112 protein-coding genes, 1 tRNA gene and 2 riboswitches (1 of these 115 running past the window's edge) are annotated in these 114221 nt (G+C 73.0%); of the genes, 65 read left to right on the forward strand and 48 right to left on the reverse strand.

Annotated features, from left to right (window positions below; genetic code table 11):
* Positions 1-135: 135 nt before the first annotated feature.
* A complete protein-coding gene (locus tag ABZ738_RS14450; RefSeq protein ID WP_357213361.1) occupies positions 136-1251 on the reverse strand; it encodes a serpin family protein in 1116 nt (371 codons plus the stop codon).
* A 124-nt stretch (positions 1252-1375) separates the two neighbouring features.
* Here ABZ738_RS14450 and ABZ738_RS14455 point away from each other — a divergent pair, with 124 nt between their 5' ends.
* Both ABZ738_RS14455 and rnhA read left to right on the forward strand, forming a co-directional pair.
* Positions 1376-2620, forward strand: coding sequence for a lycopene cyclase family protein (locus ABZ738_RS14455; RefSeq protein WP_357213364.1), 1245 nt, complete (start codon positions 1376-1378; stop codon positions 2618-2620).
* Positions 2621-2683: 63 nt separating this feature from the next.
* The gene (gene rnhA / locus ABZ738_RS14460) at positions 2684-3163 is read left to right on the forward strand and encodes a ribonuclease HI (RefSeq protein WP_131054750.1); all 480 of its coding nucleotides are present in this window, start codon (positions 2684-2686) and stop codon (positions 3161-3163) included.
* Here the strand turns inward: rnhA and ABZ738_RS14465 are convergent.
* Positions 3160-4032 carry a pentapeptide repeat-containing protein gene (locus tag ABZ738_RS14465; RefSeq protein ID WP_357213840.1) on the reverse strand — a complete coding sequence of 291 codons (873 nt, stop codon included), beginning with the start codon at positions 4030-4032 and terminating at the stop codon, positions 3160-3162. The two genes, rnhA and ABZ738_RS14465, sit on opposite strands and share 4 nt — an antisense overlap.
* A gap of 164 nt (positions 4033-4196) precedes the next feature.
* Between ABZ738_RS14465 and ABZ738_RS14470 the strand changes: the two genes are divergently transcribed.
* A complete protein-coding gene (locus tag ABZ738_RS14470) occupies positions 4197-4796 on the forward strand; it encodes a GNAT family N-acetyltransferase (RefSeq protein ID WP_131054753.1) in 600 nt (199 codons plus the stop codon).
* A gap of 20 nt (positions 4797-4816) precedes the next feature.
* Here ABZ738_RS14470 and ABZ738_RS14475 read toward each other — a convergent pair whose 3' ends face one another.
* Positions 4817-6424, reverse strand: coding sequence for an LLM class flavin-dependent oxidoreductase (locus ABZ738_RS14475; protein ID WP_357213367.1), 1608 nt, complete (start codon positions 6422-6424; stop codon positions 4817-4819).
* A 107-nt stretch (positions 6425-6531) separates the two neighbouring features.
* Here ABZ738_RS14475 and ABZ738_RS14480 point away from each other — a divergent pair, with 107 nt between their 5' ends.
* Both ABZ738_RS14480 and ABZ738_RS14485 read left to right on the forward strand, forming a co-directional pair.
* Positions 6532-7089, forward strand: coding sequence for a MarR family winged helix-turn-helix transcriptional regulator (locus ABZ738_RS14480; RefSeq protein WP_131054748.1), 558 nt, complete (start codon positions 6532-6534; stop codon positions 7087-7089).
* A 9-nt stretch (positions 7090-7098) separates the two neighbouring features.
* Positions 7099-7701, forward strand: coding sequence for an MBL fold metallo-hydrolase (locus ABZ738_RS14485; protein ID WP_357213370.1), 603 nt, complete (start codon positions 7099-7101; stop codon positions 7699-7701).
* A 39-nt stretch (positions 7702-7740) separates the two neighbouring features.
* On the opposite strand, the gene ABZ738_RS14490 is transcribed toward ABZ738_RS14485, so the two are convergent.
* The 4 genes from ABZ738_RS14490 to ABZ738_RS14505 are packed head-to-tail and all read right to left on the reverse strand — an operon-like array spanning position 7741 to position 13764.
* Positions 7741-10116 carry a tetratricopeptide repeat protein gene (locus ABZ738_RS14490; RefSeq protein ID WP_357213373.1) on the reverse strand — a complete coding sequence of 792 codons (2376 nt, stop codon included), beginning with the start codon at positions 10114-10116 and terminating at the stop codon, positions 7741-7743.
* Positions 10113-11870, reverse strand: coding sequence for an ABC transporter permease subunit (locus ABZ738_RS14495; RefSeq protein WP_357213376.1), 1758 nt, complete (start codon positions 11868-11870; stop codon positions 10113-10115). Before ABZ738_RS14495 ends, ABZ738_RS14490 begins: the two co-directional genes overlap by 4 nt.
* Positions 11867-13144 carry an extracellular solute-binding protein gene (locus ABZ738_RS14500; RefSeq protein ID WP_357213379.1) on the reverse strand — a complete coding sequence of 426 codons (1278 nt, stop codon included), beginning with the start codon at positions 13142-13144 and terminating at the stop codon, positions 11867-11869. The genes ABZ738_RS14495 and ABZ738_RS14500 overlap by 4 nt, the downstream gene beginning before the upstream one ends.
* On the reverse strand, positions 13141-13764 hold the full coding sequence (locus ABZ738_RS14505) for an ATP-binding cassette domain-containing protein (protein ID WP_357213382.1): 624 nt from the start codon (positions 13762-13764) through the stop codon (positions 13141-13143). The genes ABZ738_RS14500 and ABZ738_RS14505 overlap by 4 nt, the downstream gene beginning before the upstream one ends.
* Before the next feature lie 108 nt (positions 13765-13872).
* On the opposite strand from ABZ738_RS14505, the gene ABZ738_RS14510 reads away from it, so the two are divergent.
* From ABZ738_RS14510 to ABZ738_RS14560, 11 genes are all read left to right on the forward strand, one after another.
* The gene (locus tag ABZ738_RS14510; RefSeq protein ID WP_176094181.1) at positions 13873-14532 is read left to right on the forward strand and encodes a phosphotransferase; all 660 of its coding nucleotides are present in this window, start codon (positions 13873-13875) and stop codon (positions 14530-14532) included.
* 97 nt (positions 14533-14629) lie between these two features.
* On the forward strand, positions 14630-16111 hold the full coding sequence (locus ABZ738_RS14515) for an NAD(P)/FAD-dependent oxidoreductase (protein WP_357213388.1): 1482 nt from the start codon (positions 14630-14632) through the stop codon (positions 16109-16111).
* A complete protein-coding gene (locus tag ABZ738_RS14520; RefSeq protein WP_357213391.1) occupies positions 16104-16949 on the forward strand; it encodes an SDR family oxidoreductase in 846 nt (281 codons plus the stop codon). The genes ABZ738_RS14515 and ABZ738_RS14520 overlap by 8 nt, the downstream gene beginning before the upstream one ends.
* A gap of 64 nt (positions 16950-17013) precedes the next feature.
* Positions 17014-17685 (forward strand): GntR family transcriptional regulator, encoded by a 672-nt coding sequence (locus tag ABZ738_RS14525; RefSeq protein ID WP_131056507.1) that lies wholly within the window; start codon positions 17014-17016, stop codon positions 17683-17685.
* A gap of 28 nt (positions 17686-17713) precedes the next feature.
* Positions 17714-19126 (forward strand): MFS transporter, encoded by a 1413-nt coding sequence (locus ABZ738_RS14530; RefSeq protein WP_357213394.1) that lies wholly within the window; start codon positions 17714-17716, stop codon positions 19124-19126.
* On the forward strand, positions 19123-20208 hold the full coding sequence (locus ABZ738_RS14535; RefSeq protein WP_131056503.1) for an S-(hydroxymethyl)mycothiol dehydrogenase: 1086 nt from the start codon (positions 19123-19125) through the stop codon (positions 20206-20208). The genes ABZ738_RS14530 and ABZ738_RS14535 overlap by 4 nt, the downstream gene beginning before the upstream one ends.
* On the forward strand, positions 20208-20837 hold the full coding sequence (locus ABZ738_RS14540) for an MBL fold metallo-hydrolase (RefSeq protein WP_357213397.1): 630 nt from the start codon (positions 20208-20210) through the stop codon (positions 20835-20837). Before ABZ738_RS14535 ends, ABZ738_RS14540 begins: the two co-directional genes overlap by 1 nt.
* 84 nt (positions 20838-20921) lie before the next feature.
* Positions 20922-22031, forward strand: a complete 1110-nt coding sequence (locus ABZ738_RS14545; protein WP_357213400.1) for a DUF3626 domain-containing protein — start codon at positions 20922-20924, stop codon at positions 22029-22031.
* 205 nt (positions 22032-22236) lie between these two features.
* Positions 22237-22935, forward strand: coding sequence for a hypothetical protein (locus tag ABZ738_RS14550; RefSeq protein WP_131056163.1), 699 nt, complete (start codon positions 22237-22239; stop codon positions 22933-22935).
* Positions 22936-23065: 130 nt separating this feature from the next.
* A complete protein-coding gene (locus ABZ738_RS14555) occupies positions 23066-23323 on the forward strand; it encodes a hypothetical protein (RefSeq protein ID WP_357213403.1) in 258 nt (85 codons plus the stop codon).
* Positions 23324-23684: 361 nt separating this feature from the next.
* The gene (locus ABZ738_RS14560; protein ID WP_357213405.1) at positions 23685-24269 is read left to right on the forward strand and encodes a hypothetical protein; all 585 of its coding nucleotides are present in this window, start codon (positions 23685-23687) and stop codon (positions 24267-24269) included.
* 188 nt (positions 24270-24457) lie between these two features.
* Here ABZ738_RS14560 and ABZ738_RS14565 read toward each other — a convergent pair whose 3' ends face one another.
* The gene (locus ABZ738_RS14565) at positions 24458-25888 is read right to left on the reverse strand and encodes an MFS transporter (protein ID WP_357213408.1); all 1431 of its coding nucleotides are present in this window, start codon (positions 25886-25888) and stop codon (positions 24458-24460) included.
* Positions 25889-25924: 36 nt separating this feature from the next.
* Complete coding sequence (locus ABZ738_RS14570) at positions 25925-26161, reverse strand: hypothetical protein (RefSeq protein ID WP_131056169.1); 237 nt, start codon at positions 26159-26161, stop codon at positions 25925-25927.
* A 139-nt stretch (positions 26162-26300) separates the two neighbouring features.
* Here ABZ738_RS14570 and ABZ738_RS14575 point away from each other — a divergent pair, with 139 nt between their 5' ends.
* Both ABZ738_RS14575 and ABZ738_RS14580 read left to right on the forward strand, forming a co-directional pair.
* Positions 26301-27443 carry a geranylgeranyl reductase family protein gene (locus ABZ738_RS14575; RefSeq protein WP_357213412.1) on the forward strand — a complete coding sequence of 381 codons (1143 nt, stop codon included), beginning with the start codon at positions 26301-26303 and terminating at the stop codon, positions 27441-27443.
* 180 nt (positions 27444-27623) lie between these two features.
* Positions 27624-28526, forward strand: coding sequence for an SDR family oxidoreductase (locus ABZ738_RS14580; RefSeq protein ID WP_131057014.1), 903 nt, complete (start codon positions 27624-27626; stop codon positions 28524-28526).
* Between the two features lie 154 nt (positions 28527-28680).
* Here ABZ738_RS14580 and ABZ738_RS14585 read toward each other — a convergent pair whose 3' ends face one another.
* Both ABZ738_RS14585 and ABZ738_RS14590 read right to left on the reverse strand, forming a co-directional pair.
* Positions 28681-29340 carry a nucleotidyl transferase AbiEii/AbiGii toxin family protein gene (locus ABZ738_RS14585; RefSeq protein ID WP_236146007.1) on the reverse strand — a complete coding sequence of 220 codons (660 nt, stop codon included), beginning with the start codon at positions 29338-29340 and terminating at the stop codon, positions 28681-28683.
* The gene (locus tag ABZ738_RS14590; protein ID WP_176094172.1) at positions 29337-29678 is read right to left on the reverse strand and encodes a hypothetical protein; all 342 of its coding nucleotides are present in this window, start codon (positions 29676-29678) and stop codon (positions 29337-29339) included. The genes ABZ738_RS14585 and ABZ738_RS14590 overlap by 4 nt, the downstream gene beginning before the upstream one ends.
* Before the next feature lie 595 nt (positions 29679-30273).
* Between ABZ738_RS14590 and ABZ738_RS14595 the strand changes: the two genes are divergently transcribed.
* From ABZ738_RS14595 to ABZ738_RS14635, 9 genes are all read left to right on the forward strand, one after another.
* On the forward strand, positions 30274-30858 hold the full coding sequence (locus ABZ738_RS14595; RefSeq protein WP_131052209.1) for a hypothetical protein: 585 nt from the start codon (positions 30274-30276) through the stop codon (positions 30856-30858).
* 456 nt (positions 30859-31314) lie between these two features.
* A complete protein-coding gene (gene fdh, locus ABZ738_RS14600) occupies positions 31315-34605 on the forward strand; it encodes a formate dehydrogenase (RefSeq protein ID WP_357213417.1) in 3291 nt (1096 codons plus the stop codon).
* Between the two features lie 95 nt (positions 34606-34700).
* A complete protein-coding gene (locus ABZ738_RS14605) occupies positions 34701-35678 on the forward strand; it encodes a 4Fe-4S dicluster domain-containing protein (RefSeq protein ID WP_357213844.1) in 978 nt (325 codons plus the stop codon).
* Positions 35675-36745, forward strand: a complete 1071-nt coding sequence (nrfD, locus tag ABZ738_RS14610; protein WP_176094168.1) for an NrfD/PsrC family molybdoenzyme membrane anchor subunit — start codon at positions 35675-35677, stop codon at positions 36743-36745. The genes ABZ738_RS14605 and nrfD overlap by 4 nt, the downstream gene beginning before the upstream one ends.
* 54 nt (positions 36746-36799) lie before the next feature.
* Positions 36800-36895: transfer RNA gene (locus ABZ738_RS14615), tRNA-Sec, on the forward strand.
* A gap of 20 nt (positions 36896-36915) precedes the next feature.
* A complete protein-coding gene (gene selA, locus ABZ738_RS14620) occupies positions 36916-38220 on the forward strand; it encodes an L-seryl-tRNA(Sec) selenium transferase (RefSeq protein ID WP_357213420.1) in 1305 nt (434 codons plus the stop codon).
* A gap of 2 nt (positions 38221-38222) precedes the next feature.
* Positions 38223-40025: a selenocysteine-specific translation elongation factor gene (selB, locus tag ABZ738_RS14625; protein WP_357213423.1), complete on the forward strand. Its 1803-nt coding sequence runs from the start codon at positions 38223-38225 to the stop codon at positions 40023-40025.
* Positions 40026-40029: 4 nt separating this feature from the next.
* The gene (locus ABZ738_RS14630) at positions 40030-40227 is read left to right on the forward strand and encodes a hypothetical protein (protein WP_013733930.1); all 198 of its coding nucleotides are present in this window, start codon (positions 40030-40032) and stop codon (positions 40225-40227) included.
* 68 nt (positions 40228-40295) lie between these two features.
* Complete coding sequence (locus ABZ738_RS14635) at positions 40296-40472, forward strand: hypothetical protein (RefSeq protein ID WP_162854401.1); 177 nt, start codon at positions 40296-40298, stop codon at positions 40470-40472.
* 9 nt (positions 40473-40481) lie between these two features.
* Here ABZ738_RS14635 and ABZ738_RS14640 read toward each other — a convergent pair whose 3' ends face one another.
* From ABZ738_RS14640 to ABZ738_RS14655, 4 genes are read right to left on the reverse strand one after another with little or no spacing between them, the layout of a single operon-like run.
* Positions 40482-41129, reverse strand: a complete 648-nt coding sequence (locus ABZ738_RS14640) for a hypothetical protein (protein ID WP_131057745.1) — start codon at positions 41127-41129, stop codon at positions 40482-40484.
* A gap of 28 nt (positions 41130-41157) precedes the next feature.
* Positions 41158-41622 carry a hypothetical protein gene (locus tag ABZ738_RS14645; RefSeq protein ID WP_357213428.1) on the reverse strand — a complete coding sequence of 155 codons (465 nt, stop codon included), beginning with the start codon at positions 41620-41622 and terminating at the stop codon, positions 41158-41160.
* The gene (locus tag ABZ738_RS14650; protein WP_357213431.1) at positions 41619-41834 is read right to left on the reverse strand and encodes a phosphatidylethanolamine-binding protein; all 216 of its coding nucleotides are present in this window, start codon (positions 41832-41834) and stop codon (positions 41619-41621) included. The genes ABZ738_RS14645 and ABZ738_RS14650 overlap by 4 nt, the downstream gene beginning before the upstream one ends.
* A gap of 40 nt (positions 41835-41874) precedes the next feature.
* Entirely contained in the window at positions 41875-42777 is a 903-nt protein-coding gene (locus tag ABZ738_RS14655) for a universal stress protein (RefSeq protein WP_357213434.1), read from the reverse strand.
* A 130-nt stretch (positions 42778-42907) separates the two neighbouring features.
* Here ABZ738_RS14655 and ABZ738_RS14660 point away from each other — a divergent pair, with 130 nt between their 5' ends.
* The 15 genes from ABZ738_RS14660 to ABZ738_RS14730 all read left to right on the forward strand — a co-directional run bounded on the left by ABZ738_RS14660 (position 42908) and on the right by ABZ738_RS14730 (position 54587).
* Positions 42908-43654 (forward strand): SAM-dependent methyltransferase, encoded by a 747-nt coding sequence (locus ABZ738_RS14660; protein WP_131053836.1) that lies wholly within the window; start codon positions 42908-42910, stop codon positions 43652-43654.
* 62 nt (positions 43655-43716) lie between these two features.
* Complete coding sequence (locus tag ABZ738_RS14665) at positions 43717-44895, forward strand: PP2C family protein-serine/threonine phosphatase (protein WP_131053835.1); 1179 nt, start codon at positions 43717-43719, stop codon at positions 44893-44895.
* A gap of 43 nt (positions 44896-44938) precedes the next feature.
* The gene (locus tag ABZ738_RS14670) at positions 44939-45394 is read left to right on the forward strand and encodes a MarR family transcriptional regulator (protein WP_131053834.1); all 456 of its coding nucleotides are present in this window, start codon (positions 44939-44941) and stop codon (positions 45392-45394) included.
* 292 nt (positions 45395-45686) lie between these two features.
* A complete protein-coding gene (locus ABZ738_RS14675) occupies positions 45687-46322 on the forward strand; it encodes a CDP-alcohol phosphatidyltransferase family protein (RefSeq protein ID WP_131053833.1) in 636 nt (211 codons plus the stop codon).
* 67 nt (positions 46323-46389) lie between these two features.
* A complete protein-coding gene (locus tag ABZ738_RS14680) occupies positions 46390-47289 on the forward strand; it encodes a DUF881 domain-containing protein (RefSeq protein WP_131053832.1) in 900 nt (299 codons plus the stop codon).
* On the forward strand, positions 47286-47618 hold the full coding sequence (locus ABZ738_RS14685; protein WP_013733919.1) for a small basic family protein: 333 nt from the start codon (positions 47286-47288) through the stop codon (positions 47616-47618). Before ABZ738_RS14680 ends, ABZ738_RS14685 begins: the two co-directional genes overlap by 4 nt.
* A gap of 9 nt (positions 47619-47627) precedes the next feature.
* Positions 47628-48596 (forward strand): DUF881 domain-containing protein, encoded by a 969-nt coding sequence (locus ABZ738_RS14690; protein WP_357213440.1) that lies wholly within the window; start codon positions 47628-47630, stop codon positions 48594-48596.
* 58 nt (positions 48597-48654) lie between these two features.
* Positions 48655-49035: a glycine cleavage system protein GcvH gene (gene gcvH, locus ABZ738_RS14695; protein ID WP_357213847.1), complete on the forward strand. Its 381-nt coding sequence runs from the start codon at positions 48655-48657 to the stop codon at positions 49033-49035.
* Positions 49036-49253: 218 nt separating this feature from the next.
* Positions 49254-49706 (forward strand): FHA domain-containing protein, encoded by a 453-nt coding sequence (locus tag ABZ738_RS14700; RefSeq protein WP_093402417.1) that lies wholly within the window; start codon positions 49254-49256, stop codon positions 49704-49706.
* A 50-nt stretch (positions 49707-49756) separates the two neighbouring features.
* Positions 49757-50458, forward strand: a complete 702-nt coding sequence (locus tag ABZ738_RS14705; protein ID WP_176095855.1) for a MerR family transcriptional regulator — start codon at positions 49757-49759, stop codon at positions 50456-50458.
* A gap of 171 nt (positions 50459-50629) precedes the next feature.
* A complete protein-coding gene (locus ABZ738_RS14710) occupies positions 50630-51094 on the forward strand; it encodes a bifunctional nuclease family protein (RefSeq protein ID WP_013733914.1) in 465 nt (154 codons plus the stop codon).
* A gap of 268 nt (positions 51095-51362) precedes the next feature.
* Positions 51363-51902 (forward strand): MerR family transcriptional regulator, encoded by a 540-nt coding sequence (locus ABZ738_RS14715; protein WP_131053828.1) that lies wholly within the window; start codon positions 51363-51365, stop codon positions 51900-51902.
* Between the two features lie 397 nt (positions 51903-52299).
* The gene (locus ABZ738_RS14720; protein ID WP_131053827.1) at positions 52300-52698 is read left to right on the forward strand and encodes a group 1 truncated hemoglobin; all 399 of its coding nucleotides are present in this window, start codon (positions 52300-52302) and stop codon (positions 52696-52698) included.
* Between the two features lie 3 nt (positions 52699-52701).
* A complete protein-coding gene (locus ABZ738_RS14725; protein ID WP_131053826.1) occupies positions 52702-53880 on the forward strand; it encodes a globin domain-containing protein in 1179 nt (392 codons plus the stop codon).
* Entirely contained in the window at positions 53877-54587 is a 711-nt protein-coding gene (locus ABZ738_RS14730) for a DivIVA domain-containing protein (protein ID WP_236145786.1), read from the forward strand. The genes ABZ738_RS14725 and ABZ738_RS14730 overlap by 4 nt, the downstream gene beginning before the upstream one ends.
* 67 nt (positions 54588-54654) lie before the next feature.
* On the opposite strand, the gene ABZ738_RS14735 is transcribed toward ABZ738_RS14730, so the two are convergent.
* A complete protein-coding gene (locus ABZ738_RS14735) occupies positions 54655-55314 on the reverse strand; it encodes an SDR family oxidoreductase (protein ID WP_357213448.1) in 660 nt (219 codons plus the stop codon).
* 72 nt (positions 55315-55386) lie between these two features.
* Here ABZ738_RS14735 and ABZ738_RS14740 point away from each other — a divergent pair, with 72 nt between their 5' ends.
* A complete protein-coding gene (locus ABZ738_RS14740) occupies positions 55387-56253 on the forward strand; it encodes an NAD-dependent protein deacetylase (RefSeq protein ID WP_131057137.1) in 867 nt (288 codons plus the stop codon).
* Between the two features lie 61 nt (positions 56254-56314).
* Positions 56315-56413: riboswitch (glycine riboswitch) on the forward strand.
* Between the two features lie 75 nt (positions 56414-56488).
* Positions 56489-59308 (forward strand): aminomethyl-transferring glycine dehydrogenase, encoded by a 2820-nt coding sequence (gene gcvP, locus ABZ738_RS14745; protein ID WP_357213451.1) that lies wholly within the window; start codon positions 56489-56491, stop codon positions 59306-59308.
* 121 nt (positions 59309-59429) lie between these two features.
* On the opposite strand, the gene ABZ738_RS14750 is transcribed toward gcvP, so the two are convergent.
* Positions 59430-59630: a DUF5999 family protein gene (locus ABZ738_RS14750; RefSeq protein ID WP_131057861.1), complete on the reverse strand. Its 201-nt coding sequence runs from the start codon at positions 59628-59630 to the stop codon at positions 59430-59432.
* Positions 59631-59726: 96 nt separating this feature from the next.
* On the opposite strand from ABZ738_RS14750, the gene ABZ738_RS14755 reads away from it, so the two are divergent.
* Both ABZ738_RS14755 and def read left to right on the forward strand, forming a co-directional pair.
* The gene (locus ABZ738_RS14755) at positions 59727-61004 is read left to right on the forward strand and encodes a chorismate-binding protein (protein ID WP_357213454.1); all 1278 of its coding nucleotides are present in this window, start codon (positions 59727-59729) and stop codon (positions 61002-61004) included.
* 10 nt (positions 61005-61014) lie between these two features.
* Positions 61015-61521, forward strand: coding sequence for a peptide deformylase (def, locus tag ABZ738_RS14760; protein ID WP_131054961.1), 507 nt, complete (start codon positions 61015-61017; stop codon positions 61519-61521).
* On the opposite strand, the gene ABZ738_RS14765 is transcribed toward def, so the two are convergent.
* From ABZ738_RS14765 to ABZ738_RS14775, 3 genes are read right to left on the reverse strand one after another with little or no spacing between them, the layout of a single operon-like run.
* Positions 61504-62088, reverse strand: coding sequence for a GNAT family N-acetyltransferase (locus ABZ738_RS14765; protein WP_357213852.1), 585 nt, complete (start codon positions 62086-62088; stop codon positions 61504-61506). The two genes, def and ABZ738_RS14765, sit on opposite strands and share 18 nt — an antisense overlap.
* A gap of 34 nt (positions 62089-62122) precedes the next feature.
* Complete coding sequence (locus ABZ738_RS14770; protein ID WP_131054959.1) at positions 62123-62899, reverse strand: GNAT family N-acetyltransferase; 777 nt, start codon at positions 62897-62899, stop codon at positions 62123-62125.
* 33 nt (positions 62900-62932) lie between these two features.
* A complete protein-coding gene (locus tag ABZ738_RS14775) occupies positions 62933-63712 on the reverse strand; it encodes a TSUP family transporter (protein ID WP_275540808.1) in 780 nt (259 codons plus the stop codon).
* A 175-nt stretch (positions 63713-63887) separates the two neighbouring features.
* Between ABZ738_RS14775 and ABZ738_RS14780 the strand changes: the two genes are divergently transcribed.
* Positions 63888-64667, forward strand: a complete 780-nt coding sequence (locus tag ABZ738_RS14780) for an endonuclease/exonuclease/phosphatase family protein (protein ID WP_131054958.1) — start codon at positions 63888-63890, stop codon at positions 64665-64667.
* On the opposite strand, the gene ABZ738_RS14785 is transcribed toward ABZ738_RS14780, so the two are convergent.
* The gene (locus ABZ738_RS14785; RefSeq protein ID WP_357213459.1) at positions 64590-65528 is read right to left on the reverse strand and encodes a tetrahydrofolate dehydrogenase/cyclohydrolase catalytic domain-containing protein; all 939 of its coding nucleotides are present in this window, start codon (positions 65526-65528) and stop codon (positions 64590-64592) included. The two genes, ABZ738_RS14780 and ABZ738_RS14785, sit on opposite strands and share 78 nt — an antisense overlap.
* 13 nt (positions 65529-65541) lie before the next feature.
* Positions 65542-65625: riboswitch (ZMP/ZTP riboswitch) on the reverse strand.
* 32 nt (positions 65626-65657) lie between these two features.
* Complete coding sequence (locus ABZ738_RS14790; RefSeq protein WP_357213462.1) at positions 65658-66719, reverse strand: FAD-dependent monooxygenase; 1062 nt, start codon at positions 66717-66719, stop codon at positions 65658-65660.
* Positions 66720-66774: 55 nt separating this feature from the next.
* On the opposite strand from ABZ738_RS14790, the gene ABZ738_RS14795 reads away from it, so the two are divergent.
* Positions 66775-67341 carry a TetR family transcriptional regulator gene (locus ABZ738_RS14795; RefSeq protein ID WP_357213465.1) on the forward strand — a complete coding sequence of 189 codons (567 nt, stop codon included), beginning with the start codon at positions 66775-66777 and terminating at the stop codon, positions 67339-67341.
* Here the strand turns inward: ABZ738_RS14795 and ABZ738_RS14800 are convergent.
* Complete coding sequence (locus tag ABZ738_RS14800; RefSeq protein WP_357213468.1) at positions 67329-68330, reverse strand: tyrosine-type recombinase/integrase; 1002 nt, start codon at positions 68328-68330, stop codon at positions 67329-67331. The genes ABZ738_RS14795 and ABZ738_RS14800 overlap by 13 nt on opposite strands.
* A gap of 484 nt (positions 68331-68814) precedes the next feature.
* On the opposite strand from ABZ738_RS14800, the gene ABZ738_RS14805 reads away from it, so the two are divergent.
* Together ABZ738_RS14805 and ABZ738_RS14810 are read left to right on the forward strand one after the other, a co-directional pair.
* Positions 68815-69459: a formylglycine-generating enzyme family protein gene (locus tag ABZ738_RS14805; protein WP_357213855.1), complete on the forward strand. Its 645-nt coding sequence runs from the start codon at positions 68815-68817 to the stop codon at positions 69457-69459.
* A 39-nt stretch (positions 69460-69498) separates the two neighbouring features.
* Positions 69499-70437: an ADP-ribosylglycohydrolase family protein gene (locus ABZ738_RS14810; protein WP_357213471.1), complete on the forward strand. Its 939-nt coding sequence runs from the start codon at positions 69499-69501 to the stop codon at positions 70435-70437.
* A gap of 125 nt (positions 70438-70562) precedes the next feature.
* On the opposite strand, the gene ABZ738_RS14815 is transcribed toward ABZ738_RS14810, so the two are convergent.
* From ABZ738_RS14815 to ABZ738_RS14865, 11 genes are all read right to left on the reverse strand, one after another.
* Positions 70563-71438, reverse strand: coding sequence for a CoA ester lyase (locus ABZ738_RS14815; RefSeq protein ID WP_357213474.1), 876 nt, complete (start codon positions 71436-71438; stop codon positions 70563-70565).
* On the reverse strand, positions 71435-72901 hold the full coding sequence (locus tag ABZ738_RS14820; RefSeq protein ID WP_357213477.1) for a dihydroorotase family protein: 1467 nt from the start codon (positions 72899-72901) through the stop codon (positions 71435-71437). Before ABZ738_RS14820 ends, ABZ738_RS14815 begins: the two co-directional genes overlap by 4 nt.
* Positions 72902-72943: 42 nt before the next feature.
* Positions 72944-74368, reverse strand: a complete 1425-nt coding sequence (locus ABZ738_RS14825) for an MmgE/PrpD family protein (protein WP_357213480.1) — start codon at positions 74366-74368, stop codon at positions 72944-72946.
* Complete coding sequence (locus tag ABZ738_RS14830) at positions 74361-75212, reverse strand: cyclase family protein (protein WP_357213858.1); 852 nt, start codon at positions 75210-75212, stop codon at positions 74361-74363. The genes ABZ738_RS14825 and ABZ738_RS14830 overlap by 8 nt, the downstream gene beginning before the upstream one ends.
* Before the next feature lie 38 nt (positions 75213-75250).
* Positions 75251-76477 (reverse strand): CoA transferase, encoded by a 1227-nt coding sequence (locus tag ABZ738_RS14835; RefSeq protein ID WP_357213483.1) that lies wholly within the window; start codon positions 76475-76477, stop codon positions 75251-75253.
* 64 nt (positions 76478-76541) lie between these two features.
* Complete coding sequence (locus ABZ738_RS14840; RefSeq protein WP_357213486.1) at positions 76542-77786, reverse strand: MFS transporter; 1245 nt, start codon at positions 77784-77786, stop codon at positions 76542-76544.
* Positions 77773-79197, reverse strand: coding sequence for an aldehyde dehydrogenase family protein (locus tag ABZ738_RS14845; RefSeq protein ID WP_357213489.1), 1425 nt, complete (start codon positions 79195-79197; stop codon positions 77773-77775). The genes ABZ738_RS14840 and ABZ738_RS14845 overlap by 14 nt, the downstream gene beginning before the upstream one ends.
* Positions 79190-80920, reverse strand: coding sequence for a thiamine pyrophosphate-dependent enzyme (locus ABZ738_RS14850; protein WP_131052288.1), 1731 nt, complete (start codon positions 80918-80920; stop codon positions 79190-79192). Before ABZ738_RS14850 ends, ABZ738_RS14845 begins: the two co-directional genes overlap by 8 nt.
* On the reverse strand, positions 80917-81990 hold the full coding sequence (locus ABZ738_RS14855; RefSeq protein WP_131052287.1) for an ABC transporter substrate-binding protein: 1074 nt from the start codon (positions 81988-81990) through the stop codon (positions 80917-80919). Before ABZ738_RS14855 ends, ABZ738_RS14850 begins: the two co-directional genes overlap by 4 nt.
* 127 nt (positions 81991-82117) lie before the next feature.
* On the reverse strand, positions 82118-82990 hold the full coding sequence (locus ABZ738_RS14860; protein ID WP_176094143.1) for an ABC transporter permease: 873 nt from the start codon (positions 82988-82990) through the stop codon (positions 82118-82120).
* 22 nt (positions 82991-83012) lie between these two features.
* A complete protein-coding gene (locus ABZ738_RS14865) occupies positions 83013-83804 on the reverse strand; it encodes an ABC transporter ATP-binding protein (protein ID WP_176094142.1) in 792 nt (263 codons plus the stop codon).
* A 173-nt stretch (positions 83805-83977) separates the two neighbouring features.
* Between ABZ738_RS14865 and ABZ738_RS14870 the strand changes: the two genes are divergently transcribed.
* Positions 83978-84598: an isochorismatase family cysteine hydrolase gene (locus tag ABZ738_RS14870; RefSeq protein WP_357213494.1), complete on the forward strand. Its 621-nt coding sequence runs from the start codon at positions 83978-83980 to the stop codon at positions 84596-84598.
* On the opposite strand, the gene ABZ738_RS14875 is transcribed toward ABZ738_RS14870, so the two are convergent.
* From ABZ738_RS14875 to ABZ738_RS14890, 4 genes are all read right to left on the reverse strand, one after another.
* A complete protein-coding gene (locus tag ABZ738_RS14875; RefSeq protein WP_357213497.1) occupies positions 84529-85440 on the reverse strand; it encodes an IclR family transcriptional regulator in 912 nt (303 codons plus the stop codon). The genes ABZ738_RS14870 and ABZ738_RS14875 overlap by 70 nt on opposite strands.
* A 63-nt stretch (positions 85441-85503) precedes the next feature.
* Positions 85504-86703, reverse strand: a complete 1200-nt coding sequence (locus ABZ738_RS14880; RefSeq protein WP_176094141.1) for an NAD(P)/FAD-dependent oxidoreductase — start codon at positions 86701-86703, stop codon at positions 85504-85506.
* A 2-nt stretch (positions 86704-86705) separates the two neighbouring features.
* Complete coding sequence (locus ABZ738_RS14885) at positions 86706-87494, reverse strand: hypothetical protein (RefSeq protein WP_357213500.1); 789 nt, start codon at positions 87492-87494, stop codon at positions 86706-86708.
* Between the two features lie 137 nt (positions 87495-87631).
* Positions 87632-88360 carry an SDR family oxidoreductase gene (locus ABZ738_RS14890; RefSeq protein ID WP_176094139.1) on the reverse strand — a complete coding sequence of 243 codons (729 nt, stop codon included), beginning with the start codon at positions 88358-88360 and terminating at the stop codon, positions 87632-87634.
* Between the two features lie 145 nt (positions 88361-88505).
* On the opposite strand from ABZ738_RS14890, the gene ABZ738_RS14895 reads away from it, so the two are divergent.
* Both ABZ738_RS14895 and ABZ738_RS14900 read left to right on the forward strand, forming a co-directional pair.
* Positions 88506-88967 carry a peroxiredoxin gene (locus ABZ738_RS14895; RefSeq protein WP_131052279.1) on the forward strand — a complete coding sequence of 154 codons (462 nt, stop codon included), beginning with the start codon at positions 88506-88508 and terminating at the stop codon, positions 88965-88967.
* A 72-nt stretch (positions 88968-89039) separates the two neighbouring features.
* Entirely contained in the window at positions 89040-89741 is a 702-nt protein-coding gene (locus ABZ738_RS14900; RefSeq protein WP_357213504.1) for a hypothetical protein, read from the forward strand.
* A gap of 68 nt (positions 89742-89809) precedes the next feature.
* Here the strand turns inward: ABZ738_RS14900 and ABZ738_RS14905 are convergent, their stop codons facing one another.
* The 3 genes from ABZ738_RS14905 to ABZ738_RS14915 are packed head-to-tail and all read right to left on the reverse strand — an operon-like array spanning position 89810 to position 92763.
* Positions 89810-90283, reverse strand: a complete 474-nt coding sequence (locus ABZ738_RS14905) for an OsmC family protein (protein WP_357213507.1) — start codon at positions 90281-90283, stop codon at positions 89810-89812.
* Positions 90284-90334: 51 nt separating this feature from the next.
* Positions 90335-91333 carry a cytochrome d ubiquinol oxidase subunit II gene (cydB, locus tag ABZ738_RS14910; RefSeq protein ID WP_357213510.1) on the reverse strand — a complete coding sequence of 333 codons (999 nt, stop codon included), beginning with the start codon at positions 91331-91333 and terminating at the stop codon, positions 90335-90337.
* 14 nt (positions 91334-91347) lie between these two features.
* The gene (locus ABZ738_RS14915) at positions 91348-92763 is read right to left on the reverse strand and encodes a cytochrome ubiquinol oxidase subunit I (protein WP_131052275.1); all 1416 of its coding nucleotides are present in this window, start codon (positions 92761-92763) and stop codon (positions 91348-91350) included.
* Between the two features lie 176 nt (positions 92764-92939).
* Between ABZ738_RS14915 and ABZ738_RS14920 the strand changes: the two genes are divergently transcribed.
* Positions 92940-93719, forward strand: a complete 780-nt coding sequence (locus ABZ738_RS14920) for a lysophospholipid acyltransferase family protein (RefSeq protein ID WP_357213513.1) — start codon at positions 92940-92942, stop codon at positions 93717-93719.
* 48 nt (positions 93720-93767) lie between these two features.
* On the opposite strand, the gene ABZ738_RS14925 is transcribed toward ABZ738_RS14920, so the two are convergent.
* From ABZ738_RS14925 to ABZ738_RS14935, 3 genes are read right to left on the reverse strand one after another with little or no spacing between them, the layout of a single operon-like run.
* On the reverse strand, positions 93768-94127 hold the full coding sequence (locus tag ABZ738_RS14925; protein WP_131052273.1) for a hypothetical protein: 360 nt from the start codon (positions 94125-94127) through the stop codon (positions 93768-93770).
* Between the two features lie 18 nt (positions 94128-94145).
* A complete protein-coding gene (locus tag ABZ738_RS14930; RefSeq protein WP_357213516.1) occupies positions 94146-95810 on the reverse strand; it encodes a hypothetical protein in 1665 nt (554 codons plus the stop codon).
* Entirely contained in the window at positions 95807-96478 is a 672-nt protein-coding gene (locus tag ABZ738_RS14935; protein ID WP_357213519.1) for a hypothetical protein, read from the reverse strand. Before ABZ738_RS14935 ends, ABZ738_RS14930 begins: the two co-directional genes overlap by 4 nt.
* A 130-nt stretch (positions 96479-96608) precedes the next feature.
* On the opposite strand from ABZ738_RS14935, the gene ABZ738_RS14940 reads away from it, so the two are divergent.
* The 7 genes from ABZ738_RS14940 to ABZ738_RS14970 all read left to right on the forward strand — a co-directional run bounded on the left by ABZ738_RS14940 (position 96609) and on the right by ABZ738_RS14970 (position 107323).
* On the forward strand, positions 96609-97376 hold the full coding sequence (locus tag ABZ738_RS14940; RefSeq protein WP_176094131.1) for a glycerophosphodiester phosphodiesterase: 768 nt from the start codon (positions 96609-96611) through the stop codon (positions 97374-97376).
* A 23-nt stretch (positions 97377-97399) separates the two neighbouring features.
* The gene (locus ABZ738_RS14945; RefSeq protein ID WP_176094130.1) at positions 97400-98797 is read left to right on the forward strand and encodes an MFS transporter; all 1398 of its coding nucleotides are present in this window, start codon (positions 97400-97402) and stop codon (positions 98795-98797) included.
* Positions 98798-98906: 109 nt separating this feature from the next.
* The gene (locus ABZ738_RS14950) at positions 98907-99596 is read left to right on the forward strand and encodes a thymidine kinase (protein ID WP_176095847.1); all 690 of its coding nucleotides are present in this window, start codon (positions 98907-98909) and stop codon (positions 99594-99596) included.
* A 132-nt stretch (positions 99597-99728) separates the two neighbouring features.
* Positions 99729-102926 (forward strand): FtsX-like permease family protein, encoded by a 3198-nt coding sequence (locus ABZ738_RS14955; RefSeq protein ID WP_357213523.1) that lies wholly within the window; start codon positions 99729-99731, stop codon positions 102924-102926.
* Positions 102923-105601: an ABC transporter permease gene (locus ABZ738_RS14960; RefSeq protein ID WP_357213526.1), complete on the forward strand. Its 2679-nt coding sequence runs from the start codon at positions 102923-102925 to the stop codon at positions 105599-105601. The genes ABZ738_RS14955 and ABZ738_RS14960 overlap by 4 nt, the downstream gene beginning before the upstream one ends.
* Positions 105602-105668: 67 nt before the next feature.
* Positions 105669-106637 (forward strand): ABC transporter ATP-binding protein, encoded by a 969-nt coding sequence (locus ABZ738_RS14965; protein WP_357213529.1) that lies wholly within the window; start codon positions 105669-105671, stop codon positions 106635-106637.
* Positions 106634-107323: an ABC transporter ATP-binding protein gene (locus ABZ738_RS14970; protein WP_357213532.1), complete on the forward strand. Its 690-nt coding sequence runs from the start codon at positions 106634-106636 to the stop codon at positions 107321-107323. Before ABZ738_RS14965 ends, ABZ738_RS14970 begins: the two co-directional genes overlap by 4 nt.
* On the opposite strand, the gene ABZ738_RS14975 is transcribed toward ABZ738_RS14970, so the two are convergent.
* The 4 genes from ABZ738_RS14975 to ABZ738_RS14990 all read right to left on the reverse strand — a co-directional run bounded on the left by ABZ738_RS14975 (position 107324) and on the right by ABZ738_RS14990 (position 110144).
* On the reverse strand, positions 107324-107779 hold the full coding sequence (locus tag ABZ738_RS14975; RefSeq protein ID WP_176094126.1) for a hypothetical protein: 456 nt from the start codon (positions 107777-107779) through the stop codon (positions 107324-107326).
* A gap of 58 nt (positions 107780-107837) precedes the next feature.
* Positions 107838-108836 carry a tyrosine-type recombinase/integrase gene (locus ABZ738_RS14980; protein ID WP_131054181.1) on the reverse strand — a complete coding sequence of 333 codons (999 nt, stop codon included), beginning with the start codon at positions 108834-108836 and terminating at the stop codon, positions 107838-107840.
* Between the two features lie 132 nt (positions 108837-108968).
* On the reverse strand, positions 108969-109394 hold the full coding sequence (locus ABZ738_RS14985) for an Hsp20/alpha crystallin family protein (protein WP_131054182.1): 426 nt from the start codon (positions 109392-109394) through the stop codon (positions 108969-108971).
* 78 nt (positions 109395-109472) lie between these two features.
* A complete protein-coding gene (locus ABZ738_RS14990; RefSeq protein WP_357213537.1) occupies positions 109473-110144 on the reverse strand; it encodes a winged helix-turn-helix transcriptional regulator in 672 nt (223 codons plus the stop codon).
* 72 nt (positions 110145-110216) lie between these two features.
* Here ABZ738_RS14990 and ABZ738_RS14995 point away from each other — a divergent pair, with 72 nt between their 5' ends.
* The 4 genes from ABZ738_RS14995 to rox all read left to right on the forward strand — a co-directional run.
* Positions 110217-111020 (forward strand): alpha/beta fold hydrolase, encoded by an 804-nt coding sequence (locus tag ABZ738_RS14995; RefSeq protein WP_357213540.1) that lies wholly within the window; start codon positions 110217-110219, stop codon positions 111018-111020.
* An 89-nt stretch (positions 111021-111109) separates the two neighbouring features.
* Positions 111110-111892, forward strand: a complete 783-nt coding sequence (locus ABZ738_RS15000; RefSeq protein WP_357213543.1) for an FkbM family methyltransferase — start codon at positions 111110-111112, stop codon at positions 111890-111892.
* Between the two features lie 58 nt (positions 111893-111950).
* The gene (locus ABZ738_RS15005; protein ID WP_357213546.1) at positions 111951-112418 is read left to right on the forward strand and encodes an HNH endonuclease; all 468 of its coding nucleotides are present in this window, start codon (positions 111951-111953) and stop codon (positions 112416-112418) included.
* Between the two features lie 451 nt (positions 112419-112869).
* Positions 112870-114221, forward strand: partial view of a rifampin monooxygenase gene (gene rox / locus ABZ738_RS15010; RefSeq protein ID WP_357213549.1) — the 5' portion only. It continues 73 nt past the right edge of the window; the window shows 1352 of its 1425 coding nt (coding positions 1-1352); it begins with the start codon at positions 112870-112872; the stop codon falls past the right edge of the window.

Raw genomic sequence — 114221 nt, forward strand, 5'->3', positions numbered from 1 at the left:
CTTTCCTCGCACAAGGGGGAGCAAGAACGCTGCCGGCCGGTACCCACCACGGGTACCGGCCGGCAGCGTCTGTCCATGGAGAGATGTTAGGAAGGGACCCTTCCTATACACCAGGCGATAGCAGGGGGCCCTTCCTTACACGACGGCGGCAGGGTGCGTGATCCAGCCGGCTACGAGGACCAGGTTCGTCGGTCGGTGTACGGCGACGAAGCCGAACGGCCGGTCGACGGTCAACTCGACCAGCCGCTTGCGTGCGGTGGCCCGTGGGCGCATCGCACCGGCCCGCATCGCGAAGGCCGTCACCACGGCGGCGGAGAAGCCGGTGGCGTGGAAGGTGGCGGTGGCGTTCTGCACGGCCTGCGTGACGGACAGCCGCGCGGTGATGCCGGGGAAGTGATCCCCGGTGGCATCGGTCGCGGCCGTCAGCCCGAACAGACCGGGCTGCCGCAGCAGGTCGTGGGAGGCGTCGACGGTGAACGCGACGGTGGAGACCGTCAACTCGGGGGTGGCGTCCGAGGCGTCGACGATCTGCTCGGTCACGCCCGGCCCGTCGGTGAGCGGCAGGGCGGGGGCGTCCCCGTCGAGTACGCCGATCGCGGCGGGCAGCACCTCGGCGGGACCGTGTCCGGCGGGACCCAGGGCGAGGAGGACGTCGACGTCCTCGGTGCCCTCGACCGTCAGCAGGCTCACCGGCCCGCCGACGGCGTCGACCACCCGCAGGGCGTCCAGGTCGCGGCCGCGTCGGCGCAGGCCGGCGAGATCCTGTCCGGACCAGGGACCGTCGGTGGGCCGGCACCGCGTGTTGTCGAAGGGCTTCTTCCAGGTGGTGAGCACCGACAGCGCGCTGGCCAGGACCATCGCCGTCCCGCTGGTGGCGCGTACCGGCATGGCGGTGATCCGACCGTCGGTCCGCGCGGCCGCCCACGCGTCCAACGCTGCCTGGTCGACGGCCTCGTCCCCGGTGAGTTCGCCGCGCAGGGCGGCCGGTATCTCGGTGCGCCACCGCTCGGACAGCGGCAGGCCACGCCGTGCCCAGAAGCCGAGCGCCATCCGGGTGGTGGGGGAGTCGGTGAGGTCCACGCCCGTCGGGTCACCGACCACGGCCGACAGTTCGTCCCGGGCCGGACCGTCCGCGTACCGGGCGAGCAGCGCCAGCAGCGGATAGACGCCCGCGCCGGAGAGCACGGTGGCCTCGTCGTCGAGGGTCGCGGCCCAGCGGGCGGTGAGCGTGTTCGCGGCGCGGGTGGTCATGACGTCCTCCGGTGGCGGCACGCGGCACGGCGACGCGCCGGTGCGGTGACCCTATCGACCGTCGCGCCGACCCTGATCGGGGCCTGACACCACGACGGCGGGGCCGGTGTGGCAGCGTGACCGGATGAGTTCCGCGCCGGTCGACGTCGATCTCGCCCTGGTCGGCGGGGGTGGTGCCGCCTCGCTGGTGCTGGCCGCGTTGGCCCGGCACGGCGTACGCGACCTGCGGATCGCGGTCGTCGACCCGGTGCACCGGCGTGGCCAGGACCGCACGTGGGCGTTCTGGGACGAGCCCGGCAACGACCTGGACGAGCTGCTCGTCGCGAGCTGGACGCAGGTCGAGGTGGTGACGCCCGGCACGCACCGCACCCTGGACCTGAACCCCCTGCGGTACGCGATGCTGCGCTCCGGCCCGATCTACGACCGGGCCGCCGAGGCGGAACGGCGTCTCGGGGTACGGCGGATCGTCGCCGGTGCCGAGGACGTGCACGACGAGGGCGACCGGGTGGTGGTGCGTACCGGCGACGGCCCCCTGCGTGCCGCCTGGGTGCTGGACTCCCGGCCCCGGCCACCGCGTCGACCCGGCCGGACGAACTGGTTGCAGCACTTCCGTGGCTGGTGGCTGGCGGCGGACCGGCCGGTGTTCGACCCGGAACGGGCCGTGCTGATGGACTTCCGCACCCCGCAACCGGTCCGGGGCGTCTCGTTCGGCTACGTGTTACCGGTCGACAGCCGGTACGCCCTGGTCGAGTACACCGAGTTCGGACCGGACCTGCTCACCTCGGCGGCGTACGACGCGGCCCTGGCCGGCTACCGGGACCTGCTCGGGCTCGATCCGGCCCGGCTCACGGTGACCGAGGTGGAGAACGGCGTCATCCCGATGACCGACGGGCCGTTCGTGGCCCGACCGTCGCCCCGGGTGGTCCGTCTCGGCACGGCCGGCGGCGCCACCCGCCCGTCGACCGGCTTCACGTTCTCGGCGATGCACCGCCAGGCCGAGCAGGTGGCCCGGGAGGTGGCCGCCGGTCGGGACCCGGTGCCGGCGTCGGCGTACCCGCCTCGGCACCGCTGGATGGACGCGGTGGCGTTGCGGGCCCTGGACCGGGACCTGGTCGGCGGTCCGGAGTTCTTCGGTCGGCTGTTCGACCGCAACCCGCCGTCGCGGGTGCTGCGGTTCCTCGACGGCGGCACCACCCGCGCCGAGGACCTGGCGGTGATGCGCTCCACCCGGATGCTGCCGATGGTGACCGCCGGTGTGGCCGACGCGGCCGGTCGGCTCCGCGACCGGATCGCGCCGGGCCGCCGTCCGCCCTGGACCGTCCCGCCCGCCGTGGTCGCCCCGTCGGACGCGGACGCCCCGCCCCGCTGACCCGCCCGGTCGCACCGGGGTGCCGGGCCCGGCCGTCGGGGGAGCCTTCGGTAGGTTTGCCCCATGGTGGACGAGGCGGCCGGTCGGGTGGTGCGGATCTGGACCGACGGTGCGTGCAGCGGCAATCCCGGCCCGGGCGGCTGGGGTGTCCTGCTGCGGTACGGCTCCCACGAGCGGGAGCTGTGTGGTGGTGAGGCGACACCGACCACCAACAACCGGATGGAGCTGATGGCCGCCATCGAGGCCCTGGAGAGCCTGACCCGGCCGGTCACCGTCGAGCTGCACACCGACAGCACGTACGTCCGCAACGGCATCACCAGTTGGCTGGCCTCGTGGAAGCGCAACGGTTGGCGGACCGCGGCGAAGCAACCGGTGAAGAACGCCGACCTGTGGCAGCGGCTGGAGGCGGCCTGCGCCCGGCACCAGGTCACCTGGCTGTGGGTCAAGGGCCACAACGGGCACCCGGAGAACGAGCGGGCGGACGCGTTGGCCAACCAGGGGATGAGCGAGGCGCGGGCGGCCGTCGCCTCGACCCGCCGCTAGCGTCGCCTCGGCCGACGGCCCGCCGGACGGGGAGTCAGCGGCAGCGCCGACCAGTGCGCGGGTCGGGTTACCCGGTCCGGCAGTCGGGTCCGCCGGTCGCCGCGCGCGGCGTCGACCTGCGACTGGTGCAGGAACAACGCGGCGGTCAGATCGGCCCCGTCCAGCGCCGCCCCGCGCAGGTCCGCGCCGGTCAGGTCGGCCCGGGCCAGATCCACCCCGCGCAGGTCGGCGCCGATCAACACCGCGCCGCGCAGGTTCGCCCCCCGTAGGTCGGTCCGGCGCAGGTCCCGACCGACCAGCAGGGTGCCGCGCCGGTCCGCGCCCGGCGGGCCGCCACGGGCCCGGGCCAGGTCGCCGGTACGCGACAGCAGCCGGTTGACCTCCCCCCGGTACGCCTCGACGTCGAGGGCCAGCAGGTCCTGCGGGCTGCCCCCGGCCAGCCGTTCCGTCTCGGCGAGCGCGGCGCCCAGGTCCGCGCGCAGCGCGTCGGGCGGGTGGAGGGTGAGCGCCTCGGTCAGATACCAGAGCAGCTCGTGCAGGGGACGCATCACCGCGAAGACGTCGAACATCAGCGATGCGGTCTCCGGCGCGGCCCGCCAGTCCCGCCCGCCGAAGGTCTCCTGTGCGACGCGCTGACCGGCCCCGTGACAGTCGAAGACGGTGCAACCCGGGAAGCCGCGATCACGCAGGTCGACGTGGATGCCGCAGGCGAAGTCGGTGCGCAGGTGGCGGCAGGGCTGCCCGGCGGGCTTGTCGACCGCGAAGTCGGCCGACGCCGAGAACGCCGGGGCGACGCAGCAGAGCCCGAAGCACCGCCCACAGTCGGCCCGCAACCGGCTGTCCTGCGCGCCGGTGCGCGGCGTCCGCATGCTCGCTCCGGTCGACCCCTCGAACTGTGACACCCGACCTCCCCGTCTCGCCCCCATTGTCCCCGCTCCGGTCGGTCGGCCCGCGACCGCATGACGTGCACCGGAGCGGGGGCGACGTGCGAGGATGCCTGCCGGTGCCGACGGGGGCGGGAGGACGGATGGAGATCGAGGTACGGCGGCTGGCGGCCGACGAGGTGACCGGGGCGGCCCGGACACTGGCCGACGCGTTCGACGGGTACCCGTGGACCGCCTGGACGGTGGCGGCGGACCGGCACCGGGAACGGCTGACCGCGCTGTTCGCCCTGACCGTCGAGGCGGTGGGCCTGCCGTACGGCGACGTGTGGGCGGCGGTCGAGCCGGCCGGGGGGATCGTCGCGGTCGCGGTGTGGCTGTCACCGGACCGGTCGGTGCCGGACCAGGTCTGGGTCGATCTGGCCGCCCGGAACGCGGAGCTGGCCGGCGATCGGCACGAGGCCGCGGTGGCCGCCGAGGCCGCGTGCGCGCCGCTGCGTTCCGCGGACCCGGCGTACCTGCTGGCCACGGTGGGGGTGCGTCGCGACCGCTGGGGCGCCGGTCTCGGCTCCCGGGTGCTCGGGCCGGGGCTGGCCGACGCGGCCGGTGCGGGGCTCCCGGTGGTGCTGGAGACCTCCTCGGAGGGGAACGTCGGCTTCTACCGGCGGCTCGGTTTCGTGGTCACCGGTGAGGTGCGGGTGCCCGACGGCGGTCCCCGGGTGTGGGGGATGCGCCGGGCACCCGCAGCCTGACGGGGGCGGCCCGCCGGTGGTCAGTGCGCGCCCAGGCGGGCGATCGGTTCCACCAGCTCACGCTCCTCGTACGCCAGATGTGACAGCAGCGTGTCGCTGAGCAGGTCCACGGCGGCCCGCAGCTCGGCGGTGCCGTCCGGGGTGGCGACGAACGCGACCAGTGCCCGGTCGACGCCTTCCAGCACGTCGTGGATGGCGTGGTGCTCCGCCTCCAGCCGGTCGATCACCGGCGTGAGGCGCGGGTCGGTGCGGCGCAGGTGCGGGAAGAGCGAGCGGTCCTCGATGGTGTGGTGCGTGGTCACCACCCGGCAGTAGGACTCGCAGTAGGTGCCCAGCGTCCACTTGTTCTGCCGCATGGTCATCGTGTTGATGTGGGATCGGGCGGTGCCGACGTCGACCAGCCCGGCCGCGACCTGCTCGATCAGGTCCTGGATCTGGGCCAGCTCGCTGCGCAGGCCGTCGTGGACGTCGATCAGGTGTTGGGCGCCGGCCTGCTCGTGTGTGGTGTAGGTGCGCGTCGGGTCCGGTGCCGGGCCGCTGGGCCGGGCCGACTCGTCCCACACCCGGACGTCGCTGCGGCGTACGCCGTCGTCGGGCGTCGGCACCACGGCGAAGGCGCTCGACCCGAGCTCGGCCCGGGGGCGCGCCGGTCGGGCGGTCCGACCGGCGGCGGCCGAGGTCGGGCCAGGGGACGGTTCGGCCCGGTCGGTCGGCGTGGGCGTGCCACCGCCGCGACCGGAGGCGCGTTCGGCGGCGACCAGCTCCCGGGTGGCCGGAGCCACCTCGGCGGCGAAGCGCCGCAGGTCGTCCGGGTCGTCGGTGCCGAGGATGAAGGTGCTGACGCCGTCGGTCAGGGCGAGGTCGGCCAGTTCCTCGGCCCACTGCTCGGCCGGACCGTCCAGCGGCCCGCGACCGGTCGCCGTGAACCGCCCGTTGACGTTGAGCAGCCGTCGGACGTCCTCCGGCGACCGGCCGGCCTCGGTGGCCGCGTCGTCGATGATCGTGTTCCCCTTGGCCAGGTCGCCGGGTTGCAGGTAGGCCAGCGACGGCAGCCAGCCGTCGGCCCGCCGTCCGGTCAGCGCGAGCATCCGGGGCTTGTACGCGCCGAGCCAGATGCCGACGTCGTGGGCGGGCGCCGGACCGCGTTTGGCGCCGAGCGCCCGGTGGAACTCGCCGTCCACCCGGACGCCGCCCCGCGCCTCGGCGTCCCAGATCTCGCGGATGATCTCGATTGCCTCCTCCAGGGCCCGTACGCCCTGGCCGGGGGTGAGGCGTCGACCGCCCATCGCCTCGATGGCGTCCCAGAACGCCCCGGCGCCCAGTCCGAGTTCGATCCGACCGGAGCTGAGCAGGTCGAGGCTGGCGACACTGCGGGCGAGCACGGCGGGCGGTCGCAGCGGCAGGTTCGTCACGTTGGCGGCCAGCCGTACCCGCTCGGTGCGTGCGGCGACGAAGCTGAGCAGCGTCCAGGTGTCCAGGAAGGCCGGCTGGTAGGGGTGGTCCTGGAAGGTGACCAGGTCGAGCCCGACCTGCTCGGAGAGCATGGCCAGGCCGACCGGCCCGGCCGGGTCGGCGTTGCCGGGCGTCAGGAACGACCCGAAGGTCAGGGAGTGCCCGTAGTCGCTCATGTCTGCGTTCCTTCCCGTTCTCGGGGTGATCACCCCGCACCACAGATGTTATTGCGGACAGAACATCTTCGCCCAATAAAATCTGTGATCTGGGTTAATCTGTGAGGATGACCGGTCCGCAGGACAGTGATCCCCGCACCGACCCGATCACCGACGACCTCGGGTGGATGCTCGGCGTCGTCTTCCGGTCCTACATCCGCGCGGCCGACCACGTCGCCGGCGACCTGCCCGGCGGCCCGCGCGGCTACCAGGTGCTCGTCGCGGCCGACCGGGAGCCCGCCCGCAACCAGGGCGCGGTCGCCGAGGAGTTGGGGATCGACCGCACCGTCCTGACATACCTGATCGACGACCTGGAGCGCGACGGGCTGGTGGTACGCCGTCCCGATCCCGTCGACCGGCGCAGCCGCCTGGTCACGCTCACCGACGCCGGCCGCGACGCGGCCCGACGCCGCCGCGAGGCACTGGCGGGCGTCGAGACCCGACTGCTCCGGACGCTCACCCCCGCCCAGCGCGGCGAGCTGCGGGACCTGCTGAGACAGGTCGCCTGCGCGGCTCAGGCCGACGACCCACTCGTGGACCTGTGCCAGGCGGTGGCGGCGGCAGCCGACGAACCGCCCGTCCGCCGCCGCCGTCGCGGGACCACGCCCGGCGGCCGACTGACCTAGCGTCGCGCCATGCGGATCACCAAGTACACCCACTCCTGCGTACGGCTCGAACACGACGGCGGTGTCCTCGTCATCGACCCCGGCACCTGGAGCGAGCCGCGCGCACTGGTCGGCGCGGACGCCGTGCTGGTCAGCCACGAGCACACCGACCACATCGACGTCCTGCGGCTGGCCGGCCTCGGCGTGCCGGTCTTCGCGCCGGAGGGCGCCGTGTTGCCGGACCTGGCACCCCTGCCGGTGACCCGGGTGCGGGCCGGCGACCGGTTCACCGCCGCCGGTCTCGAGGTGACCGCGGTCGGTGGACGACATGCCACCATCCACGGTGGTCAGCCCGACTGCGCCAACCTCGGTTACCTGGTCGGGGACGACGTCTACCACCCGGGCGACTCACTGCATCCACCCGGCCGACCGATACGGACCCTCCTGGTCCCGGCGCAGGCGTCCTGGCTGAAGCTGACCGAGGCCGTCGACTTCGCCGTCGCAGCCGAGGCGGAGCGGGTCGTCGCGATCCACGACGCGCAGCTCAACGAACGTGGCCTGGCCAGCGTCAACGGCTGGTTCGGCGAGACCGTCCGCGGCTACCGGTATCTCACCACCGGCGAGACCCTCTGACACCGTCGGCACCGGGCACGCGGCCCGCGAGGCGTCGGATCACCCCGACGTCGGCTCCACGGACCGCATGTCGGCCAGGCGGTCGTCGGCCGCCCGCTGACCCTCCTCGTCGCCGACCGACTCGCAGACCGCCGAGGCGTCGATCCAGTGTCGGCGGGCGAGGTCGTAGCGCTCCCGGGCGGCTTCCGCGTCGCCCAGGTGCAACAGCGTCCTACCCAGCCCCGCGTCGGCCCGACCGCCCGCCCGCAGCCGCAGGCTCTCGGTCAGCCACGCCGACGCCTGGTCGGCCTGGCCCGGCGCCGTGCCGAGCAACGCCGCCCCCGCGTTGAGCAGCGCCGCCGCCCGGTTGGTCGGATCGACCACCGTCTCGTACTCGCGCAGCGCGGCCCGCCACGCCTGGGCCGCGTCGAGGTACTCACCCATCGCGACGTGCACCAGGACGAGATTGGTCAGCGCCGCCGCGTAGCCACGCGAGTCGCCCAGCGAACGGAACGTGTTCGCCGCCCGCACCAGCAGGTCGTGGGCGGCCTCCCGGTCGCCGCGCGCCAGCCGTGCCGCGCCCAGTCCCAGGTCGCTGAGGGCCTGCCCGGCGCGGTCGCCGCCGGCCCGGTGCCGACGGGACAACTCCAGGTGGGCCACCGCCTCGTCCAGCCGCCCCAGGTCGAGCAGGGCCAGCCCGAGGTTCATCCGGGCCTGGGCGGTGCCCCGGCGTCCCTGCGCGGTCACCGCCAGGCTCAGCTCGGCCATCGCGCCGTGCGGGTCGTGGCGGTGCCGCAGCACCACGCCCAACTGGTTGTGCGCCCACCCGGCGATCTCCGGCCGCTGCTGGGTGGTCGGGTTGGCCAGCACCGTCCGGCAGAGGTCCTCCCACGCGTCGCGCCGCTCGGCGTGGGCGAGCCACCCGCACGACGCCACCGCCAACCGGAACCACCAACCCCGTACCCGCCGGGGCAGCGCCTGCACCGCGCCGGCCGGCACCTTGACCACGGCCAGCAGCAGGTCCTGGTGCAGGGTGAACCAGTCGTACGGGTCGTCGGTCGGTAGTCGCTGGTCGGTCCCCGGCGGACCGGGCGCCGTCAGCCCGGTCACCTGCCGTTCGGCCCGGCGGGCCAGGTGCCGGGTCAGCCGCGCCTGGGCGTTCACCCGGCGGCGCACCGGCACGGTCGCCCGGAGGTGCATCCGCGCGTACGGGGCGAGAGGTTCTCTGATCTCGTACCGGTCGCCGGTCTCGGCTTTCACGAAGGCGCCGTCGGCCAGCTCGTCGATGAGCGCGGCGACGCGATCCGGGCGGCGTCGGGCCAGCGCGGCGATGCTCGGCCGGTCCAGCGGCACCGGGCTGAGCGCCATCAGCCGCCACAGTCTCCGCGCCTCGGCACCGAGGGCGTGGTACGCGGTGTCCTGCGCGACGACCAGCTCGGCCATCGGCGAGAAGTCGACCCGCTGGTGCGGTGGTGTGTCGGCGGCCCGACGCAGTGCGTGCAGCACGTCGGCGTGTCGCCAGCCGTGTGTGGTCGTCTGCCGGCCCAGCGCGGTCACGGCACGGGGTTGGCGGCCACACAGCTCCACGATCGTCTCGGCGTCGGGGTCCAGACGCGGGTCGTCGCGCGGCGGACGACGTCCCCCGGCGGCGGCGACGGCGAACATCTCCACCGCGTCCTTCGTGGTCGGCTCCGCCAGCCCGTAGGGCTGCACTCCGTTGAGCGCACCGAGCCGTCCGGTGCCGGCCAGGAGTAGCTGGCAGACCCGGGTGGTCGGTGGCAGCAGCGTGCGGACCTGGGCGGGGTCGTCCACGTTGTCCAGCACCAGCAGGACTCTGCGGCCGTCGACCTGGCCGCGCAGCGCGTCCGCGGCGTCGGCGAGGTCGTCGGCGCGTCCCGAGTACGGCGGGGTGGTGCCGAGGATGCGGGCCAGCGCGGTGAGGACCTCCCGGGGCGAGAGTGCCCGACCGCCTCGGCGCAGGTCGAGGTAGTACTGCCCGTCGGGGAACCGGTCCTTGCACAGGTCGGCGGCCTTGATGGCGCACCAGGAGGTGCCGATGCCCCGTCGACCCACCACCGCCACGGCGTGCTCCGGGTCGAGAAGCTCCACCACCTCCTCCGCCTGTCCGGGGCGTCCGGTGAACCCGCCCGACCTGGGCAGGGTGGGGGCGTTGACGGTTGCCGAGGGGACGGCGTGGTCGTCGGCGGGCACCGGAGTCCGTTGCCGGCGTCGCCACTCCACCAGGAAGGAGGCGGCCACACCGAGTGCCGCCAGGCCCAGGCTGGCCGAGCCGAGGGCGGTCACGGACAGGTCGGAGACCAGGTTGCCGGTGATGTTGCCCAGCAGCGCGCTGACTCCGGCGCTGAGGACACCGCCGAGCGCCAGCAGCACGCTGAGCAGGCGAGGTCGCCGGGTGGGCCGGCGCGGGCCGGTCACCGTACGCCCCCGGCGACCAGCCCGGCGACGATCTGTCGGCGGCCCAGCACGAACACCAGCACCGGCAGGATCGAGGCGAGCACCGATCCGGCCGCGAGCGTGCCGCTGCCGGTCACGAAACCCCGGGTCTGCTCGGCCAGGAACCAACCGAGCGGGGTGGCGTCCGGGCCGCTGAACAGCAGACCCACCACCAGGTCGTTCCACACCTGGACGAACTCCAGCACGGCCACCGCCACCACGGCGGTGCGGTGGTGGCGGACCAGCCGTCGCAGGGTGTCCCACAGGTGCCGCTCACCGAGGCGGGCGGCCCGGACCTGGTCGGCGGGCAGGTCGGCGAAGGCGTTGCGCAGCACCAGCACGGCGAACGGGATCCCCAGCGCGATGTGCACCAGCGCCAGCCCGCGCGCGGTGCCGGAAGAGAGCGCCAGGCCGAGCACCTCGTTGATCGGCCCCGCGACGACCTGCACCGGGACCACCGCGGCGGCCAGCAGGGCCAGCCCGACGGCCTGGGCGGGTGGCCCGGTCAGCCAGGCCAACGGGTACGCGGCGAGCAGCGCCACGCAGAGCACGACGGCGGTGACGACCAGGGCCAGCAGCAGCGTGAAGCCCAGACTGCGCCACAGGCCCGTCCCGCCGAGCACCGCCCGGTACGAGTCGAGACCCGGTGGCCCGGACCACCAGGCGGCGGTGGCCGCCCGCACCGGACTCTGCGACGAGGTGGCCGCGAGCACCCCGAGCGGCAGCAGCCACGCCACGGCGGCCGCTGCGGCGAGCAGCCGGACCAGTCGTCGCGGCGGCGGCGCGGAAGCGGGCACGGCCCGTGGCGGTGGCGGCGGCCACGCCTGCCGGATGAACATCGACACCACGAGCATGCCGGCGGTCACCGCGACCAGCCAGATCACGCCCAGGGCCGCGCCCTGCCCGGTGGTCGTCGTCCCGGACGTCTGCCAGATCCGCAGCGCCAGCACCGACGCCTCGTCGCGTACCGAGCCGGGCGTCATCACCAGGATCAGGTCGAAGGTGCGGCTGGTGCCGACCGCGACCAGGGCGAAGACCACCGCCACCGTACGCAGCATCAACGGTCGCCACTGGGCGTCCCAGAACACGTCGCGACGGGAGCCGCCGAAGGCGCGTACCGCGTCGACCAGATCGGCGGGCACGGTGTCGAGTGCGGCCCGGAACACCAGCACGGCCAGCCCGACCCAGGCCCACACGAACGCCGACATCACCGCCACCGTCACCAGCCGTGGCCCGAGCAGGTGCGGCACCCGCTCGGGTGTGCCGGTCAACCAGGCCAGCAGCAGGGTCACCGGGCCCCGCTGCGGGTCCGGGTCGTAGAGCAGCCGGAACGTGACCCCGGTGACCACCAGCGGCAACGCGGTCGGCACCACCAGGATGAACCGGACCAGCCAGCCCTCCTGGGACCGGCGCGAGGCGGCGGCGAGCAGATACCCCAGGACGGTGACCACGGTCGGCACCAGCAGCGCCCAGAGCACGGTCCGGCCCACCGCGGCACCGGCGCCGGGCGAGGTCAGGGCGGCCCGGTAGTGCTCGGCGCCCACCCACCGCCCGTCGGTGGTGACGCTGGCCTGCACCGTCCGCAGCACCGGCCAGGCCAGCAACCCACCGAGCAGGAGCGCGGCCGGGGCGAGCAACGCCCAGGTGGCGCCGGTCGCCGGGTACGCGCGCCCGCGCCGGGGCGGTCCCACGTCGTCGAGCAGGGCGAGTTGTCCGAGCACGGGGTCGCGCCTCATCGTCCGCTCCCCGCCGCCCGGGCCGCCTCGGCGAGCTGCCCGGTGGCCCGCCGGACCGCCTCCCGGGCGGCCACCCCGTCGGTCACGTCCATGAAGAAGTCCTGCATGATGCGCCAGATCCCCACCCCGTCGGTGCCGGTGAAGGTGCCCGGCAGGCGGTCCGACAGGTCGTAGCGCAGCGCCTCGACGGCCCGGAACTCCGCCGCCAGCCGCCGACGCAGCGGGTCACGGTAGTTGTTCACCGGCACCACGAGGTTGGGGGAGAGGTAGCCGCCCGCCTCCAACCAGGGCCGGAACGCCGCCGCGTCGCTGAGCCAGCGCACCAGCTCCACCCCGGCGGCGGAGCCGGTGAAGGCGACCGCCGCGTCGCCGCCGACGACCAACGGCTGGTCGGCCACCCGTGAACCGGGAAACCGGAAGGTCACCAGCGGCTCGGTGCCGCGCCGGAAGCGGGCGGCCACGCCGTCGACGAAGTCGGCCTCGAACACCATGACGGCGGACCGGTGGTGCGCCACCTGGATCACCGACTCCTCGAACTGGGTGAGCAGGGCACGTTGACCGCCGCCGGGGAACGCGCCGTCGACGCTCCAGAGCTCGGCGAGCCGGTCGAGGGCGTCGCGGACCGGCGGGCCCTGCCAGTCGGCCTCGCCCCGGGCCAGCGCCTCGTACCCCCCGGGACGGGCGATGTCGGCGAGCACGTTCTCGAACCAGTCGGTGAGCACCCACCCGTCGGCGGCACCGACCGCCAACGGCGCCGGGCCCTCGCCCGCCCGGTGGCGTGCCCCGAGGCGGCGGGTCGTCTCGACCAGCGCGTCCCAGGTGCGGGGCGGCTCCGCGAGCATGGACGGGAAGTGCCAGAACAGCGACTTGTGCGCCGCCTTGATCCACAGGCCGTACCGGTGCCCGTCGACGGTGAGCAGGTCGGCCATCCCGGCCGGCGCCAGGTAACTGCTGGCCGGGGCGACCCGGTCGAGCCAGCCCCGACGGGCGTACTCGACGATCAGCCCCGGTCGGGGCAGGATCGCCACGTCCGGGCTGGTGCCGGCGAGCATCCGCGCGGTCAGGAAGGCGTCGATGTCGTTGCCCACGCCGATCACCCGGACGTCGGGGAAGCCGGCGACCACCTCCCGGAACCGGGTCAGCTCGGCGCCGCTCCACACCACCGCCACCTGCACCGGGCGGGGACCCCGCGCGCAGCCGGCGGCCCCGGCCACGGTCGTCGCCACGGCGGACCGCAGCAGGGTACGACGGCGCAGTCGCCCGGCCGCGGTCACGCCGTCGCCCCGTCGGCGGCCCGTACCGGAACCTGCATGGGCACCTCGGCCAGCACCTCGGGGTGCCCCGAGCCGATCAGCACGGTGACACGGGGGGAGTCCGGTGGGGACAGCCGGTCCAGCAGCGGGGTGAGGCGCACCCCGTCGACCGGGGTGGGCAGGTCGACCACCAGCACCTCGGGCAGGCACGCCATGGCCCGCGCGAGGGCGACCCGGAACCGCTGCGCCTCCGAGATCTGGTGCGGCCGGAGCCCCAGGGTCGGGGCGAGTTCGAGCCGGTCGACCAGGGTGGACGCCCAGTCGTCGGCGACGTCGTGGACCCGCTGGCGGCGGCGCTGGCCGTAGGAGATGTTGCGGCCGACGGTCAGGTGCGGCAGCAGGGCACCTCCGGCCGGCACGTACCCGATGCGCCGACGCGGTGGCGGCAGGTCGGTGACGTCCCGCTCGCCGACCAGGATCCGGCCGCTGACCGGCGCGACCAACCCGACCACCACCCGGACCACGGAGGTGCCCACGCCGGGTTCGGCGACCAGTGCCGCCGTCGCCCCGACGGGCACGTCGACGTCGAGCGGTGGGACGTCCGGCACGGCGACGAGCTGCTGCGTGCGTAACGTGACCATCACCTCCAGCGACCGACCCCGTCGTTCAGAGTGACACAGGTCGACCACGCACAGTGTCCCCCCGAAGTCCACCGTGGAACCGCGCGTCGACGGGCTACCGTCGCTGTCGTGACGGACCCGATCCCCCTGGCCTCCGGCCGGGAAGCCGACGTGTACGCGCTGGACGGCGAGCGGGTCCTACGCCGCTACCGCGCCGGCGGCGACGTGGCCGTCGAGGCCCGTTTCATGGCCCACCTGCACGCCGTCGGCTACCCGGTGCCCCGGGTGCACCACGCCGACGGCACGGATCTGGTGATGCGGCGGCTGTCCGGCCCGACCATGCTGCACGCGCTGCTCACCGGTGGAATCGACGTCGAGGCGGCCGCCGCGGTCCTGGCCGACCTGCACCGCCGCCTGCACGCCGTCGCACCGCTGCCCGACGCGGCAGACGGCGAGCGGATCCTGCACCTGGACCTGCACCCGGACAACGTCGTCCTCGAACCGCCCGGGCCGGTGCTGATCGACTGGCACAACGTGCGGCACGGCGCACCGGGGCTGGACGTGGCGATGACCGCCCTCATCCTCGCCCAGGTCGCCGTGGACCGGGACCAGCCGATGGCCGCCGAGGCGGGGGAGCTGATGCGCGCCTACCTGCGGGCGATCCGTGGTCACGCCGTACCCCTGGTCGACGCGGCCGTGGCGCGACGCCGCGCCGACCCCGCCCAGAGCGCCGACGAACGCGCCCTGCTGGTCCCGGCCGCGACACTGGTCACCGCCGCCGGGGAGTAGCGCACCGCGCGGCGGCCGGGCGCGCCGGGGTGGGGTAGGCCGCCCGGCGGGGCTGGGTAGGGTCCGGGGCACCAGCAGGGGAGCGGGAGGCGAGCCGATGTCCGACCATGTCGACGTGCTCATCGTGGGTGCCGGGCTCTCCGGTATCGGCGCCGCCTGCCACCTGCGTCGCCACTGCCCCGACAAGACGTACGCCGTGCTGGAGGCCCGCGACGACCTCGGCGGCACCTGGGACCTGTTCCGTTACCCCGGGGTGCGCTCGGACTCCGACATGTTCACCCTCGGCTACTCCTTCGCGCCGTGGACCGCGCCGACGGCGATCGCCGAGGGTGGCACGATCCTCGACTACCTGCGACGCACCGCCGACGTGTACGACGTGACCCGGCACATCCGTTTCCGGCACCGGGTCGTCCGTGCCGAGTGGGACAGCGAACGGGCCCGCTGGACGGTGCACGTGCACCGTGCCGACACCGCCGACACCGTGGTGCTCACCTGCGACTTCCTGTACGCCTGCACCGGCTACTACCGCTACGACGCCGGGCACACCCCGCACTTTCCCGGGCAGGAGCGGTTCACCGGGCGGATCGTGCACCCGCAGCACTGGCCGGCCGACCTCGACCACTCGGGTCGTACCGTGGTGGTGATCGGCAGCGGTGCCACCGCCGTCACGCTGGTCCCGGCACTGGCACGGCGCGCCGCCCACGTGACCATGCTGCAACGGTCCCCGACGTACGTGCTGGCGCTGCCCGCCCGGGACGCGGTCGCCGACACGCTGCGGCGGCGCCTGCCGGCTCGGCTGGCGTACCCGCTGATCCGGTCGAAGAACGTGCTGGCCACGGCCGCCACCTACCAGCTCAGCCGGCGGGCGCCCGGGCTGGTCCGGGCGTTGCTGCGGCGGGCCGTGACCCGGCGGCTGCCGGCCGGGTACGACGTCGACCGCCACTTCACGCCGAGTTACGACCCGTGGGACCAGCGGCTCTGCGTGGTGCCCGACGGTGACCTGTTCGACGCCCTCTCCGCCGGGCGGGCCAGCGTGGTGACCGACACCGTCGAGACGTTCACCGCGCACGGCGTCCGGCTCACCGGCGGCGCGGAACTGCCGGCCGACGTGGTGGTCACCGCCACCGGGCTCGACCTGCTCGCGCTCGGCGGCATGACGTTGCGGGTGGACGGCGTCGACGTGGACCTGCCCGGGACGGTCGCCTACAAGGGCATGATGCTCTCCGGCGTGCCGAACTTCGCCATGACGCTGGGCTACACCAACGCCTCCTGGACGCTGAAGTCCGACCTGGTCGCCGAGTACGTGTGCCGCCTGCTGCGCCACCTGGACCGCACCGGGACCCGGGTGGTCACCCCGCTCGCCCCGCCCGACGGGCGTCGGGCGCCGCTGATCGACCTGACCTCCGGGTACGTCCGCCGTGGCCTGGCGCACCTGCCGTCGCAGGGCCACCGCCCGCCCTGGCGTCTGCACCAGAACTATCCGCGTGACCTGCTGATGCTGCGCTACGGGCGGGTCACCGACGCCGGGGTCCGCTTCGACGCGGCAGGCGCGCCACGGGGGAGTGCCGTCGATGCGTAGGTTCGACTTCACCGACGGCACCGCGGTGGTGACCGGCGCGGCCGGTGGCATCGGGGCGGCGCTGGCACACGGCCTGGCCCGGCGCGGCGCGGCACTGGTCCTGCTGGACCGCGACGCCGCCGGGCTCGACGCGGTGGCCGACGCCGTCCGCGCCGCACACCCCGGACGGCCGGTGGACACGTACGTGGTGGACCTGGCCGACGCGGCCGCCACCGGGGCGGTCGCCGGGCAGGTCCGGGACCGGCATCCGGCGATCCGGCTGCTGGTCAACAACGCCGGGGTGGCGCTCGGCGGGCGTTTCGACGAGGTGACGTTCGACGAGTTCAGCTGGGTGATGGAGGTCAACTTCCGGGCTGTGGCGCAGCTGACCCACGCCCTGCTGCCGGCGCTGAAGGCCGCGCCCGGGGCGCACCTGGTCACCGTCTCCAGCCTCTTCGGTCTGATCGCCCCGCCCGGGCAGGTCGCCTACGCGGCCAGCAAGTTCGCCGTCCGTGGCTTCACCGAGGCGCTGCGACACGAGCTCGCCGCCGACGGCGTCGGCGTGACCTGCGTGCACCCCGGCGGCATCCGGACCCGCATCGCCCGCGACGCCCGCGTGGGCAGCGGCGTGGACGAGGCCGAGTACGAGGTGGGCCGGCAGCGGTTCGAGCGGCTGCTCACCATCGACCCGAGGACCGCCGCCGAGGCGATGCTGCGCGGGGTGGCCCGCCGCCGGGGACGGGTCCTGATCGGCTGGTCGGCCCGGCTGCCGGACCTGATGGCCCGGGTCGCACCGGTCGGGCACGGCCGTCTGCTGACCGCCGTCGGCAACCGGGGCCGGGTGCGCCGCCCGCACTAGTGCGGGCGTCCGCGCCGGTCACCCCGGTCGCATCGACGTCCGTTGTCGGACGGATGATAGATACATGACGCATCCCTCGGTGGCCGGTCGAGTCGCCGTGCCCTCCGCCGCCGAACGGGCCTACCACCACCTCAAACGCGCCATCCTGGAGCAGCTGTACGCGGGCGGCGCCCTGGTCAGCGAGGGAGAGATCGCCGAGGCGACCGGCGTCTCGCGGACCCCGGTCCGGGAGGCGCTGCTGCGCCTGGAGACCGAGGGACTGGTCCGCCTCTATCCCAAGCGGGGCGCACTGATCCTGCCGGTGTCCGCCCGCGAGATCGCCGACGTGGTGGAGGCCCGCCGACTCGTCGAGGTGCACGCCGCCGAGCGCATCTGGCCCCGCCGCGCCGAGATCCGTGACCGGTTGGCCGAGCGGCTCGCCGAGATGCGCGCCGCACACGCCGCCGGGGACCTGACCGCCCTGATGGCCGCCGACCGGGCGTTCCACGCCACCGTGGTCGACGCCGCCGGCAACGAGATCCTCGCCGAGCTGTACCAACGGCTACGGGACCGGCAGGTCCGGATGGGCGAGGCGAGCTTCCGGCTCTCGCCCCGCTGGGCCGAGGCGGCCCTGACCGAGCACGCCGCACAACTCGCCGCCCTCGACGGCGACGACCCGCAGGCGTGGCTCGCCGCCGTGGCCGCGCACATCGACACCTCCGCACGCGTGTTCCTGGGATCCCCGGTGAGCGTGTGACCACCGCTTCGCACCCCGGCACCCCCTCGTGAGCGCCCCGGCCCCGCTCCCGGCACCGCCCGGCCGGGCCATGCTCGTCTGGGGTGCGGCGCTCAGCGCGTACGTCGCGGCGATCTTCCATCGCACCTCCCTCGGCGTGACCGGCGTGGAGGCGGCGCAACGCTTCGACATCAGCGCCGCCACGCTGGCCACCCTCACCGTCGCGCAACTCGCCGTGTACGCGGTGATGCAGGTGCCGGTCGGGATGCTCCTCGACCGGTACGGCTCGCGCCGGCTCCTGATCACCGGCGGTCTTCTGATGGTCGCCGGTCAACTCGCCTTCGCCCTGGTCGCCGACGTACGCCTCGCGGTGGCCGCCCGCGTCCTGATCGGTCTCGGCGACGCGATGAGCTTCATCAGCGTGCTGCGCCTGGTCGCGTTCTGGTTCCCGGGCCGCCGCAACCCGCTGCTGATCCAGTTGACCGGCACACTCGGCCAACTCGGTGCGGTGCTGGCCGCCGTACCGCTGGTGACGCTGCTGCACCACACCGGCTGGACCACCGCCTTCCTGACCGCCGCCGGCGGTGGCGCGGCCGTGCTGCTGGTGGTGGTCGCCGCCGTCCGGGACACCCCGCATCGGCCCGCCGTGTCCACCCCCGCCCCGGTCGGCGGGCGGCTCGCCGCCGCCTGGGCGCACCCGGGCACCCGGCTCGGGCTCTGGACCCACTTCGTCACGCAGTTCTCCGGCACCGTCTTCGCGTTGCTCTGGGGCTTCCCGTTCCTGGTGCAGGGGCAGGGCCTCAGCCCGACCACCGCCGCCTCCCTGCTCACCGTCCTGACGTTGGGGATGCTGCTGACCGCGCCGCTGGTCGCGCATCTGTGCGCCCGCCACCCGCACCACCGTTCGGTGCTGGTCTTCGCCGTCGTCGGCGTCACCGCCACCGTCTGGACGGTGCTGCTCGCCTGGCCGGGACGGGCACCCGGCTGGCTGCTGGTCACGCTGGTGCTGGTGCTGGCCCTCAGCGGCCCCGGCTCGATGATCGGTCTCGACTACGCCCGGACCTTCAACCCGGTCAGCCGCCTCGGCAGCGCCGCCGGCATCGTCAACGTCGGCGGTTTCGTCGCCTCGATCACCCTGGTGCTCACCATCGGCGTGGTGCTGGACCTGGTCACCCCGGCGGGCCGGGCCGCCCCCGACCTGACCGCGTACCGCTGGGCCTTCTCGGTGCAGTACGTGCTCTGGGCCGTCGGCGTGGTGCAGGTGCTGCGCTGGCGCAACGCCGCCCGCCGCGACCAGGGCGGGCACCGACCGGCGGCAAGCCGCGCCGAAGCTGTGCCCAGCCGCCCGCCCGCAGGTAGGTTCGCCAGCGGGAGTGACCGCGCGCGTCGCCGCCCCACCGGCGACGTCGCGGCGCAACGGCGGCGGCGCTTCGCGTCGGTGCGGACGAGGAGGAAAGCGTGAGCCAGCAGGTCAAGGGAGTCATCTCGCGGAGCAAGGGCGCGCCCGTCGAGGTCACCGACATCGTCGTGCCCGACCCCGGGCCCGGCGAGGCGGTGGTACGCGTGCAGTCCTGCGGGGTCTGCCACACCGACCTGCACTACCGCGAGGGCGGCATCAACGACGACTACCCGTTCCTGCTCGGCCACGAGGCGGCGGGCATCGTCGAACAGGTCGGTGCCGGAGTCGACGCGGTCGCCCCCGGCGATTTCGTGATCCTCAACTGGCGGGCCGTCTGCGGCGTCTGCCGGGCCTGCCGGCGGGGTCGCCCCTGGTACTGCTTCGCCACCCACAACGCCGCACAGAAGATGACCCTGGTCGACGGCACCGAACTCGCCCCGGCCCTGGGCATCGGCGCGTTCGCCGAGAAGACGCTGGTGCACGCCGGCCAGTGCACCAAGGTGGACCCGGCGGCCCGCCCGGCCGCCGTCGGGCTGCTCGGCTGCGGTGTGATGGCCGGTCTCGGCGCGGCCATGAACACCGGCAACGTGACCCGGGGCGACTCGGTGGCCGTGATCGGCTGCGGGGGCGTCGGGGACGCGGCCGTCGCCGGTGCCGCCCTGGCCGGAGCGACCACGATCATCGCGGTGGACACCGACTCCCGCAAGCTCGACTGGGCCCGCCGCTTCGGCGCCACCCACACCGTCAACGCCTCCGAGACCGACCCGGTGGCCGAGATCCAGGCCGCCACCGGCGGCTTCGGCGCCGACGTGGTGATCGACGCCGTCGGTCGGCCGGAGACCTGGAAACAGGCCTTCTACGCCCGTGACCTGGCCGGCACCGTCGTGCTGGTCGGCGTACCCACGCCCGACATGCGGGTCGAACTGCCGCTGCTGGACGTCTTCGGCCGGGGCGGGGCGCTCAAGTCCAGCTGGTACGGCGACTGCCTGCCCAGCCGCGACTTCCCGATGCTGACCGAGCTCTACCTCCAGGGCCGCCTCGACCTCGACGCCTTCGTCACCGAGGAGATCCCGCTCGACGGCGTCGAGGAGGCGTTCGCCCGGATGCACCGCGGCGACGTGCTCCGCTCGGTGGTGGTCTTCTGATGGCCGCCCGCATCGACCACACCGTCACCTCCGGCACCTTCTCCCTGGACGGGCAGACCTTCGACGTCGACAACAACGTCTGGGTGATCGGCGACGACACCGAATGCGTCGTCGTCGACGCCCCGCACGACGTGGAGGCGATCCTCGCCGTGGTCGCCGGCCGCCGGGTCACCGCGATCGTCGCCACCCACGCCCACGACGACCACGTCCGCGTGGCCCCGGAACTCTCCCGCGTCACCGGTGCGCCCGTGCTGCTGCACCCCGCCGACCGGGTGCTCTGGGACATGGTGCACCCCGACGAGCCGCCCGCCGGTGAGCTCGCCGACGGCGAGACGATCACGGTGGCCGGCACCCCGCTGACCGTGCTGCACACCCCCGGACACAGTCCCGGCGCCTGCTGCCTGTACGCCGCCGACCTCGACGTGGTGTTCACCGGCGACACCCTCTTCGCCGGCGGACCGGGCGCCACCGGCCGCTCGTACAGCGACTTCGGCACCATCGTCGACTCGATCCGGGACCGGCTGCTCACGCTGCCGCCGCAGACCGTCGTGCACACCGGTCACGGCGACAGCACCACCATCGGCGCGGAGGCTCCGCAGCTCCCCGAGTGGCTGGCCCGGGGCCACTGACCTGACGGCCGCAGGGGTGGCCTCGCTGCCCCTGCGGCCGGTTACGGGTTGGCGTCGACCCGTCGTCCTGGCCACACTCGGCGGATGCCGTCCGTCCCCCGCGCCGCGCTGACCGCCGCCCAGCGCGCGGCGGTGCGCCACGTCCGGCAGGTGGCGCTGGATGACCGTCCCGCCGCGCTGGCCCGGATCGGTCGGGCGCTGGCCGGCAGCGGCGTCCGGCACGATCCGGAACGACTGGTCGCCGCGTTCGGCCGAGGCGGGCGCGTGACGCTCAACTTCCATCCCGACCGGCTGCTCGCCGACGGGCGCACGGTGGCCGAGGCGCTCGCCACCGAGGGCGTCTACCGCAGCCAGTTCGAGACGGGCATCTCCAACGGCGGGCTCAGCGCGTACCCGGGCGGCGACCGGGACCGCTGGGAACGGCGACTCTTCGGCGGCGCGTACCAGCGACGGGGTGTGCGCCCGGGGGACCGCCCGAAGTACGGCGGCCTGAACCTGCTGGACCACCCGGACGGCGCGTGCCCGCGCTTCGGCTCCTGCCACCTGCGGCTGCGCCCCGAGGTGCTGACCCGCACCACCTTCTGTGTCGGCGACAGCCACCTCGGCCCACGGGACGTCGGCACCGTCGACGTTGTCGAACCGGTGCTGGCGGCGCTGCTCGCCACGACCGCAGACACCGGCAGCACGCTGGGGCGGCCGGGCACGGACGTGTCGACCCTCGTCGAGGAGCTGCTGCGCCGACGCGCGCACGTCGACACCGTGCCCCGCACCGCCGGCCGGGCGCTGGACGACTACGTCGAGGCGCAGGTCCACGGGCCGGTCACGCTGGCCCGGGACGTGTGCGAACTGGTGGTCGACCCCTCGTTCCGTGGCACCGCCACCGGCGTCACCCTCGCGGTCGCCGCCGAGCGGTACGGTTTCCCGCTGCGCTGGCACGCTGGGTTCGCGCTGCCGGTGGACCAGGTCGACGCCGAGTTCCGTGGGCCGGTGATCCCGCCGTTGGCCGCCCGCGTGCACGCCGAGTTCGCCGGGTCGGGGGAGCCGGTGCACGCCGCGCTGATCGGACGGGCCGCCGCCTCGGTGGTCACCGACCCCGGCCGCTGGGCCGATCGCGGGTCCACGGCCGAGACGCTGCAACACCTCAAGCAGCTCTGGCACGTCCTGGTCCGCTTCGGCACCCCGTACGACGTCTGAGTCCTCCGTCCGCTCCGGCACCTGAGGTCCTGGCGCGATAGGTGACCTGGGCCACGGTGCGGGGCAAGTCGGGCATGCCTGGAATGACCGACACGTCGGGCGGGTTGTGTTCCCCATAGCGCCGGCACCCACACCCCGACCGGCGGCAGTTTCCCCCGAGAGCGGCTCACCCCGAGCGGCTCGTACGATCGAAAGGGCAACCATCGTGAAGCTGGACTTCACTCGATGGCTCCCGGCCATCGCGACGAAACCGAACCGGAAGACCACCCTCAGCGTGGTGGGCGTGACCGCCCTCACCGGGCTGGCCCTCGGCCCCACCGCCGTGGCCGCGCCGATCACCACCGGCCCGCACCAGGGCGCCGTGGCCGCCATCGACAAGGCCACCGGTCGCCACTCCACCGGCGCCACGGTCGAGTCCGGCCTGACCACCGGCGGCACCACGGACAAGCCCCGCCCCGGCAAGCCGAGCCGCGACGACCTGATCCCGCACGGTGTGCAGGGCGCCCAGTCGCGGGTACCCCTCGACAACGCGCAGCGCCAGAACGCCAAGACCATCATCGAGGTCGCCAAGGACACCGGCGTCGGCGAGCGAGGCGCGGTGATCGGCATCGCCACCGCACTGCAGGAGTCGAAGCTCTACAACCTCGGCCACCTGGGCGCGTACAACGACCACGACTCCCAGGGCCTGTTCCAGCAGCGCCCGTCGACCGGCTGGGGCAGCGTGGACCAGATCACCGACCCCGAGTACTCCTCGACGGTGTTCTTCGAGGCCCTCAAGAACGTCGGCGGCTGGCAGGACCTGCCGTTGACCACGGCCGCACAGACGGTGCAGGTCTCGGCGTACCCGTTCCACTACGCCCAGTGGGAGGAGCAGTCGGCGGACATCGTCACCCAGCTCTGGTGACCCGCTTCGCCACCACGGCCGGCCCCGATCCGGGGCCGGCCGTTCCCGTCCCCCCACCCGGTGTCGCCCTCCGCGCGGCCTGGTCGGCGAGCGGTGCCCCTCCGCCGCACCGCGCAGATCGCAGATCGCGTTGATCGCGCAGATCGCGTTGATCGCGCAGATCGCGCAGATCGCGTTGATCGCGTTGATCGCGCAGATCGCGTTGATCAAGAGGTTTGCGTCGCGATTCCTGTCGTGCTTGCACCAAAACTTCTTGATCAACGGGGTTGGCGCGCAAGGCGGGCGGCGGCGGAGATGGGCTGGCGCGCTGTTTGCGCTGAATGTCCGTTTGTTGGATGCGGGTGGGTGGGGGTTGGGTGGAATCCGGGGTGGGGTCGGGGCGTTGTAGTCGTGTGGCTGACCGCGCAGGACCGCATTCGCCGGGCAGGTCGCGGACGAATTCTCGCTCCCGCGCAGGGTGGCCGACGGATTCTCGCTCCGCCGGATTGGTGGCGGGCGGGTGTCGGAATGACCTGGCCCGGTCGGTGGTTATACCTGGTTCCGGTGCCGCGTCAGGCTTCCGGATGGCCTGGGAATGATGCGGGCTGCCAGGTGGTTGTGTATTGACCCGACGCCGCAAAGCCGGATCCGCTGATTCCCCTTCTCGGACCCCTGGTACGTCGGATTTCCCCTTTCTTCTAGCGCCTGACGGCGTTTGCGTCACTCTCGATCCCCTTGTGGGTGGCGTCTTCCCCCGGATGGAGCTTGTGATGAACTCGAAGCTGTTGCGTAAGAGTGTTCTTGGTGTTGCTGGTCTGGCGTTTGCTGGTGGTGTGTTCGCTGGTCCGATCGGGCAGGTGGACGCCGCTCCTGTCACGGGTTCGTTGGTGGCGGTGCAGGCGGACAAGCCGGACTCCGGCAGGTTGATTCCGCATGGTGTGCAGGGTGCCCAGTCGCGTATCGATCTGGACGATGAGCAGGTCGGCAACGCGAAGGCGATCATTGCGGCGACGAAGAAGGCTGGTATGGATGAGCGTGCCGCGGTGATCGCGATCGGTACGGCGTTTCAGGAGTCGAAGTTGGAGAATCTGGGTCATCTGGGTGACCGCAACGATCATGATTCGCAGGGTTTGTTCCAGCAGCGTCCGTCCTCGGGTTGGGGCACGGTGGAGCAGATCACCGACCCCGAGTACTCGACCCTGGCGTTTCTGAAGGGTTTGAAGCAGGTCGACGGTTGGCAGGACATGCCGTTGACGGTGGCGGCGCAGACGGTGCAGGTGTCGGCGTTCCCGGATCACTACGCGCAGTGGGAGCAGCAGGCCGCTGATCTGGTCGCCGAGCACTGGAACAGCTGACCCCACACCGAACAGACTTTCCTCGCACAAGGGGGAGCAAGAATGCTGCCGGCCGGTACCCACCATGGGTACCGGCCGGCAGCGTCTGTCCCGCGCCCCGGATCCCCGCACGACTTGCGGTGTACGGCGGGGTGGGATGTAAGCAGGGGTCCCCTGCTATACACCAGGCGTTAGCAGGGGACCCCTGCTTACATCCGACCACGGCGATGATGACGGGCGATGTCGACGAGGGCTACGAGCAGTGCCAGGGCGATGATGCCGGCGGACACGAGCAGGGACCGCTCGAAGGCTTTCGACCAGGCGTTGTCCCCGCTGGCCACGACCGAGAAGAAGACCGCGCCGACGGCGGCGATCCCGGCCGCCGAGCCGATGCGCTGACCGGTCTGGAGCATCCCCGCACCGCTGCCCGCCTGCGGCACCGGCACCTGCGCCAGGGTCAGTGTCTGGTTCGGGGCGATCACCAGGCCGCTGCCCAGCCCGGCCAGCAGCAGCGGTGCGGCGGTCACCCAGGGGACGGGCGCGTGCGGCGCCAGCTCGATGGCGAGCGCCACCAGGCCGAGGCCGACCACCACGGCGAGCAGCCCGACGGCGACCAGCGGCCGACCGTAGCGGTTGACGATCCGCCCGCCGACGGCCGAGGCGACGGCCGACCCGAGGGCGAACGGTGTGATCGCCAGTCCGGCGACCAGCGCACTGTAGCCGCGTCCGTTCTGCAGGTACAGCGTGAAGATGAAGAAGATCGCGGTGAAGCCACCGAAGTAGATCAACGCGATCAGGGAACCCAGCGCGTACGACTGGCGGGTGAAGAGGCGGATGTCGAACAGGGGTGGACCCTGGCGTGCGTACCGCCGCTCCCAGAGCGCGAAGCCGACCAGGGTGACCAGGCCGGCGGGGAGCAGTAGCCACTTGGCCGGGCCGTGCCACTGTTCCCGCTGGACCAGCGGCAGCAGCACCAGGGTCACGCCGACACCGAGCAGCACCACGCCGATCGGGTCGGCGCGACGGCGTACCACCTGACCGATCGGGTGGCGGGGCAGCAGCCGCCAGCCGAGGATCACCGCGACGATGCCGACCGGCACGTTGACGAAGAAGACCCACCGCCAGCCGTGTTCGGGGCCACCGGCGGCGATCAGCAGGCCGCCGAGCAACGGGCCGACCGCGGTGGAGATGCCGATGGTGGCGCCGAGCAGCCCGAACGGCCGGGCCCGTTCCGGACCCTGGAACAGCTGCTGGATGAGGCCGGTCACCTGCGGGTTCACCAGACCGGCGGCGGCACCCTGGAGCAGTCGGGCGGCGACCAGCCAGCCGGGTGACTGGGCGAGTCCGGCGACGGCGCTGGTCACGGTGAACAGGGCGATGCCGAACACGAAGGCGTTGCGTCGGCCGTGCACGTCGCCGAACCGACCGGCCGGCACCAGCACCAGGCCGAAGGTCAACGCGTACCCGGAGAGCACCCACTGCAGGTCGCTCGGCCCGGCGCCCAGGGCCCGGTCCAACGAGGGGATGGCCACGTTGACGATGCTGATGTCGAGCAGCGTCATGAACGCCGCGACCAGCCCGACGCCCAGGGCCCGCCACCGTCGCCGGTCGTCGTACGTGTCGGTGCCGGTGGCGCTCATCGCCCCCCTGTCGCGCCCGGTGCGGGAGCCACGCCGTCAGGTGAGCTGCTGGGCGCAGAAGCGCGGGCCGAAGTCGAGCCCGGCCATCGGCGAGTCCTCCCGGTGGAGCAGGTTCTTCTCCGTGAGCAGGTGCAGCGTGGTCTGCAACTCCTCCTCGGTCAGGCCGCACTCCTGGGCGATCAGGTCGGGGTAGGGGACCTGTCCGCGTACCTCCAGGGCCGCCACCGCGTCGTACACCCGAGCCTCGACGTCCGACAGCTGGACCTCCTGCATGGTTTCCTCCTTGGGCTCCGACCGCCGGTCGCGGGCGGTCTGCCGGGCGCGCTTACCCGGCGCGGCGCCGAAGATGCGCCCCGGTCGGCCGGTGGCGCGCCGCCCCCTGGCGACGCGGCGGCTCACCTAGGCTGCTGCCGTGACCGTCTGGGAACTCGTGGTGATCGGCGGCGGTCCCGCCGGCCTCTCCGCCGCCTACACCGCCGCCCGGCGAGGGGTCCGCACGCTGGTCCTCGAACGCGCTGCGCACCCCCGGTACAAGACGTGCGGCGGTGGCCTCACGGGCGTCTCGCTCGCCGCCGTGGCCGGTCGGATCGAGGTGCCCGCCCACGACGCCGTCGACCGGGTCACCTTCACCCTGGACGGGCGACGCGCGCTCACCCGCCGGCACCGGGACGGTCCGCTGGTGAGCATGGTGCGGCGGGAGGAGTTCGACGACCGGTTGCGGGCCGCCGCGGTGGCCGCCGGCGCCGAGGTCCGCGAGCGGGTCGCGGTCCGCGCGCTCGACCAGACCCCCGAGGTCGTACGCCTGCGGCTGGCCGACGGCGACACGGTGCTGGCCCGGACCGTGGTCGGTGCCGACGGCTCCTCGGGGGTCAGTGGCCGACATGTCGGGGTGCGGTACCGGCAGGTGGATCTCGGGTTGGAGGTGGAGTTGCCGGTGCCGCCGACGGAGCAGGAGCGGTGGCGACACCGGGTGCTGCTCGACTGGGGTCCGCTGCCGGGGTCGTACGGCTGGCTCTTCCCCAAAGGCGACCGGTTGACGGTCGGGGTGATCGCGGGGCGGGGCGAGGGGGACCGCACCCGCGAGTACCTGCGCCGGTTCGTGGACCGGCTGGGCCTGGCCGGGATCCGTCCGGCGCACGACTCGGGGCACCTGACGCGGTGCCGGGCGGAGGACTCGCCGCTGCGGCGGGATCGGGTGCTGGTCGCCGGGGACGCCGCCGGGCTGCTGGAACCCTGGACCCGGGAGGGGATCAGCTACGCCCTGCGCTCCGGTGAGCTGGCCGGTGACGCGGTCGCCGACGACGATCTGGCCGGCTACGAGCGGGCGGTGACGCAGCGGCTGGTGCCGTCGATGCGGGCCGGGTACCGCCTGCTCGCCGCGTTCGCCCGACGTCCGGAGATCCTGCACGCGGCGATCGCGACGCCGCCCGGCTGGCGGGCGTTCACCCGGTTCTGCCGGGGCGGGGCCGATTTCGACGAGCTGGTGGCCCAGAAGCCGGTGCGGGTGGCCCTGGCGGTAGCCGCCCGGCTGCCCCGTCCGCGCACGTCCACCTGATCCCCTTTCTACCAGGATCCTAGGATGCTCTAGCCGTGGTGACGGCCACCACCGACCGAAGCGACGCCCCAGGGGCCATCGGGAGGCACAGCAGTCTCATCAGTGCGCGGCTGTTTCCGGCCACCGACGGCGGGTAGGGCGATCGGTGAGGACAACAGCCGGCGCACCGAGGAGACACCCGTGAGCGAGAACCAGCACACCCCGCAGGACCCGACCGAGCAGTACGGCCAGCAGTCGGGTCAGCCACGCCAGCAGCAGTCGCCGCCGGGGCGGACCGACGACATGGCCCCCGAGCCGGACCACGGCGAGAAGACGTACCGGGGGACCGGCAAGCTCGACGGCAAGAAGGCGCTGATCACCGGCGGTGACTCCGGCATCGGCCGGGCGGTGGCGATCGCCTACGCCCGGGAGGGCGCGGACGTGCTGATCTCGTACCTCGGCGAGGAGGAGGACGCCGACGCGCAGGAGACCGTACGGCTGATCGAGGCCGCCGGCCGGAGGGGGATCGCGATCCGCGGCGACATCGCCGACGAACGCAACTGCGAGACGTTGATCGAGCGGGCGGTGAGCGACCTCGGCGGCATCGACATCCTGGTCAACAACGCGGCGTACCAGATGGCCCAGGAGAAGGGCATCGCGGGCATCAGCACCGAGCAGTTCGACCGGGTCTTCAAGACCAACGTGTACGCGATGTTCTGGCTGTGCAAGGCGGCCCTGCCGCACATGGGCGACGGCGCGACGATCATCAACACCTCGTCGATCCAGGCGTTCGACCCGTCGCCGCAGTTGCTGGACTACGCCACCACCAAGGCGGCGATCGCGAACTTCACCAAGGCGCTCGCCGCCGACGTGGTGGACCGGGGCATCCGGGTGAACGCGGTCGCGCCGGGCCCGATCTGGACCCCGTTGATCCCGGCGACCATGCCGAAGGAGAAGGTGGAGCAGTTCGGTCAGGACACGCCGGTCGGCCGGGCCGGTCAGCCCGCCGAGTTGGCGCCCGCGTTCGTCTTCTTCGCTTCGCAGGAGTCGAGCTACGTCACCGGCGAGATCCTCGGCGTCACGGGTGGTCGCTTCACCAAGTGAGGACGCAAGGAAGGGTCCCCTGCTAACGCCTCGTGCATAGCAGGGGACCCTTCCTAACGCACAAGCCACCACCGCCGTCGCCCCGCTGGCACGGTCGCGCGCCGGTGCCCGCCCGTCCGCCCCGCTGGGCGTGGGCGCGCCGCCGCCAGGTGGGTCAGCGGGGCCAGGCGGCCAGGTGTCGGCGGATCCGGGCGATGTCGGCCGGGCCGAGCCCGTACCGGGCGAACCGCCCGTCCGGGATTCGGTCGAGGTAGTGCCCGGCCTCGCGTACGTCCTCGTCGTCGAGGGCCGGGTCGAGTTGCCGGGCCAACGCCAACAGTTCGCCGACGGACCGGTGTTCCAACGCGGAGGCGACGTCGATGTAGTCGCGTACCTCCCGCCGGTTGACCAGGGCGGCGGTCTTGTTGGCGATCAGATCGCGCACGTCCATCACCGGCCCGAACTCCATCACCACCGGACTGCGGTGCCGGTCCAAGCGGGCCAGGCTGAGCCGGATCTGCCGGCCGTCCCGGGCGACCACGAAGTCCCGCATGTCCCGGTCGAAGCCCTCGAACAGGCCGCCGAGGTCACTGTCCGGGTCCGCGTCGACCACCTCGAACCCGGCCGCCTCCAGCGCCGCCCGTACCCCGGCCGCAGCCGCCGCCGCCGCGCCCTCCACGTCCGCGAACAGGTCGACGTCCTCGGTGGGTCGGGTGACCAGCCCGTACGCCGCCCACGCGACCCCGCCGCCGAGGACGAAGCGGTGCGGCCCGGCGACGTCCAGCGCCACCCGGGCCACCTCGCGATAGAACTCGTGCGGGTGCGGGCCGGTCACGCCGATCGGAGACCCCGATGCCGGGTCTCCCAGGCCAGCCGTACGCCCCGTGGCAGGTTCAACTGTCGCCACACGCGCCGCAACGTCCGGCCGTCGACGAGACTGCGCAGGTCGTCGACGTTGGTGGTCTCCCGCAGGACGTTCTCGTACATCCAGAGCACCTGGTCGGGGTCGGCCAGGTCGAAGGCGCGGTCGGCGCACCACATCAGGCGTACCGGTAGCTCGACCACGCCCCGGGTGGGCCCGCGCAGCTCGGTCAACGTCCCGGTCACCAGCGTGGGGCGCCCGGGTCGGGCCAGAAAGGCCACGCCGGACGTGGTGGGGGAGACCGCCTGCATGCTGTCAGGGTAACCCCAGCCCATCCCATACCGGACCCACGACTTTGGTCCACCTGCCGAAACGCCGCTCTCCCGGACCGTCCGACGCCCCCTACCGGCCTGGCCGAACCCGCGCGGCGGTACGGCAGCCGCGACGGATGTGCCAACCTCCGCCTGCTGCGTCGAATGTCCGGTTATCGGATGCGCGTGGGTGGGGGTTGGGTGGAATCCGGGGTGGGGTCGGGGCGTTGTAACCGCGTGGCTGACCGCGTAGGACCTCACCCCGCGCAGGCTGGTGGCCAACGGATTCTCGCTCCCGCGTAGGGTGGCCGACGGATTCTCGCTCCGCCGGGTTGGTGGCGGGCGGGTGTCGGAATGGCTTGGCTCGGTCGGTGGTTATACCTGGTCCCGGCGCCGCGACAGGCTGGTGGATGGCCGGGGAATGATGCGGGCTGCCAGGTGGTTGTGTATTGACCCGACGCCGCAAAGCCGGATCCGCTGATCCCCTTCTCGGGCCCGTGTTGCCGTCGGATTTCCTCTTCTTCTAGCGCCTGACGGCGTTCGCGTCACTCTCAATCCCCCTGTGGGTGGCGTCTACCCCCGAACGGAGCTTGTGATGAACTCGAAGCTGCTGCGTAAGAGCGTTCTCGGTGTTGCCGGTCTCGCGTTTGCCGGTGGTGTGTTCGCCGGCCCGACCATGCAGGCTGACGCCACCCCTGTCACGGGTTCGCTGGTGGCGGTGCAGGCGGACAAGCCCGACAGCGGCAAGTTGATTCCGCATGGTGTGCAGGGTGCCCAGTCGCGTATCGACCTGTCCGACGAGCAGGTCGCCAACGCGAAGGCGATCATCGCGGCGACGAAGAAGGCCGGTATGGACGAGCGTGCCGCCGTGATCGCGATCGGTACGGCGTTCCAGGAGTCGAAGTTGGAGAACCTGGGTCACCTCGGTGACCGCAACGATCATGATTCGCAGGGCTTGTTCCAGCAGCGCCCCTCTTCGGGTTGGGGCACGGTGGAGCAGATCACCGACCCCGAGTACTCCACCCTCGCCTTTCTGAAGGGTTTGAAGCAGGTCGACGGTTGGCAGGACATGCCCCTGACCGTCGCCGCCCAGACCGTCCAGGTGTCGGCGTTCCCGGATCACTACGCCCAGTGGGAGCAGCAGGCCGCCGACCTCGTCGCCGAGCACTGGAACAGCTGACCCCACACCGAACAGACTTTCCTCGCACAAGGGGGAGCAAGAACGCTGCCGGCCGGTACCCACCACGGGTACCGGCCGGCAGCGTCTGTCCATGGAGAGATGTTAGGAAGGGACCCTTCCTATACACCAGGCGATAGCAGGGGGCCCTTCCTTACACACACAGCAGGGTTGGGATGTGGGGGAGGGGGAACAAGGGAGGGTGTGGGTCGGTTGTACCGAGCGTCGGTGTGATCCAGTGTCCCCGGGCCTCACCTAAAATGCCGTCGCGGAATACCGTTCGGCTGGAGCCGCGTCGCGCCACTCGCCGAGAGGCGACCTGCACACCGACACCCACCGCCGCCCCCGGCCCGTGACGGGTCGGGGGCGGCGTCCGTTCGGGCCGGTTCTGCCGCCCCGCTCGCCGCCCCGCCGGCGCTGCCCTAAGGTCAGGACGGAGCGGGGACCGAGGAGGCGGACGTGGGACTGCGGGACGTGTTGCTGGGGTGGCCGGTGTTCCGGCAGCTCACCGGCACCGACCCGCTGGGCCGTGGTGCCGCCGCCCAGTCGGCGCGCAGCGCCGGGCTCACCGCCCGCACCGAGGACGCCGACGAGGTGGCCAGGTCGGTCTGCCCGTACTGCGCGGTGGGGTGTGGTCAGCGGGTCTTCGTCCGTGACGGCCGGGTGACGCAGATCGAGGGCGACCCGGACAGCCCGATCTCCCGGGGGCGGCTCTGTCCGAAGGGCGCGGCCAGCAAGAGCCTGGTGACCAGTCCGCTGCGGCAGACGACGGTGCGGTACCGCCGGCCGTACGGGACCGAGTGGGAGGACCTGGACCTCGACACCGCGCTGGACATGATCGCCGACCGGGTGTTGGCGGCGCGGGCGCAGACGTGGGAGGACGTCGACCCGCAGGGGCGTCCGTTGAACCGCACACTGGGCTTCGCCAGCCTGGGTGGGGCGACGTTGGACAACGAGGAGAACTACCTCATCAAGAAGTTGTTCACCGCGGCGGGCGCGTTGCAGATCGAGAACCAGGCCCGGATTTGACACTCCGCCACGGTTCCCGGTCTGGGGGCCAGTTTCGGTCGCGGTGGTGCGACGGTCTTCCAACAGGACGTGGCGAACGCTGACGTCATCGTCATCCAGGGCTCGAACATGGCCGAGGCCCATCCGGTGGGCTTCCAGTGGGTGATGGAGGCGAAGAAGCGCGGGGCGAAGGTCTTCCACGTCGATCCCCGGTTCACCCGGACCAGCGCGGTGGCCGACGCGTACCTGCCGATCCGGGCGGGTACGGACATCGTGCTGCTGGGTGCGGTGGTCAACCACATCCTCGCCAACGAGTTGGACTTCCGGGAGTACGTGCTGGCGTACACCAACGCGGCGACGATCGTCAGTGACGACTTCGTCGACGCCGAGGACGCCGAGGGGTTGTTCTCCGGGTGGGACCCGGAGAGCGGCAGCTACGTGCAGGACAGTTGGCAGTACGCGGGCCACGAGCAGGACTCGGGCAGCGGCGGCACCGCCGACGAGCGGGACACCGCCGCCGGCCTGCGCCACGAGTCGCATGGTGCGCCGGTGGCGGGTCGGTCGGAGCGGGACGAGACGTTGCGTCATCCGCGCTGCGTCTACCAGATCCTCAGGCGGCACTTCGCCCGCTACACCCCGGAGATGGTGGAGCGGGTGTGTGGCCTGCCCCGGGAGAGGTTCCTGGAGTTGGCACGGGCGTGGACGGAGAACTCGGGCCGGGAGCGGACCGGGTGCCTGATCTACTCGGTGGGGTGGACCCAGCACACCGTCGGCGTGCAGTACATCCGCACCGGGGCGATCATCCAGTTGCTGCTGGGCAACGTGGGCCGTCCGGGCGGCGGGGTGCTGGCGTTGCGCGGGCACGCCAGCATCCAGGGGTCGACGGACATCCCGACGTTGTTCAACCTGCTGCCGGGCTATCTGCCGATGCCGCACCACGCCAAGCACGTGACGTTCGACGACTGGGTGGACGGCATCCGGCATCCGGGGCAGAAGGGCTTCTGGGGCAACGCCCGCGCGTACGCGGCGAGTCTGCTGAAGGCGTACTGGGGGGACGCGGCGACGCCGGAGAACGACTTCTGTTACGGCTACCTGCCTCGGCTGACCGGGGACCACGGCACCTACCAGCAGGTGCTCGACATGATCGACGGCAAGATCAAGGGATACTTCCTGCTCGGGCAGAACCCGGCGGTCGGGTCGGCGCACGGGCGGGCGCAGCGGCTCGGCATGGCGAACCTGGACTGGCTGGTGGTCCGCGACCTCTTCATGATCGAGAGTGCGACCTTCTGGCAGCGGGGTCCGGAGGTCGCCACCGGTGAGATCGTGCCGCAGGAGTGCCGCACCGAGGTGTTCTTCCTGCCCGCCGCCTCGCACGTGGAGAAGGAGGGCACGTTCACCCAGACCCAGCGGCTGGTGCAGTGGCGGGAAAAGGCGGTCGAGCCGCCCGACGACGCCCGCTCCGAGCTGTGGTTCTTCTATCACCTGGGGCGTCGGTTGCGGGAGAAGCTGGCCGGGTCGTCGTTGCCGCGCGACCGGGCGCTGCTGGACCTGGCGTGGGACTACCCCACGCACGGCCCGCGTGACGAGCCGGACGCCGAGGCGGTGCTGCGGGAGATCAACGGGTACGACACCGTGACGGGCCGCCCGCTCTCCGCGTTCACCGAGGCCCGCGACGACGGTACGACCGCGGTGGGCTGTTGGATCTACACCGGTGTGTACGCCGACGGGGTGAACCAGGCGGCGCGGCGGCGGCCCGGGCACGAGCAGGACTGGGTGGCCGCCGAGTGGGGGTGGGCGTGGCCGGCGAACCGCCGTCTGCTCTACAACCGGGCGTCGGCGGATCCGCAGGGGCGACCGTGGAGCGAGCGGAAGCGCTACGTGTGGTGGGACGCCGAGGCGGGCCGCTGGACCGGTCGCGACGTGCCGGACTTCGAGGTGACGAAACCGCCGTCGTACCGGCCGCCGGAGGGCGCCACCGGTCCGGAGGCGTTGGCCGGGGACGACCCGTTCGTCATGCAGTCCGACGGGAAGGGCTGGTTGTACGCGCCGAGCGGTGTGCTGGACGGGCCGTTGCCGACCCACTACGAGCCGGCCGAGTCGCCGGTGCGTAATCCGCTCTACGCGCAGCAGGCCAACCCGACCCGCAAGACGTACGCGCATCCGGTCAACCCGACGAACCCGAGTCCACCCGCGCCGCACAGTCAGGTCTTCCCGTACGTGTTCACGGTCAGCCGGCTCACCGAGCACCACACGGCGGGTGGGATGAGCCGCACCGTACGGCCGCTTGCGGAGTTGCAGCCGGAGATGTTCGTGGAGGTGTCGCCGGAGTTGGCCGACCTGGTCGGGCTGACCCATCTGGGGTGGGCGCACCTGGTCACCTCCCGTGCGGTGATCGAGGCGAAGGTGCTGGTCACCGACCGCATCGTGCCGTTGCGGGTGGACGGGCGGGTGATCCACCAGCTCTGGCTGCCGTACCACTTCGGGTACGAGGGGCTGGTCACCGGCGACTCGGCCAACGACCTGTTCGGCATCACCCTGGACCCGAACGTGCTGATCCAGGAGAGCAAGATCGGCACGTGTGACGTGCGTCCGGGGCGGCGTCCCACCGGAGCGGCCCTGCGCGAGCTGGTCCGCGACTACGGTGACCGGGCCGGCATCGTGCCGGGCCGCACCCCGCCGGCAGTCACCCCCGGCGTGCCGACCCCGCCCGACGGGGCCGACGACGAGGAGGGGACGCACTGATGGTCGACCCGCAGCACCGGGCAGGCCCGTCCGCGACGTCGGGGCAGGCGTACCAGCCGGCGTCGGCGTCCGGCTGGGTCGACGCGCCCCCACGGATGGGTTTCTTCACCGACACCAGCGTCTGCATCGGCTGCAAGGCGTGCGAGGTGGCCTGCAAGGAGTGGAACGGGGTGCCGGCCTCCGGCCTGGACCTGCTCGGCATGTCCTACGACAACACCGGCGCGTTGACCGCGAACTCCTGGCGGCACGTGGCCTTCGTGGAGCAGCCTCGTCCGGCCGGGCACCACGACGCGCCCTTCCCCGGCACGCCGACCGGCGACCCGGTCAGCGCCGCCTCGGCGGCGACCGCCGCCGGCACCGGCAGCCCGACCGACACGAGCCACGCGACCGGCACCGATCCTGGGCTGCCGCCGGGTGATCCGGCGGTCGCCGCCCGGATGACCGAGTTCCTGGGCATGCCCGCCGCCGGGCCGCCGGGGCGTACCGGCAGTGCGGAGGGCCGGTCGGACTTCCGCTGGCTGATGATGTCCGACGTGTGCAAGCACTGCACCCACGCGGCCTGCCTGGACGTCTGCCCGACCGGGTCGCTGTTCCGCACCGAGTTCGGCACGGTGGTGGTCCAGGAGGACATCTGCAACGGCTGCGGGTACTGCGTCTCGGCCTGCCCGTACGGCGTCATCGACCGGCGGGTCGACGACGGCCGGGTGTGGAAGTGCACGCTGTGCTACGACCGGATCGGTGCCGGCCTGACACCGGCCTGCGCGCAGGCGTGCCCGACGGAGTCGATCCAGTACGGTCCGCTCGACGAGTTGCGGGAACGGGCCGCCGCCCGGGTCGCCACGCTGCACGAGCGGGGGACGCCCGAGGCACGGCTCTACGGTCACGACCCGGCCGACGGCGTCGGTGGTGACGGTGCGTTCTTCCTGCTTCTGGACGAACCGGAGGTGTACGGCCTGCCACCGGATCCGCAGGTCACGACCCGGGATCTGCCGAGAATGTGGCAGCGTGCCGGGGTCGCCGCGCTGGCGATGGCGGCGGTGGCGGTGGGCGCGTTCCTCGGTGGTCGGCGGTGACCCCCCGCGAGCCGGAGGTGGGTGACCGGTTCCGTCGCTTCCGCGACCAGGCGGCCGACGGCCGCACCGACGACCGCACCGGCGGTCGCCGCGGCGGACGTGGCGGCGAGGAGTTGGCGGTGCCCCGGGCGGAGTTCCGCTCCTACTACGGCCGACCGATCCTGAAACCGCCGGTGTGGACCTGGGAGATCGCCGCGTACCTGTTCACCGGTGGGCTGGCCGCCGGTTCGTCGCTGCTGGCGGCGGGCGGGCAGGTGACCGGTCGGCCGGCGCTGCGGCGCGTCGGCCGGGTCGCCGCGCTGGTCGCGGTCACCGCCAGCGCGGGCCTGCTGGTCAAGGACCTGGGACGGCCGGAGCGGTTCCACCACATGCTGCGGGTGGCGAAGCCGACGTCGCCGATGTCGGTGGGGACCTGGATCCTGAGCGCGTACGGTCCGGCCGCCGGGTTGGCCGCGATCGCCGAGGCGGCACCGCTGCTGCCCGAGCGCGGTCCGCTGGGGCTGGTCCGTCGGGTGCTGCCGCCGGTGGGGCACGCCGCCGGGCTGGCCGCCGCGGCGACCGCGCCGGCCCTGGGCACGTACACGGCGGTGCTGCTGGCGGACACGGCCGTGCCGTCGTGGCACGAGGCGTACCCGCACCTGCCGTTCGTCTTCGCCGGCAGCGCCCTGGCCAGCGGTGCCGGGGTGGGGCTGCTCGCCGTGCCGCCCGCGCAGGCCGGTCCGGCGCGGCGGATGGCGGTGGCCGGTGCCGCTCTGGAGTTGGTCGGCGCGCACCGGTTGGAGACCCGGTCGGGGTTGCTCGGCGAGCCGTACCGCACGGGTCGCGGCGGCCGGTTGCTGCGGGTCGGGCGGGCGTTGACCGTGGCCGGGGTGGCCGGGGCGCTGGTGGGTGCCCGCAGCCGGGTGCTGTCGGCGGCCTCCGGCGCGGCGTTGCTGGCCGCGTCGGTGGCGACCCGCTTCGGGGTGTTCCACGCGGGGGTGGCCTCGGCCCGGGATCCGAAGTACACGGTGCTGCCGCAGCGGGAGCGTCTGGCGCGGCGCGCCGGTGAGGCGACGGCCGGGCGGTGATCGGGTGCCGACTCGGCCGTACGGCCGGGTGGGTGCTGTGATCCAATGCTGGGTGGAGGCGTTCAGGCGGCTGGTGCCCCTCCCGGTCTTCAACACCGGTGTGGTCCGGGATCCGGGCCAGGCGGGTTCGATTCCCGTCCGTCTCCGCCACACGGTGAGGAGATGACGCGATGGGCGACGGCGTCGCCGACCCGCGCCGCCGGGTGCCGCGTACCGACGCGCTGCTGGCCGATCCCCGGCTGGTCGCGGCCGCCGCCGCCCTGGGTCGGGAGCGGGTGAAGGTCGCCGTCCGGCAGGCGCAGGACCGGGCCCGGCGCGGTGAGATCACCCCCGAGGCGGTCTCCGTCGAGGCGCTGGCCGCGCTGCCGTCGGCGGCCCCGCGTGCCGTGCTCAACGCCACCGGCGTGCTGCTGCACACCAACCTCGGGCGGGCCGCCCTCTCCGACGCGGCGGTGGCCGCCGTGGTCGCCGCCGCCGGGCACACCGACGTCGAGATGGATCTGGGTACGGGCCGACGTGCCCGGCGGGGTCGCGACGCCGTCGACGCGCTCGCCGCCGCCGTGCCGGAGGCCGAGGCGGTGCACGTGGTCAACAACGGTGCCGCCGCTCTGGTGCTGGCCGCCACCGTGCTGGCCGCCGACGCCGAGATCGTGGTGAGCCGGGGCGAGCTGGTCGAGATCGGGGACGGGTTCCGCCTGCCGGACCTGCTGACCAGCACCGGGGCGCGGCTACGGGAGGTCGGCACCACCAACCGCACCACGCCGGCCGACTACGCCGCCGCGATCGGTCCCCGCACCGGTTTCGTGCTCAAGGTGCACCCGTCGAACTTCCGGGTCACCGGTTTCACGTCGGCGGTGCCGGTCCGGCGGTTGGCCGCGCTCGGCGTACCGGTGGTGGTGGACATCGGGTCGGGGCTGCTCGCGCCCGACCCGCTGCTGCCCGACGAACCGGACGCGGCGACGACCCTGCGGGCCGGGGCGGACCTGGTCACCGCCAGCGGCGACAAGCTGCTGGGTGGCCCGCAGGCCGGGCTGCTGCTGGGCTCGGCCGCACTGGTGGAGCGGCTGCGTCGGTCTCCGCTGGCCCGGGCGCTGCGGGTGGACAAGCTGACCCTGGCCGCGCTCGCCGCCACCCTCGGCGATCCGGCCACCCCCACCCGGACGGCCCTGCATGCCGACGCGGCGCTGCTGCGGGCCCGGACCGAGCGGCTGCGGGACGCCCTGGCCGCCGAGGGTCGTAAGGCCGAGGTGGTGCCGTCGGCGGCGGTGGTGGGCGGTGGCGGTGCTCCCGGCGTGGAGCTGGACTCGTGGGCGTTGAGCCTGCCGGAGCGCTACGCCGCACCGCTGCGCACCGGTGAGCCGCCGGTGCTCGGCCGGGTGGCGCGGGGCCGGCTGCTGTTGGACCTGCGGTGCGTGCCGGAGCACGCCGACCCGACCGTCCGCGCCGCCGTGCTCGCCGTCCCGGACGGCGACTGACCATGCTGGTGGTGGCCACCGCCGGGCACGTCGACCACGGCAAGTCGACGCTGGTGCGGGCGCTGACCGGGATGGAACCGGACCGGCGGGCGGAGGAACGCCGTCGGGGCATGACCATCGACCTGGGCTTCGCCTGGACCACGTTGCCGTCCGGGGCCGTCGTCGCCTTCGTGGACGTACCCGGGCACGAACGGTTCGTGCCGAACATGCTGGCCGGGGTGGGCCCGGTGCCCGCCGCCGTGATGGTCGTCGCCGCCGACGAGGGTTGGATGCCCCAGTCCGCCGAGCACCTGGCCGCCCTGGACGCGCTCGGCGTCGCGTACGGCCTGCTCGTGGTGACCCGCGCGGACCTGGCCGATCCGGGTCCGGCGCTGGCGCGCGCCCGGGCCGAGCTGGCCTCCACCACCCTGGGCGCGGTGGAGTCGGTGGTGGTCAGCGGGGTCACCGGTGTCGGCCTGCCCGAGCTGCGTGCCGCGTTGGACCGGTTGGCTGCCCGCGTGCCGTCCGCCGACCACGCGGCGCCGGTGCGGCTCTGGGTCGACCGTCATTTCACGGTGCGCGGCAGCGGCACGGTGGTCACCGGCACCCTCGGCGTGGGCCGGTTGCGGGTCGGTGACGAGCTGGAACTGGCCGGCACCGGTGACCTGGTGCGGGTACGGGGCCTGCACCGCCTGGGCGAGGCCCGCGACGCCGTCGACCCGGTGGCCCGGGTGGCGGTCAACCTGCGCGGGGTGTCCCGGGACCGGGTCGCGCGCGGCGACGCGTTGCTCACCCCGGGTCGGTTCCGGTCCACCGACCTGGTCGACGTGCGGCTGGCCGGCGACCCGGTGGCCGAGCTGCCGGCCACGCTGACCCTGCACGTGGGTGCGGCGGCCGTGCCGGTGCGGGTGCGTCCGCTGGGCGGCGACACCGTCCGGTTGCGGTTGGGGCGTCCGGTGCCGCTGCTCGTCGGCGACCGGGCGTTGCTGCGCGACCCGGGCCGCCACCACGTCGTCGGTGGGGTGACCGTCCTGGACGTGCTGCCGCCGCCGTTGCGGCGGCGGGGCGCGGCGGCGGCCCGGGCGGCGGTGTTGGCCACCTTGGACGGTCGGCCGGACCTCGCCGGTGAACTGCGGCGACGCGGCCTGGTGCGGGCCGGGGACCTGGCCCGCGCGGGTGTGCCGGTGCACGTCGCCCCGGTGGCGGGGGACTGGCTGGCCGATCCGGAGCACTGGGCGCGGCTGACCGCGCGGCTCACCGAGGCGGTGACCCGGTACTCCCGGGAGCATCCCCTGGAGGCGGGCGCCCCGGTGGAGGTGCTGCGCCGGCAGCTCGACCTGCCCGACCGGGTGCTGGTCGAGGCGCTGGTGCGGGCGCCGCTGCGGCTGGCCGCCGGTCGGGTCGGCGCGGCCGGGGCTGATCCGCTGCCGGAGCCGGTGGCCCGCGCGGTGGCGTTGGTCCGCGACGACTTCGCGGCGTACCCGTTCCGGGCTCCGGACGCCGACCGGCTGGCCGCCGTCGGGCTCGGGGTCCGCGAGATCGGCGCGGCGGTACGGGCCGGCGCGCTGCTGCGCCTGACCGGCAACGTGCTGCTGCTGCCCGGCGCGCCGCAGCAGGCGGTGCGGGTGCTCGCCGCGTTGCCGCAGCCGTTCACGCTCAGTGCCGCCCGGCAGGCCCTGGACACCACCCGCCGGGTGGCGGTGCCGCTGCTGGAGCTGCTGGACCGGCAGGGCCGGACCCGCCGGTTGCCGGACGACGCCCGGACGGTGGTCGACGCGGATTCCACCGATCGGCCGGCAGCCGGGCGTCCCGGACGCCTACCGTGACGCCATGGACCCCTCCGCGGTCTGGCGGGACCGGCAGCACCGCTGGCGGATCGAGGCGTACCGGGCACCGGACCTGAGGTTCGCCATCTTCGCCACCAACGGCACCACCGAGTCGGCGCCGCTGTGGTTGTTCGGGATGTCGGCGCTGGCCCGCTGGCTGATGAGCCACAAGATCTCACTGGACGACCTGGAGACCGACTGATCGCCCAGTCGGGGGACAGACCAGACGAAAACCGGCATCCAAGCCTGTTCGGCTCTATCGTGCGACGGATGAAGGACCGAGGCATCCGCAAGGTCGTCGCGGTGCTGGCCGGCCTCGCGGTGATCTACTTCGGCACCACCGGCCGATCGGAGACCGAAGGCAGCGGGATCTCCGGGGGACTGGTGGTGCTGGCTCTGCTCGCCGCCCTGCTGGTGTGGCACCTGACCAAACCCGGCGACGCCTAGTGACGCCGGTCAGCGGGCCGCCACGCTCCGGTTGAGCTGCCCCACCGACTCCTCGCCGAGCGCCACCCGCACCAGCGCCGAGGCGAACCGGCCGAAGTCGTCGTCGTCGACCAGCCCGGCCAGCCGGTCGGGGGTGGCCGGCAACCCGAGCCGCTTGGCCCCGGCGACCGCCCGCCGGTCGGCGTACGGGCGCAGCTCCGGCCAGACACTCTGCACCTCGCGCAGGAAGATGTCCGCCCCGGTGGGCCCGATGCCGGGGAACTCGGTGAGCAGTCGGCGCAGCGCCGTCGGGTCACCGTCCGCCTCCCGGTGCAGCCGTCGCAGGTCGCCGTGCCACCGGTCCAGGCAGAGCCGGGCGCCGGTGCCGAGCATCGTCGCGGTCCGCTCGTCGTAGCGGCGGTAGTGGCCCCGCCCGAGCGCGTCGACGCGCTGCTGCCACCGCGCCGCCTCCATCGCCTGCGGGGTGCGGTAGCCGGCGGCGAAGAGTTCCCGGGCCGCCGCCACCGCCACACCGGCCCGGATCCGGGTGCTCAACAGCGTGACGAGCACCAGCAGCTGGTACAGCGGCGCGGGCCGGTCGGCGAGGGTGATCCCCGCCTCCTCGGCGTACGTGCGCCGGGTGAGCAGGGCCCGTGCCATCTCGCGGTGATCGCCCATCTCGCGGGAGTACCCGTTGTGGCCCGGACTAGCCCGATCGCCGCAGCCGGTTCCAGGTGGCGGCGGCCGTCACCCCGTACGCGAGGTGCGGCACGAGGTCGGCCAGCCAGTCGACGCGCCGCCAGGTGCGCGGGTCGGTGACACCGAGCAGCGTCAACGACCCGTCGGAGAGCGTCATCGCCCCGCCGCCGAGCAGAGCGGCGGAGCGCAGGATCGGCTGCCGCCGCCCACGGGTCAGCGCGGCGAAGCCGACGGCGGCGGCCACCCCGAGCCCGTACCCCATCAACGCGCCGAGCCCGGCGCGCCGGTGGGCGGCCTGCGGCGGCGCGCCCAGGTCCAGGTGGGCCGCGTCGGCCACCCTGCCGGCGCTCTCCTCCGGGGTCTGGCTGGCCGCCCGGGCCCGCACCACGATGTCCAGGTAGGTCACCGTGTTCAGCGCCAGCGTGCCGACCGCCCCGGCGATGAGCCCGTCGGCGAGGTACCCGCCCCTCACTTCTTCGGGTCGCCCGGTTCGCGGTTGCCCTTCGGACCGTAGGTGCGGTCACCCCGGACCACGCCGCGTTGTCCCCGATCCTCCTGGAGGATCCGGTTGGCGGTCTCGTCGGCCTTCTCGTCCGAGGCGCGCCGACCCGAGTCGTCGACGGCGTTGCGGATGCGGGCGCGCTGCTTGTCGTAGGCGTTGCTACCCGGACGCGGTCCTGGCATCGCTGTCTCCTCCGGTCGTCACGGTGACGGACGCGCCCGTCTACCCGCGTGGACCGCCGCCAACCCCCGGCGTGTGGACCACCGCGACCGGGCAGTGGCTGTGGCGCAGCGCCGCCTGGCTCACGGAGCCGCGCAGCAGGCCGCCGACCGGACCGTGACCGGTGCCGCCGACGACGAGCAGCTGGGCGCGGCGGGAGGCGTCGGTGAGCACGGTGCCGGCCCGTCCGCGTACCGACTCTCGGGTGACCGGCACCTCCGGGTACCGCTCGGCCAGACCGGCGAGCGACTCGGCGAGCAGCCGGTCCTCGTCGGCGCGCAGTTCGGACTCGTCGTACACCAGCGGCTGCATGTCACCGGGGCCGGTGGAGACCGGATGCCGGTAGGCGTGGGTCGCGACGACGGAGGCGCCGCGCAGGGCGGCGGTCCGGACCGCGAACTCGATCGCGGTCCGGGACGCCTCGGTGCCGTCCACGCCGACCACGACCGGCCCGTCGGTCTGCGCGGTGCCGCGGGCCACCAGCACCGGGCAGCCGGCCGACGCGGCCACCGTGGCCGTGACGGAGCCCACCACGAGGGCGCCGAGCCCACCGAGGCCCTGATGGCCGAGGACGATCATCGCGGCGGTGGGGGCGGCGTCCAGCAGCACCGCGGCGGCCTCGCCGTCGACGATCTCGCCGGTGACCCGCAGGCCGGGCGCGACCGCGCCGGCCTCGTCGACCGCGTCGGCCACCACCTGCTCGGCCTGCTCCCGCAGTCCGGTGCCGGGTCGGTCGTCGGTGACCGCGGTGACCGGCGTCCGCAGCAGCGGCCAGATGAAGGCGTGCCGGACCCGCAGCGGCAGGTCCTGTCGGGCCGCCTCGGTGGCGGCGAGCCGGATCGCGGCGCGGGCCGGCTCGGAGCCGTCCACACCGACCACCACCGCCGCGCCGTTGATCGGGTCCACGAGCACCTTCCCGCCGCCGGTCGTCGTCCGGAGCCAAGTATCGCGGCCGTGGCGGGCCCGGCGGGGCGATACCGGTGAGCGGCACCGGGTCGGTACGCTGACGGCGACTGCCGGGGAGGGAGCGTCGTCGATGGTGGAGCCCGACCAGCCGAGCACCGCACGGATGATCGATTTCTGGCTCGGCGGGGAGCACCACCACCCGGTCGACGTGGCGGCCGCCCGCGCCTTCGAGCAGGCGTACGGGCCCTGTGCCCCGGTCTTCCGGGCGCTGCGCGCCTTCCTGGGCCGCTCGGTCCGCGCGATCGCCGCCACCGGTGTGGACGGCTTCCTGGTCTTCGGTGCCGGTGTGCCGACGATGGGCAACGTGCACGAGGCCGCGCCCGACGCCACCGTCCTCTACACCGACGTGGACCCGGTGACCATCCGGTCGGGGCAGCAGATCCTGGCCGGCAGCGACCGGGCCGGGTACGGCTTCGGTGACGCCACGGACGTCGGCACGATCGATCCGGCGTTGCTGCACCGGTTCGTGCCCGGGTGGGGCCGGCGGCCGGTGGGGGTGGTGTTCCTCGGCCTCGCCGCCTTCCTCGACGACGAGACGCTCGCCCGGACCCTCGACGAGCTCTACACGGCTGCCGCACCCGGCAGCCACCTGGCGATCGACTTCGACACCGAGGAACTCGCCGGTCATCCGGAGGCACTGGCCATGATGGGGCCGGCGTTCCGGATGCGGGCGCCGGCGGCGTTCGGGCCGCTGCTGGGGCGTTGGACGCCGACCGAGGACGGCATCGTGCCGGTGACCCACTGGCGGCCGCAGGGCCCACCGGAGGCGGTGCCGGACGCGTTCCACGGCGCGGTGGCGGTGCGGTCGGCCGGGTGACCATGAATGGAACCGCCTCCGTATGATGCTTGCCCCAGAGCAAGTATCTTCGGAGGAGCGACATGCCGGATGGGCCCACGGGGGTTTCGCGCGCCCTGCGCGAGGCCCCGCCCGATCGCGTGGTCGAGGCCGCCGACCGGGCCATCCAGTCGGTCCTGGGAGCGTCGGGCACCGTCGTGTTCGTCGCCGACTACCGGATCAGCGGCCTGTGGCCGGTGCTCGACGCGCGGCGGCCGGACGCTGCCGCCCACGCCCTCCAGGGATCGCTGCAACGCTGCTTCAGCAGTCAGCAACCGGTCCGGGCCGGCGGGACCGACGGCGGGTGCCAGCTCTACCTGCCGTTGTCGGTGTGGGGCGAGCGGCTCGGCGTGCTGATGGTGGAGATGCCCGAGGAGCCGTCGGAGAGCGTGGTGCGCCGCGCCGCGGACATCGCCGGTGAGGTCGCGCTGGCGATGCACGCCGCCGACCGGGAGACCGACCGTTACCGGCGGGCGCGTCGGCAGGAACGCCTGAGCATGGCCGCCGAGTTGCAGTGGGAGCTGCTCCCGGGGCGCAGTGTCAGCCACGGCTCGTTCCAGTTGGCCGGTCAGCTGGAGCCGGCGTACACGGTGGGTGGTGACCACTTCGACTGGTCGGTGGATGACGGCCGGCTCACCGTGACCGTGCTCAACGGCGACGGGATCGGGCTCACCGCCGCCCTGCTGACGGCGGTGACGGTGAACGCGATGCGCAACGCCCGCCGGTCCGGCGGCGGCCTGGTGGAGCAGGCCGAGCTGGCCTCCGACACGGTCTACTACCAGCACCGGGGTCACCGGCACGTGGCCACTGTCCTGCTTGAACTGGACTGCGCCACCGGCCGGGTGCAGGCGGTGGACGCCGGGTCACCGCACCTGCTGCGGCTGCGCGGCGGCACCGTGTCCCGGGTTCCGTTGGAGCAGCAGCTGCCGTTGGGCATGTTCGCCGAGACCCGGTACGCCCTCCAGGAGTTCGACCTGGACCCGGGGGACCGGTTGTTCGTGGTCTCCGACGGGGTGTGGGGCGCGGATCCCAGCGGACGCGAGACGTACGGGGAACGGGCGATGGCACGGTCCATGCGGGCCACGCGGTTGCAGCCACCGCCGGAGGCGGTTGGTACGGTGATGCGCGAGTTGCAGGCATTCCACGCGGACGCCGACCTCCGCGACGACGCCGTGGTGGTCTGCCTGGACTGGCGTGGTGCCGACGGCCGGACGCAGGACTGACGGCCTCGGGTGGTATGAGCGGGACAATCGCAGGGGACATCGGGTGGAGCGACCGAATCTCGCCGCGGCGATCGACGCAGCCGCTGAGTCGTTGGTGGGTGTGCTCGACTCGGCCGCCGTCCGGCACCGGATGGCCGTCTCGCCCACCCAGTTACGGGTGCTGTCGCTGCTCAGCAGCCGGCCGGAGACCAACATCAACGGCCTGGCGGAGCTGCTGGACGTCGTACCCTCCTCGGCCAGTCGGCTCTGCGACCGGCTGGAGGCGATCGGCCTGGTGCGCCGGGAGACCGACCCGAGGGATCGGCGTGAGGTCCGCCTGACGCCCACGGCCGCGGCGGAGGTCCTGCTGGGGGAGGTGCGGTCGCGCCGTCACGACGCCGTGCGGACGGTCCTGGAGCGGATGCCGGCGCGGGTGCAGCAGGACCTGCTGCGGGCGCTGAAGGCCTTCGGTCAGGCCGCGACTGCGCAGCCGCCGGACTCCTCGGCCCGCAGCGCCTGACCCCCCGCCCACCTGTCATCCTAGGATGCCTTAGCGGTGGTGACGGTCCTCACACCGGTGCCGCACGAACACCACCGACGACACCGGTCGAGCGGGACTGGGCGCGACGACAGCCCGCTATAGTGGCAGCGCATCCGACCGACCTGTGATCATCAACGGTGGGCGGTGGGCCAGGGGAGATCCCGGATCGGGATCACAGGGGGGTGCCGGCGCCAGCCGGCTCGACAGCGCGCACGGCGTTCCATGGCGGACCCAGGGGCCGAGGTGGGTCGCGTGCCGCGGAGGAGGTTCGGTGGCGCGTCGACCGGCTCGGGCAGAGCAACCACAGGCCCCCGAGGTCGACGCGCGAGGTGCCGGCGACCGGGTCCTCACCCTGCCGAACCTGATCAGCTTCGTCCGACTGCTGGGCGTTCCGGTCTTCCTGTACCTGTTCCTCGTGGCCCGCGCCGACGTGGCCGCGATCGTGGTGCTCGCGGTCGGCGGCACCAGCGACTGGGTGGACGGGTGGATCGCCCGACGGCTGCGTCAGGTCAGTCGCCTCGGCGAGTTGCTCGACCCGCTCGCCGACCGGCTCTACATCCTCGCCACGCTGGTGGCGTTCACCGCGCGCGACGTGGTGCCGTGGCAGTTCACCGCCGCGCTGCTGGCCCGGGAGCTGCTGCTGGCCGGTTCGCTGGTGGTGCTACGCCGCTACGGCTACGGACCGCCGCCGGTGCACTACGTCGGCAAGACGGCCACGTTCCTGCTGCTTGCGGCGTTCCCGACGTTGCTGGTGGCCGCCTCGGTGCCGGCCGCGTCGGCGGTGGCCGGTGCGGTGGGCTGGGCGCTGGCCTGGTGGGGGCTGGTGCTCTACTGGGTGGCCGGGGCGCTCTACGTGGTCCAGGCGCGTCACCTGGTCCGGGCGGCTGGTCGAGGAGAGACGGCATGAGCGAGCGTCGGCGAGCGAGTCAGCGGTGCCGTGGTGATGCCGGCGCGCAGCGAAGCGGAGTGTCGGCATGAGCGAGCGGAACCGGGGGTTCACCCCGGACTTCCTCACCGAGCTGTTCCAGAACCCGCTGGATCCGGGGTACGCCGACGCGGCGGCCCGTCGGGCGAGGAACGGGAAGCCGGCGCGTCCGGGATGGTCGGTGGGACCGGTCACGGTGGTGGTCGTGTTGCTGCTGGGTTTCCTCTGCGCGGTGGCGTACCGGCAGACGATGGCCGAGGAGCCGGGGCGCGCGCAGGCCCGGTCGGGGCTGGTCGGGCAGATCAAGCAGCGGCAGGGTGAGACGGACAACCTGTCCGTGCGCGCCGACCAGTTGCGCGAGGAGGTGACCCGGCAGCGGGAGGCCGCGTTGGGTGGTTCGCAGGCGGCGCGGTTGCGGGACCTGGAGGCGCGGACGGGGCTGGGTCGCGTGCGCGGTGACGGTGTGGTGGTGCGGTTGGCGGACGGTCCGAAGGCGGGGGAGCAGTTGGGCGGGACGAAGGCGGGTCCGTCGTGGGTGCTCTACAGCGATCTGCAGGCGGTGGCGAACGACCTGTGGGGTGCGGGGGCGGAGGCGGTGGCGATCAACGGCCAGCGGTTGACGGCGACGTCGACGATCCGGTCGGCGGGTGAGGCGATCCTGGTGGACTTCCGGCCGGTGACCGGGCCGTACGAGGTGTCGGCGATCGGTCCGGGATCGATGCGTGAGGCGTACGAGGGCAGCCGGAGTGCATTGACGATGCGCCGGGTGTCGCAGGTGAACGGGTTGTCGTTCGAGGTGCGCGACGCGGACCGCCTCACGTTGCCGGCGGCGCCGGAGTCGCGGCTACGCTACGCGGAGCCCGCGGTGAGTCCGAGTGCGTCGCCGTCGGGCGGTGACGAGTCGTCCGACTCGGGTACGTCACCCAGCCCTTCCGGAGGTGGTCGATGATCGCGGTGCTGGCTCTGCTGGCCGGTGTGGTGCTCGGGTTGTGGCTGGATCCGACGGTGCCGGCGGCGTTGCAGCCGTACCTGCCGATCGCGGTGGTGGCGGCGTTGGACGCGGTCTTCGGTGGGGTGCGGGCCAAGTTGGACCGGATCTTCGACGACAAGCAGTTCGTCGTGTCGTTCATCTCGAACGTGCTGGTCGCGGCCTTGATCGTGTATCTGGGTGACCAGTTGGGTGTGGGTGGTCAGTTGTCCACCGGTGTGGTGGTCGTGTTGGGGGTCCGCATCTTCGGCAATGTGGCGGCGATCCGCCGGCACCTGTTCCGGGCGTAGGTTGGTGTCGTGAGTGACGAGCACACCGAGACGGGTACGGGGTGGCCGAAGCCGGCGGGTCCGGCCCGGCCGGGTGGGCCGGCGGGGGAGCCGGATCCGCGTCCGGACGCGCCGGATCCCGACGAGTTGAGTCCGTTGTCGCCGCAGGGGCGTCCGGAGTCGGGTGACGGTGAGCCGGTCGTCGACCCTGACGGTTCCGGCGAGCGTGCGGGTTCCGGTGGGCGCACCGAGGACGAGTCGGCGGGGAGCGCGCCTGCGGCGGGAGCGGTCAGTCCGTTGCGGCGGTTCAGTTCGGCGGCGGTGATGATCGGTGTGCTGCTGGTGTTGTTGGGGTTCACGCTGGCGGTGCAGTTGAAGACGACGTCGACGGATTCGTCGTTGGCGGCGGCGCGGCAGGAGGACCTGGTCCGGATCCTGTACGACCTGGAGGCGCGGGAGTCGCGTCTGCGGCAGGACATCACCACGTTGGAGGAGAGCCAGCGCCAGTTGCGGTCGGGTGAGCAGGGGCGCCAGGCGGCGTTGGAGGAGGCGACCCGGCGGGCGGACGAGTTGGGCATTCTGGCGGGTACGTTGCCGGCGCGGGGTCCGGGGTTGGCGGTGCGGTTCGAGGCCGGGCGGTCGAAGCCGATCTCGGCGAGCGGGGTGCTGGACGCGGTGCAGGAGTTGCGGGGTGCCGGGGCGGAGGCGATGCAGATCTCCGGTGGTGACCGCGCGTCGGTGCGGGTCGTGGCGTCGACGTATTTCCTGGACGGGGAGAACGGGTCGTTGATCGTGGACGGGCGTCGGTTGACGGGTCCGTTCACGATCACGGTGATCGGGGATCCGGCGACGATGCGTACGGCGCTCAACATTCCTGGCGGGGTGGTGGCGGTGGTGGCGGGCAACGGCGGTAACGTGATCGTTGAGGATCGTGAGGTTGCCGAGGTTTCGGCGCTGCACGTGCCGAGCACGCTGGAACACGCCCGTCCGGTCTCGTGAGGCCGGGTGGGGCCGGCACCGGTCGGACCGGTGCCACCGATGGATGAGGACGCTGCTGGTGATTCCTGAGGAACTGCGGTACTCCGCTGAGCACGAGTGGGTGGCGCCTGTCGACGGTGGTGCCGTGCGGGTGGGCATCACTCATTTCGCGCAGGACGCGTTGGGCGACATCGTGTATGTGCAGTTGCCGGAGTCCGGTGCGGTGGTGGCGGCTGGTGAGTCGTTGGGTGAGATCGAGTCGACCAAGAGTGTGTCGGAGATCTACGCCCCGGTGGGCGGTACGGTGTCGGCGCGCAACGAGGCGCTGGTCGACACGCCTGAGGTGATCAACACGGACCCGTACGGTGTGGGTTGGTTGGTGGAGATCTCTCCGGCGGATCCGGCGGCGGTGGAGGGTTTGCTGTCCGCGGACGCGTATCGCGAGTTGACCGAGAGCTGATTCGTTTTCCGGGCGGGCGGTCGGTGTGTGTGCCGCGCGTCCGGTTGCCCTGTTTTTCGGCGCTGGCTAGGCTCGCCCAGTCGACCGAGAACCCAATTAGTTGTGCGTCGCGGACAGCCTTTCCGGGCACGGAGAGCCAGCCGCCGGGTGATGTGTACCCGGCGGCCGGACCCGCCGTCTCCCGACGCCGACCGAAACAGATCCGTGAGGTGGTCCCCATGACTCGCCCAGGCGACGAGTTCCCCCCGCTCGACGTCACGTCGACGCTCAATCTCGGTTCGCTCGAGGAAGCGCTGGAGGGGCCGGACACCGATGTGGTGCCGAGCCGGATGTCCGGTTCGCTGCCGCCGGGGATGGCGCTGCTGGTGGTTCGTCGGGGTCCGAACGCGGGTGCGCGGTTCCTGCTGGATCACGACGTGACAACCAGTGGGCGGCATCCGGACAGTGACATCTTCCTCGACGACGTGACGGTGTCGCGTCGGCACGCGGAGTTCCACCGGGACGGTGGGACGTTCACGGTGCGTGACGTGGGCAGTTTGAACGGCACGTACGTGAATCGGGAGCGGGTCGAGGCCGCCACGTTGAGCAATGGTGACGAGGTGCAGATCGGTAAGTTCCGGGTCGTGTTCATCGCCGGTCCGCGCCCGGAGGGGGAGGCCGGCCGGGGGTGAACGAGCCTGCGGCTTCTCCGCCGTCCGGGGTGGGTCGCGCCCAGCCGTTGATGAGTATCGGCGAGGTGCTGGCCCAGTTGCGGGTGGATTTTCCTGACGTGACGATTTCGAAGCTGCGGTTCCTCGAGGCCGAGGGTCTGGTGGAGCCGCAGCGCACGGCGGCTGGTTATCGGAAGTACAGCTGGGACGATGTGTCGCGGTTGCGGTTCGTGTTGACTGCGCAGCGGGATCAGTATCTGCCGTTGCGGGTGATTCGTGAGCAGTTGGCGCAGTGGGATGCCGACGGTGCGGCGCCGGAGCGGTCGCGGCCGGCGTTGGTGGCGGTGGGCCCGGACGGTGAGGTGCCGGGGCGTGGTGCGGCGTCGTCGGTCGAGTCGGGTCAGGTGCGGCTGGATCGTACGCAGTTGGTGGCGCGCAGTGGGCTGGACGAGTCGACGTTGGGCGAGTTGGAGCGGCTCGGGTTGGTGGTGTCGGATCCGCCGGGCTGGTACGACGGCGATGCGTTGATCATCGCGAAGGCGGTGGCCGGTTTGGCGGCGTACGGGTTCCAGCCTCGGCATCTGCGGGGTTACCGGACGGCGGCGGATCGGGAGGTGGGTCTGTTCGCGCAGTTGGTGGCGCCGTTGGCGCGGCAGAGTGATCCGGCGGCGCGGGCGCGGGCGGCGGAGACGGCGCGGGAGTTGGTGGCGTTGTCGCAGCAGTTGCATGCGGCGTTGGTGCGGGTGGGGTTGCGGTCGACGTTGGGTCGGTGAGGTGCGTGTGCGCGCTGATCGGCGGGTTGGTGAGTGGCGTAGGCTTGCGGGGGTAACCCCTTCTGGGCACGGGCGTGGTGCGCGGAGCGCGTGAGATGGCCGTGTCGCGGTCCGTGTACCGTGCAGTGAAGGGCGCGGTGCGGCGTAGGTGACAACGACACGGAGGCGGCGGTGCGCGAGCTGAGCGTGGTCGGGGTTCGGGTGGAGTTGCCCAGTAACCAGCCGATCGTCCTGCTCAGGGAGGTCGAGGGTGACCGCTATCTGCCGATTTGGATCGGCGCGGTCGAGGCGACGGCGATCGCTTACGAGCAGCAGGGTGTCAAGCCGGCCCGGCCGTTGACCCATGATCTTCTGCGGGATGTGTTGGCGGCGTTGAAGGCGCCGTTGCGGGCGGTGGAGATCACCGAGCTGAAGGAGAACGTGTTCTTCGCCGATCTGTTGATCGGTGACGGGGTGCGGGTCTCGGCGCGGCCGAGTGATTCGATCGCGTTGGCGTTGCGGGTCGGTGCGCCGATTCGTTGTGCCGAGCAGGTCCTCAGTGAGGCGGGGATCGTGATTCCCGATGAGCAGGAGGACGAGGTGGAGAAGTTCCGGGAGTTCCTGGAGCAGGTGCGGCCGGAGGACTTCGCCGGTTGATCGGTGGTCCGGGCTGTGGGCCCGGGCCGGTGTGCAGGTGCGGACCACCATCGTGGCGTTACGGTCGGTGATGGTGATGGTCGTCGCTGTCGATGCGCGGCGTGTCGCGGCGGTTTCTCCGTGGTAACCCTGGGCGGTCGCTATAGGGTTGCCGTGTCGAGGGGTACGCGTCCCGGAAGCGACGTGTCACCGCACTGACGGGGAGGTTGTCCGGATGCACGAGCCGCGAGATTCCGATCCGGTTACGGGGTGGGACGAGTCGGGTGGGATGCCTGGTTCGGCGACTGACGGTGACGGTGCGGTGGGGTACCGGGGTGTGACGGCCTGCCATGCGGTGGGGATCAGTTACCGCCAGTTGGACTACTGGGCGCGGACGGCGCTGGTGGTGCCGAGTGTGCGGGACGCTTCGGGTTCGGGTACGCAGCGGTTGTACTCGTTCCGGGACCTGGTGGTGTTGAAGGTCGTGAAGCGGTTGCTGGACGCCGGGGTGTCGTTGCAGAACATCCGTAAGGCGATCGAGGCGTTGCGGTCGCGTGGGGTGGAGGATCTGGCGGGCATCACGCTGATCTCCGACGGGACGACGGTGTACGAGTGTCGTTCCCCGGAGGAGGTGGTCGACCTGTTGCAGGGCGGCCAGGGGGTGTTCGGTATCGCGATCGGTGGCGCGTTCAAGGAGATCCAGGGGTCGTTGTCGCACCTGCCGGCGGAGCCGGTGGGGGGCGTGGTGGAGCCGGAGCCGGAGGTCCCCGCGGGCGGGGATCTGGGTGACGAGTTGGCGGCGCGTCGGGCGCGGCGGCGGGCCGGCTGAGGGTCGTCCGCCCGCCGGTGTGGGCGTGGTTTTCTGCGGACGTTTTTGTCGATCACGCTGTGTCTCGGGTCGGGTCGTGGGTGTAACGGTGGTGCGGTGCGGCGGGGCCGACACCAGTGCCCGCTGAGCAGCGTGTGCGGTGACGCGTGTACGGCTCGCCCCGATCGCCGCCGGTGATCACGCCGCTACGATGTGCGGTCATCTTCCTCTGATCTGTCACGGTGTGTGTCCGCGTGCTGGCGGTGGAGATCCGTGCGGGACAGACGGGCGCGGCGCGGCACGCTATCGTCCGATCCGGTCCGCCTGACACCTCGCCGCGACGGCGGGGGTGCCGGTGGCGGGCGTCGCGCCGATTGCCGCGCGTCTGTGCACTCTCTCCCTGCGGAAGGACTGACCTGTGACGGTCACCGACGAGACCATCCCCGTGTCGCACTTCGAGCGGATCGGCGGGGCCGCCGCGGTGCGGGCCGCCGTCGAGCTGTTCTACGACCGGGTGTTGGCCGACGCGGAGCTGGCCGGCTACTTCACCGAGGTGGACATGGCGGTCCAGCGTCGCCACATGGCGTTGATGCTGACCGTGGTGCTGGGTGGCCCGAACGAGTACGCGGGCCGGGACCTGGCTACCGCGCACCGGCCGTTGCAGATCCCGGTGGCGCACTACGTGCGGGTGGGTGAGCATCTGACGGCGACGTTGACGCAGTTGGGGGTGCCCGGCGACGTCATCACCGACGTGCAGGCGGTGCTGGCGGCGGTGCAGGACCAGGTGGTGGCCGGCGACGGCCGGGCGGACGCCTGAGCTGTGGACGTCTCTCGTCTGAAGCGGAGTTGGGCGTCGGTCGCCGCGCACGGTGACCAGGTTCCGCTGTACTTCTACTCGACGTTGTTCCTGGCGCATCCCGAGACCCGGCAGATGTTCCCGACGAACATGGCGGGGCAGCGGGACCGGCTGGTGACCGCGCTCGGTCACATCGTGTCCCAGGTGGACCAGGTGGACCGGCTGGTGGGTTTCCTGCAGGACCTCGGTGCCGACCATCGCAAGTTCGCGGTGCGCGCGGAGCACTATCCGGCGGTGGGTGAGGCGTTGCTGGCGACGCTGCGGCACTTCCTCGGTGACCAGTGGACCGAGGAGCTGGCACAGGACTGGGCGGCGGCGTACGGGTTGGTGGCGCAGGTGATGGTCGAGGCGGCGCAGGCCGCCGAGGCGGTGAATCCACCGTGGTGGGTGGCGGAGATCGTCGGCCATGAGCGGCGGGGTTTCGACGTGGCGGTGCTGACGGTGCGTCCGCAGTATCTTCTGCCGTTCACGGCGGGGCAGTCGATCGGGGTGTCGCATCCGGCGGTGCGGGCGTGGCGGTACTACTCGCCGGCGAACGCCCCCCGTCAGGACGGCACTCTGGAGTTGCACGTGCGGGCGGCGCCGGGTGGCGCGGTGTCGTCGCGGCTGGTGTACGGGTGCGCGGTGGGCGATCAGCTGCACCTGTCGGCGGCGGTGGGGGAGTCGTTGACGTTGCGGTCGTCCGGGTCGGCGGATCTGTTGCTGCTGGCCGGTGGGACCGGGTGGGCGCCGGTGCGGGCGTTGGTGGAGCAGGTGTCCGCGGAGGGGTCGGGTCGGCAGGTCGACCTGTACGTGGGGGCGCGGTCGCGGACCGAGTTCTACGACGGTGACCTGCTGGAGAAGTGGGCGTCGTCGTATCCGTGGTTGCGGGTGACCCAGGTGGTGGGGGTGGACCTGGACCGGCCGGGGGAGTTCGTGCATCCGGTGGATCGGGCGCTGGCCGACGGCGACTGGCGGTCCCGTCACGTGTACGTGTGCGGGTCCGACGACATGGTGACGTACGCGGTGACGGCGTTGACCCGCGCCGGTTTCCATCCCGGGCGGGTGCACCACGAGGGTCTGGGTGCGCAGTGGTACGGCCCCGCGTGGCGTACGGCGATGCAGAGTCCTTCCGTCCCCGACGATTCCGGAGGTGTCCGGTGAGTGATGACCAGTGGCGGGCCGGTTCGGTGGGTACGGCCCCGATCGGCCGGTACGACGGCACCCCGGTGTCCGGTGGGGTGCCGGTGCGGTTGACCGCCGACCGGGTGCGGCGGTGGGAGTTCGGGTCGGCGTCGTTCGCCCGGCGTGGCTACGACCAGTCCGGGGTGGACCGGTTCCGGATGCAGGTGGCCGACGAGTTGGATCGGCTCTCGACGCGGGTGGCGGATCTGCGGGCGGAGAACGAGATGCTCACCGGCCATGTGGAGTTGCACCGGCACGGGGTGTTCCCGACTTCGGGTCCGACGCCGCAGGCCCCGGCGGCCAAGGAGGTGAACCTGCTGTCGGCGGCGCAGCGGGAGGCCGAGCAGATCATCGCGCAGGCGCACGACTACGCGCGGCGGGTCGCCGAGTACGCCCGGACCCAGTACGAGAGTTACGTGCGGGCGGCGGTGGAGGAGGCCCGGCAGCAGGCGGAGCGGGCGGTGCAGGACTACCGGGCGTCGGCGGGGCCCACCTTCGACGACGGGGTGGCCGCGCGGGAGGCGCTGCGGATCTACGGCGAGATGATGATCTCGCACATGCAGGCGGCGGCGCGGCATCTCGACGACGGTCGCGCGCAGTTGGCCCGCACGATGGAGCGCATCGGTGGGTCGGTGGAGGTGAACGCGGCGGCGGGCCGGTCGTTGCCGCGTCGCCAGCAACCCTGACGGTGCTGCGGGGCGGCCGGTCGGGCCGGTGCGGGGTTGTCGCGTCCGCCGCTACCGGCGCCGCACTTCAGGTGCCGCCGTGGGCGGCCACCGCGGCGGTGATCGGGGTGGGGCCGGCGACGGTCTCCAGGGTGAGGCCGGCGGTCGCGGGGGCGTCGAGCAGGGCGACGAGGACGGCGGCGACGTCGGCGCGGCTGATCGGGCCCCGGGGCACCTGGCGGTCGAGGGTCACGTGGCCGGTGGGCGGGTCGTCGGTGAGGCGGCCGGGGCGCAGCACGGTCCAGTCGAGGTCCCGGCGGGTCAGGTCGTCCTCGGCGGCCTTCTTGGCCCGCAGGTAGGCGACGAACACCTCGTCGGTGTCGGCGGGCGGGTCGGTGTCCACGCCCATCGAGGAGACGAGCAGGTAGCGGCGTACTGCGGCGGTTTGGGCGGCGTCGGCGAGCAGCGCGGCGGCGGCCCGGTCGACGGTGTCCTTGCGGGCGGTGCCGCTGCCCGGTCCGGCGCCGGCGGCGAAGACGACCGCGTCGGCGTCGGTGAGGTGCGCGGCGAGGTCGCCTGCGGTGACGTGTTCCAGGTCGGCCAGGACGGGCACGGCGCCGTCGGCGCGCAGCGCGGCGCGGTGGTCGGGGTTGCGGACGAGGCCGACGGGGACGTCGCCGCGGGCGGCGAGTTCGCGGTGCAACAGTCGGGCGATCTTGCCGTGGCCTCCGGCGATGACGACACGCATGGGACGAATCTATCCGCCCGGGGTGTGGCCCTGCCGCCGCTGGCTCGCCGACGGGCCGCCGGTTGGGGCAGCATGGTGCGGGTGGAGGACGTGATCGAGCAGGTGGCGGGTTTGGCCGCCGGCGGTGCGGTGGTGGTGCTCAGCGGCGCCGGCCTGTCCACCGAGTCGGGTATCCCCGACTATCGGGGGCCCAGCGGGGTGGCGCGCCGGCACACCCCCATGACGTACCAGACGTTCACCGGTGACGTGGCGGCCCGTCGCCGCTACTGGGCGCGCAGCCACCTGGGGTGGCGGTGGATCGCGCGGGCGGACCCCAACGACGGGCATCGGGCGGTGGCCCGGTTGCAGCGGGCCGGTGTGGTGACGGGGATCATCACGCAGAACGTGGACGGGCTGCACACGGCCGCCGGCAGCGCCGGGGTGGTGGAGTTGCACGGCCGCCTCGACGAGGTGGTGTGTCTGGGCTGCGGTCGGCGGACGACGCGGGAGGACCTGGACGGGCGGCTGCGGCGGGCCAACCCGGGGTTCGACGCGCAAGCCGTCGCGATCAACCCGGACGGTGACGTGGATCTCGACGACGACCAGGTGGCCGGGTTCCGGGTGGTCGACTGCGGGGCGTGCGGCGGGATGCTCAAACCGGACGTGGTGTTCTTCGGCGAGACGGTGCCGGCGCCCCGGGTGGCGCGGTGTTACGCGATGGTGCGGCAGGCGCGGCTGCTGCTGGTGCTGGGGTCGTCGCTGACGGTGATGTCGGGGCGGCGGTTCGTGTCGGCGGCGGCCCGGCAGGACGTGCCGGTGGTGATCGTCAACCAGGGGGCCACGCGCGGTGACGGGTACGCGCGGCTGCGCGTCGACGCCCCGCTGGGCCGTCTGGTGCCGGCGCTGGCCGACCGGCTCTGCCCGGCCGGCGCGGATCCGGTGGTGACCGTCGCCTCCTGAGCAGGGGGCCGGGGCTTCGGTGTGGGCCGTCGGGGACGCTGGTAGCGTTGATCGTGCCGGTAGCACCCGCGTGGGAGAGACCGCCTGGCGGCAGCCGGGGCGGCGCCGAAGGGGCAAATCCTCCCCGGAACCTCTCAGGCAAAAGGACCGCGTGGGTCAGGCACTGTGGAGCGCCCGTGGGTGTGACAGAGGGGGAGGGCCGACCTGTCGACCCCGCCCCGCAGGAGCGCCCCTCATGACCTCAGAGTTCGCCGACCGTCACATCGGTCCCGGCCCGGACGACGAACGCCGGATGTTGGCCACGGTCGGGTACGCCTCGATCGACGAGCTGATGGACGCGGCGATCCCCGAGGTGATCCGCTGGCACGGTCGCCTGGACCTGCCGGAGCCCACCGGTGAGCACGAGACCCTGACCGAGTTGCGGGCCCTCGCCGCCCGCAACACCGTCGCCGTGTCGATGATCGGCCTCGGCTACCACGGCACGTACACCCCGGCGGTGATCCGCCGTAACGTGCTGGAGAACCCGGCCTGGTACACGGCGTACACGCCGTACCAGCCGGAGATCAGCCAAGGCCGGTTGGAGGCGCTGCTGAACTTCCAGACCATGGTGTCGGACCTGACCGGTCTGGCGACCGCGAACGCGTCGATGCTCGACGAGGGTACCGCCGCGGCCGAGGCGATGACGTTGGCGCGGCGGGCGTCGAAGAGCAGCAGCCCGGTGTACGTGGTCGACGCCGACGCCCTGCCGCAGACCATCGCGGTGATCGCCGGTCGGGCCGAGCCGCTCGGCATCGAGGTGCGGGTGCTGGACCTGACCGTGCAGGAGTTGCCGGCGGAGTTCTTCGGCCTGCACCTGCAGTACCCGGGGGCGTCCGGGGCGGTCCACGACCAGGCGCCGCTGGTGGCGGCGGCGCACGAGGTCGGCGCGTTGGTGACGGTGGCGGCGGACCTGCTGGCGTTGACGCTGCTGCGGTCGCCGGGGCAGATCGGCGCGGACATCGCCGCCGGCACCACCCAACGGTTCGGGGTGCCGATGGGTTTCGGGGGGCCGCACGCCGGCTACCTGGCGGTGCGGGCCGGGTTGGAGCGGATGCTGCCCGGCCGGCTGGTCGGGGTGTCCCGCGACACCGCCGGCGACCCGGCGTACCGGCTGGCGTTGCAGACCCGTGAGCAGCACATCCGGCGGGAGAAGGCGACCAGCAACATCTGCACCGCGCAGGTGCTGCTGGCGGTGATGGCCGGCATGTACGCCGTCTACCACGGTCCGGACGGGTTGCGGGCGATCGCGACGCGCACCCACGAGACGGCGGTGCGGCTGGCCGCGGGCCTGCGGGCCGGTGGCGTGGACGTGGCCGACGTGCCGTTCTTCGACACGGTCACGGCGACGGTGCCGGGGCGCGCCGCTCAGGTGGTGGCCGACGCGGCGGCGCGCGGGGTGAACCTGCGGCTGGTCGACGACGACCGGGTGGGGATCTCGTGCGACGAGACCACCACGCGGGAGCACGTGGCGGCGGTGTGGGCGGCGTTCGGCGTCGACGGTGTCGACGGCGCGGTGACGGCGGCGCTACCGGACGCGTTGCGGCGGACCGACGAGGTCCTCACCCACCCGGTGTTCCGGTCGCACCACTCGGAGACGGCGATGCTGCGGTACCTGCGGCGGCTGGCCGACTTCGACTACGCGCTGGACCGGGGCATGATCCCGCTGGGGTCGTGCACGATGAAACTCAACGCCACCACCGAGATGGAGCCGGTGAGCTGGGCGGAGTTCGCCCACATCCACCCGTTCGCCCCGGCGGAGCAGACCGCCGGCTACCGGGAGATGATCGGCCAGTTGGAGGGGTGGCTGGCCGAGGTGACCGGCTACGACGCGGTCAGTGTGCAGCCCAACGCCGGGTCGCAGGGGGAATTGGCCGGGTTGCTGGCGATCCGCGCGTACCACCGTGACCGGGGTGAGGGGCACCGGGACGTGTGTCTGATCCCGTCGTCGGCGCACGGCACGAACGCCGCGAGCGCGGTGATGGCCGGGATGCGGGTGGTGGTGGTCGGCTGCGACGACGACGGCAACGTCGACCCGGTCGACCTGGACGCCAAGATCGACCGGCACCGGGACGCCCTGGCGGCGATCATGGTGACGTACCCGTCGACGCACGGCGTGTACGAGACGGGCATCGCGTCGCTGTGCGCGAAGGTGCACGACGCCGGCGGTCAGGTGTACGTCGACGGCGCGAACCTCAACGCGCTGGTCGGGTTCGCCAAGCCGGGCCGGTTCGGGGCCGACGTGTCGCACCTGAACCTGCACAAGACGTTCTGCATCCCGCACGGCGGCGGTGGCCCCGGGGTGGGTCCGGTGGCGGTGCGCGCGCACCTGGCGCCGTTCCTGCCCGGTGACCCCGGTGGCGCGCCGGTGGACGGGCGGCCGGCGATCTCGGCGGCCCGGTACGGGTCGGCGGGCATCCTGCCGATCCCGTGGGTGTACCTGCGGATGATGGGTGCCGACGGGCTGGCCCGCGCCACCGGGGTGGCGGTGCTGGCGGCCAACTACGTGGCGGCGCGGCTGCGGGAGCACTTCCCGGTGCTGTACGCGGGCAACAAGGGCCTGGTGGCCCACGAGTGCATCCTGGACCTGCGGCCGTTGACGAAGACGACCGGTGTGAGTGTCGACGACGTGGCCAAGCGTTTGATCGACTACGGGTTCCACGCGCCGACGATGTCGTTCCCGGTGGCGGGGACGCTGATGGTGGAGCCGACCGAGAGCGAGGACCTGGCCGAGCTGGACCGGTTCTGCGACGCGATGATCGCCATCCGGGCGGAGATCGACGAGGTGGCGGCGGGACGCTGGCCGGCCGGGGACAACCCCCTGGCGAACGCGCCGCACACGGCGGCGATGGTGGCCGGTGACGAGTGGCCGCACGCGTACCCGAGGTCGGTGGCCGGCTACCCGGGCGGCGTGGACCGGGCGGGGAAGTACTGGCCGCCGGTGCGTCGGGTCGACGGCGGGTACGGCGACCGGAATCTGGTCTGCTCGTGTCCGTCGCCGCAGGCGTACGAGAGCTGACGGCAGCCGCGCCGGGGCGGTCGCTGCCGCCCCGGCGTCGCGTCGACCTGGTCGTGACGGCCCCCCTGGTGGGGACTAGCCTGGGTCGACGCGGGAAGAGTCGTGACGGATCGTGACCAGGTCAGGCGGCGAGGGCGTGTCGGGCGGGGCCGCGGTGCGGTGCGATGCTGCTGCCGTCGGGCAGCAGCTCGCCGGTGTCCTCGAAAACGATGACGCCGTTGCAGAGCAGGCTCCAGCCCTGTTCACGGAAGCAGGCGATGACCTTGGCAGCTTCCCGGTCGGTGGCTTCGGCGGAGGGACAGGTGGGTTGGTGCTGGCACATCGGGTTCTCCGGACTGTGGGGGCACTGTGTCATGGTTCACATGACCAGTGACGCACAGTACCAAGCAAACGCATGGTGCATCGAGCGGAAGTGTGCGTGGTCCGTGGGAAATCCGCTGAACGGATGAGCCACCACCAACCAGACGTCGTGGAAGCGCTCCCACGGACGGTGGTCGATCCGTCACCGTACGACCCCCCGGCCGCGCCCCCACCCTGCCGGGGCCGCCGCGTCGAACGCGCCCGCTGGCAGTGGCACCCCACCGACGGCGGCGACCCCGCCACCGCCGTCGAGGACTTCCTCGCCGCCCACGGCCTGCCCCGACACGACCTGGCCCGCCCCACCCGCCCCCACCACCCCGACGACCCCGTCTGCGGCGCCGCCCTCTACGTCTCCGCCGCCGCCGGCGCCCTGCTCGCCGGCGGCACCCCCGGCGCCGCCAACCCCGCCGACCTGCCCGAGATCGCCGTCGTCGTCTACGGCCACACCGACACCCCCACCACCCCCACCACCAGCGGGACGTGGTGGCGCGGCCCGTGGACCGAGAGCTGGACCCCCGAGGAACACGCCGACGCCGTCCGCGCCGTCCGCACCGCCATCGGCCACGGCGACGTCTACCAGGTCAACGTCGTCGGCCACGCCGCCGCCCCCTACCGCGGCGACCCCCGGCCCGCCCTGGCCCGCCTCGGCCGCCTCCCCGGCGCCCGCTACGGCGGCGTCCTCACCGGCGACGGCTGGGCCATCGGCTGCGCCAGCCCCGAAACCCTCGTCGAGGTCCGCGCCGGCACCCTGACCACCCGCCCCATCAAAGGCACCCGCCCCGCCACCGCCGCCGGCCGCGCCGACCTGCTCACCTCCGCCAAGGAACGCGCCGAACACATCATGATCGTCGACCTGGAACGCAACGACCTGGCCCGCGTCGCCCGCACCGGCACCGTCCGCGTCGACGACCTGTTCGCCGTACGCCGCTGGTGCGACCTGTGGCAGGCCGAATCCACCGTCCGCGCCGACGTCTCCGACGGACTCGGCCTGGCCGACCTGCTCCGCGCCGTCTGCCCCGGCGGCTCCGTCACCGGCGCCCCCAAACTCGCCGCCCTGCACCACATCGCCGCCCTCGAACCCGTCGGCCGCGGCGCCGGCATGGGCGCCCTCGGCTGGATCGGCCCCGACCACCTCGACCTCGGCCTGACCATCCGCACCGCCGCCACCGACCGCCACGCCCTGCACGTCTGGGCCGGCGGCGGCATCACCTGGGACAGCGACCCGCACGCCGAAGTCGCCGAAGCCGCCGCCAAGACCGCCCCGGTCCGCGCCACCCTCGACCCGCCCCGCCCCGACCGCCCCGGCCGCCCCACCACCGGCACCACCGACCGATAACCTTGCCGACATGACCATGCGGGACATCCGAATCATCGGCGACCCGGTGCTACGCACCCCCAGCGAACCCGTCACCAGCTTCGACGCCGACCTACGCGCCCTGGTCACCGACCTGATGGACACCCTGCTCGGCGCACCCGGCCGCGCCGGCGTCGCCGCACCCCAGATCGGCGTCAACGCCCAGGTGTTCGTCTACGACGCCGACGGCCACCGCGGCCACATGATCAACCCCACCCTCGAACTCTCCGACGACCTACAGGACGACGACGAGGGCTGCCTGTCCATCCCCGGCCTGTACTTCCCGACCCCCCGCGCCCTGCACGCCACCGCACACGGCTACGACCAGCACGGCGAACCCCTCACCATCGCCGGCAGCGGATTCCTCGCCCGCGCCCTGCAACACGAGACCGACCACCTCGCCGGCCGCCTCTACGTCGACACCCTGCGCGGCGACGTCCGCCGCCGCGCCCTGCGGGAGATCCGCGCCGGCCGCTTCGACTCACCCCGCCGCGCCTGACCCACCCGCCACCCACTCGTCCCGGGTGATCGCATACTCCACCTCACCGGCCTGCGCCCCCGGCAACGGATCCGGCCACGGCAGGTGCAACGTCCGCACGTGACGCATCCCCACCGCCGCCATCGTCGCCCGCGACCCCACGTTGACCGCCATCGTCTCGGCGAAGATCCGCGACAACCCCAGGTCGGCGAAACCGTACCGAATCAACTCCCGGGCCCCCTCCGACGCCAGACCCCGACGCCAGAACCGCCGCGCCAACCGATACCCCAACTCGGCCTGACCCACCACCGGCCCCTGATCGGCCCGCGACGGCGGCTCCAACAGCCACCACCCGACGAACTCACCGTCCACCGACCCCGCCCAGAACCCCAACCCCGGCGACCGCCGCGCCACCGCCAACCGCTCCCGGTGCCACCGCGCCACCTCCGCCGCCGACCGCACCGGCCCCAGGAACCGCATCACCTCCGCGTCGGCGTCCAACGCCACCTCATCAGGCAGATGCACATCCGCCAACGGCGCCAACACCAACCGCGCGGTACGCAGAATCACCTGAGACACGCGCGTCATCATCCCGGCCACCGGGCACCACCGCCACCGACAATCAGCGGCCACCGGCGCGCAGCCGGAACTCGCCGTACTCGGCCACCCGGGTGAACCCCAACCGCCCGTACAACCGCACCGCCGCCCCGTTGTCGGCCTTCACGTTCAACGTCACATGGTCCACGTCGGCCCGTAACACCTCGCACAGCCGCGTCACCACCGCCGCCGCCAACCCCCGACCCCGCCACCCCGGCCGCGTCGTCACGTTCCCGATCGCCGCGACCCGATACGTGGGGGAGAAGACATGCACCCCCGCCACCGCCACCAACAGCTCACCGTCACTGACCCCCACGTACCGGCCGGTGTCCACCATCCGCGCGTCGAACCAGTTCCCCGGATACGCGACCGCGTACAACTCCCGCAGCCGAGGCAGATCCGCCCGCCCCAACACCACCCCCGCCGGCGACACCCCCACCGCGCGTGAAGGATCCGTCCACGCCATCTTCAGATGCGTCCCCGACGACGTCACCTCGAACGCCCCCGCCAACGCCACCTCCACACCGGGGGACAGGTGCGCCTCCAACCGGGCCGGCAACACCGGCACCACCTCACCCAGCAACGCCGACACCGCCGCCACCCCGCCCGGCCGCGTCAACGCCACCAACGTCGGCGACACCGCACCGTGATACAGCAACACCACCGCGTCCCCACGCCGAAACCACGACGTGTACGGCCAGAAGAAATCGTCCAGATCACCCAACTCGTACGCGTGCAGCCGAGGATCCCGCCCCAACAGACCCGCCAGGACGGCCCGGTCGTGTTCCGCGCGCACCGACACCCGCCGATGATCACACGCGCCGCGTCGCGCCGCTCACCCCGCCCGCCACTGGTCGTAGCCCAACTTCGCCACCAACGCCACCACCACCAGCAACAACACCCCCCGCACGAACCCCGCACCCCGCCGCAACGCCATCCGCGCACCCACCATCGCGCCCACGACGTTGCACACCGCCATCGCCGCACCCAACAGCCACCACACATGCCCCGTCACCGCGAACACCGCCAACGCCCCCGCGTTCGTCCCCGCGTTCACCACCTTCGCCATCGCCGACCCGTGCAGAAAATCCGCCCCCACCAGGGCCGTGAACGCCACCACCAGGAACGTGCCCGTACCCGGCCCGATCAACCCGTCGTACAACGCGATACCCACCCCCGCCACCAGCACCGCCACCACGACCCGCACCCGGGTACGCCGCCCCGGCGACGCCGACACCCCCAACCTCGGCCGCGCCACCACGAACACCGCCACCGCCACCAACACCACCAACACCACCGGCCGGTACGCCGACGGCGGCACCGCCCCCGCCAACGCCGCACCCACCCCCGCGCACAACACCGCCAGACCCGCCGCCGGCCCCACCACCGCCCAGTCGACACGAGTACGCCGCGCATACGTCACCGCCGCCGCCGACGTCCCCGCGATCGCCGCCAACTTGTTCGTGCCCAACGCCGTCGCCGGCGGCATCCCCGGCGCCGCCACCAACAACGCCGGCAACAACAACAACCCGCCGCCACCCACCACCGCGTCCACCCAACCGGCCAACACGGCAGCGGTCAGCAGCAGCGCGACAGTCGACGGATCCAGATCCACGGCGGCATTCTTCCCACCCCGAGACGACCGACGCCGCCACCTGTGGCCAGCCTCACCGGCCCCGACGCCGCCGCAACCACACCCCGACCGCACCCACCGCCACGAACACCAGCACCGAACAGAACAACACCCGCAGCATCGGGCAACTGTGCCACGGCGTCGATAAGGTGACACGGTGCGCCTGGCCACGTTCAACCTGCTGCACGGCCGGTCCCTGACCGACGGCCTCGTCGACCCCGCCCGCCTCGCCGCCGCCGTCACCGCCCTCGACGCCGACGTCCTCGCCCTCCAGGAAGTCGACCGCGACCAGTCCCGCAGCGGCAACCACGACCTCACCGCCATCGCCGCCCAGGCCCTCGGCGCCACCGAACACCGCTTCGCCGCCGCCGTCGTCGGCACCCCCGGCGAAGCGTTCCGCCCCCTCACCCACGACGACGACGGCCACGGCGAACCCTGCTACGGCGTCGGCCTGATCTCCCGCCACCCCGTCAGCAGCTGGCACGTCACCCGCCTACGCCCGGCACCCGTACGGTCCCCGGTCTACGCACCCGGCCCCCGCGGCGGCCTCATCCTGCTGCACGACGAACCCCGCGTCGTCCTCGCCGCCGTCCTGGACACCCCGCACGGGCCCCTCACCGTCGCCGCCACCCACCTGTCCTTCGTGCCCGGCTGGAACATCCGCCAACTCCGCCAGGCCGTCCGCGTCCTACGCGCCCTGCCCGCACCCCGCATCCTGCTCGGCGACCTCAACCTGCCCACCTGGGCCACCCGCCTGGTGTCCCGCTGGCACCCCCTGGGCCGCCGCCCCACCTACCCCGCCGGGCAACCCCGCGTCCAACTCGACCACATCCTCGCCGACCGACAGGACCTGCACCGCCTACCACCGGTCACCGCCGTGCGGACCCCGCTGGCCACCATCTCCGACCACCGACCCCTCCTGGTCGACCTCGGCTGACCTCGCCGCCGCCCGCACCGCGTTACGGAACAGCATCGCCACCGTCACCGGACCCACCCCACCGACCCGCGGCGTGATCGCCCCCGCCACCCGCCCACACGACGGATCCACATCCGGCAACAACCGGCGCCCCGCATACCGCACCCCACCACCCACCACCACCGCACCCGGCCGCACATGATCCGGCCGCACGATCCCCGGCACCCCCGCCGCCGCCACCAGGATCTCCGCCCGCCGCGTATACCGAGGCCAGTCCGGCACCCCCGTGTGCACCACCGTCACCGCCGCGTTCGCCGTCGGCCGCTTCTGCGCCAACAACAGCGCCAACGGACGCCCCAACGTCGCCCCGCGCCCCAACACCACCACCTCCCGACCCGCCACCGGCACCCCGTGGAACGCCAACAACGCCTCCACACCCGCCGGCGTACACGGCACCGGCCCCGGCAGCCCGAGCGCCAACCGCCCCACGTTCACCGGATGCATCCCGTCCACGTCCTTCGCCGGGTCCAGCACCTGCAACGCCCGGTCGTAGTCCAACCCACCCGGCACCGGATGCTGCACCACCACCCCGTGCACACCCCGGTCCGCGTTCAGATCCGCCACCACCGCATGCAGATCCGCCTGCGACGCCGACCCCGGCAACCGCACGTGCGGCGACGCGAAGCCCAACTCCGCCGCCTGCCGCTGCTTGATCCGGATGTAGCCGGCGCTCGCCTCGTCGTCACCCACCAGCACCGTCGCCAACGCCGGAGTCACCCCGGCCGCCCGCAACGCCGCCACACCCTCGGCCACCTCGACCAGAACCTGCTCCGCCACCGGCCCACCAGGCAACAACCGGGCCGTCGTCGACGTCGTGGACATGGCTCACCTCGATCGTGGAGGCCCAGGCGGACGACCCCCACGACGAGCTCCCCGATGGTCCGATCCATCCCCGGTGCCGCCAGTCGCGTCACCCGCAGCCTTCCACACCCGACGCCGCGACCACCACCGTCAGCCCGGGGGACCGAACGCCAACGCCCACCGCAACGCCACGTCCCGCACCCCGGTGAACCGCCGCACCTGCGCCAACCGTCCCGCCCGCACCGCCATCGCCGCCATCCGCTGCGTCGGCACCCGCCGCACCCCGTCGTAGCGGGCCAACGCCGCCGACACGTCCGACTCCACCTCCAACGCCTCCGACAACGCCACCGCGTCGATCAACGCCTGACAGGCACCCTGCCCCAGATCCGGCGTCATCGCGTGCGCCGCGTCGCCCAGCAACACCCACCGCCCCCGCACGTACGTCGGCACCGGCGACAGATAGTGCACGTCGTGATGCAACATCCCGGCCACGTCGACGCGATCCAGCACCGCCGGCACCGGGTCGTGCCAGTCACCGAACCACCCCCGCAACGCCGCCAGATCACCCTCCGGCGGCCGGAAACCCTCCGGCGCCGCCACCGCCGCGTACCAGTTCGCCACCCCGGGACCCTGCGGCGTCACCCCGAACTTGCGCCCCGGACCCCACGTCTCCCCACCGGAGGCCACCTCCAACGGCACCGTGCCACGCCACGCCGTCACCCCCGAGTACCGCAGCGGGAACCGATCACCGAACATCGCCACCCGGGTCGCGCTGCGGATCCCGTCCGCGCCCACCACCACGTCGTACCCGTCACCCAGCTCCGCCGGACCCGCCACCGGCGCCCCGAAACGCACCGTGCCCGCCGGCAACGCCTCCGCCAACAGACCCAGCAACGCCGGCCGGGACAGCAGCAGCACCCCCTCACCGTGCCGCCGACGGATCCGCCCCACGTCCAACCGGGCGATCACCGTCCCGTCCGGGCGACGCATCGCCCCGTCCGGCTGCTCCCGACCCCGTTCCCGCGCGAGCGCACCCACACCGAGCCGATCCAACGCCCGCAACGCCGACGGCCAGATCCCCAACCCGGTACCCGTCCCGGGCAGCCCCGCCGCCCGCTCGAACACCGTCACCTTCCACCCGGCGCGCAGCAGTCCCACCGCCACCGCCAGCCCACCCACGCCGCCTCCGATGACAGCCGCTGATCCTCGCATCACCCGACCGTACTACAGATGTAGTCGCAGCCACTACTGCTGTAGTCTCACCTCCGTGGACGCCCGCCAACAACGCCTCCTCGACGCCGCCATCGCCGTCCTCGGCACCCGCGGCCCCCGCCATCTCACCCACCGCGCCGTCGACGACCAGGCCGAACTCCCCACCGGCTCCACCTCCAACCGCTACCGCACCCGCGAAGCCCTCATCGCCGGCGTCCTCACCCGCATCCTCGACCTCGAAACCACCGGCTGGAACCACCTCGCCGGCACCCTCGACCACATCGACCCCGACACCTTCACCACCGCCCTCGGCGCCCTCGCCCACGGCCTCACCACCACCCACCGCGCCCTCACCCTCGCCCGCCTCGCGATCTTCGCCGAAGCCGCCCACCACCCCGCCCTGCAACACCAGATCGCCCAACGCCAACACGACCTCGCCGCCTGGGCCACACCCCTGCTCGCCGCACTCGGCGCCCGCCACCCCACCACCGCCCTACGGCTCCTGCTCGCCCTCCTCGACGGCCTCCTCAACAACCAACTCGCCAACCCCGACCCCGACTTCGACCCCACCGCCGCCATCGCCGCCGTCCTCCCGGCAGTCCTCGACGCTCACCCCGCCTGAGACCGCACCAACCCCACCAACGCCCGGTACGTGCGATTCACCCGCGCCGCCTCCCGCTGCTGCCCCGACGTCACCTCGATGTACGTCTGCGACGACGCCAACGACGCATGCCCCAACAACCGCATGATCTCCGCCGCACCCGCCCCGTCCTCGGCCAACCGCGTCGCGAACGTGTGCCGCAACGCGTGCAACCGCGCCCCACGCGGCACCCGGTCACCGATCCCCGCACGCCGGTAACAGGACTCCACCAGATACTGCAGACCACCCCGCCGCAACGCCTCACCCTCCCGATCCACCAGCAGCGGCGACCCCGGCCGCACCGACCGCGCACCGAACCGCCGCACCCGACTGTCCAGATAGTCCGCCAGCAGCGCGTCCAGATCCGGCTCCACCGGCAACACCCGAGGCCGCCCACCCTTACCGGCCACCTCCAGCCGGCGCTCACCCGGCCGACCCGCCAGCGAACCGACCCGCAACGCCAGCAGCTCCGACAACCGCAGCCCGGCACACAACGCCAGCGCCAACACCGCCACGTCCCGCTCCGGCCACGGATCGCGCTGCCGACCTCGCGCCTGCGCCGCCGCCGCGAGCAGCCGCTCGGGAGTGTCCTCACCCCGCAGCGGCTTCGGCACCGGCAGCGGCGCCCGGGGCCGACCCACGGCCGGCATCGGATTGCCGGCCACCACCTGCTCGGCCACCAGGAACGAGAAGAAGCCGTTCCAGGTCGACCAGGCACGACCGACCGAGGCGGCGGCCCGGTCGGCGGCGAAGCGGGCGAACGCCGCCCGCATCAGCCTGGGGGAGAGCGCCTCGATCGACAGGGCGTCGAGGGGGAGGGGAGGGGTGGCCAGCTCCGCCGCGAGAGCGGCCACCGCGACCAGATCCCGCCGGTACGCCGCCTGCGTGTGCGGGGAGGGCTTGCGCGTCGCCCGCGACGTCAGGAACTCCTCGATCAGCACCTGGACCGCTTCACCCCTTTTGTCATGCATAAGGGATATTATGCATGATTTTCGGGTTCATGGCCGACCCAGGGGAGCGGGGGCGGTTTCCGGCGCGAGCCGTGCCGGGCGTCGGGAAAGGGCGCCACGGGGCTGGTTCCTCGGCTGCGCCTGGATTGACGGGTTCCCAGGCGGCGGCGACGTGGCGCGCGCGATAGGGGCGGGGCCGCCCGGACGTGCCGGTCGGTGTCGGCTGCGAGCGACCGGCACCGACCGGTCGGCGTGCACCGCCGGCTGAATGATCGTCGACGAACCGCACCGCGCCGGGATGCAAGGAAGGGTCCCTTGCTAACGCCTGGTGTATAGCAGGGGACCCTTCCTTACATCCCGGGCTGTGGTGGTGCCCCCTCTCGGGGGGCGCGTCGGAACGTCAGCTTTACATAATGTCAATTATCGAACGTAGGCTGACCGGCCGGAAGGACCGATGGTGGGCCTGGATCGGTAGCATCTGCTCCTCGTGGACTCCGACAGCGTGATGGTGAACGTTCCGGCGGGACGTGTGGTGCTGACGGACCGGCGTACGCAGCGCAGCTGGCCGGTCGACGTCGGGCCGTACCGCCTCGCCGCGTATCCGGTGACCCGGGCCCGGTACGCCGCGGTCGTCGGTGTCCCCTGTGCGGCCGACGAGCGCCGTCGTCCGATCGAGACGGTGTCCTGGTGGGACACGGTGCGGTTCTGCAACGCCCTGTCCGAGGCCGACGGGCTGCGGCCGGCGTACCGGGTCGACGGTGAGGACGTCGAGTGGGACTCCGGGGCCGACGGGTACCGGCTGCCCACCGAGGCCGAGTGGGAGCATGCCTGCCGGGCCGGCACCGCTGGTCCTCGCTACGGGCCGCTGGACGAGATCGCCTGGTATCGCGGCAACTCCGGTGAACGGCTGCGCGACGTGGGCGGTAGGCGGCCCAACGCCTGGGGTCTGTTCGACATGTTGGGCAACGTCTGGGACTGGTGCTGGGACGTGTACGACCCCGAGGTGTACGGCACCTACCGGGTGTTGCGGGGCGGCGGCTGGTTCGACGAGAAGTGGAGTTGCCGGGCGTCGGTGCGGCGGCGCAGCCACCCCAGCTACGCGATCGACGACGTGGGATTCCGCCTCGCTCGCTCCGGTCACGCTCAGTAGTCGACCACTCCCCTCGTTCGGTGCGCCTAGGCTGCGGGTGTGTCGAGTGTCGTGGATGGGGTGGCGGTGCGGCGGGTGGCGGGGGCGCTGACGGCGTACGCCTGTGGGGACGCGTTGGGGGTGCCGTACGAGGGGCGTCCGCCGACGCGGGACGGTGACGAGGTGATCGAGACGCCTCGGGCCAGTGACCGGTGGGCGGCCGGGGCGACCTCGGACGACACGGCGTTGACGCTGCTCGTGGCGCGGTGTCTGGTGGACGGTGGCGGTGCCGTGGACGCGGTGACGTTCCTGTCGCGGATGGCGGCGCAGGATCCGCCGGTGCCGGGTGCGGGGCCGTCGACGCGGGCGGCGCTGGCGGCGTTCCGGGCGACCGGGGCGGTGCCCGCCGATCGGGAGGGTGGCACGAACGGCGCGCCGATGCGGGCGTTGCCGGTGGGGTGGTCGGTGCCGCCGGAGCGGGTGGATCTGCTGGTGGCGCGGACGGTGGAGGTGACGCGGGCGACGCATCGGGCGCCGGAGGCGTTGGCGTCGGCGGTGGTGATGGCCGGGTGTGCGTCGTGGTCGGTGGCGGGTGCGCCGATGGCGGTGGTGGTGGCGCGGGCGGTGGAGTGGGTGGAGGCGGCGCGGCCGGTGTGTGGGGACGCGCCACGGTTGGCCGGGTTGGTGGGTGCGGTGGCGGCGGGTGGGTGGTCTCCCCCGCCGTCGGGGGTCGGGCTGGACGCGGCGGAGACGGTCGCGGCGGTGCTGCACTGTGTGCGGGGCGCGGATTCGGTGCGGGGTGGGTTGGTGGCGGCGGTGCGCGGTGGTGGGGACACGGACACGGTGGCGGCGTTGGTGGGTGGTCTGTTGGGTGCGGGGTCGTCGGCGGAGGCGGTGCGGGCGGAGTTGCCGTGGAGTGGGTCGGTGGTGGGGCTGGACGCGGCGGAGGTGCGGCGGTTGGCGGCGGGTCTGGTGGCGTTGCGGGAGTCGGCGCGGTGAGGTGGGCGGGGTCGGTCGGTGGGCGGGTCGGGTTCGGTGGGCTGGTCGAGGCGCGGGTGCTCATGGGGTTGTTGATGGCAGGGTTCGGCCCCGGGGCGTCGCGCACCCCGGGGCATGGCGCAGGGTTATCCGCCTGCGGCGGCGCGGTCGAGGATCTCGCGGGCGCTGCGCGCGACGGCCGCGTCGACGAGCCGCCCGTCGGCGGTGACCGTCACGCCGGAGCCGTCGCGTTCGGCGGCGGCCAGCCGGTCGACGACGTCGCGGGCGGCGGCCACCTCCTCGTCGGTCGGTGCGAAGACCCGGTTGACGACCGCCACCTGGGCGGGGTGGATGGCGGTGCGGCCCCGGAAGCCCTGCCGCAGCAGCAGCCGGCTGCTCTGTTCGAGGCGGTCCGGGTCGCGTAGGGCGGTCTCGGTGGGGCCGACGGGCGGGGCGAGGCCGGCGGCGGCGCCGGCGAGCACCAGACGGGACCGCATCGGCCACAGCTCGGCCTTGTCCGGTCCGGGTTGCAGGCGCAGTTCGGCGGCGAGGTCTGCCTCGCCGAGACCGAGCCGGACCACCCGGCGGGCGGCGGCCACCGCGTCGGCCCGCCACACTCCCCCGGCGGTTTCCAGCAGGGCGAAGACGACCAGCGAACCGGCTGGCAGGCGGTGGGCGTGTTCGGCGTCGCCGAGCAGCGCGTCCACCTCGGTCAGCAGGTCGACGTCGGCCTTGGGCACCACGATGCCGGTGAGGTGTACCCCGGCCACCGCGCCGATGTCGGCGGCGGGGGTGTCGGCGTTGACGCGTACCCACCATTGGGGGCCGGCGGGTGCGTCGGTGAGGAACGTCGCGACGGTGTCCCGGGCGGTGCTCTTGTGGGCGGGTGCGACCGCGTCCTCCAGGTCGAGGATGCAGGCGTCGGCGCCGCGTGTCGCGGCCCGGGTCAGCTTGTCGGGCTGGTCCCCCGGCACGTACAGGTAGCTGCGGGCGATCGCGGGGGACGTGCCGACGGCGGTCACGGGCGGGTCGGGCGGGACAGGTAGCGGCCGCGTGGCTGCCCGACCACGGTGCCGTCGCGCAGGATCTGGTCGCCGCGCAGGAAGGTGTCGGTGACGCGGGCGGTCAGTTCCATGCCCTCGAACGGGGTGTAGTCCTGCGCGGACAGTGACTCGTCGGCGCGGACGGTCCAGGTGTGTTCGGCGTCGACCAGGCAGAAGTCGGCGTCCAGGCCCTCGGCGATGGCGCCCTTGGTGGCCAGGCCGAAGCGGCGGGCCGGCGCCCACGAGGTCAGTTCGGCGACGCGGGCGTAGGACAGGCCGCGTTTGGTGCCTTCGCTGATCAGGCCGGGCAGCAGGTATTCGGCGCCGCCGAAGCCGGATTTGGCGACGAAGATGTCGTCGTCGGGTTCGCCGAACTTGACCTCGGCGCGGCAGCAGGCGTGGTCGCTGACGACCCAGTCGAGTTGGCCGTCGAGCAGGTGTGCCCAGAGCGCCTCGACGTCCTCGCGGGGACGCAGCGGCGGGTTGACTTTGCCGCCGAGGCCGTAGGCGGTGTCGATGTCGGCCAGCAGGTGACCGATGGTGACCTCGCGGCGGAAGTCGACGTGCGGGAACGCCTGGGCCATGCGGATCGCCGCGTCGACGGCCTTGGCCGAGGAGAGGTGCAGCAGGTTGATGGTGGGTAGGCCGGTCTCGTGGGCGAGGTAGGCGGCGATGCTGACCGCCAGGCCCTCGGAGTGCGGTGGGCGGGAGGCGCTGTACGCGGCGAGGCCGGTCAGGGTGCCGTCCTGCTCGACCATCCGGGTGTACGCGGACATGATCTCGGCGGTCTCGCAGTGCAGGGACAGGGAGATCTCGTCGGCCAGTTCGGGGAACTGTTCGCGGGCGGCCTGCACGCCGCGCATGACGAACTCGAAGTGCGCGTAGTCGTAGCGGGCGTCGGGCGGGATCATCAGGAACGAGCTCTGGTCGGCGGAGCGTCCGTGCAGGCCGTGGCCGCCGTAGAACATGAAGATCTTGAACGAGGTGACGCCGTGGTCGCGGACCAGGTCGGTGATCTCGTCGATGTGTTCGGCGGTCATCGGCGCCACGTGGAAGGCGTAGTCGACCCAGGAGCGGTCGTCGGTGGCGGCGCGGACCTCGGGGAAGAACTCGCCGTACGGTCCGCCCCGGTTGAGGTAGTACTGGCCGGTGCGGATGTAGTTGATGGCGGAGGTGACGCCGCCCTGCGCGCAGGCGCGGCTCTCGGTGGCGGTGTCCTCGGCCAGCGGGTGGTAGATGCCCCAGTGCTGGTGGGCGTCGACGACGCCGGGGAAGGCGAGCTTGCCGCCGCCGTCGACGACCGTGGTCGCCTCGGTGGTGTCGATGTGCGGGGCGAGGTGGGCCACCCGGCCGTCGCGTACGCCGATGTCCAGCGCCGTCGGCTCCGCCTGGTCGTGTCGTACCACGCGGACGTTGCGCACTACGAGATCGAAGGGTTGCATGATGTGCTCCTGATGGTCGGCGGGCGACGGGTCGCGGGCGGGTCAGTCGGTGGCGGTGCGCAGCCGGGTCAGTGGGCGCAGCAGGTCGGCCACGTCGGTGACGTCGGCGAGGCCGGCGACGGCGGCCACCACCTGGTCGGTGGTGTCCGGGTCGAGGCGACCGGCGACGTTGTCGCGGAACTTCATGGCCAGTTCCGCGTCGGACAGCGGTCGTTGTGGGCCGCCCCGGTTGGTCAGGACCTCCTCGCGCCAGGTCCGGCCGTCGTCGGTGCGGACGGTCACGACGGCCGGGAACTGGTAGGGGAAGATCTTGGTGCACTCGTCGTCGGCGACCACGTCGACGCGGGCCATCAGGGCCCGGCGGGCCGGGTCGCGGGCCAGGTCGTCGGTGAAGTCACCGAGCCCGAGGCCCAGGCCGCCGCCGCCGAAGAGGCCGGCGACCACCGCGTACGGGCCGCTGAACTGGGCCTGGTAGCCGGTGTCCGGGGTGCGTTTGGTGTCGATGGGCTGCCCGATGGTGCGGATCACGGCGGCGGGTACCCGCAGTTCGATGTGGTCGATGCGGTCCAGCGGCACGTCCTGGGCGCGCAGCGCCAGTCCGGCGTCGATGGCGGCGTGGGTGAAGTGGTTGGCCGGGTAGGGCTTGAAGAAGATGTCCGGCACCGCCCAGCGTTCACCGAGTCCGTCGGTGACCTGGGCGTGGTCGGCTTCGCCGCGCAGGAAGGCGGTGAAGAACCCGAACCGGCCCTCCAGCACGGTGGGTGGTCCGGTGAAGCCGCGTCGGACCAGGTCGGCGGCGGTGACGGCGCTGTGTGCGGCCCATCCGCAGTGCAGCCGTTTGACGGTGCCGCCGGTGCGGTTGGCCTCGATCACTCCGGCGGCCATCGACGCGGTCACGCCGAGCACGTCCAGCAGGCCGTCCTCGTCGAGGCCGACGAGCATGCCGGCGGCCACGGCGGCGCCCATCGCCCCGCAGATGGAGGTGGCGTGCTGGCCGTGTTCGAAGAAGACCGAGTTGTTCAGTTCCGGGTCGTAGCCGGCCATGCCGAGGCGGACGGTGACCTCGATGCCGACCGCGACGGCGGTGGTGAGGGCGGCGCCGTCGGCGCCGGCGGCCTGCGCGGCGGCCAGGGCGGCCGGCACCACGGCGGCGCTGGGGTGCAGCACCGAGGGTAGGTGGGTGTCGTCGTAGTCCAGCGAGTGGGCCAGGACGCCGTTGCCGAACGCGGCCTGCGCGGCGGGTACCGCCTCGGGTAGGCCGACGACGTACGCCTGGGGGTGTCCCCCCTGTTCGGCGACGTGGTCGAGGGCGGCGTGGCTGGTGGGGAGCCGGTGCGCGGCGACGCACAGGCCGAGGATGTCCAGGACCCGCTGGCGCACGCTGGTGACGACCGGTGCGGGCAGGGGTGTGGTGCGGGTGTGGGCGGCGAACGCGGCGAGTTGCCGGGCGAGGGTCTGGTCAGGCATCGACGACCACCGCCAGCGGGCGTACGGGCGAGCCGGTGGCGCCGAAGATGGCCAGTGGCGAGAGCACGAACAGGAACTCGTGCACTCCGGCGGCGGCCAGTTCCTCCAGCGCCATGGTCTCGATGATGTAGACGCCGCGTTCGACCAGCAGCACCCGGTGCGCGGGCAGGACGCTGTGGCCGGCGCCGGGGCGCAGGCACTCGAAGGCGATGGTGTCCGCGCCGACGGCGTGGATGCCCTGGTCGGCCAGCCAGGTGGCGCCGGCCTCGCCGACGCCGGGTACGCCGCTGTCGTGGCCGACGAAACGGGTGCGGTCGTCGTCGCTGAACAGTCGGCCCCAGCCGCTGCGGATCAGTGCCACGTCGCCGGGGCGCAGCGGGGTGCCCTGCTGCTCGGCGGTGCGGGTCAGGTCCTGCGGGGTGATCTCGTAGCCGGCGGCGCAGCCCTGCGGGGTGCCCAGCGCGGCCGGCACGTCGAGCAGCACTCCACGGCGCACCATCGGGGCGATGGTGTGTGCGCCCAGGTCGGCGAAGCGTCCGCCGCGTCCGGCGGCGGCGGCGTCGGAGCCGTCGAACAGCCGGCCGTCCTGGGAGACGTGCGAGAAGGCGTCGATGTGGGTGCCGACGTGGGTGCCCATGGTGATGATGTCGTTGGCGGCGGAGCCGCCGTCGACGCGGACCGCGTCGCCGTGCCGGCGTGGCAGGGCGTGCCAGAACGGCGGGTGGTTGGGCGACTGGGGCATGCCGATGCTCAGGCGACGGCCCAGGTCGTACACCCGGGTGCCGGCGGCGACGGCGGCCAGCAGCGCCTGGGTTCCGCTCGCCGGGTTGGTGGTGGTGCTCATGGTGGTCACGGCAATCCTTACCTTCGTGGTGGTGGCCGTCAGGCCACGATCTCCCGGTCGCGCAGGTCGGCGACGGTGTCGGGGGTGCAGCCGAGTTCGTTGACGAGGAGATCGTCGGTGTCGGCGCCGAGGGCCCGGCCGGTGAAGCGGATCCGGCCGGGGGTCTCGGACATCCGCCACAGGACGTTGTGCATCAGGACCTGACCGAAGTCGGGGTCGGGGACGTCGACGACCATCTCGGCGGCGCGGACGTGGTCGTCGGTGACGATGTCGCGGGCGTCGTAGACGGGCGCGACGGCGGCGCCGGCCTCGTCGAAGGCCCGCATGACCTCGTCGCGGGTGCGCTCGGCGATCCAGCCGCCGACGTAGGAGTCGAGCAGGTCGGCGTGTTCGGCGCGTTGGCGTCCGGAGGCGAACCACGGTTCGTCGATGACCTCGGGGTGTCCGACGAGGCGCAGCACCCGTTCGGCGATGGACTGGGCGCTGGTGGAGATCGCCACCCAGGAGCCGTCGCGGGTGCGGTAGGTGTTGCGGGGCGAGTTGTTGGTGGAGCGGTTGCCGTGCCGGTGGCCGATGATGCCGAGCTGGTCGTAGACGGTGGGTCCGGGACCGACGGCCATCATGATCGGTTCGAGCAGGCTGAGGTCGACGACCTGGCCTTTGCCGCCGTTCTGTTGGCGGGCCCAGAGCGCGACCATGGTGGCGGAGGAGGCGGCGATGCCGCAGATGCTGTCGGCCAGGCCGAACGCGGGCAGGGTGGGTGGGCCGTTCTCGTCGCCGGTGAGGTGGGCGAAGCCGCTCATCGCCTCGGCGAGGGTGCCGAAGCCGGGCCGGTGCGCGTAGGGGCCGCGTTGGCCGAAGCCGGAGATGCGGACGACGACCAGCGCCGGGTTGATCTCCAGGAGTGTGTCGGGGCCGATCCCCCACCGTTCCAGGGTGCCGGGTCGGAAGTTCTCCACCAGCACGTCGGCGGTGGCGGCGAGGCGGCGCAGCAGGTCGGCGCCCTCCGGGGTGGACAGCTTGAGCCCGAGGGTGCGCTTGTTGCGGGAGATCTCCTTCCACCACAGCGGTACGCCGTCCTTGGCGTGGCCGTGTCCGCGCATGCTGTCGCCGGCGACGGGGTGTTCGACCTTGATGACGTCGGCGCCGTAGTCGCCGAGGATCTGGCAGCACAGCGGTCCGGCCAGGATCGTCGAGGCGTCGATGACGCGCAGGCCGGTCAGCGGTCCGTCGTGCACGGGAGCCCCCATTCCTATCGTTCGCATCAAGCGAACGGTGTTTCGCTCAGCAGAATAGTTTGTTGTCAGGTGTGGGGTCAACGCACGCCCCTCACCCCCCGGCGGCGCGCAGCGCCCGTCGGGCGCGCAGCACCACCGCGGCGGCCACGGCGGCCACCACCGCCACGACCGCGCCGGTACGCGCGGAGAACGCGTCGCCCAGCCAGCCGTGCAGGATCGCCGCCGCCGGACGGATGCCCAGGAAACACATCGACCACAGCGCCATCACCCGGCCCCGCACCTCGTCGGCCAGGCCGTGCTGCATGGTGGCGTTGACGTCGCTGACCGCCAGCAGGTAACCGGCGCCGCCCACGGCGATGCCCACCGTGGCCATCACCGGCCCCGGACTGACCGCCAGCACCGCCATCCCGACGCCCAGGGCGGCCACCCCGACCGCACCGGTACGGCCACTGCCCATCACCCGCCGCAACCGGCCCACCCAGCCGGCGATCAACGCCGAACCGAGCCCGAAACAGGTGATGAAGATGCCCACCATCAGCTCACCGCCGCCGAAGCCCTCGGCGAACAGCGGTGACAGCGTGTTGATCGGCTCCATCGCCAACCCGATCAGGGCCACCGCCACCAGGCAGCGCACCAGTTCCGGCCGGGAACGGACGTAGGCCACCCCGTCGAACACGCCCAGCCGGCGCTTGCCGGTCCCGGGCTGCGCCCGGGGCAGCCGTACGCCGGCCAGCGCCAGCGCGAACACCAGGAAACTGGCGGCGTTGACGGCGAACGCGGCACCGGCACCGGCCAGCGCGTACGTGGCCGCCCCGGCCACCGGGCCGATCGCCCGGGACAGGTTGAAGGTGAGCGAGTGCAACGCGATGGCCTGCGGGACGTCGGCACGTCCGACGATGTTGGGCACCAGCGCCTGGGCCGCCGGCCCGGTGATCGCCTGCCCCACCCCGGACAGCGCCACGAACGTCAACAGCAGCGGGGCGTTGAGGAGGTCCAGGAACGCCAGCACCGCGAGCACCCCGGCGGCGGTCCCGCCCAGCGTCTGCCCGACGATGATCAGCAGCCGCCGGTCGACCCGGTCGGCCACCGCCCCGATCACCGGCGCCAGGACCAACTGCATCGCGAACTGCAACGCGGTGACCAGCCCCACCATGAAGGCGGAGCGGGTCAACGCGAAGATGGTCAGGATCGCCGCGACGTTCTGGAACCAGGTGCCGGTGTTGGACGCCAGCGACCCGAAGAAGTACGGGCCGAAGCGGCGGTCCCGCAGCAACGCGAGCCCGCCGCGACCCACCTCCTCGGTCGCCGCGTCGGGCGGGCGGTCAGCCTGCGGCACCCGCGCCACCCAGGCCGTACCCCTGCGGTGTGCCGGCCGTCAGCGAGGTCCACACCGACTTCGGCCGCAGGTACAGCCGGGCCGCCTCGGTGCCGTTCTCCCGCCCGTACCCGGACAGGCCCACCCCGCCGAAGGGCACCAGGTCCGACAGCACCCGGTACGTGTTGATCCAGACCGTGCCGGCGCGGACCTGCCCGGCGAACCGGTGCGCCCGGGCGATGTCGGCGGTCCACACCCCGGCGGCCAGACCGAAGTCGGTGTCGTCGGCCAACCGCAGCGCCTCGGCGTCGTCACGGAACGACGACACCGCCAGGACCGGGCCGAAGACCTCCTCGCGCAGCAGCCGCGCCTGCGCGTCCAACCGGTCGAACACCGTCGGCGGCACGTAGAAGCCGTCGCGCAGCCGCTCGTCGTCGGGCAGGGCGGCCTGCGCCACCAGCCGTCCGGCGGCACGGGTCTCGGCGATGAACTGCACCGTCTTGTCCCGCTGCGCCGAGGTGATCTGCGGACCCAGGTCGGTGTCGCCGTCGAACGGGTCACCGACGCGCAGTCCGCGTACCCGCTCCGCGATCCGGTCGAGGACCTCGTCGTAGACCGACTCGTGCACCACCAGCCGGGAACCGGCGATGCACATCTGGCCGCAGGAGGCGAAGACGCCCAGCACCACCGCGTCGACCGCCCGGTCCAGGTCGGCGTCGCCGAAGACCACCTGCGGCGACTTGCCGCCCAGCTCCAGGGCGACCGGGGTCAGGTGCTCCGCCGCCGCGCGGGCGATCGCCTTACCGGTGTCGTGGTGCCCGGTGAACACGATCAGGTCCACGTCCGGATGCGACACCAGCGCCGCGCCGGTCTCCCGGCCGCCCGGCAACACCGACACCAGATCCTCGGGTACGCCGGCCTCGGTCAGCAGCCCGGCCAGCCGCAGGGCGGTCAGCGGGGTCTCCTCGGCCGGCTTGAGCAGGCAGGCGTTGCCGAACGCCAGCGCCGGGGCGATCTTCTTGGCGGCGAAGAAGAACGGCACGTTCCACGGGATGACCCCGGCGACCACGCCGTGCGGCTCCGGCACCGTGTACGTGTGGTACTCGACGCCGACCGGGATGGTCTCCCCGCGTACCTGCTCGGCCCAGCCGGCGTAGTAGCGGAAGCTGCCGGCCGCCCGGCGTACCTCCCGCCGCGTGTCACTGAGGATCTTGCCGGTGTTGCGGGTCTCGATCTCGGCCAGTTCCTCGACGGCGGCCTCGATGAGGTCGGCGACGGCGTGCAGGATCCGGCCGCGTTCGCTGCCGGTGCGCCGGGCCCAGGCCGGTTGCGCGGCCCGCGCCGCGCGGACCGCGGCGTGCACCTCGTCCGGCGAGGCGGGCGCCACCCGGGCCAGGACCCGGGCGTCGATCGGGGAGACGACCTCAGCCATCACTGGTCCCTTCGTCAGCGGCCGGGGTGCGCGCCCGGCGATCCGGGTCCATCGACCCGGTGAGGTGTTCGGGCACCCAGACGTCCAGCACGGCCGGTACCCGGTCGCGCTGCACGGCGGCACGGGCCCGGTCCAGGGCGGCGGTCAGATCGGCCGCGCGCACCACCCGCTCGCCGTAGCAGCCCTGCGCGCGGGCGTGCGCGGCGAAGTCCGGCGACGGGGTGAGGTGACCGCCGAGGACCGTGGGTTCGGCGACGGCCAGACCGTCCGGGTAGTGCGCGGCCAGCGTGGTGGTGCCGGTGCGGTACCCGCCGTTGTTGACCACGACGGTGACGATCGGGGCGTCGTGCTGCTGCTGCAACCACAGGCACGAGTCCGGCGAGCCGAACAGGTAGGAGCCGTCCCCGGTGACCGCGACGGCGTGCGCGCCACCGGCGGCGATGCTGGCGCCGGTGGCCGCGGCCACCGACCAGCCGAGGCTGGAGCCGCCCTTCTCGAACAGGGTGCCCGGCTTCGTGCGGCGCACCGCCGTGGTGTCGAAGACCTCCCAGGTGAGCAGGTCGTCGGGGTGCAGGTGGGCGTCCAGTGCCGCCGCGATCAACGAGGGGGTGGGCACACCGCCGGCCGCTCCCCTGCCGGCGGTGTGCCGCTTCGTGCCGACGCCCGGGGGGCGCCCGCGGCGCTGCCGCACCGTGTCGGCGTCGCCCGAGCCGACCTCGCCGAGCACCGCGGCGAGGAACGCCGCCGGGTCGGCGGTCGTGCGGGCGTCGGCCCGCAACTCGTACAGCGGGACCCGGCTCTCGATCGGGTCGGGTCCCACCCAGCCGATCCACGCGTCCTCGGCGGGCTGTTCCAGTGCGGGCATCCACGGCACCGGGTGGTCCAGCACGACGACGACGTCGAACTGGTCCAGCGGCGCGCTGGTGTGCCACGGGTTGTCGTCGGGCAGGTTGACCCGGTAGCGGGAGGCGCGCACCTCCACGCCCAGGGTGTCGGCCAGTTCGGCGAGCAGCCGTACCGCGCGGGGGTTCTCGCCGACCCGGTCGGTGACCACCACCGGGCGGCGGGCGGTCCGCAGGCGGCGGGCCACCTCGCTGACCACGCCGGGGTCGCCGGGACCCAGGGTCGGCACGCCGAGCGCCTGGGCGCTGGGCACCCGGTCGCCGACGGGCACCGGGTGGCGTCCCACCTCCTCCGGCATCGCCAGATAGACCGGCCCGCGTCGGGGTGCCAGCGCGACCTGCAGGCCACGCGCCACGACCAGGGCGGCGTCGTCGAGGGCGGAGAGCTTGTAGTCCCACTTGACGTACTGGCGCACGATCGCGCCCTGGTCCCAGCGCTGCTGCTTCCAGAACACCGGCGAGGTACGCGATTCCGCGCGGGTCGGCGGATACCCCGACATGATCATGATGGGGTGGTCGCCCCACATGGCGTTGTGGATCGCGCCGCCGTGGTGCAGCAGACCGAGGTCGGCGTGGGCGGCCGTCATGCTGGGTCCACCGGAGACCATGGTCTCGCCCATCGCCGCGGTCAGCGCGACGTGCTCGTGCGGACAGGTGATGATCTCCGGGGTCGGCTCGCCCTTCTGGCGTGCCTGCGCGCCGGCCTCCTGAAAGGAGGTCAGCTCGGAGCCGCTGTTGAACCAGAGCCGGCGTACGCCGCTGGCGGCCGCCGCCGCGAGGACCGCGGCGGCGCCACCGACGGCGGCCGGGTCGGCCGTCACAACTCCCTCGCGCGGGCGAGGTAGTCCGGGTAGATGAGCTTCTCGATCGGCGCGGCGGAGTTGACCAGCTTGGCCTTGACCAGGCTCTCCTGGCCGGTGAGCCAGGTCTGCGGGTCCATCTGCAGGGTGTTCTCCGGGCCGGCGGCCTGCCAGCTCTCCACCAGCAGGGGCAGCTCGGCGCGGGCCTGGGCGGCGTCCGCCTCCGGGTTGTACGTGCGCAGGTCGTTGATGACCTGCTCCCAGTTCTCCTCCTTGCTGGCGTAGTCGATGGCCTTGAGTACACCGGCCAGGAACCGCACCGGCATGTCGCTGTCCGACTCGACCATCTTGAGGCTGGTGTTGTACGAGTCCGAGGGCATCGGCGCGTGCTCGTCGGTGCTGAAGAAGACGACCTCGCCGATCTCCTTCTGGATGGTGGCCCGGTCGGTGTTGACGCAGATCCAGGCGTCCACCTCGCCCCGGCGCGCCAACTCGTACGCGGCGGTGCCGACACCGGTGACCGGACGCTGCACCGACCCGGGGTCGATGCCCGCGTTGATCAGCATGACGTCGAGCAGGTTCTCGGTGGCGCCGCCGGTGGAGACGATGCCGCAGGTGCGTCCGGCGAGCTGGGCCGGGCTGCGGATCGGGTCGTCGGGCAGGGACACCACCTCGAACTGCGACTTCTGCCGGACGCTGGCGATGCTGACGAACGGCGCGTCCTCGTTGGCCACCGCGATGATCGCGTTGATGCCGTTGGCGCGGGTCATGTCGGCCGAGCCGCCGAGGACGGCCTGGATGGCGGTGGCGGTGCCCTGCCCGCCCTTGATGTCCAGGTTGAGGCCGTGCTCGGCGAAGTAGCCGCGCTCCTTGGCGACCATCGTCTCCACGAAGCTCAACGTCAGGCCGGAGGCGGTCATGTACGAGCCGTTCAGGCTGCCGTCGGCGTTGACCTGGTTGTCGTCGCCGCCGCAGCCGCTGAGCATCAGGGTCATGCCGCCGGCGGTGGGCAGCAGCAGCCCGGCGGAGGCGCCGAACCGCAGGAGCGAGCGCCGGGAGACCGGCGCGCCGAAGGAGGGGTTATGTGTCACGGAGGACTCCCGGGGCGAGGAAGGTACGGATGGGTGACGGATTCGGGCAAGGAGAGGTCCGCCAGTGCCGCGTCGCGGCGCCGACCGGGTCGTGTGGGGTGTCGTCAGGTGAGGGCCGGGCCGCCGGTCAGGGGCGGCGGCGCGGCTGCACGGACTCGTGCCAGGGGATCAGCAACCGGCGGGCGCCGGTGACGATGCTGTAGAGGGTGAAGCCGAACAGGGCCATGATCAGGATCGCGCCGAACAGCTTGTCGACCTGGAGGTTGTTCTGCAGGTTGACCGCGTACCGGCCGAGGCCCTTGTCACCGCCGAGGTACTCGCCGACGATCGCGCCGATGGTCGCCTGGACGACCGCCAGCTCCATGCCGGCCAGGATGAAGGGCATCGTGTACGGCAGGTCGGCCTTCCAGAACCGTGTCCACCGCGACGCCTTGAGCGTCGTCATCAGGTCGTGCATGGAGCCCGGCACCGACCGGACACCGAACGAGGTGTTGATCAGCAGCGGGAAGAAGGCCAGCAGCGCGGCGATGACCACCTTGGAGGAGGGGCCGAAGCCGAGCCAGAGGATGAACAGCGGCACCAGCGCGACCTTCGGCACGACCTGGGTGGCGACGATGAACGGCCGGACGATCCGGTCGAACAGCGGCGACTTGCCGATCATCAGGCCGAGCCCGACGCCCAGCACGATCGCCAGCGCCAGACCCATCATGACCTCGTAGAAGGTCGTCCAGATGTGGGTCCGCCAGACGAACGGGTCGACGATCTGCTCGCTGAACGCCTTGAACACCGCCTCCGGCGGCGGCAGCACGAAGCGGGACAGGTCGGTGACCTCGACGTAGATCTTCCACGCCACGAGGAACAGCGCGATCAGCAGGGGGCTGGTGTAGAAGGACAGCCACCGGTTGTTGCGCAGCCGCTCTTTCCAGGTCGGCGGTGGTGGCTTCAGCAACTCTTCGGCGGAGGGTGTCGGCGCCGGCTGGCGCTCTTGAGTGGCAGTCACTGTGCGGCACCTCGGTATGCGGTCAGGCCGAGACGGCGGATCGGTTGTCGGGGTCCTGCACCGCGCCGATCTGTCGACGCAGCTCGGCGGCGAGATGGCGGAACTCGGCGGTCTCGGTCATGTCGATGGTGCGCGGCCGGGGCAGCGTCACCTCGGTGATGGAGTGGATGTGGCCGGGCTTGGTCCCCAGCATCACGATGCGGTCGGCGAGGAACACCGCCTCGGAGACGGAGTGCGTCACGAAGACGACCGTCTTGCGGTTCTCCAGCCAGATGCGCTGCAGCTCGGAGTTCATCATGTCGCGGGTCTGCGCGTCGAGCGCGCCGAACGGCTCGTCCATGAGCAGCACCTGCGGGTCGTGTGCCAACGCGCGGGCGATGGAGACCCGCTGGCGCATGCCGCCCGACAACTGGTGCGGGTGCTTTCCCTCGGCCTCCGGCAGGCCGACGAGTTCGAGCATCTCGCGGACCCGCGCGGTGCGTTCCCGGCGGCCGACGCCGGCCATCTCCAGCGGCAGGGCCACGTTGGCGGCGGCGGTCCGCCAGGGCATCAGGGTGGCCTCCTGGAAGACGAAGCCCAGGGGGCGGTCGCCGTCGGACCGCGTGCCGTGGTCGAGGCTCACCCGGCCGACGGTCGGGCTCTCCAACTGACCGATGATGCGCAGCAGGGTGGTCTTGCCGCACCCGGAGGGCCCGAGCAGCACGACGAACTCGCCGTCGGCGATGTCGAGCGAGACGTCGCTCAGGGCGAGCATCGACTGCCCGCCGGCGCCGGCGAAGACCTTGCTGACGCCCTCCACTTTGATCGCACTCATGGGCTACCCCTGTCACCGACCGGCCCGCGTTTGATCGCGAGATTGTTCGCTTGTGCAGTACGCCGTTCTGTTGGTGCGAACGTAAGCTATGTTCGGCGGCAAGGTCAATGGCCTGTAGGACCCGACTCGGCATCATCGATCCGGATCAATCCCCTGATTTGGGAGAAAACCTCATGAAGTGCCCCCCGTGGCGGACCGCGGTGCTGGTCATCGACATGCAGAACGACTTCTGCTCCCCCGCCGGGGCCATGGCGACGCTCGGCGCCGACGTCGGTGTCAACGCCGATCTGGCCCGCCGGCTGCCCGGATTCCTGGACCCGGCGCGGACCGCCGGCTGCCTCGTCGTCTGGGTCCGGCAGGCCGCCCACGACCAGCTCGTGTCACCGGCCCGCCGGGCCCGCGCCGAGGCGATGGGCCGCAGCCCGCTCAGCGTCTGCGAGGCGGGCTCCTGGGGCGCCGAACTGGCCGACGGGCTACGCCCCGCGCCCGGCGACTGCCACCTGGAGAAGACGCGCTACAGCGCCTTCGTCGGCACGCCCCTGCACAACCTGCTGCGGGCACACGAACGCGACCACGTGGTGGTGGTCGGCACGGCGGCCAACGTCTGCGTCGACTCGACCGTGCGCGAGGCGTACATGGCCGACCTGGCCGTCACCCTGCCGACGGACATGGTCGGCTGGACCCGCCCGGACCTGGCCGAGCCGGCGATCCGCAACCTCGGGTTCTACTTCTGCGAGACCACGACCTCGGCCGAGCTGCTGTCGGGCTGGTCGGCCGAGGCACGGGCCACCTGACGGCGAGGACTGCGACGCTTGGCCGGTGGCGCGGCCTCGGCCGGCTCCGGGGCGGACTGGTAACCCAGCTCGGCGCTGACCTGGCGGGCCGCGTCGGCCACCAGATCGCCGTACTCGGCCAGCAGGCGCGAGGAGAAACGGTCCTGGGGACCGCAGAGCGACAACGACCCGTAGACCTCGCCGGAGGCGAGCCGGATGGCCGCCGCCACGCTCGCCGCACCCGCCTGCCGTTCACCCCGGCTCACCGCGTAGCCCTGCCCGCGTACCGCCCGCAGGTCCTCCCAGAGCTGCTCGACGGAGGTGATGGTGGCCGACGTCATCGACACCAGCTCATGCGTGGACAGATACTCGGACACCTCGGAGTCGGGCAACGCCGCCAGGATCGCCTTGGACGACGAGCCGGCGACCAGCGAGTGCCGGGAACCGAGCGTGACCGACATCCGGATCTCGTGCGGCGAGAGCACCTGGTCGGTGTAGACGCGCACCCAGCCCTGCCGCATCGACAGCGTGGCCGTCTCCCCGGTGATCTCCACCAGCCGTCGCATGTGCCGGTTGGTGGTCGCCTGCACGTCGATGGCGCGCAGCGCGGCCAGACCGGCGGCCAGCGCCCCCGGTCCCAGGCGGTAGCGCCGGGTCTCCTCGTCGAAGGTGACGAACTGGTTGGCCGTGAGCTCCTTGAGGATGCGGTGGGCCACCGCCTTGGGCAGACTCAGGTCCCGCGCGACGGTGGAGACCCCGACCATCTCGGGGCTGCGTTCGGCGAGCAGGTCGATCACGGCCAGCGCGCGACCCAGGCCGCTCGCGGTGTAACGGTGGCCGTCCGCCGGCTCACTCACCGGCACCGCTGACTCCATTCGACAGTGACCTCTCGTGCGTGCCGTCGGGCGGGCACCGGCGTGCGGCGCCTAGTGCTGGATCCCGAGCATACTGACCCGCCGCAGATACGCTCGGGCCTCCTCGGCGTTGTCGGCCACCGCCCGCAGCCGGACCAGCCGCTCCCGGCGCCCGGCCAGGTCGGCCGCGTCCGCCGAGGTGCGGTTCTCGGTGGTGGTCGGCTGCACGAAGCGCTCGGCGATCGAGCGGCGTCGCTGCGCGTACGCGGTGGTCGCGGTCTCCTGGTCGGACTCGGCCAGCGCGGCGGCCACCGCCATCGCGTCGTGGATGCCGGAGTTCAGGCCCATGCCCCCGGTCGTGCTGCTCAGGTGGGCGGCGTCGCCGGCCAGCAGGACCCGACCGATCCGGAACGAGTCGGCCAGCCGTTGGTGGCTGCGGTACATCTGGTGCTGGTGCAGCGGCAGCAACCCGTCCGGCGGGGTCGGCGAGCCCAGCAGCAGCTCCACGGCGGCCAGGAAGTCCGGGTGCGTGCCGGTCGGCGGTTCGTCGTCGACCCCGGTGTTCGTCGACAGCGCGGCGCGCCAGATGTCCGGGGTGCGGATCAGCGAGAACCGGCCGCGCGGGCCGGACCAGTAGCCGACCTCGCTCAGGTCGGGCACCGCGTCCTCGAACCGGAACGGCGTGGCCACCACCAGGCTCATCGACGGGTACGTGAAACCGGGGAACGGCACGTCGAGCAGCTTGCGGGCGATGCTGTGCGCCCCGTCGGCGGCCACCGCCCAGTGGCACGACACGGTACGCCGCCCGCCGTCGACGGCCACCTCCAGCTCGACGCCGGTGTCGTCCTGGCGCAGCCCGACCACCTCGTGGCCGAAACGCAGGTCCACGTTCGGTGTCTCGGCGACCGCCCGACGCAACTGCCGGACCAGCTTGTACTGCTCGTACTGGAGCCGGAACGGGTAGCGTGTCTCGCCCTCCAGCAGGTCGTAGGAGAACTGGGCGGACTCGGTCAGTTCGAGGTCGCGGTAGTCCAGCCGGCGTACCCGGACGGCCTCGGCGAGCACCGGCGCGGCCAGGTCCAGCTCGTCGAGCAGTTCGAGCGTCGGCGGGTGCACCGTCGAGCCGCGCCACTCCGAGCGCACCTCGTCGTGGCCCTGTTCCAGCACGACCACACCGATGTCGTAGCGGGCCAGCGCGAGGGCGGTCACCATGCCCACCGGTCCGCCGCCGAGGACGACGACCGGTGCCTGCACCGAGTGGCTTGGCGGCACGTTCACTCCTTCCGGCCGGCGGGACCGCCGGCGATCTGCGTCGGGGCGGTGCCGTCCAGGACGGCGGCCAGGTGCCGCAGCGCCGGACTCGGCGACTGCGCCGCCAGGTGCGCGGCCCCAGCGGTCCGCAACGACTGCCAGGCACCGGCCAGGTTCGAGGAGAGCACCGGCACGGGTGAGCGCGGCACGACGTCGTCGAGTACGTCCAGGCTCGGCGCGCCGGTGCCGGTCAGCAGCACCGCGTGCCCGTCGGCGGCGGTCGCGCCGAGCGTGTCCAGCACGCGGTGCACGGTGTCGCCGACCGTCGTCGAGGAGAGGTCGTAGATGGCGCCCGTGCCGGGCACGGCCACCACCTCGGTGACCGTGCGGCCGGTCGTCCGCCAGAACGCCGCCGCCTGGGCGGTGAGCCAGTCCGGGTACGGCGACACCAGGGTCAGTGACCGTACGGCGAGACGGTCGAGCACCTGCCGCACGGCGCTCGCGGCACCGACGACCGGGCTGCCGAGCCGGTCGCCGGCGGTCCGGTCGACGTGGTCGGCGTCGGCGTGCCGGGGCCGGTAGTAGCAGCCGGTGCAGGCGACGTAGGTGGCCCGCAGGTCCAGTCCCCGCAGCGTGGCGGCGGTCTCCGGCAGCAGGTCGGCGTACCGGTCGAGCCGGTCGGCGAGGGAACCGTCGACGACCGGGAGCCGGGCCACGTGGTAGCGCAGCCGTGGCGGCAGCAGGCGGCGCAGTTCGGGCTCGACGGTCGGGTTGGCCGGCGGGACGATGACGCCCAGAGCGGTCTCGACCACGACACCCCCATCAGAATGTTCGACTGAGCCGTACGCCGTTCGACGTACTGGAACGATAGGGGGTGCGGCGGGACGTGGTCAACCCACCCGACGGGCGCGTCCGCGCACGCCAGAGCAGGGGTGAGGACCGGGAGAGGTCAGAGACCGCCGCCGACGCGCAGCACCGCGCCGCTGGTGTAGGAGGCGTCCGGGCCGAGCAGCCAGGCGATGGCCGCGGCGACCTCGTCGGGCTCCCCGGGACGACCCAGCGGGATCCGGCCGGCGGCACGCTCGGGCCGGTCCGGTTGCCCGGAGAGGGCGTGGATGTCGGTGCGGATGATGCCCGGCGCCACCGCGTTGACCCGGATGCCCCGGGGGGCCAACTCCTTGGCCAGGCCGACGGTGAGCGCGTCGGTGCCGGCCTTGACCGCGGCGTAGTGGACGTACTCGCCGGGACCGCCGAGGGTGGCGGCGACCGAGGAGATGTTGACGATCGCACCGCCGGCCGCCATCCGCCGGGCGGCCTGCTGTGCGCAGAGCACGTAGCCGACCAGGTTGACGTCGACCACCTCCCGCAGGTCGTCCAGGCGCAGCTCGGTGAAGGGGCCGATCGGGCTGGTGACGCCGGCGTTGTTCACCAGGCCGGTGAGTGGGCCGAGGGCCTCGGCGGCGTCGAACAGGGCGGCCACCTGGTCGGGCTCGCGGGTGTCGGCGGGCACCGCGACGGCACGTACCCCGGTGGCGTGCAGCTCGGTCACGACGGCGTCGGCGGCGGCGTGGTCGCGACGGTAACCGAGAGCGAGGTGGTGGCCCGCGCGGGCCAGCCGCCGGGCGGTGGCCGCGCCGATGCCGCGACCGCCGCCGGTGATGACGGTGACCGGTGCCATTGATCGTCTCCCCTGCCCCGAGCCGGTGTCGGCGACGTTACCGGGGCGCTGACCGGCGCCGGTAGCCGGGTGTGGCCGAGGACACGGCCGGTGATCGGGCGTGGCATACGCTCTCGCCGACGACGGTGTCGAGTGAGGAGCGCACATGGCGGGTGTGAGTGTCGGGGAACTGGTCGAGGACTTCGCGCTGCCGGACGAGACCGGCCGCCTCCGACGGCTGTCGGAGTTCCTGGCGGACGGGCCGGTGGTGCTGTTCTTCTACCCGGCCGCGATGACGCGCGGCTGCACCGCGCAGAGCTGCCACTTCCGTGACCTGGCGGCGGAGTTCGCCGCGGTGGGCGCGCAACGGGTGGGCATCAGCCGGGACCCGGTGCAGCGGCAGGCCGAGTTCTCCCGCCGCAACGACTTCGACTTTCCCCTGCTGTCCGACCCCGACGGCGCGGTGGCGGACCGGTTCGGGGTACGACGGCGGCTGCCGTTGGGCGCGTTGAGCACCCGACGGATGACCTTCGTGATCGGCACCGATCGACGTGTCGTCGAGGTGGTGCACAGTGAACTGGACATGAACCAGCACGCGGACCGGGCGCTGAAGGCGTTGGGGGGCTGATCTTCAGGTTGTCGCCGGGGACTGGTATCAAAGCAGGCGACTGAACACGTGTACGACGGATGAGGGAGCGCGATGGGTGTCGCTGGCCAGGGTTTGTCCGATGACGAGGTGCGCGGCATCCGAGAGGCGTTGGCCGCGGGACGCAAGCCGAAGGTGGTGTTCACGGCCTCGGCCGGTCAGATCGCCGGGCAGATCGGCCAGGTGGTCGAGCTGACCGACCCGGCGGTGTCCGACGAGTACGTGGTGGTGCGCTTCGGCCGCGACGAGTTGCCCTTCTCCCCCGCCGACGTGGCGGTGGCGCCCCGGGGTGCCGGCCGCCGACCGGCCGAGCCGAAGGTGGAGCCGGCGCCGGTCGAGCCGCCGGTGGCGGAGCCGGAGTTCGTGCTGGACCGGGTGCCGCAGCCCCGGCGCGAGGAGCCGGGTCGACAGGAGGAGCCGAAGGTGGAGACGGTCGAGGCCAAGCCCGCTGCGCGGCGGCCGGTCAAGGCGGCCAAGCCGAAGGGACCGGCCGGATTGACGGTCACCCTGGCGTACGCCGAGGGCGAGTGGACGGTGGCCGCGCAACAGGGCGGCAAGGTGCTGGCCAAGCCGTACGTGCTCAAGCCGGCAGAGGCGCTGCGGATGGTGGCGCTGGTCGACGTGCCCGGTGTGCACGAGGCGGTGGAGCAGATCCTGACGTCGGAGCGGTCCGAGGCCGAGCGGCAGGCCGAGAAGCTGCGGGCCGAGCTGGCCGAGATCGAGGCCCGGCTGGCGGAACTGCGCGAGGCGGGCTGACCCGGCACAGGTGAACGTGGGGCCCGGGACAGCGGTCGTCCCGGGCCCCACGTGTCTGCTCGCCCGGGTCAGGCGGTGACGGTGCTCGGCTCGTGCCGGACCGGGAAGTTCACCGAGTTGGCGATGAAACAGACCCGGTGCGCGTGGTCGTGCAGTGCGGTTGCGGTGTCGGTGTCGGCGGGGTCGGCGAGGGTGACCCGGGGACGCAGGACGGCCTCGGTGAAGTGGCCGCTGCCCGTGGCGTTGTCGGTGGTCATGCTGCCGGCTGCGGTGTCGACGTAGTCGGTGACGACGATGCCGTTGTCGGCGCAGAGGTGCAGGTAGGCCAGCATGTGGCACTGGGACAGCGCGGCCAGCAGGAGCTGCTCGGGGTTCCACCGGGTGCGGTCGCCACGGAAGGTCGGGTCGGAGCTGCCGGCGATCGGGGGCGGGCCGTCGGCGGTGACGTCGTGGTCGCGTCGGTAGGCGCGGTAGCCGCTGGTGCCGGTGCCGAGGTTGCCAGTCCAGGTGACGGTGGTGCGGTAGGTGTGCTGGTGTGGCATCAGGTCATGGTGCCGGATCGGCCCGGGACGCGGGGTCCCGGGCCGATCCGGTCAGTGCTGCGGGATGTGCTTGACGCCGATGCGCTTGCGGAAGACCCAGTACGTCCAGCCCTGGTAGGCGAGCACGATCGGGGTGAAGAACACCGCCACCCAGGTCATGATCCTCAGCGTGTAGGGGGTCGAGGCGGCGTTGGTGGCGGTCAGCGTGCCGGCCGGGTCCAGCGTGGAGGGCATCACGATGGGGAACAGGGCGGCGAACAGGGTCGCCACGGCCAGGCCGATGGCCAGCGCGGTGCCGGTGAAGGCCCAGCCCTCACGACGGACGCGGGCGGCGGCGAGACCGCCGAGCAGTGCCAGGGCGGCGCCGGTGGCGAGCACCACGGCGGTGGGGCTGGAGCGGATGGTCAGGGTCCAGGTGAGGAACGCGACCGCCAGCACGGCGCTGACCACGCCGAGGCGTACGGCGAGGGTGGCGGCACGGCCCCGGATGTCGCCGACGGTCTTGAGGGCGATGAAGACGGCGCCGTGGGTGGCGAACAGCGCCGCGGTGGTCGCGCCGCCGAGTAGCGCGTACGGGTGCAGCAGGTCGACCAGTTCGCCGACGAACTCGTGGTCGGCGTCGAGGGGTACGCCGCGCAGGATGTTGGCGAAGGCCACGCCCCACAGGATCGCCGGGATGAGCGAGCCGAAGAAGATGGCGTTGTCCCAGCGGCGCTTCCAGGACGCCTCGGGGCGCTTGTGGCGGTACTCGAAGGCGACGCCCCGGGCGATCAGGGCCAGCAGGATGAGCAGCAGCGGCAGATAGAAACCGGAGAAGAGGGTGGCGTACCACTCGGGGAAGGCAGCGAACATCGCGCCACCGGCGGTGATCAGCCAGACCTCGTTGCCGTCCCAGACCGGCCCGATTGTGTTGATCATGACCCGGCGTTCGCGGTCGTCGCGTCCCAGGACGGGTAGCAGCATGCCGACGCCGAAGTCGAAGCCCTCCAGGATGAAGTAGCCGGTGAACAGCACGGCGACGAGGAGAAACCAGATGGTGGTCAGTTCCACGGTGGGGCTCCGGGTCAGTAGGCGAACGCGAGCGGGCGGTCCGCGTCGTCGTCGGTGTCGTCGGGTTCCGGGTCGGGCGTGACGTCGGGGACGCCGGCCTTCGCGTACCGGATCAGCAGTTTCACCTCGACCACGGCGAGGACGGCGTAGATGATCGTGAAGGCGGCGAAGCTGGTGAGCACCTCACCCAGGGAGACGCTGCGGGACACGCCGTCGCGGGTGAGCATCTCGCCGAAGACGATCCAGGGCTGGCGGCCCATCTCGGTGAAGATCCAGCCGAAGGAGTTGGCCAGCAGCGGCAGGACCGGCATGACCAGGCCGGCGCGGAGCAGCCACCTGCCGCGCGGCGTACGCCCCCTGCGCTGCGACCAGAGCACGAGCAGCGCGATGGCGGCGGCGGCGAGCCCGAAGCCGATCATGAATCGGAAGCTCCAGTAGGTGACCGGGATGATCGGCGTGTAGCTGCCGGGGCCGTACTGGGCGGTGTAGAGAGCCTGGAGGTCGTTGATGCCGTGCACGGTGCCGTTGGGGTCGCCGGTGCCCAGGTACGACAGCAGGTACGGGATCTTGATGGCGAACAGTTCCCGGCTGCCGTCGAGGCTGCCGATGGTGAGCACGGAGAACGAGGCGGGGCTCTCGGTGTCGTAGAGGCCCTCGGCGGCGGCCATCTTCATCGGCTGCACCTCGGTCATGATCTTGCCCTGGATGTCGCCGGTGATCACCACGACGGCGGCGGCGACCAGGGTGACCCAGGAGCCGAAGCGGGCCGCGAACCGGTACGCCGGGGTGTCCTCGCTGTCGGGGCGGCGGATCAGGTGCCACAGGGCGACCGCCACCAGCAGCGATCCGGCGACCAGGAATGCACCGGCGATGGTGTGCGGGAAGGTGATCAGGGCGACCTTGTTGGTGAGCACGGCGACGAAGTCGGTCAGCTCCGCGCGTCCGGTCTCCGGGTTGATCCAGTAGCCGACCGGGTTCTGCATGAACGAGTTGGCGGCGAGGATGAAGTACGCCGACAGGTTGGTGCCGATCGCGGCGGCCCAGATGCTGGCCAGGTGCAGGCGTTTCGGCAGCCGGTCCCAGCCGAAGATCCACAGGCCGATGAAGGTGGATTCGAGGAAGAAGGCGACCAGTGCCTCGATGGCGAGCGGGGCGCCGAAGATGTCGCCGACGAAGCGGGAGTAGTCGCTCCAGTTCATGCCGAACTGGAACTCCTGCACGATGCCGGTGACCACGCCCATCGCGAAGTTGATCAGGAACAGCTTGCCGTAGAACTTGGTGAGCTTGAGGTACTTCTCGTCCCCGGTGCGGTGCCAGAGGGTCTGCAGGATGGCGACCAGGACGGAGAGTCCGATGGTCAGCGGTACGAAGAGAAAGTGGTAGACGGTGGTGACACCGAACTGCCAGCGGGCGACGTCCAACGCGTCCACCTGCGACCCCCAGGGCTGCTGATACTACGAGACGTAGTAAATACTACAGCCCGTCGTACGACGTGAGGTAGGGGCTGGCGACCCGAACCGTCCCGGGACCAATGACCCTGATCACCTCTGCCGTGCGACCCCCCTGTCCGGCACCGGTGGCTCCCGCCGTGCGACCATCACCGGCTGTGGACCACGCCCACTCCCCCTGGCAGCCGCCACTGATCTGGCGTACCGCCCAGCTGCTCGCCCGCGTCGTGGTCGGCGCGCTGGCCCGGCTGGAGGTCACCGGCGACATCCCCGCGCACCTGCGCGACGGGCCGCTGATCCTGGCCGCCAACCACCTCAGCCCGTTCGACCCGATCGTGCTCGCCGCCGCCTGCCGCAGCCGGCGGGTGGCGCCCCGGATCATGGCCACCGGGGGGCTGTTCCGCGCCCCGGTGATCGGCGCCGCCATGCGCCGCGCCGGGCACATCCGGGTCGACCGGGGCACCACCGGCGTCCACCGGGCCCTGGACGACGCCGCCGCCGCGGTCGCCGCAGGCGCGCCGATCCTGGTCTACCCCGAGGGACGGATCGGCCTCGACCCGGGCCTGTGGCCCGAACGCGGCAAGACCGGCACGGCCCGCCTCGCGCTGACCTGCGGCGCGCCCGTCGTGCCGGTGGCGCAGTGGGGCTCGCACGAGGTGCTGCCGTACCAGGCGCCCAAGGGTCTGCTCGGCGGCGTCGCCCGCGCGCTGGTCCGCCGTCCCACCGTCCGGGTGCACTTCGGCGACCCGGTCGACCTGACCGACCTGCGTCCGGGTACGCCCGGCGTCGCCCGCCTGGCCACCGACCGGATCATCGACGCCCTCACCGACACCCTCGTGCCGCTGCGCCGGGACGAACCCGACCGGCCCCGGCACGTCGACCCGGGCCGCCCGGTGGACACCAGCCGCTCCCACCGACGCCGCCCCGCCCCCGGCTGACCGCCACCGCCCGGTGCGCGCCGCTGTCCGGCGGGTGGCGAGGCCGGATCAGCCGGCCTGCTGGATCGCGCGCAACACCTCGGTGACCGCCGAGGCCACCGGCGCGACCGGCGTCGCCAGCGCCGCCAGGCGCTGCAGCAACGCCGTCACCCGCGCCGGTTCCGGATGCGGCCGGGCCAGCTGCGCCCGCAGCTCCGTGGCGACCGCGCGGGCCGGGTCGTCCAACTCGTCCCGGTGCCGGTCGAGCACCTCCACCAGCCGGGTCACCAGCGCCGGGACGTCCACGCCGGGCGCGGTGGCCCAGAGCGCGCCGCCGACCGCCGACGCACCCGGGCCGACGGCCTGGTTACCGACCTGACTGACCCCGCCGGACTGCTGGATGCCGTAGTTCGCCGACGTCTCCGACATGCGCCTCTCCCCTGTGTCTCACACCGGCCGTGGCCGCTCACCGCCACCGGCCGGTGGCGGCTGGCCGTGCTGCTCGGCCCGGGCACCGGACCCCACCGCCTGGTTGCCGACCACGCTGAGGCCGCCGGTCTGGACGATGCCCTGGTTGAGGATCATCGTCTGGCGGCTGCGGAACTCGGCGGTGTCCAGGCCCCGCTCGTCGAGGAAGTCCACGATCGCGGCGAGAACGTGCCGCTCCACCACCTTCAGGTGCTTCGCCGCGTCGAGCACCTGGAAGTAGTTGTGGTAGTCGGTGCCGGTCGCCAACTCCCGCACCCCGACCCGGGCGCCGTGGTCGTACCCGAGGTCCTCACGGGCCAACCGCCGCAGCCGCGCCTGTCGCGCCCGGTGCCGCAGCGCGTGACCCAGGTCGGTCAGCAACCGGCCGGCGGCACCGGCGGCGGTCGGCACCAGCCGGTCGGTGGCGACCGCGAGCATCTGCACCAACTGCCGCGCCGACATCCAGTCGGTCAGCCGGTCCACCTCGTGGTACGCCCACCGGGGCGGCTCCAGCACCGTGCGGGCGCACTCCAGATAGAGCAGCTTCCCGTCGGTGGAGAAGTGCAGGAACGTGCCCGCCACCACCTCCGCGCCCCAGGACGGCACCAGCGCGCAGAGGTAGTGCCGGGCCGCGCCCTGCGGGTTCGCCGCCACCTGGCGGATCTCCTCCGGGGTGAAGCGCTGACGCGGCGCCCGTTCCTGGTCCGGCAGCAACCGGTGGTCCCCGGTCAGCAGGTGGCCGCCGACGAAGACCCGGTCCTCCAGCGTCAGCCCGGCCAGCCGGTCCGCCCCCAGGCCGGCGTCGAGCGAGGCCAGCCGCCCGCGTACGTGGTCGATCAGCTCCAGCACGGTGAACGGCGCCGGCGCCGGTCGGCTCAGCCCGGTGACGTGCTCGGCCGGGCGGATCGGCAGCGCGAACGACCACCCGGCCACCGGTGTGCCGTGCCCGACGAACGGCACGTACCCGCCGTAGACGGTGACGTTGCCGTGCTGGGCCTCGTCGACGGCGGCCAGCCGGTCGGCGTAGCGGGACGGCAGGGACACCTCGTCGGGCGCCGTCGTCAGGAACCGGTCCCGCCGCAACCGGGTCAGCAGCAGCCAGCGGGTGCCGTGCAGATGGATCGCGAGTGCCAGGAACGCGGCGATCCCGGCCGGCAACGCCAGCCACGGTCGCCCGACCAGCCACCCGGCCGGGCTGGACTCCACGACGGTGACCAGGTGGAACTGGATCAGCAGCACCAGGGCGCTCAGCGCGACGACGATCATGCCCAGCAGCGGACCGAGCATCCGCTCCCGGGTCGGGCGGAACGGAGTCAGGGAGGTGCCGACCCGCATCGCGCCGATCACCAACAGGGTCCACAGCGGGGCGAGCAGCACCGCCAGGCCACCGAAGACCAACAGCCGCAGGTCCCGGCGACGACGCCGGTGGCGGGCCACCAGGCAGTGCCGCAGCACCGGCGAGACGTCGAAGCCCACCGAGGGCGCCACCGCCCGCAACTCGTCGCCGAGCACCTCGTCGAGCACCCGTTCGGCGAACCGCTCGTCGGTGTGCGCGGCCACGCACAGGTAGCGGGTCGCCTCACTGTGCACCGGCGGCGGCGACGGGCGTTGCCCCGGCACCAGCGGATCCGTCCGTGCGGTCATCCCGGCCAACCCCCGTCCACCCGGCGCGGACGCGCCTCGGATCGTGTCGCGGCCACCGCCAGCAGCGGGCCGTAGAGCAGCCCGGCCTGCAGCGCGTCGGTGACCGTCACGCTCATCCACCGCTGCGGGTCGCTGGACAACACGAGATCGTCGGGCACGAGCAGCATGCCGACGAGCGCCCCGCCGAACGCGGCGAGCACCGTGGCCACGCCGACCAGGCCGACGACCGCGCACATCCGGTAGACCGCAGACGGCGCGGGTCGGTCCGCCAGCCAGCGCAGCAGCCACACCGTGCCGGCGACGAACAGCAGCGTGCGCAGGTTCTCCGAGATCCAGTAACCGACCATCGGAGGCTGCGCCGGTGCCAGCTCCCACCGGGGCCAGGTCACCGCCCAGAGCAGGACGCGAAGCAGCTCCGCCGCCAGCCCCGGCACCCCGTCGGCGGTGGGTAGGTCGGCGGCCCACCCTCGGACCAGTCCGGCGCCCCACCGGCTCCCGCCGGCCACCGCCACCGCCACGAACAACCAGGCGCCGGCGGGTGTCCGGCGCGGCTGCGGCGACTGGTCCGGCGGGGTGACCCGGGGCGGCAGCGGATCGACCGGGTGCGCGGTCAGCGTCGACCGGGGCGCCGTCGGCGGCCCGGGCTGTGGGAACGGCTGCCACGGCATCACTGCCCCATGGTGACCGTCGCGGAGCGCGTTAGGATGATCACTGTCCGGAATCCGGCACCGGCGACGGGCACCCGTCGGTCACCGGTCGGTCGTCCGCAGGCCACCGGCGGCGGGCATACTGCGCTGCGTGCCCTCCGGTCACCCGTACCTCGACGCCCCGACGCCGCTGGCCTTCGCGCACCGGGGCGGTGCCGGCGACGGCGACGAGAACACCACGGCCGCCTTCGCCCGCGCCGTCGAGCTGGGCTACCGGTATGTGGAGACCGACGTGCACGGCACCGCCGACGGCGTCGCGGTGGTGTTCCACGACCACACCCTCGAACGGCTCACCGGGCAGCGCGGCCGGCTCTCCGCGCTGCGCTGGGCCGACCTGGCCACGGTACGCGTCGGCGGGGCCGCCGCCGTGCCCCGCCTGGACGAGGTGCTCGACGCCTGGCCGCAGGTGCGCTTCAACATCGACGTGAAGTCCGACCTGGGCGTGGCACCGACCGTGTCCACGGTGGCGCGGGCCGGCGCCGGTGACCGGGTGCTGCTGGCCTCGTTCAGCGACGCCCGGCTGACCCGGCTGCGCGCCCTCACCCACGGTCGGGTCGCCACCAGCCTCGGCGTACGCGGAGTGGCCCGGCTGCGCTGGTCCTCGCTGACCGGTCGGCCGCTGCGGCTACCGCCGTCGGTGGTGGCCGCCCAGGTGCCGGTGCGCTTCGGCCGGATCCCGGTGGTGGACCGCCGCCTGCTGCGCACCGCCCATCGACTCGGCGTGCAGGTGCACGTCTGGACGATCGACGAACCTGACGAGATGCACGAGTTACTTGATCTCGGTGTGGATGGCATCATGACCGACCACGTCGGCGTGCTGCGCGACGTCTACCGCAGCCGCGGCCACTGGGCCGCCTGAACACCCCGGGCAAAGGACCCCACATGGCCGAGACGGCGACTCCTGCCGCGCAGGACGACACCCCGCAACCCGCCAGTACGCGTCGCGAGCGCACCGGCTGGTACATCTACGACTGGGCCAACTCGGCCTTTCAGACCACCGTCATCACGGTGTTCCTCGGGCCGTTCCTGACCAGCGTGGCCAAGATGGCCGCCGGCTGCGAACTCGGCGCCGACGACTGCAGCGGGTACGTCTACCCGCTGGGCATCAAGGTGGCCGCCGGCTCGTACTACCCGTACCTGATCTCGCTGTCGGTGCTGCTGACCGTCTTCGTGCTGCCGGTGATCGGCGCGATCGCCGACCGGTCGCTGCACAAGAAGCGGCTGCTGGCCGCCACCGCGTTCACCGGCGCCGGCGCGACCATCGGGATGCTCTTCGTCACCGGCGACCGGTACCTCCTCGGCGGCGCCCTGTTCATGATCGCCAACATCAGCTTCGGTGCGGCGATCGTGGTCTACAACTCGTTCCTGCCGCAGTTGGGCGGGCCGGACGAACGCGACGGCATCTCCAGTCGCGGCTGGGCGCTGGGCTACCTCGGCGGTGGCCTGCTGTTGGCGTTCAACCTGGTCGCGGTGCAGTCGTTCGACAACGGCACCCCGGAACGCACCCTCGACCTGGCGCGCTGGTCCATCGTGTCGGCGGGCGTGTGGTGGGCGGTGTTCACCCTGGTGCCGCTGCGCTGGCTGCGCGAGCGTCCCACCGCCGCGGCGGTGGCCGCCGGTCCCGGCGGCAACGTGCTCACCGACGGGTTCCGGCAACTGGGCCGCACCCTGCGGGAGATCAAGGCGTACCCGCTGACGCTGTTCTTCCTGCTGGCGTTCCTGGTCTACAACGACGGCATCCAGACCGTCATCACCCTGGCCAGCCAGTACGGCACCGAGGAACTGCGGCTGGACCAGAGCACCCTGATCGTGACGATCCTGCTGGTGCAGTTCCTGGCGTTCGGGGGCGCGCTCGGCCTCGGCTGGCTGGCCGGGCGGATCGGCGCGTGGAAGACGATCCTGCTGAGCCTGGTGCTGTGGACCGCGGTGATCCTCGGCGCGTTCCGGCTGCCGGCCGAGGCACCGGTGCCGTTCATGGTGCTCGGTGCCGCCATCGGCCTGGTCCTCGGCGGCAGCCAGGCGCTGAGCCGATCGCTGTTCAGCCAGCTCATCCCCGCCGGCAAGGAGGGCGAGTACTACGGCTTCTACGAGATCAGCGACAAGGGCACCAGTTGGTTGGGGCCGCTCGCGTTCGGTCTGGTGTTCCAGCTCACCAACTCCTACCGGGTGGGCCTGGTCTCCCTGCTGATCTTCTTCGTGGTCGGGTTCCTGCTGCTGCTGGCGGTGCCGATCCGGCGGGCGATCGTGGCCGCCGGCAACACGCCGCCACGGGTGCTCTGAGGCACACCGGCGGGCCGTCGGTGGACCGGTGGGCGCCGTCGATCGGCTAGGCTGCCGGTCCGTGACGAGCGCCGGAGACCCCGTACCCACCTGCCTGGCCCGCCCCCGGATGGCCGGTCCGGGCGACCCGTCGGCCGGGTGCGTGGCCGCCCGTGGCGTCGACGGGCGGCCGGCACACGCCGCCGCGCTGCGCTTCTACTGGGGTCCGATGGACTGCGGCAAGTCCACGATGGCGTTGCAGATGAACTACAACCACTCCCGGCAGGGCCGCCGGGGACTGGTCACCACCCGCATCGACCGTTCCCTGGGCCCGCAGGTCACCACCCGCATCGGCCTGGCGCACGAGGCGATCGAGGTCACCGACGCGCTCGACCTGCGCGCCCTGGTCCGCGACGCCTGGGCCGACGGGGTACGGGTGGACTACCTGATCTGCGACGAGGCCAGCTTCTACTCCGTCGAGCACGTCGAGCAGATGGCCGACCTGGTCGACAGCTACGACGTCGACGTGTACGCCTTCGGACTGGCCACCGACTTCCGGTCCTGCCTCTTCCCGGCCGCCCGACGGCTGTTCGAACTGGCCGACTCGGTGGCCCGGATCCAGGTCGAGGTGCTCTGCTGGTGCGGCCGGGAGGGTCTGCTCAACGCCCGGGTCGCGGGCGGGCGGATCGTCCGCGAGGGCGAGCAGGTGGTGATCGGCGACACCGTCGACGACGCCGACGTGCGATACCAGGTGCTGTGCCGCCGCCACCACCGCAACGGCGACCTCGGTCCACGCGCCACCGCCTGCGCCGACTCCTGAACCGCCGCCGAGGCGTCGGATAACGAAACGATCACTGCTGCGAACCTTTTCCGGGGGCCTGCCGCTTCTGGTGCGTGACGAGAAGCGCACACGGGCCGCACCGGCCCGCGTACCGGCGGGGGTGCAGGACGGATGAGGTTCGCGTGGCGGCGTGCCCGGGGCACGAGGGGCCTGCTGCTCGCCGCGGCCGGAGCGGCACTGGTGGCGACCCTCGCCCTGACCGGCCTGGCCGCCTACAACCGGGACGTGGTCGACTCGGGCACCCGCAACGTGCTCGCCGAGGCCACCGCGGCGGAACGGTCGCTGCTGGTCCGGGCCTCCGCCGGCCGCACCGCCGACGCGCTGCGCGACCGCGACGCCGCACTGCGCGCCCAGGTCGACACCGACCTGGGCGGGTTGCCCGCGCAGGTCACCGCCGCCGGGTACGCGGCCGGACGGCAGTTGCGCGGCGACACCGGGAACGCCGTCGCCGACCGCACCGGCACCACGTACGCGTCGGTGATGTTCCTCGACGACCTGCCCGCGCACGCCCGGCTGGCCGCCGGCACCTGGCCGCAGGCCGGAGCGGACCCGGTGCAGACCGCCCTCGCCGAGGCGGCGGCCCGCACCCTCCGGGTCGACGTCGGTGACCGCGTCCCGATCACCGACGGGCTCACCGGACAGATCACCGAGGTGACCGTCACCGGGCTGTTCACGCCGCTGGACCCGGACGCCGCGTTCTGGCGGCTGGCACCCGAGACGGCCACCGGCGCGTTGCCGCAGTCGGCCACGTACGGGCCGATGACGGTGGCCCGCGACGACTTCGTCACCCACTTCCTGCCCAACGCCTCCGCCGGCTGGCTGGTCGAACCCGACCTGACCGCGGTCGGCCCCGCCGCCCTGGACCAGGTGGCCGAGGCCGCCGGCCGGATCACCACCAGCACTCCGGCCGAGGCCGGACTGGGCGAGTCGGCGATGGCCACCAGCGACCTCGCCACCCTGGTACGCCGGCTGCAACAGGCCACCCTCGTCGGCCGGTCGGCGTTGGTCACCCCGATGCTGCTGGTGGTGGTACTCGGCGGGTACGCGTTGCTGCTCGTCGCCGTGCTGCTCACCGAGCACCGCCGGGGCGAGACCGCGCTGCTGCGGGCCCGGGGTGCCGCCCGGCGGCAACTGGCCGGGCTGACCGCCCGGGAGGCCACCCTGGTCGTGCTGCCGGCTGCGGTGCTCGCGCCGCTGCTCGCCGGGCAGGTGCTCGGGCTCGCCGGCCGCCTGCCGTGGCTCAGCGCGGTGTCGCTGCGGCCGGACGTCGTGCCCGGCGCGACGGTGTGGCTGGTCGCCGGGGCGGCGGCGGCCGGCTGTGCGCTGGCGATGATCGGGCCGAGCCTGCGCCGGGGCGACAGCTACGTCGCCGACCTGGCCAGCCGGTCCCGGCCCCGCCGTCGCGGCATGGTGCAGCGCGCCGGCCTGGACGTGCTGCTGGTCGGGCTGGCCCTGCTCGCCTGGTATCAGCTCAGCCGCTACTCCTCCCCGTTGTCCCGGTCCCGGGGCGGTGACCTGGGGGTGGATCCGCTGCTGGCCGCCGCACCCACGCTCGGGGTCCTGGCCGGCGCGGTGCTGGCGCTGCGTCTGCTGCCGCCGCTGGTCCGGCTCGCCGAACGGTGGGTGGACCGCAAACCGTGGACCGCCGTCATGCTCGGCACCTGGCAGGCCGGGCGACGGCCGCACGCCGGCCCGGTGCTGCTGCTGGCCCTCGCCGTCGCGGTCGGCACCCTCGCCTGGTCCCTGGCCGGCACCTCCCGCCGGTCGCTGGACGACCAGGCCGCGCACCTGGTCGGCGCCGACCTGCGCCTCACCGAGGTCAACGGCGCAGCCGCCGCCGACCGGGCCGACCGACTCGCCGGGCTGCCGGGCGTGCAGGTGCCGCTGCCGGCCTGGCGCGACACGGTACGACTCGGGCCGGCCGCCGCCCCGGCCACCATGCTGGCGGTCGACGCCGATGCCGCCGGCCCGGTGGTGCGGCTGCGGGCCGACCTGGCCGACGGCTCCACCGCCGACCTGCTCGACACGCTCACCGCCGGCCGGGTCGAGGCTCCCGGCACGGTGCTGCCGGCGGGCACCCGGCGGTTGACCGGCCAGGTGAGCACCCGGATCGCCGACACCGAGAGGAACTCCCCGGTGCGCCACCACGTGGTGCTGCTCGACCCGCACGGCACGCACCGCAGGCTGGCGCTGGGCTCCGGCGACCGGGACGGCACGCCGCTGCGGTTCGCCGTCGACCTGCCGACCGGTCCCGGCCCGTGGCGGTTGGCCGGTTTCGCCACGGAGACCCTCGGGGCGCCACGGATGAGCCTCGACTGGCGCCTGTCCGACCTGCGGGCCAGCCCGGACGGATCCCCCGGCACCCCGGTCGCGCTGACCGGGGACGGCTCCTGGCACCTGGTCGACCGGACCGGTGCCGCCACCGGGTCGACCGCCTCCGACGCCGGACTGACCGCCCGCTACGCGCGGGACGTGCCGGGCGGCTGGTTCGCCCGCAGTACGCCGGTGCAACTGGCCGTGGCCCGCACCGCCGCCCCGACCCGGGTGCCGGTGGTGGCCACCACGGCGGCCCTCGACGCGTTGCGCCTGGACGTGGGTGCGCAGACCCGGCTGTTCCTGGGCGGGGCCGAGGTGGACGTGGTGGTCGTCGACGCCGTGGCGGCGCTGCCCGGTGACACCGAGGCCGCCGCGTTGCTGGTGGACCTGCCCTCACTGGGTGCCCGGCTCTTCCACGACCACGGTCTCGTCCGGTCACCGCAGGAGTGGTGGCTGGCGGTAAGGCCCGGTGAGACGGAGAGCGTGGCCGAGGCCGCCGTCGCGCTCGGCGGCCTGACCGTGCTGGCCCGCGAGGACGTCGCCGCCGAGTTGGCCCGCGACCCGTTCGGGGTGGGCGCGCGCGGTGCCCTCTTCGCCGCCGCGCTGGCCGCGGTGCTGCTGGCCGCCGTGGGCGTGGCCGTGGACGTCAGCGCCACCGCGCGGCGGCGGGCCACCGAACTGGCGGTGCTGCACACCCTCGGCGCCGGTCAGCGCCTGGTGGCCCGCTCCCTGCTGGCCGAGCAGGCCTTCCTCGCCGGGATGGGGGTGCTGGTCGGCCTGCTGGTGGGCGTCGGGGTGGCCGCGACCATGGCACCCCTGGTCATCCTGACCCCGTCCGCCGAACGCCCCCATCCACCACCGCTGCTGAGCGTCGACTGGCCACCGGTGCTCGCCACCGGCGTGGGCCTGCTCGCCCTGGCACTGGCGTTCAGCGCCGCCGTCTCCACCGGCATGCGCCGTCGCCTGACCGTCACGGACGGAGCGACCCGATGACGGGCCGGATCAGGGTGTACGCGGGCCAGGTGGCGCTGCTGGCGCTGTTGGGTCTGGTCGCGGCGATGCTGGTGACCGCCGCGCCGCGCCTCGCCGACGGGTACGCCGACCGGGGGCTGCGCGCCGACGTCGCGCACCTGCCGTACCTGGTCCGTGACATCTCCTTCGGCGTGGCGCGGCCCGCACCGGCCGCCGCCGGGCAGGCCGAGCTGGACCGGTACGCCGCCGCGCTGCCGCAGCCACTGCCCGACCTGGTGGACCGCCGGTGGTACGCGTCCTCGATCGACCCGGAGCACCTGCTCGCGTACGGCGACGCACCACCCATGGACGGCGGGGCGCGGAAGCTGTTCGGGGTACGCGCCCAGACCGGCGTCGAGGAGGCGGTCGAGGTGACCGCCGGGCGGTGGCCGCGTACGCAGGCGGGCGGCCCGGCGGAGTTGGCGGTGTCGGTGGAGGCGGCCGAGACGCTGTCCCTGCGGCCCGGCACCGACCTGCGGTTCGGGGGCGGGAACCGGCAGGCCCGGGTACGCGTCGTCGGGGTGTTCACGCCGCGCGACGCCGCCGACCCGGTCTGGGACGACCTACGGCAGGCACTGAGCCCGACCGTGCCGCTGCTCGACGGCGACCCGTACGTGGTGGCGGGTGTGACCGACTGGGCCGGGATGGACGTGGTCTCGGTCGGTGCCGGGGTGCCGGCGGTGAGCGGCTGGCGGTACCGGCTCGACGAACGGCGGTTGGACACCGGGGTGCTCGACGCGGTCACCGCGGCGGTGGCCGAGACCCGCCGCTCCGAGACGGTCCCGGGCGCGCTGGTGCAGACCTCGCTGGACACCGCGCTGGTGCGCTTCGCCGACGCGCTGCGGTCGGTGCGGGCGTTGCTGGCCGTCGTGCAGACCGGGCTGCTCGCCAGCCTGCTCGGGCTGATCGTGCTGGCGGCCCGGCTCGCGGTCCGGCGCCGACGGGCGGAACTCACGCTGCTGCGGGCGCGGGGTGCCTCGCTGGCCACGATCGGTCGCCGGCTACTCGCCGAGGCGGTGCCGGTGCAGCCGCTCGCGGTGCTGCTGGGTGCCCTGGCCGGGGCGGCGGTGCCGGGCCGCTCGACCGGGGTGCCCTGGCTGGTGCCGGTGCTGGCGGTACTCACCACCGTCGTGGTGCCGGTGCTGGCGGTGCTCGCGTACCGGCGGGTCGGTGTGGTCGCCGGCCGCGCGGACGTGGTGGCGCAGCGCCCGAGCGCACGCCGGCTCACGCTGGAGGCGGGCGTGCTGGTGCTCGCCGGTCTCGGCGTGGTGCTGCTGCGCCGCCGGGGCCTGGATGTGGCCGGCGGCGTCGACGCGTACCTCAGTGCGGTGCCGGTGCTGGTCGCGGTCGCCGCCGCGCTGGTGGCGATCCGGTTGCTGCCGTGGCCGCTGCGGTTGGTCGGCCGCTTCGCCACGCGGTCCCGGGGCGCGATGCTGTTCCTCGGCGTGGCCCGCGCCGGTCGGGGTGCGCCGGTGGCGTGGGGGCCGTTGGCGGTGCTGATCGTCGCGGTCAGCACCGGCGTCTTCGGCGGCGTGGTGACGACCACGGTGGCCGACGCCCGGGACCGGGCGGCGACCCTGAGCATCCCGGCCGACGCCTGGTTGACGGGCTACACCTTCGCCCCGGACGCCGCCGACGAGATCGGGACGGTGCCCGGGGTGCAGGCGGTGGCCCGGGTCTGGGTGGAGTCGAACCGGCGGCTGCTCTCCGAGAGCGGCCCGGGGGCACGTCAGCTCGGTCAGGCCCGGGTGCTGGTGGTGGACGCCCCGGCGTTCGCCGAGGTCGTGGCGCGCAGCGGGGTGGACGTCGACGTGCCGGCCGCGTTGCGCGACGCGGCCCGTGGGGACGGGCCGGTGCCTGCGGTGGTCTCGCCCCGGGTGGCGGCGGAGATCGGCGACGGCGCGGTGGCCGACGTGCAGAGCCGGTGGTACGCCTTCCAGGTCGCCGGCATCGCCGACGCCTTCCCCGGCGTGGGGCTCGGCGTCGAGCGGTTCGTGGTGCTGCCGTGGCAGGCGCTACCCGAGTACGAGTACACCCCGATCGTGCCCAACCGGTACCTGCTCGCCACCGACGGCGTGGACGAGGCGCGGTTGCTGGCGGTGGCCGACGAGACGCAGCGGCGGCGGCAGTCCGACGTGCTCGGCAGGGAGGTCACGCGGACCCAGGTGCCGGCGGCCCTCCAGACCCGGCAGGCGTACCGGGAGGGGTTGGAGCGTACCGGGGCCAACGAGGTGTTGACTCTGGCGTTCACCGTGGGTGCGGCCGGTGGCACCGCGCTGGCGGTCCTGGCCGTCGGGTTCGCGGTGGTCGCCGACGCCGCCGGTCGGGGGCGGACGCTGTCGCGGCTGCGCACCCTGGGCCTGTCGGCGGCGGGCGGTCGGCGGCTTCTCGTGTACGAGCTGGTGCCGCTGGTGGTGGTCGCGGCGTCGACCGGCGCGGCGGTGGGGGTGGCCCTGCCCCGGCTGCTCGGTCCGACCCTGGGGCTGGCCGCGTTCGCCCCCGGGGTCCCGATCCGCGACCACCTGGATCCGCTGGTCGTGGGCGGGGTGCTGGTGCTGGTGGTGCTCGGCCTGCTGGCCGGGCTGGTGGTGGAGAACCTGGTGAACCGGCGGATGCGCCTCGGTAAGGTGCTGCGCCTGGGAGAGGAGAACCCGTGAGCGAGCGTCAGCGAGCGGATCGTGGACCGGTGTCCCAGGCCGGCGCGCGGCGGAGCGGAGAGCCGGCATGACCGTGGTGGAGCCGGGGCCGGATCTGGCGACGTTGCAGCGGCGGGCGGCAGAGCGTGCCGCCGCCCGTGCCGGTGGCGCGGACCGGCTGCGCGGGCACATCGTCTGCGACGGCCTGGTGCGGATCTTCACCAGTGAGGGCGTGGAGGTCGTCGCGTTGCAGGGGCTCAACCTGGTCGTGGACCGGGGCGAGCTGGTGGCGATCGTGGGTGCCTCCGGGTCCGGCAAGTCCACCGTGCTCAACATCCTGTCCGGGCTGGACACCCCGACCGCCGGGATCGCCCGGGTGGCCGGCTACGACCTGTTGACCATGTCGGCCCGCAGGCGGCTGCGGTACCGGCGGCACACGGTCGGGTTCGTGTGGCAGCAGACCGGCCGCAACCTGCTGCCGTACCTGTCGGCGCGGGAGAACGTGGAACTGCCGATGCGGTTGGCCGGTCGGGGTGGCCGGGCCGGTCGGCGCCGCGCGACGGAGCTGCTGGACATGGTCGGCGTCGGCTCCTGCGCGGACCGTCGGCCGGGGCAGATGAGCGGCGGTGAGCAGCAGCGGTGCGCGGTCGCGGTGGCGGTCGCCAACGACCCGGAGGTCCTCTTCGCCGACGAGCCGACCGGTGAGCTGGACGAGGCGACGGCGGCGGAGGTGTTCGGGGCGCTGCGCACCATCAACGCCGAGTTGGGCGTGACGGTGGTGGTGGTCACCCACGACCCGCAGGTCGCCACGCAGGTCCGCCGGACCGTCTCGATCCGCGACGGGCGGACCGCCTCGGAGGTGCACCGCACCGCGCGGGTCGGCGTCGACGGTGTGGAGGAACTGGTCACCGAGGAGTACGCGGTGCTGGACCGGGCCGGGCGGATGCAGCTTCCCGCCGGGTTCGTCGACGCGTTGGCGCTGAAGGACCGGGTGAAGCTGACCCTGGAGCCGGACCACGTGCAGGTCCGCGCGGGCGACGGGAGGGACGCGACGTGAGCGAGGACCTGGTACGCGTCGAGGGGTTGTGCCGCGACTACGGCAGCGGCGACCGGATGGTCCACGCGGTACGGGACGTGTCGTTGCGGGCCGGTCGCGGTGAGCTGGTCGCGGTGCGGGGCCGCTCGGGTGCCGGCAAGACCACGCTGCTGAACCTGATCGGCGGCCTGGACCGGCCCACGTCGGGACGGGTGTGGGTGGCCGGTCGCGAGGTGACCGCCGCCGGTGAGCAGGAGCTGCTGCGGCTGCGCCGGGACACGGTCGGGTTCGTCTTCCAGTCCTTCGGGCTGATCCCGATCCTTTCCGCCGCCGAGAACGTCGGGGTGCCGATGCGGTTGGCGAAGACCCCGGCCGCGCAACGCGAGGAACGGGTGTCGGTGCTGCTGGAACTGGTCGGGCTGGGCGGGCAGGCCGCGCAACGCCCGTACGAGATGTCCGGTGGACAGCAGCAGCGGGTGGCGATCGCCCGCGCGTTGGCCAACGACCCCGAGCTGCTGATCGCCGACGAACCCACCGGCCAGTTGGACTCGGAGACCGGCCGGGCGGTGATGGACCTGCTGCGGGCGCTGGTGCACGCGCGGGGAATGACCGCGCTGGTGGCCACGCACGATCCGACGCTGGTGGAGATGGCCGACCGGGTGCTGGTGCTGCGCGACGGTCGGCTGGTCGAGCCGGCCGGGGTGTGATCAGTACGGGTCGCCGCAGACCCGCCACCCGTCCTCCCGCACCACCGACAGTTCACGTTGCTCGGTGGCGCCGCTCTCGCGGGTCAGCCGGACAGTGACGGTGCCGTGCGGTTTGCCCCGGTCGGTGGCGACCGACACGTCGACGATCTCGTAGTCGCGCACGGTCGGCGGGGTGCGGACCCAACTGGTGAAGCCCAGCTCGCTCCACCGGCTGCGCGAGTCGGCACAGAGCCGCTCGTACGCGCTGTCGGTGTCGCCCGTGGTCACCTCCCGCAGGAACCCCTCGGCGGTCTCCCGCACCGGGCCGGCGGCCTGGGTGACCACCTGCACGTTCCAGGCGCCGAGACCGGCGACACCGATGCAGCACAGCGCCACACCGGCGCCGGCGAAGACGAGTCCGACCCGGACCGGGTGACGTCGCCGGGCCGGCCTGCTCCACGGCTGCGCCTCGCCCACACCATCCGACCGTAGAGAATCGGGCGCGTCGGCGGGCGGAAAGCCGTCCGGTGCCGCGTCAGGTCCGGCGGCGGGCCCGGGCGGCCCAGATGGCGTACGCGGGATCGCGGTCGAGGTTGTGCCGGTCGCGGTCGTAGCGTCGGGTGGTACGCGGGTCGGCGTGCCCCATCGCGTCCTGCACGTCCTCCAGCGGTACGCCCTCGGCGCGGGCGGTGGTGGCGAACGCGTGCCGCAGCGAGTGCGGCGACAGGCGGGCCCACGCCGGGATGCCCGCGTCCCGGGCGAGCCGCCGGATCAGCCGGAACACCGAGTGCCGGTCGAGTCGGGCGCCGCTGGCGGTGACCAGCAGTGCCCCGGTGAGCTGGTGTGCCGCCACGCCCTGCTCGGCGGCGCGCTGGGTCAGGTAGGCGTCCACGGCGTAGGCGGTGGAGGGGGTGAGGGCACGGCGGCGGGACTTGCCGCCCTTGCCGGTGAAGCGCACGCTGCGGTGTCCGCGTTCGGTGCCGAGGTCGGCGACGTCCAGGGAGACCAGTTCCCCCACCCGCAGACCGAGGTCGGCCAGGAGGGTGACGGCGGCGCGGTTGCGGGCGGCGGTCGGCCCGGTGTCGGTCTCGACGGCGGCGAGCAGCGCGTCCACCTCGTCGGGGGCCAGGCCCACCGTGCTCGAATGGTCGCGGTCGATGCGGGGCCGGTCGGCGTCGGAGACCGGGTTGGCGTGCACCGCCTGGAGCTTGACCAGGAAGTCGTACCAGCTGGACATCGCGGACAGCTTGCGGGCCACGGTCGCCGGGGTCAGCGGCTTGCCGGTCCGCGCGGCCAGGGTGCTCTCCAGCGTTCGCGCGTACTCGTTGACGTGCAGGAAGTTCGCCCGCAGCGGGTCCAGGTGGCGGGCGTCGCACCAGCTCAACCACCCGGCGACGTCCCGCCGGTACGCGTCACGGGTGTGTTCACTCAACCGCCGGTTACGCAGCCACGCGTCGGTGACGGCCATCGGCCCCCCGGGCAGGGCGGGATGGGCCGGCGGGCGGTACAACACCGGGGTTTCGGTCGAACGCATGCGAAAAATGTTCTCAGTCGTGTTTCAGGATGACGAACAGGCGCGCCGACGCGTCATGATCGCACACCGCCGGACCGTACGGCCGCCGCACGCGGCCGGGCGGGAACACCTCCCGCCCGGCCGTCACGGGTGTCAGGCGTTGATCTGCCGTCGGCCGGTGCCGGTCGCGCTGACGGTGACCTTGCGCGGCTTGGCCCGCTCGGCCACCGGGATCCGCAACGTCAACACGCCGTTCTCGTACCCGGCCTCCAGCTTGTCCGTGTCGAGCGTGTCGCCGAGGAAGAGTTGCCGGCTGAACACGCCCATCGGGCGCTCGGCGGCGACGAGTTCGACGGTGTCACCGGCGGGCCGGCGACGCTCGGCCCGGACGGTCAGGACGTTGCGCTGGACGGTGCAGTCGATGCTGTCCGGGTCCACTCCCGGCAGGTCGAAGGCGGCGTAGAAGTGGTCGCCGTCGCGGTAGGCGTCCATGTGCATGACCGCAGGGCGGCTGGTGGTGCCGAAGAACTGCTCGGCGAGCCGGTCGATCTCACGGAACGGGTCGGTGCGCATCAGCATCTCGTGCCTCCTCGGGTCCTCTGCGCCGAAGGTTCGGAAGTAGTTGAGCCTTGGCGACTCAACTTTCTGTCTTCTTATTTAGCGCGCCGGGCGCGCATCGTCAACTCCCGCGCGGTGGTCGTCGAAGGCGGCCAGCAGGCGGCGCAACAGCCGCAGGTCGCCCTCGGCGCTCGCGGTTCCGCTGCGGACGGCCTCGTCGAGCTCGCGTCGGTCGAACACGAGGTCCTGCACGGTACGCACGGTGGCGGTCAGGGTGGCATCGGCGGGTACGTCGCCACGGATCGCCTCCAGCCTGCCGTGGCCGATGGTGAGCAGGAAGGCGTCGCCGGGCAGCCGGAGCGTGACGGTGCCGCGCACCGATCCAATCGCGGCGGCGTCGAAGGTGGTGCGGAGTGCCACGATCAGGGCGTCGGGGCTGAGTTCCTCGGCCGAGTCCGGCTGTGGCGACAGCCGACTGCCCCAGTCCCCCAGCGCCAGCAGGACCGGTTCGAGTGCGCGACCGCGCTCGGTGAGCTCGTAGATCAGCCCGGTCGCCGGAGGCAGCGCGCGGTGCCGCGCCAGGATGCCGGAACTCTCCAGCTCGCGCAGTCGCTGGGTCAACACGTTCTGGCTCATGCCGGGCAGTCCACGGTGCAGATCCGTGAACCGCTTGGGGCCGAACAGCAACTCGCGCACCACCAGCAGCGCCCAGCGTTCACCGACCACGTCGAGCGCTCTGGCGATGCCGCACAGGTCCAGGTAGCTCCGCACGCGCCGATCGTACCTTGCATTCGACCACCAGTTGCTCCTAGTTTAGGAGTAACGCTGATCAGAGGAGTTCGGATGCCGCACGTGTACTCAGCCGACGGCACGTCGATCGGTTACGACCGGCTCAGTGACGAGGGACCCGCGCTGGTGCTCGTCGGGGGCGGCTTGGACGACGGCACGGAGAACCGACCGCTGGGCGAGCACCTGGCCACCGGCTTCAGCGTCGTGAACTACCGGCGACGTGGCCGAGGCGACAGCGGCGACGGTCGGCCCTACGCCGTCGAGCGGGAGGTCGAGGATCTCGCGGCGGTGATCGACGCCGCCGGAGGCCGCGCGCACCTGTTCGGCGCGTCGAGCGGAGGAGCGCTCGCGCTCGAGGCGGCCGCCGCCGGCCTCCCGATCGACCGGATCGCCGTCCACGAGGTGCCGTACCAGGTGGACGACGCCATGATCTCCGCCTGGCGGGCGTACCGTCGAGAACTCGACGCCGCCCTCGACGCCGGCGACCGCGACCAGGCGCTCACGCTGTTCATGCGGCTCGCCGGCTCCTCCGAGCAGGACATCGCAGGCGCGCAGGCCGCACCGGTGTGGCCCGCGCTCCGCGCGCTGGCACCGACGTTGCGCTACGACGCGGCATGCCTCGGCGACGGCCCGCCGCCCGCACACCGTCTCGCGATGGTGCGGCAGCCGGTACTCCTGACGACCGGCGTCACGGTCGACCCGCAGATGGCCGGACTTCCCGTCGACTTCTTCGGCGCGGCGGCAGACGCGGCCGCCGCCGCCCTACCCGACGCCCGGCGGCACACCCTCACGGTCGAGGGCCACGTCGCCGATCCGGCCGTACTCGGTCCCGCACTGCGCACGTTCTTCGCCAACTGACCTGTCCTCCCGGCGCCCGCGTTCACGCCGGGTGACGGGCGTCATCGAGCCGAGCCACCTCGGCGGGACGCGCGGGTTAGGGTGCTGCGATGGGTACACACACCGCTGCGGTCGAGGCGCTCAAGGCCGACCCCGCGACTGCCGGGCTACGCCGGTCGCTGGAGGTCTACTACGGCGACCCCGGACGGGACGCGGCGATGGACGCCTTCTACGCCCGCTTCGTCCGACCCGGCGACCTGGTCTTCGACATCGGCTCCCACGTCGGCGACCACATCGGCAGCTTCCGCCGCCTCGGCGCCCGGGTCGTCGCGGTCGAACCGCAGCCGCTGTGCCTGCGGGCGCTGCGCACCATCTACGCCGACGACGACCAGGTCACCCTGGTCGAGGCGGCCTGCGGGGCGCAACCGGGACGGATCGGTTTCCTGGTCAACTCCGCCAACCCCACCGTCTCCACCGCCTCCACCGACTTCGTCAGTGCGGCGGCCGGGGCCGGCGGCTGGGAGGGGCAGGTCTGGGACGGTCAGATCGAGGTCCCGGTCACCACCGTGGACGCCCTCATCGCCGAACACGGCACGCCGGCCTTTGCCAAGATCGATGTGGAGGGCTTCGAGGACGCCGTGCTGGCCGGGCTGAGCGGCACGCTGCCCGCGTTGTCGTTCGAGTTCACCACGATCGAACGCGAGGTGGCGCTGCGCTGCCTGGACCGGTTGACCGCGCTCGGTTTCGGCGGCTTCGACGTGGCGCTCGGCGACCACAAGGAGCTGACCCTCGGCCGCTGGGCCACCGCCGAGGAGATGGCGGCGTACCTCACCGAGTTGCCGCACGAGGCCAACTCCGGCGACGTCTACTGCGTGCCGTCGCCGTCCCGCTGACACCCCGGCCCACGCATCGCCGGTCCCCCGCTGGTGACCGCCGCCGTACCCTGACCGGGTGCTGTCCCAGATCACCGGCCTGTCCCGACACTTCACCGAGGACACGCTGCGGGCGTACCTGCTGAGCCGTTCGACCCGCACCGACAGCGGATGCCTCGTCGTCCGTGGCTACGGCACCCGGCGGGGCGTACACCAGAAGCTGGCGGGCCGGGCCTGGGCGCACATCGCGGCGTACGTGGTCTTCGTCGGGGACTACGACCCGGCGCTGGAGATCCACCACGACTGTGCAGTGCCGGACTGCATCGAGCCGACGCACCTGCGCCAACTCCGCCACGCGGACAACTGTCGAGAACGCCGCCAGGCCCCGCTGTGCCGCAACGGGCACGAGCGGGAGATCGAGCCGGCGACCGGCCGCTACCGACGCGTCTGCCGGACCTGCAACCGCGAGGCGCAGAAGCGTTGGCGCGAGCGCCAGGCCGCCGAGGTCGCCGCAGCCCGCGCGACGTACCGGCCGACGCCCTCCTGACACCCCGAGAGTCCTGACCAGGCGGCACAGTCCGTGGACTACACCAGCGTAAACCCTTACGCACATTAACAGTCATTATGATGCGTGGTGCCTTTGCCCGATTTGTGGCGAGTAATTATTGGATTGCTGTTACTGGTTATCCATTAATTACTCGCCACCCTCTCCGGTTCGGTGGGACAGCTCCCGAGCGGAGAGGTGTGCGGGTCGAGGAGGACACCCGACGGCCGTGCAAAGACGGCAGGCGTCTGTCGAGTGGCGTGGGCCGGGGTGTGTCGCGCGATGGCGCAGAGTGCCGGCGTGTGAGGCGGCGGGCCGGTGGGAGCGCGAAGCGCAAGGGCATCGCGTGCCGCCACCATCACCGTATAGCTCACCCCGGGGCTTGCGGCAAGACCCGGGCCGGGGCGCACAATCGGGCGCCGAAGCCAGGAGCTGCGGAAACAAGGGGAATGTCATGGTCGACGTGATCGTCGCCGGGGCCGGACCGACCGGCCTGATGCTGGCCGCCGAACTACGACTGCACGGCGTGCGCGTACTCGTGGTGGAGAAGGAACCCGAGCCGCCCGCCTTCGTACGCGCACTCGGCCTGCACGTCCGCAGCATCGAGGTGCTGGACCAGCGGGGCCTGCTGGAACGCTTCCTCGCGTACGGCCGGCGGCGCCCGCTCACAGGGTTCTTCGCCGGCCTCGACACGCCCGCACCCGTACGGCTGGACACCGCACATCCCTACGTTCTCGGCATCCCGCAGCCCGTCACCGACCGGTTGCTGGCCGAGCGCGCCACGGAACTCGGTGCCGAGATCCGGCGCGGCGGCGAACTGGTCGGGCTGAGCCAGGACGAGCAGGGTGTCACCGTCGAACTGGCCGACGGCACCCGACTGCGCTCGCGCTACCTGGTCGGCTGCGACGGTGGACGCAGCAGCGTCCGCAGACTGCTCGGTGTGGACTTCCCCGGTGAACCGAGCCGGGTCGACACGCTGCTGGGCGAGATGCGGGTGACCACACCGACGGAGACGCTGGCCGCTGTCGTGGCCGACGTACGCAGGACCCAGAAGCGGTTCGGTGTCGGCCCGGTCGGGGACGGCATGTGCCGCGTCGTCGTACCCGCCGAGAAGGTGGCCGAGGATCGGGCCGTCCCGCCGACCCTCGACGACTTCCGGCGTCAACTGCGGGCGTACGCCGGCACCGACTTCGGCGTGCACTCGCCCCGCTGGATGTCGCGCTTCGGCGACGCCACCCGGCTGGTCACGCGGTACCGGACCGGGCGGGTGCTGCTGGCCGGCGACGCCGCGCACATCCACCCGCCCGTCGGCGGGCAGGGCCTCAACCTCGGCATCCAGGACGCCGTCAACCTCGGTTGGAAGCTGGCCGCAGAGGTGGGTGGCTGGGCGCCGGAAGGGCTGTTGGACAGTTACCACACGGAACGGCACCCGGTGGCCGCCGACGTCCTCGACAACACCCGCGCGCAGATGGAGCTGCTCTCCACCGAGCCGGGTCCGCTCGCGGTGCGACGGCTGCTGTCGCACCTGATGGAGTTCGAGGAGGTCAATCGGTACCTGATCGAGAAGATCACCGCGATCTCGGTCCGGTACGACGTCGGTGCGGGCCACGAACTGCTCGGCCGCCGGATGCGGGACGTACGCCTGGGCCGGGGGCGTCTCTACGAGCTGACGCGCACCGGACGCGGACTCCTGCTCGACCAGACCGGCCGGCTCTCGGTCGACGGTTGGGCGGACCGCGTCGACCATGTCGTCGACGTGAGCGAGGAACTGGACGTGCCGGCCGTGCTGCTGCGGCCGGACGGCCA

Origin of the sequence: Micromonospora sp. NPDC047793 (assembly GCF_040642635.1) — a bacterium.
Lineage (GTDB): Bacteria > Actinomycetota > Actinomycetes > Mycobacteriales > Micromonosporaceae > Micromonospora.

Coding starts and splice junctions, on each gene's coding strand:
- ABZ738_RS14565 (WP_357213408.1), bottom strand. CDS start 25,888: ATGAGCGCCACCGGCACCGACACGTACGACGACCGGCGACGGTGGCGG.
- ABZ738_RS14765 (WP_357213852.1), bottom strand. CDS start 62,088: ATGACGCGCGTGTCTCAGGTGATTCTGCGTACCGCGCGGTTGGTGTTG.
- ABZ738_RS14825 (WP_357213480.1), bottom strand. CDS start 74,368: ATGCCTGACCAGACCCTCGCCCGGCAACTCGCCGCGTTCGCCGCCCAC.
- ABZ738_RS14945 (WP_176094130.1), top strand. CDS start 97,400: ATGGCCGAGACGGCGACTCCTGCCGCGCAGGACGACACCCCGCAACCC.
- ABZ738_RS14705 (WP_176095855.1), top strand. CDS start 49,757: ATGAGTATCGGCGAGGTGCTGGCCCAGTTGCGGGTGGATTTTCCTGAC.
- ABZ738_RS14820 (WP_357213477.1), bottom strand. CDS start 72,901: ATGCAACCCTTCGATCTCGTAGTGCGCAACGTCCGCGTGGTACGACAC.
- ABZ738_RS14540 (WP_357213397.1), top strand. CDS start 20,208: ATGGCCGCCCGCATCGACCACACCGTCACCTCCGGCACCTTCTCCCTG.
- ABZ738_RS14960 (WP_357213526.1), top strand. CDS start 102,923: ATGACGGGCCGGATCAGGGTGTACGCGGGCCAGGTGGCGCTGCTGGCG.
- ABZ738_RS14870 (WP_357213494.1), top strand. CDS start 83,978: ATGAAGTGCCCCCCGTGGCGGACCGCGGTGCTGGTCATCGACATGCAG.
- ABZ738_RS14480 (WP_131054748.1), top strand. CDS start 6,532: ATGACCGGTCCGCAGGACAGTGATCCCCGCACCGACCCGATCACCGAC.
- ABZ738_RS14800 (WP_357213468.1), bottom strand. CDS start 68,330: ATGCATGACAAAAGGGGTGAAGCGGTCCAGGTGCTGATCGAGGAGTTC.
- ABZ738_RS14845 (WP_357213489.1), bottom strand. CDS start 79,197: ATGGCTGAGGTCGTCTCCCCGATCGACGCCCGGGTCCTGGCCCGGGTG.
- selB (WP_357213423.1), top strand. CDS start 38,223: ATGCTGGTGGTGGCCACCGCCGGGCACGTCGACCACGGCAAGTCGACG.
- ABZ738_RS14895 (WP_131052279.1), top strand. CDS start 88,506: ATGGCGGGTGTGAGTGTCGGGGAACTGGTCGAGGACTTCGCGCTGCCG.
- ABZ738_RS14830 (WP_357213858.1), bottom strand. CDS start 75,212: ATGAGCACCACCACCAACCCGGCGAGCGGAACCCAGGCGCTGCTGGCC.
- ABZ738_RS14515 (WP_357213388.1), top strand. CDS start 14,630: ATGTCCGACCATGTCGACGTGCTCATCGTGGGTGCCGGGCTCTCCGGT.
- ABZ738_RS14630 (WP_013733930.1), top strand. CDS start 40,030: ATGGACCCCTCCGCGGTCTGGCGGGACCGGCAGCACCGCTGGCGGATC.
- ABZ738_RS14750 (WP_131057861.1), bottom strand. CDS start 59,630: ATGTGCCAGCACCAACCCACCTGTCCCTCCGCCGAAGCCACCGACCGG.
- ABZ738_RS14685 (WP_013733919.1), top strand. CDS start 47,286: ATGATCGCGGTGCTGGCTCTGCTGGCCGGTGTGGTGCTCGGGTTGTGG.
- ABZ738_RS14925 (WP_131052273.1), bottom strand. CDS start 94,127: ATGTCGGAGACGTCGGCGAACTACGGCATCCAGCAGTCCGGCGGGGTC.
- ABZ738_RS14640 (WP_131057745.1), bottom strand. CDS start 41,129: ATGGGCGATCACCGCGAGATGGCACGGGCCCTGCTCACCCGGCGCACG.
- ABZ738_RS14965 (WP_357213529.1), top strand. CDS start 105,669: ATGACCGTGGTGGAGCCGGGGCCGGATCTGGCGACGTTGCAGCGGCGG.
- ABZ738_RS14605 (WP_357213844.1), top strand. CDS start 34,701: ATGGGTTTCTTCACCGACACCAGCGTCTGCATCGGCTGCAAGGCGTGC.
- ABZ738_RS14590 (WP_176094172.1), bottom strand. CDS start 29,678: ATGCAGGCGGTCTCCCCCACCACGTCCGGCGTGGCCTTTCTGGCCCGA.
- ABZ738_RS14865 (WP_176094142.1), bottom strand. CDS start 83,804: ATGAGTGCGATCAAAGTGGAGGGCGTCAGCAAGGTCTTCGCCGGCGCC.
- gcvP (WP_357213451.1), top strand. CDS start 56,489: ATGACCTCAGAGTTCGCCGACCGTCACATCGGTCCCGGCCCGGACGAC.
- ABZ738_RS14890 (WP_176094139.1), bottom strand. CDS start 88,360: ATGGCACCGGTCACCGTCATCACCGGCGGCGGTCGCGGCATCGGCGCG.
- selA (WP_357213420.1), top strand. CDS start 36,916: ATGGGCGACGGCGTCGCCGACCCGCGCCGCCGGGTGCCGCGTACCGAC.
- ABZ738_RS14680 (WP_131053832.1), top strand. CDS start 46,390: ATGAGCGAGCGGAACCGGGGGTTCACCCCGGACTTCCTCACCGAGCTG.
- ABZ738_RS14505 (WP_357213382.1), bottom strand. CDS start 13,764: ATGGTCACGTTACGCACGCAGCAGCTCGTCGCCGTGCCGGACGTCCCA.
- ABZ738_RS14995 (WP_357213540.1), top strand. CDS start 110,217: ATGCCGCACGTGTACTCAGCCGACGGCACGTCGATCGGTTACGACCGG.
- ABZ738_RS15000 (WP_357213543.1), top strand. CDS start 111,110: ATGGGTACACACACCGCTGCGGTCGAGGCGCTCAAGGCCGACCCCGCG.
- ABZ738_RS14700 (WP_093402417.1), top strand. CDS start 49,254: ATGACTCGCCCAGGCGACGAGTTCCCCCCGCTCGACGTCACGTCGACG.
- ABZ738_RS14785 (WP_357213459.1), bottom strand. CDS start 65,528: ATGTCCACGACGTCGACGACGGCCCGGTTGTTGCCTGGTGGGCCGGTG.
- ABZ738_RS14520 (WP_357213391.1), top strand. CDS start 16,104: ATGCGTAGGTTCGACTTCACCGACGGCACCGCGGTGGTGACCGGCGCG.
- ABZ738_RS14595 (WP_131052209.1), top strand. CDS start 30,274: ATGAACTCGAAGCTGCTGCGTAAGAGCGTTCTCGGTGTTGCCGGTCTC.
- ABZ738_RS14545 (WP_357213400.1), top strand. CDS start 20,922: ATGCCGTCCGTCCCCCGCGCCGCGCTGACCGCCGCCCAGCGCGCGGCG.
- ABZ738_RS14735 (WP_357213448.1), bottom strand. CDS start 55,314: ATGCGTGTCGTCATCGCCGGAGGCCACGGCAAGATCGCCCGACTGTTG.
- ABZ738_RS14740 (WP_131057137.1), top strand. CDS start 55,387: ATGGTGCGGGTGGAGGACGTGATCGAGCAGGTGGCGGGTTTGGCCGCC.
- ABZ738_RS14660 (WP_131053836.1), top strand. CDS start 42,908: ATGGTGGAGCCCGACCAGCCGAGCACCGCACGGATGATCGATTTCTGG.
- ABZ738_RS14485 (WP_357213370.1), top strand. CDS start 7,099: ATGCGGATCACCAAGTACACCCACTCCTGCGTACGGCTCGAACACGAC.
- ABZ738_RS14900 (WP_357213504.1), top strand. CDS start 89,040: ATGGGTGTCGCTGGCCAGGGTTTGTCCGATGACGAGGTGCGCGGCATC.
- ABZ738_RS14905 (WP_357213507.1), bottom strand. CDS start 90,283: ATGCCACACCAGCACACCTACCGCACCACCGTCACCTGGACTGGCAAC.
- ABZ738_RS14495 (WP_357213376.1), bottom strand. CDS start 11,870: ATGAGGCGCGACCCCGTGCTCGGACAACTCGCCCTGCTCGACGACGTG.
- ABZ738_RS14835 (WP_357213483.1), bottom strand. CDS start 76,477: ATGCGAACGATAGGAATGGGGGCTCCCGTGCACGACGGACCGCTGACC.
- ABZ738_RS14950 (WP_176095847.1), top strand. CDS start 98,907: ATGGCCGGTCCGGGCGACCCGTCGGCCGGGTGCGTGGCCGCCCGTGGC.
- ABZ738_RS14475 (WP_357213367.1), bottom strand. CDS start 6,424: ATGAGCGACTACGGGCACTCCCTGACCTTCGGGTCGTTCCTGACGCCC.
- ABZ738_RS14980 (WP_131054181.1), bottom strand. CDS start 108,836: ATGCGTTCGACCGAAACCCCGGTGTTGTACCGCCCGCCGGCCCATCCC.
- def (WP_131054961.1), top strand. CDS start 61,015: ATGACCATGCGGGACATCCGAATCATCGGCGACCCGGTGCTACGCACC.
- ABZ738_RS14935 (WP_357213519.1), bottom strand. CDS start 96,478: ATGCCGTGGCAGCCGTTCCCACAGCCCGGGCCGCCGACGGCGCCCCGG.
- ABZ738_RS14665 (WP_131053835.1), top strand. CDS start 43,717: ATGCCGGATGGGCCCACGGGGGTTTCGCGCGCCCTGCGCGAGGCCCCG.
- ABZ738_RS14465 (WP_357213840.1), bottom strand. CDS start 4,032: ATGCGGACGCCGCGCACCGGCGCGCAGGACAGCCGGTTGCGGGCCGAC.
- ABZ738_RS14790 (WP_357213462.1), bottom strand. CDS start 66,719: ATGCGAGGATCAGCGGCTGTCATCGGAGGCGGCGTGGGTGGGCTGGCG.
- ABZ738_RS14560 (WP_357213405.1), top strand. CDS start 23,685: ATGAACTCGAAGCTGTTGCGTAAGAGTGTTCTTGGTGTTGCTGGTCTG.
- ABZ738_RS14985 (WP_131054182.1), bottom strand. CDS start 109,394: ATGCTGATGCGCACCGACCCGTTCCGTGAGATCGACCGGCTCGCCGAG.
- ABZ738_RS14930 (WP_357213516.1), bottom strand. CDS start 95,810: ATGACCGCACGGACGGATCCGCTGGTGCCGGGGCAACGCCCGTCGCCG.
- ABZ738_RS14455 (WP_357213364.1), top strand. CDS start 1,376: ATGAGTTCCGCGCCGGTCGACGTCGATCTCGCCCTGGTCGGCGGGGGT.
- rnhA (WP_131054750.1), top strand. CDS start 2,684: ATGGTGGACGAGGCGGCCGGTCGGGTGGTGCGGATCTGGACCGACGGT.
- ABZ738_RS14450 (WP_357213361.1), bottom strand. CDS start 1,251: ATGACCACCCGCGCCGCGAACACGCTCACCGCCCGCTGGGCCGCGACC.
- ABZ738_RS14715 (WP_131053828.1), top strand. CDS start 51,363: ATGCCTGGTTCGGCGACTGACGGTGACGGTGCGGTGGGGTACCGGGGT.
- ABZ738_RS14570 (WP_131056169.1), bottom strand. CDS start 26,161: ATGCAGGAGGTCCAGCTGTCGGACGTCGAGGCTCGGGTGTACGACGCG.
- ABZ738_RS14650 (WP_357213431.1), bottom strand. CDS start 41,834: ATGCCAGGACCGCGTCCGGGTAGCAACGCCTACGACAAGCAGCGCGCC.
- ABZ738_RS14635 (WP_162854401.1), top strand. CDS start 40,296: ATGAAGGACCGAGGCATCCGCAAGGTCGTCGCGGTGCTGGCCGGCCTC.
- ABZ738_RS14955 (WP_357213523.1), top strand. CDS start 99,729: ATGAGGTTCGCGTGGCGGCGTGCCCGGGGCACGAGGGGCCTGCTGCTC.
- ABZ738_RS14525 (WP_131056507.1), top strand. CDS start 17,014: ATGACGCATCCCTCGGTGGCCGGTCGAGTCGCCGTGCCCTCCGCCGCC.
- ABZ738_RS14805 (WP_357213855.1), top strand. CDS start 68,815: ATGGTGAACGTTCCGGCGGGACGTGTGGTGCTGACGGACCGGCGTACG.